Annotated in this window: 108 protein-coding genes, 1 tRNA gene, 1 pseudogene and 1 riboswitch (2 of these 111 cut by a window edge); of the genes and pseudogenes, 53 read left to right on the forward strand and 57 right to left on the reverse strand. The window is 63.8% G+C overall.

Translation table 11 applies throughout. The features are described from left to right. Nucleotides 1-1,064, reverse strand: the 5' portion of a protein-coding gene (locus tag UP09_RS34205; RefSeq protein ID WP_044542822.1) for a cyclic nucleotide-gated ion channel. It extends 49 nt beyond the left edge of the window; only the first 1,064 of its 1,113 coding nucleotides appear in the window; its start codon is at nt 1,062-1,064; the stop codon falls past the left edge of the window. A 337-nt stretch (nt 1,065-1,401) separates the two neighbouring features. Here UP09_RS34205 and UP09_RS34210 point away from each other — a divergent pair, with 337 nt between their 5' ends. Together UP09_RS34210 and UP09_RS34215 are read left to right on the forward strand one after the other, a co-directional pair. After that, entirely contained in the window at nt 1,402-2,070 is a 669-nt protein-coding gene (locus UP09_RS34210; RefSeq protein WP_044542823.1) for a Crp/Fnr family transcriptional regulator, read from the forward strand. Between the two features lie 32 nt (nt 2,071-2,102). Then, the gene (locus UP09_RS34215) at nt 2,103-2,972 is read left to right on the forward strand and encodes a DUF6537 domain-containing protein (RefSeq protein WP_082070422.1); all 870 of its coding nucleotides are present in this window, start codon (nt 2,103-2,105) and stop codon (nt 2,970-2,972) included. A gap of 80 nt (nt 2,973-3,052) precedes the next feature. Here the strand turns inward: UP09_RS34215 and UP09_RS34220 are convergent, their stop codons facing one another. After that, the gene (locus UP09_RS34220; RefSeq protein ID WP_044542824.1) at nt 3,053-3,274 is read right to left on the reverse strand and encodes a hypothetical protein; all 222 of its coding nucleotides are present in this window, start codon (nt 3,272-3,274) and stop codon (nt 3,053-3,055) included. Between the two features lie 568 nt (nt 3,275-3,842). On the opposite strand from UP09_RS34220, the gene UP09_RS34225 reads away from it, so the two are divergent. Beyond that, entirely contained in the window at nt 3,843-4,205 is a 363-nt protein-coding gene (locus UP09_RS34225; RefSeq protein ID WP_044542825.1) for a PRC-barrel domain-containing protein, read from the forward strand. Between the two features lie 333 nt (nt 4,206-4,538). Here the strand turns inward: UP09_RS34225 and UP09_RS34230 are convergent, their stop codons facing one another. From UP09_RS34230 to UP09_RS34255, 6 genes are all read right to left on the reverse strand, one after another. Continuing rightward, nucleotides 4,539-5,981, reverse strand: coding sequence for an ImmA/IrrE family metallo-endopeptidase (locus UP09_RS34230; protein WP_044542826.1), 1,443 nt, complete (start codon nt 5,979-5,981; stop codon nt 4,539-4,541). Nucleotides 5,982-5,983: 2 nt separating this feature from the next. After that, nucleotides 5,984-6,388 (reverse strand): hypothetical protein, encoded by a 405-nt coding sequence (locus UP09_RS34235; protein ID WP_156164925.1) that lies wholly within the window; start codon nt 6,386-6,388, stop codon nt 5,984-5,986. A gap of 148 nt (nt 6,389-6,536) precedes the next feature. Then, a complete protein-coding gene (locus UP09_RS34240; RefSeq protein ID WP_044542828.1) occupies nt 6,537-7,010 on the reverse strand; it encodes an ArsI/CadI family heavy metal resistance metalloenzyme in 474 nt (157 codons plus the stop codon). A gap of 217 nt (nt 7,011-7,227) precedes the next feature. Beyond that, nucleotides 7,228-8,406, reverse strand: coding sequence for an MFS transporter (locus tag UP09_RS34245; RefSeq protein WP_044542829.1), 1,179 nt, complete (start codon nt 8,404-8,406; stop codon nt 7,228-7,230). Beyond that, a complete protein-coding gene (locus UP09_RS34250) occupies nt 8,406-9,773 on the reverse strand; it encodes an NAD(P)-binding domain-containing protein (RefSeq protein WP_044542830.1) in 1,368 nt (455 codons plus the stop codon). Before UP09_RS34250 ends, UP09_RS34245 begins: the two co-directional genes overlap by 1 nt. A 48-nt stretch (nt 9,774-9,821) precedes the next feature. Continuing rightward, nucleotides 9,822-10,139, reverse strand: a complete 318-nt coding sequence (locus UP09_RS34255) for an ArsR/SmtB family transcription factor (protein ID WP_044543172.1) — start codon at nt 10,137-10,139, stop codon at nt 9,822-9,824. A gap of 124 nt (nt 10,140-10,263) precedes the next feature. Between UP09_RS34255 and UP09_RS34260 the strand changes: the two genes are divergently transcribed. From UP09_RS34260 to arsC, 3 genes are read left to right on the forward strand one after another with little or no spacing between them, the layout of a single operon-like run. Continuing rightward, a complete protein-coding gene (locus tag UP09_RS34260) occupies nt 10,264-10,626 on the forward strand; it encodes an ArsR/SmtB family transcription factor (RefSeq protein ID WP_044542831.1) in 363 nt (120 codons plus the stop codon). A gap of 4 nt (nt 10,627-10,630) precedes the next feature. Further along, nucleotides 10,631-11,332, forward strand: coding sequence for an aquaporin (locus tag UP09_RS34265; RefSeq protein WP_044542832.1), 702 nt, complete (start codon nt 10,631-10,633; stop codon nt 11,330-11,332). Then, complete coding sequence (arsC, locus tag UP09_RS34270) at nt 11,329-11,730, forward strand: arsenate reductase (glutaredoxin) (RefSeq protein ID WP_044542833.1); 402 nt, start codon at nt 11,329-11,331, stop codon at nt 11,728-11,730. The genes UP09_RS34265 and arsC overlap by 4 nt, the downstream gene beginning before the upstream one ends. Nucleotides 11,731-11,956: 226 nt before the next feature. Here the strand turns inward: arsC and UP09_RS34275 are convergent, their stop codons facing one another. Then, entirely contained in the window at nt 11,957-13,357 is a 1,401-nt protein-coding gene (locus tag UP09_RS34275; RefSeq protein ID WP_044542834.1) for a TAXI family TRAP transporter solute-binding subunit, read from the reverse strand. A gap of 424 nt (nt 13,358-13,781) precedes the next feature. Between UP09_RS34275 and UP09_RS34280 the strand changes: the two genes are divergently transcribed. Together UP09_RS34280 and UP09_RS34285 are read left to right on the forward strand one after the other, a co-directional pair. Further along, nucleotides 13,782-14,135, forward strand: coding sequence for a DUF3307 domain-containing protein (locus UP09_RS34280; RefSeq protein WP_197082802.1), 354 nt, complete (start codon nt 13,782-13,784; stop codon nt 14,133-14,135). Between the two features lie 184 nt (nt 14,136-14,319). Beyond that, a complete protein-coding gene (locus UP09_RS34285; RefSeq protein WP_044542836.1) occupies nt 14,320-14,733 on the forward strand; it encodes a hypothetical protein in 414 nt (137 codons plus the stop codon). Between the two features lie 18 nt (nt 14,734-14,751). Here the strand turns inward: UP09_RS34285 and UP09_RS34290 are convergent, their stop codons facing one another. Continuing rightward, nucleotides 14,752-15,069: a YkgJ family cysteine cluster protein gene (locus tag UP09_RS34290; RefSeq protein WP_044542837.1), complete on the reverse strand. Its 318-nt coding sequence runs from the start codon at nt 15,067-15,069 to the stop codon at nt 14,752-14,754. Nucleotides 15,070-15,079: 10 nt separating this feature from the next. Then, on the reverse strand, nt 15,080-15,778 hold the full coding sequence (locus tag UP09_RS34295; RefSeq protein ID WP_044542838.1) for a helix-turn-helix transcriptional regulator: 699 nt from the start codon (nt 15,776-15,778) through the stop codon (nt 15,080-15,082). Nucleotides 15,779-15,934: 156 nt separating this feature from the next. Here UP09_RS34295 and UP09_RS34300 point away from each other — a divergent pair, with 156 nt between their 5' ends. Both UP09_RS34300 and UP09_RS34305 read left to right on the forward strand, forming a co-directional pair. Beyond that, nucleotides 15,935-16,180, forward strand: coding sequence for a hypothetical protein (locus tag UP09_RS34300; RefSeq protein ID WP_044542839.1), 246 nt, complete (start codon nt 15,935-15,937; stop codon nt 16,178-16,180). 65 nt (nt 16,181-16,245) lie between these two features. Next, on the forward strand, nt 16,246-16,974 hold the full coding sequence (locus UP09_RS34305; RefSeq protein ID WP_044543173.1) for a glutathione S-transferase family protein: 729 nt from the start codon (nt 16,246-16,248) through the stop codon (nt 16,972-16,974). On the opposite strand, the gene UP09_RS34310 is transcribed toward UP09_RS34305, so the two are convergent. Continuing rightward, nucleotides 16,971-17,609, reverse strand: a complete 639-nt coding sequence (locus tag UP09_RS34310) for a pyridoxamine 5'-phosphate oxidase family protein (RefSeq protein WP_044542840.1) — start codon at nt 17,607-17,609, stop codon at nt 16,971-16,973. The genes UP09_RS34305 and UP09_RS34310 overlap by 4 nt on opposite strands. 117 nt (nt 17,610-17,726) lie before the next feature. On the opposite strand from UP09_RS34310, the gene UP09_RS34315 reads away from it, so the two are divergent. Then, on the forward strand, nt 17,727-18,620 hold the full coding sequence (locus tag UP09_RS34315; RefSeq protein WP_044542841.1) for a LysR family transcriptional regulator: 894 nt from the start codon (nt 17,727-17,729) through the stop codon (nt 18,618-18,620). Between the two features lie 47 nt (nt 18,621-18,667). Here UP09_RS34315 and UP09_RS34320 read toward each other — a convergent pair whose 3' ends face one another. The 3 genes from UP09_RS34320 to pobA form a co-directional block, all read right to left on the reverse strand. Beyond that, entirely contained in the window at nt 18,668-19,033 is a 366-nt protein-coding gene (locus UP09_RS34320) for a hypothetical protein (RefSeq protein WP_245302368.1), read from the reverse strand. Nucleotides 19,034-19,450: 417 nt separating this feature from the next. Continuing rightward, nucleotides 19,451-19,894: a PaaI family thioesterase gene (locus UP09_RS34325; RefSeq protein WP_044542843.1), complete on the reverse strand. Its 444-nt coding sequence runs from the start codon at nt 19,892-19,894 to the stop codon at nt 19,451-19,453. A 269-nt stretch (nt 19,895-20,163) separates the two neighbouring features. Beyond that, on the reverse strand, nt 20,164-21,333 hold the full coding sequence (gene pobA / locus UP09_RS34330) for a 4-hydroxybenzoate 3-monooxygenase (RefSeq protein ID WP_044542844.1): 1,170 nt from the start codon (nt 21,331-21,333) through the stop codon (nt 20,164-20,166). 284 nt (nt 21,334-21,617) lie between these two features. On the opposite strand from pobA, the gene UP09_RS34335 reads away from it, so the two are divergent. The 9 genes from UP09_RS34335 (at nt 21,618) to UP09_RS34375 (ending at nt 30,699) form a co-directional block, all read left to right on the forward strand. Beyond that, on the forward strand, nt 21,618-22,640 hold the full coding sequence (locus UP09_RS34335) for a TRAP transporter substrate-binding protein (protein WP_044542845.1): 1,023 nt from the start codon (nt 21,618-21,620) through the stop codon (nt 22,638-22,640). Between the two features lie 202 nt (nt 22,641-22,842). Further along, nucleotides 22,843-23,352: a TRAP transporter small permease gene (locus UP09_RS34340; protein ID WP_044543174.1), complete on the forward strand. Its 510-nt coding sequence runs from the start codon at nt 22,843-22,845 to the stop codon at nt 23,350-23,352. Nucleotides 23,353-23,358: 6 nt separating this feature from the next. Next, nucleotides 23,359-24,663: a TRAP transporter large permease gene (locus tag UP09_RS34345; RefSeq protein ID WP_044542846.1), complete on the forward strand. Its 1,305-nt coding sequence runs from the start codon at nt 23,359-23,361 to the stop codon at nt 24,661-24,663. Nucleotides 24,664-24,667: 4 nt separating this feature from the next. After that, nucleotides 24,668-25,129, forward strand: a complete 462-nt coding sequence (locus UP09_RS34350; RefSeq protein ID WP_044542847.1) for a DUF3237 domain-containing protein — start codon at nt 24,668-24,670, stop codon at nt 25,127-25,129. Nucleotides 25,130-25,543: 414 nt separating this feature from the next. Then, entirely contained in the window at nt 25,544-26,341 is a 798-nt protein-coding gene (locus UP09_RS34355; protein WP_044542848.1) for a crotonase/enoyl-CoA hydratase family protein, read from the forward strand. Then, complete coding sequence (locus tag UP09_RS34360; protein ID WP_044542849.1) at nt 26,338-28,209, forward strand: feruloyl-CoA synthase; 1,872 nt, start codon at nt 26,338-26,340, stop codon at nt 28,207-28,209. Before UP09_RS34355 ends, UP09_RS34360 begins: the two co-directional genes overlap by 4 nt. 20 nt (nt 28,210-28,229) lie before the next feature. Continuing rightward, the gene (locus UP09_RS34365) at nt 28,230-28,991 is read left to right on the forward strand and encodes an SDR family NAD(P)-dependent oxidoreductase (protein ID WP_044542850.1); all 762 of its coding nucleotides are present in this window, start codon (nt 28,230-28,232) and stop codon (nt 28,989-28,991) included. Nucleotides 28,992-29,020: 29 nt separating this feature from the next. Then, on the forward strand, nt 29,021-29,440 hold the full coding sequence (locus tag UP09_RS34370) for an acyl-CoA thioesterase (RefSeq protein WP_044543175.1): 420 nt from the start codon (nt 29,021-29,023) through the stop codon (nt 29,438-29,440). Nucleotides 29,441-29,547: 107 nt separating this feature from the next. Then, nucleotides 29,548-30,699 carry an ABC transporter substrate-binding protein gene (locus UP09_RS34375; protein WP_044542851.1) on the forward strand — a complete coding sequence of 384 codons (1,152 nt, stop codon included), beginning with the start codon at nt 29,548-29,550 and terminating at the stop codon, nt 30,697-30,699. A gap of 414 nt (nt 30,700-31,113) precedes the next feature. Here UP09_RS34375 and UP09_RS34380 read toward each other — a convergent pair whose 3' ends face one another. From UP09_RS34380 to UP09_RS34395, 4 genes are all read right to left on the reverse strand, one after another. Continuing rightward, on the reverse strand, nt 31,114-31,509 hold the full coding sequence (locus UP09_RS34380; protein ID WP_044542852.1) for an endonuclease domain-containing protein: 396 nt from the start codon (nt 31,507-31,509) through the stop codon (nt 31,114-31,116). 456 nt (nt 31,510-31,965) lie between these two features. Beyond that, nucleotides 31,966-32,697 (reverse strand): ABC transporter ATP-binding protein, encoded by a 732-nt coding sequence (locus UP09_RS34385; protein WP_044542853.1) that lies wholly within the window; start codon nt 32,695-32,697, stop codon nt 31,966-31,968. Further along, entirely contained in the window at nt 32,694-34,463 is a 1,770-nt protein-coding gene (locus tag UP09_RS34390; protein WP_044542854.1) for a branched-chain amino acid ABC transporter ATP-binding protein/permease, read from the reverse strand. The genes UP09_RS34385 and UP09_RS34390 overlap by 4 nt, the downstream gene beginning before the upstream one ends. Nucleotides 34,464-34,466: 3 nt before the next feature. Beyond that, nucleotides 34,467-35,507 carry a branched-chain amino acid ABC transporter permease gene (locus UP09_RS34395; RefSeq protein ID WP_044543176.1) on the reverse strand — a complete coding sequence of 347 codons (1,041 nt, stop codon included), beginning with the start codon at nt 35,505-35,507 and terminating at the stop codon, nt 34,467-34,469. Between the two features lie 194 nt (nt 35,508-35,701). Between UP09_RS34395 and UP09_RS34400 the strand changes: the two genes are divergently transcribed. Continuing rightward, complete coding sequence (locus UP09_RS34400) at nt 35,702-36,220, forward strand: MarR family winged helix-turn-helix transcriptional regulator (protein ID WP_044542855.1); 519 nt, start codon at nt 35,702-35,704, stop codon at nt 36,218-36,220. Between the two features lie 219 nt (nt 36,221-36,439). Here UP09_RS34400 and UP09_RS34405 read toward each other — a convergent pair whose 3' ends face one another. Further along, nucleotides 36,440-36,859: a DUF1127 domain-containing protein gene (locus tag UP09_RS34405; RefSeq protein ID WP_044542856.1), complete on the reverse strand. Its 420-nt coding sequence runs from the start codon at nt 36,857-36,859 to the stop codon at nt 36,440-36,442. A gap of 335 nt (nt 36,860-37,194) precedes the next feature. On the opposite strand from UP09_RS34405, the gene UP09_RS34410 reads away from it, so the two are divergent. Beyond that, complete coding sequence (locus UP09_RS34410; RefSeq protein WP_044542857.1) at nt 37,195-37,935, forward strand: imm11 family protein; 741 nt, start codon at nt 37,195-37,197, stop codon at nt 37,933-37,935. A gap of 159 nt (nt 37,936-38,094) precedes the next feature. Here the strand turns inward: UP09_RS34410 and UP09_RS37940 are convergent, their stop codons facing one another. Next, nucleotides 38,095-38,505 (reverse strand): hypothetical protein, encoded by a 411-nt coding sequence (locus UP09_RS37940; protein WP_156164928.1) that lies wholly within the window; start codon nt 38,503-38,505, stop codon nt 38,095-38,097. Nucleotides 38,506-38,552: 47 nt separating this feature from the next. Here UP09_RS37940 and UP09_RS37945 point away from each other — a divergent pair. Then, nucleotides 38,553-38,690: pseudogene (locus UP09_RS37945) on the forward strand (MarR family transcriptional regulator); the annotation flags it as partial. Nucleotides 38,691-38,808: 118 nt separating this feature from the next. Here UP09_RS37945 and UP09_RS34420 read toward each other — a convergent pair. The 10 genes from UP09_RS34420 to UP09_RS34465 form a co-directional block, all read right to left on the reverse strand. Next, nucleotides 38,809-40,092 carry a glycerate kinase type-2 family protein gene (locus UP09_RS34420; RefSeq protein WP_044542859.1) on the reverse strand — a complete coding sequence of 428 codons (1,284 nt, stop codon included), beginning with the start codon at nt 40,090-40,092 and terminating at the stop codon, nt 38,809-38,811. A 232-nt stretch (nt 40,093-40,324) separates the two neighbouring features. Next, nucleotides 40,325-41,551, reverse strand: a complete 1,227-nt coding sequence (locus tag UP09_RS34425; protein ID WP_044542860.1) for an ABC transporter substrate-binding protein — start codon at nt 41,549-41,551, stop codon at nt 40,325-40,327. A gap of 214 nt (nt 41,552-41,765) precedes the next feature. Then, nucleotides 41,766-42,995, reverse strand: coding sequence for an ABC transporter substrate-binding protein (locus UP09_RS34430; protein ID WP_044542861.1), 1,230 nt, complete (start codon nt 42,993-42,995; stop codon nt 41,766-41,768). A gap of 181 nt (nt 42,996-43,176) precedes the next feature. After that, nucleotides 43,177-44,403 (reverse strand): ABC transporter substrate-binding protein, encoded by a 1,227-nt coding sequence (locus tag UP09_RS34435; RefSeq protein ID WP_044542862.1) that lies wholly within the window; start codon nt 44,401-44,403, stop codon nt 43,177-43,179. A 117-nt stretch (nt 44,404-44,520) separates the two neighbouring features. Next, the gene (locus UP09_RS34440; protein WP_044542863.1) at nt 44,521-45,759 is read right to left on the reverse strand and encodes an ABC transporter substrate-binding protein; all 1,239 of its coding nucleotides are present in this window, start codon (nt 45,757-45,759) and stop codon (nt 44,521-44,523) included. 29 nt (nt 45,760-45,788) lie between these two features. Continuing rightward, entirely contained in the window at nt 45,789-46,832 is a 1,044-nt protein-coding gene (locus UP09_RS34445) for a branched-chain amino acid ABC transporter permease (RefSeq protein WP_044542864.1), read from the reverse strand. 2 nt (nt 46,833-46,834) lie between these two features. Beyond that, nucleotides 46,835-47,713 carry a branched-chain amino acid ABC transporter permease gene (locus UP09_RS34450; protein ID WP_044542865.1) on the reverse strand — a complete coding sequence of 293 codons (879 nt, stop codon included), beginning with the start codon at nt 47,711-47,713 and terminating at the stop codon, nt 46,835-46,837. Nucleotides 47,714-47,725: 12 nt separating this feature from the next. Next, complete coding sequence (locus UP09_RS34455; protein WP_044542866.1) at nt 47,726-48,439, reverse strand: ABC transporter ATP-binding protein; 714 nt, start codon at nt 48,437-48,439, stop codon at nt 47,726-47,728. Next, a complete protein-coding gene (locus tag UP09_RS34460; protein WP_044542867.1) occupies nt 48,436-49,233 on the reverse strand; it encodes an ABC transporter ATP-binding protein in 798 nt (265 codons plus the stop codon). The genes UP09_RS34455 and UP09_RS34460 overlap by 4 nt, the downstream gene beginning before the upstream one ends. Before the next feature lie 69 nt (nt 49,234-49,302). After that, on the reverse strand, nt 49,303-50,169 hold the full coding sequence (locus UP09_RS34465) for an IclR family transcriptional regulator (RefSeq protein WP_044543177.1): 867 nt from the start codon (nt 50,167-50,169) through the stop codon (nt 49,303-49,305). Nucleotides 50,170-50,350: 181 nt separating this feature from the next. Here UP09_RS34465 and UP09_RS34470 point away from each other — a divergent pair, with 181 nt between their 5' ends. The 5 genes from UP09_RS34470 (at nt 50,351) to UP09_RS34490 (ending at nt 57,881) form a co-directional block, all read left to right on the forward strand. Next, on the forward strand, nt 50,351-52,447 hold the full coding sequence (locus tag UP09_RS34470; RefSeq protein WP_044542868.1) for a 3-hydroxyacyl-CoA dehydrogenase NAD-binding domain-containing protein: 2,097 nt from the start codon (nt 50,351-50,353) through the stop codon (nt 52,445-52,447). Between the two features lie 154 nt (nt 52,448-52,601). Continuing rightward, nucleotides 52,602-54,290, forward strand: a complete 1,689-nt coding sequence (pimA, locus tag UP09_RS34475; RefSeq protein WP_044542869.1) for a dicarboxylate--CoA ligase PimA — start codon at nt 52,602-52,604, stop codon at nt 54,288-54,290. 184 nt (nt 54,291-54,474) lie between these two features. Continuing rightward, nucleotides 54,475-55,665, forward strand: coding sequence for a pimeloyl-CoA dehydrogenase large subunit (gene pimC / locus UP09_RS34480; RefSeq protein ID WP_044542870.1), 1,191 nt, complete (start codon nt 54,475-54,477; stop codon nt 55,663-55,665). Between the two features lie 166 nt (nt 55,666-55,831). Continuing rightward, complete coding sequence (gene pimD, locus UP09_RS34485; protein ID WP_044542871.1) at nt 55,832-56,977, forward strand: pimeloyl-CoA dehydrogenase small subunit; 1,146 nt, start codon at nt 55,832-55,834, stop codon at nt 56,975-56,977. A gap of 130 nt (nt 56,978-57,107) precedes the next feature. Next, nucleotides 57,108-57,881 (forward strand): SDR family NAD(P)-dependent oxidoreductase, encoded by a 774-nt coding sequence (locus tag UP09_RS34490; protein ID WP_044542872.1) that lies wholly within the window; start codon nt 57,108-57,110, stop codon nt 57,879-57,881. Nucleotides 57,882-57,917: 36 nt separating this feature from the next. Here the strand turns inward: UP09_RS34490 and UP09_RS34495 are convergent, their stop codons facing one another. Beyond that, entirely contained in the window at nt 57,918-59,111 is a 1,194-nt protein-coding gene (locus UP09_RS34495) for an O-succinylhomoserine sulfhydrylase (protein ID WP_044542873.1), read from the reverse strand. Between the two features lie 76 nt (nt 59,112-59,187). Then, nucleotides 59,188-59,267: riboswitch (SAM riboswitch) on the reverse strand. 124 nt (nt 59,268-59,391) lie between these two features. On the opposite strand from UP09_RS34495, the gene UP09_RS34500 reads away from it, so the two are divergent. From UP09_RS34500 to UP09_RS34510, 3 genes are all read left to right on the forward strand, one after another. Further along, nucleotides 59,392-60,498, forward strand: coding sequence for a 2'-deoxycytidine 5'-triphosphate deaminase (locus tag UP09_RS34500; RefSeq protein WP_044542874.1), 1,107 nt, complete (start codon nt 59,392-59,394; stop codon nt 60,496-60,498). 141 nt (nt 60,499-60,639) lie between these two features. After that, nucleotides 60,640-61,689, forward strand: a complete 1,050-nt coding sequence (locus tag UP09_RS34505) for a hypothetical protein (protein ID WP_044542875.1) — start codon at nt 60,640-60,642, stop codon at nt 61,687-61,689. 120 nt (nt 61,690-61,809) lie between these two features. Beyond that, complete coding sequence (locus UP09_RS34510; protein ID WP_044542876.1) at nt 61,810-63,252, forward strand: MATE family efflux transporter; 1,443 nt, start codon at nt 61,810-61,812, stop codon at nt 63,250-63,252. Between the two features lie 117 nt (nt 63,253-63,369). Here UP09_RS34510 and UP09_RS34515 read toward each other — a convergent pair whose 3' ends face one another. The 5 genes from UP09_RS34515 to UP09_RS34535 all read right to left on the reverse strand — a co-directional run bounded on the left by UP09_RS34515 (nt 63,370) and on the right by UP09_RS34535 (nt 66,307). Further along, nucleotides 63,370-63,822, reverse strand: coding sequence for a hypothetical protein (locus UP09_RS34515; protein ID WP_044542877.1), 453 nt, complete (start codon nt 63,820-63,822; stop codon nt 63,370-63,372). A 101-nt stretch (nt 63,823-63,923) separates the two neighbouring features. Continuing rightward, complete coding sequence (locus UP09_RS34520) at nt 63,924-64,340, reverse strand: SRPBCC family protein (RefSeq protein WP_044542878.1); 417 nt, start codon at nt 64,338-64,340, stop codon at nt 63,924-63,926. A gap of 125 nt (nt 64,341-64,465) precedes the next feature. After that, nucleotides 64,466-64,825, reverse strand: coding sequence for a VOC family protein (locus UP09_RS34525; RefSeq protein ID WP_044542879.1), 360 nt, complete (start codon nt 64,823-64,825; stop codon nt 64,466-64,468). 54 nt (nt 64,826-64,879) lie between these two features. Next, entirely contained in the window at nt 64,880-65,719 is an 840-nt protein-coding gene (locus UP09_RS34530; RefSeq protein ID WP_044542880.1) for a helix-turn-helix transcriptional regulator, read from the reverse strand. A gap of 9 nt (nt 65,720-65,728) precedes the next feature. Next, nucleotides 65,729-66,307: a methylated-DNA--[protein]-cysteine S-methyltransferase gene (locus UP09_RS34535; protein WP_044542881.1), complete on the reverse strand. Its 579-nt coding sequence runs from the start codon at nt 66,305-66,307 to the stop codon at nt 65,729-65,731. A gap of 227 nt (nt 66,308-66,534) precedes the next feature. Between UP09_RS34535 and UP09_RS34540 the strand changes: the two genes are divergently transcribed. Together UP09_RS34540 and UP09_RS34545 are read left to right on the forward strand one after the other, a co-directional pair. Further along, nucleotides 66,535-68,055 carry a glycosyltransferase family protein gene (locus UP09_RS34540; RefSeq protein ID WP_044542882.1) on the forward strand — a complete coding sequence of 507 codons (1,521 nt, stop codon included), beginning with the start codon at nt 66,535-66,537 and terminating at the stop codon, nt 68,053-68,055. Between the two features lie 109 nt (nt 68,056-68,164). Continuing rightward, a tRNA-Gly gene (locus UP09_RS34545) sits at nt 68,165-68,238 on the forward strand. Nucleotides 68,239-68,309: 71 nt separating this feature from the next. Here the strand turns inward: UP09_RS34545 and UP09_RS34550 are convergent. After that, entirely contained in the window at nt 68,310-69,329 is a 1,020-nt protein-coding gene (locus tag UP09_RS34550; protein ID WP_044543178.1) for an LLM class flavin-dependent oxidoreductase, read from the reverse strand. A gap of 164 nt (nt 69,330-69,493) precedes the next feature. Here UP09_RS34550 and UP09_RS34555 point away from each other — a divergent pair, with 164 nt between their 5' ends. From UP09_RS34555 to UP09_RS34565, 3 genes are all read left to right on the forward strand, one after another. Then, a complete protein-coding gene (locus tag UP09_RS34555) occupies nt 69,494-70,660 on the forward strand; it encodes an NADH:flavin oxidoreductase/NADH oxidase (RefSeq protein ID WP_044542883.1) in 1,167 nt (388 codons plus the stop codon). 23 nt (nt 70,661-70,683) lie between these two features. After that, nucleotides 70,684-71,613 carry a dihydrodipicolinate synthase family protein gene (locus UP09_RS34560; protein WP_044542884.1) on the forward strand — a complete coding sequence of 310 codons (930 nt, stop codon included), beginning with the start codon at nt 70,684-70,686 and terminating at the stop codon, nt 71,611-71,613. 124 nt (nt 71,614-71,737) lie between these two features. Continuing rightward, complete coding sequence (locus tag UP09_RS34565) at nt 71,738-72,841, forward strand: hypothetical protein (protein WP_044542885.1); 1,104 nt, start codon at nt 71,738-71,740, stop codon at nt 72,839-72,841. 274 nt (nt 72,842-73,115) lie between these two features. Here UP09_RS34565 and UP09_RS34575 read toward each other — a convergent pair whose 3' ends face one another. The 5 genes from UP09_RS34575 to UP09_RS34595 all read right to left on the reverse strand — a co-directional run bounded on the left by UP09_RS34575 (nt 73,116) and on the right by UP09_RS34595 (nt 78,442). Continuing rightward, a complete protein-coding gene (locus UP09_RS34575) occupies nt 73,116-74,363 on the reverse strand; it encodes a DUF445 domain-containing protein (RefSeq protein WP_052833299.1) in 1,248 nt (415 codons plus the stop codon). 2 nt (nt 74,364-74,365) lie between these two features. Beyond that, a complete protein-coding gene (locus UP09_RS34580) occupies nt 74,366-75,211 on the reverse strand; it encodes an EcsC family protein (RefSeq protein WP_044542887.1) in 846 nt (281 codons plus the stop codon). Beyond that, the gene (locus tag UP09_RS34585; protein WP_245302369.1) at nt 75,208-77,301 is read right to left on the reverse strand and encodes a heavy metal translocating P-type ATPase; all 2,094 of its coding nucleotides are present in this window, start codon (nt 77,299-77,301) and stop codon (nt 75,208-75,210) included. Before UP09_RS34585 ends, UP09_RS34580 begins: the two co-directional genes overlap by 4 nt. Before the next feature lie 49 nt (nt 77,302-77,350). Next, nucleotides 77,351-77,914: an HMA2 domain-containing protein gene (locus UP09_RS36555; protein ID WP_052833300.1), complete on the reverse strand. Its 564-nt coding sequence runs from the start codon at nt 77,912-77,914 to the stop codon at nt 77,351-77,353. 138 nt (nt 77,915-78,052) lie between these two features. Beyond that, nucleotides 78,053-78,442, reverse strand: coding sequence for a DUF5132 domain-containing protein (locus UP09_RS34595; RefSeq protein WP_082070411.1), 390 nt, complete (start codon nt 78,440-78,442; stop codon nt 78,053-78,055). Between the two features lie 505 nt (nt 78,443-78,947). Here UP09_RS34595 and UP09_RS34600 point away from each other — a divergent pair. Then, nucleotides 78,948-80,690, forward strand: a complete 1,743-nt coding sequence (locus tag UP09_RS34600) for a nitrilase-related carbon-nitrogen hydrolase (protein WP_044542889.1) — start codon at nt 78,948-78,950, stop codon at nt 80,688-80,690. Nucleotides 80,691-80,702: 12 nt separating this feature from the next. Here UP09_RS34600 and UP09_RS34605 read toward each other — a convergent pair whose 3' ends face one another. The 5 genes from UP09_RS34605 to UP09_RS34625 all read right to left on the reverse strand — a co-directional run bounded on the left by UP09_RS34605 (nt 80,703) and on the right by UP09_RS34625 (nt 85,169). Next, the gene (locus UP09_RS34605) at nt 80,703-81,872 is read right to left on the reverse strand and encodes a cytochrome P450 (protein ID WP_044542890.1); all 1,170 of its coding nucleotides are present in this window, start codon (nt 81,870-81,872) and stop codon (nt 80,703-80,705) included. 85 nt (nt 81,873-81,957) lie between these two features. After that, nucleotides 81,958-82,689, reverse strand: coding sequence for a haloacid dehalogenase type II (locus UP09_RS34610; protein WP_044542892.1), 732 nt, complete (start codon nt 82,687-82,689; stop codon nt 81,958-81,960). Between the two features lie 232 nt (nt 82,690-82,921). Next, nucleotides 82,922-83,719, reverse strand: coding sequence for a helix-turn-helix transcriptional regulator (locus UP09_RS34615; protein ID WP_044542893.1), 798 nt, complete (start codon nt 83,717-83,719; stop codon nt 82,922-82,924). A gap of 69 nt (nt 83,720-83,788) precedes the next feature. Then, entirely contained in the window at nt 83,789-84,151 is a 363-nt protein-coding gene (locus UP09_RS34620; protein WP_044542894.1) for a nuclear transport factor 2 family protein, read from the reverse strand. A 109-nt stretch (nt 84,152-84,260) separates the two neighbouring features. Continuing rightward, nucleotides 84,261-85,169, reverse strand: a complete 909-nt coding sequence (locus UP09_RS34625) for a LysR family transcriptional regulator (protein WP_044542895.1) — start codon at nt 85,167-85,169, stop codon at nt 84,261-84,263. A gap of 107 nt (nt 85,170-85,276) precedes the next feature. On the opposite strand from UP09_RS34625, the gene UP09_RS34630 reads away from it, so the two are divergent. After that, nucleotides 85,277-86,344, forward strand: coding sequence for an aromatic ring-hydroxylating dioxygenase subunit alpha (locus UP09_RS34630; RefSeq protein ID WP_044542896.1), 1,068 nt, complete (start codon nt 85,277-85,279; stop codon nt 86,342-86,344). A gap of 80 nt (nt 86,345-86,424) precedes the next feature. Here UP09_RS34630 and UP09_RS34635 read toward each other — a convergent pair whose 3' ends face one another. Together UP09_RS34635 and UP09_RS34640 are read right to left on the reverse strand one after the other, a co-directional pair. Further along, the gene (locus UP09_RS34635; RefSeq protein WP_044542897.1) at nt 86,425-86,775 is read right to left on the reverse strand and encodes a RidA family protein; all 351 of its coding nucleotides are present in this window, start codon (nt 86,773-86,775) and stop codon (nt 86,425-86,427) included. A 194-nt stretch (nt 86,776-86,969) separates the two neighbouring features. Continuing rightward, nucleotides 86,970-88,421, reverse strand: a complete 1,452-nt coding sequence (locus UP09_RS34640) for a CDGSH iron-sulfur domain-containing protein (protein ID WP_044542898.1) — start codon at nt 88,419-88,421, stop codon at nt 86,970-86,972. Between the two features lie 104 nt (nt 88,422-88,525). Between UP09_RS34640 and UP09_RS34645 the strand changes: the two genes are divergently transcribed. The 3 genes from UP09_RS34645 to UP09_RS34655 all read left to right on the forward strand — a co-directional run bounded on the left by UP09_RS34645 (nt 88,526) and on the right by UP09_RS34655 (nt 90,623). Further along, entirely contained in the window at nt 88,526-88,879 is a 354-nt protein-coding gene (locus tag UP09_RS34645; protein WP_044542899.1) for a winged helix-turn-helix transcriptional regulator, read from the forward strand. A gap of 614 nt (nt 88,880-89,493) precedes the next feature. After that, on the forward strand, nt 89,494-89,667 hold the full coding sequence (locus UP09_RS34650; protein WP_044542900.1) for an RNA polymerase sigma factor region1.1 domain-containing protein: 174 nt from the start codon (nt 89,494-89,496) through the stop codon (nt 89,665-89,667). A 245-nt stretch (nt 89,668-89,912) separates the two neighbouring features. Further along, on the forward strand, nt 89,913-90,623 hold the full coding sequence (locus UP09_RS34655; RefSeq protein WP_156164932.1) for a hypothetical protein: 711 nt from the start codon (nt 89,913-89,915) through the stop codon (nt 90,621-90,623). 170 nt (nt 90,624-90,793) lie between these two features. On the opposite strand, the gene UP09_RS34660 is transcribed toward UP09_RS34655, so the two are convergent. Further along, nucleotides 90,794-92,452 (reverse strand): FAD-binding dehydrogenase, encoded by a 1,659-nt coding sequence (locus tag UP09_RS34660; protein WP_044542902.1) that lies wholly within the window; start codon nt 92,450-92,452, stop codon nt 90,794-90,796. 286 nt (nt 92,453-92,738) lie between these two features. On the opposite strand from UP09_RS34660, the gene UP09_RS34665 reads away from it, so the two are divergent. The 6 genes from UP09_RS34665 to UP09_RS34690 all read left to right on the forward strand — a co-directional run bounded on the left by UP09_RS34665 (nt 92,739) and on the right by UP09_RS34690 (nt 98,118). Further along, nucleotides 92,739-93,209: a hypothetical protein gene (locus tag UP09_RS34665; RefSeq protein ID WP_044542903.1), complete on the forward strand. Its 471-nt coding sequence runs from the start codon at nt 92,739-92,741 to the stop codon at nt 93,207-93,209. A gap of 42 nt (nt 93,210-93,251) precedes the next feature. Further along, the gene (locus UP09_RS34670) at nt 93,252-93,479 is read left to right on the forward strand and encodes a hypothetical protein (protein WP_245302373.1); all 228 of its coding nucleotides are present in this window, start codon (nt 93,252-93,254) and stop codon (nt 93,477-93,479) included. A gap of 22 nt (nt 93,480-93,501) precedes the next feature. Next, nucleotides 93,502-94,092 (forward strand): SCO family protein, encoded by a 591-nt coding sequence (locus UP09_RS34675; RefSeq protein WP_044542904.1) that lies wholly within the window; start codon nt 93,502-93,504, stop codon nt 94,090-94,092. Between the two features lie 93 nt (nt 94,093-94,185). Continuing rightward, nucleotides 94,186-95,235 carry a transporter substrate-binding domain-containing protein gene (locus UP09_RS34680; protein WP_044543185.1) on the forward strand — a complete coding sequence of 350 codons (1,050 nt, stop codon included), beginning with the start codon at nt 94,186-94,188 and terminating at the stop codon, nt 95,233-95,235. Between the two features lie 180 nt (nt 95,236-95,415). Then, a complete protein-coding gene (locus UP09_RS34685) occupies nt 95,416-97,056 on the forward strand; it encodes a lysine--tRNA ligase (RefSeq protein ID WP_044542905.1) in 1,641 nt (546 codons plus the stop codon). A 276-nt stretch (nt 97,057-97,332) separates the two neighbouring features. Then, on the forward strand, nt 97,333-98,118 hold the full coding sequence (locus tag UP09_RS34690) for a class II aldolase/adducin family protein (RefSeq protein WP_044542906.1): 786 nt from the start codon (nt 97,333-97,335) through the stop codon (nt 98,116-98,118). Between the two features lie 205 nt (nt 98,119-98,323). Here the strand turns inward: UP09_RS34690 and UP09_RS34695 are convergent, their stop codons facing one another. Continuing rightward, nucleotides 98,324-98,977, reverse strand: a complete 654-nt coding sequence (locus UP09_RS34695) for a S24 family peptidase (protein ID WP_044542907.1) — start codon at nt 98,975-98,977, stop codon at nt 98,324-98,326. Nucleotides 98,978-99,276: 299 nt separating this feature from the next. Between UP09_RS34695 and UP09_RS34700 the strand changes: the two genes are divergently transcribed. Beyond that, nucleotides 99,277-99,621: a DUF952 domain-containing protein gene (locus UP09_RS34700; protein WP_156164933.1), complete on the forward strand. Its 345-nt coding sequence runs from the start codon at nt 99,277-99,279 to the stop codon at nt 99,619-99,621. After that, entirely contained in the window at nt 99,618-100,715 is a 1,098-nt protein-coding gene (locus UP09_RS34705; RefSeq protein WP_044542908.1) for a quinone-dependent dihydroorotate dehydrogenase, read from the forward strand. Before UP09_RS34700 ends, UP09_RS34705 begins: the two co-directional genes overlap by 4 nt. A 98-nt stretch (nt 100,716-100,813) precedes the next feature. Here UP09_RS34705 and UP09_RS34710 read toward each other — a convergent pair whose 3' ends face one another. From UP09_RS34710 to UP09_RS34725, 4 genes are all read right to left on the reverse strand, one after another. Continuing rightward, nucleotides 100,814-102,139, reverse strand: a complete 1,326-nt coding sequence (locus UP09_RS34710) for an MATE family efflux transporter (protein WP_044542909.1) — start codon at nt 102,137-102,139, stop codon at nt 100,814-100,816. Nucleotides 102,140-102,274: 135 nt separating this feature from the next. Beyond that, on the reverse strand, nt 102,275-102,580 hold the full coding sequence (locus UP09_RS34715; RefSeq protein ID WP_044542910.1) for a DUF6460 domain-containing protein: 306 nt from the start codon (nt 102,578-102,580) through the stop codon (nt 102,275-102,277). An 87-nt stretch (nt 102,581-102,667) separates the two neighbouring features. Beyond that, nucleotides 102,668-104,320, reverse strand: a complete 1,653-nt coding sequence (locus UP09_RS34720; RefSeq protein ID WP_044542911.1) for a cisplatin damage response ATP-dependent DNA ligase — start codon at nt 104,318-104,320, stop codon at nt 102,668-102,670. Beyond that, nucleotides 104,317-105,390 carry a ligase-associated DNA damage response exonuclease gene (locus UP09_RS34725; RefSeq protein ID WP_044542912.1) on the reverse strand — a complete coding sequence of 358 codons (1,074 nt, stop codon included), beginning with the start codon at nt 105,388-105,390 and terminating at the stop codon, nt 104,317-104,319. The genes UP09_RS34720 and UP09_RS34725 overlap by 4 nt, the downstream gene beginning before the upstream one ends. Before the next feature lie 55 nt (nt 105,391-105,445). On the opposite strand from UP09_RS34725, the gene UP09_RS34730 reads away from it, so the two are divergent. The 4 genes from UP09_RS34730 (at nt 105,446) to pdeM (ending at nt 111,434) form a co-directional block, all read left to right on the forward strand. Beyond that, on the forward strand, nt 105,446-106,372 hold the full coding sequence (locus UP09_RS34730; protein ID WP_044542913.1) for a class I SAM-dependent DNA methyltransferase: 927 nt from the start codon (nt 105,446-105,448) through the stop codon (nt 106,370-106,372). Nucleotides 106,373-106,636: 264 nt separating this feature from the next. Beyond that, the gene (locus UP09_RS34735) at nt 106,637-107,863 is read left to right on the forward strand and encodes an ABC transporter substrate-binding protein (RefSeq protein WP_044542914.1); all 1,227 of its coding nucleotides are present in this window, start codon (nt 106,637-106,639) and stop codon (nt 107,861-107,863) included. A gap of 253 nt (nt 107,864-108,116) precedes the next feature. Next, a complete protein-coding gene (locus UP09_RS34740; protein ID WP_044542915.1) occupies nt 108,117-110,708 on the forward strand; it encodes a ligase-associated DNA damage response DEXH box helicase in 2,592 nt (863 codons plus the stop codon). Nucleotides 110,709-110,762: 54 nt separating this feature from the next. After that, the gene (gene pdeM / locus UP09_RS34745; protein WP_044543187.1) at nt 110,763-111,434 is read left to right on the forward strand and encodes a ligase-associated DNA damage response endonuclease PdeM; all 672 of its coding nucleotides are present in this window, start codon (nt 110,763-110,765) and stop codon (nt 111,432-111,434) included. 192 nt (nt 111,435-111,626) lie between these two features. Here the strand turns inward: pdeM and UP09_RS34750 are convergent, their stop codons facing one another. Then, nucleotides 111,627-111,689, reverse strand: partial view of a LysR family transcriptional regulator gene (locus UP09_RS34750; protein ID WP_044542916.1) — the 3' end only. Its footprint extends 801 nt past the window's final position; only the last 63 of its 864 coding nucleotides appear in the window; its start codon lies off the right edge, out of view; its stop codon occupies nt 111,627-111,629.

Below are 111,689 nucleotides of genomic sequence, written 5' to 3' on the forward strand. Positions count from 1 at the left end.
GCGAGTTCGGGATGCCTTGCCATCAACAGGCGGAAATCGACCAGGTCAAGCACCAGCAGCCGCGAGACCTTGGTGGTCGTGACATTGGCGCCGCGCTTGGCGTTGCCGAGCAGCGCCATCTCGCCGATAAACGCGCCTTCGCCGAGCTTCACCTTGCGGCCGGGCAGGTCGACCTCGACCTCGCCGGCCGCGACGAAATACATGCAGTCGCCGTTGGTGTCCTTGCGAATAATCATGGTGCGCGGCGGCAGGTCCATCGTCCGCAGCATCTGGGTGACGTCGGCGATCGCCGCGGGGCCGAGCGTGGCGAAGAACGGCACCTTGCTGACGGTTTCCCAGGTCTTGAGGAAATTGTCGCGGCGGGTTTCGGCGGCAAAGCCGGTAGCCAGAATACCGGTCCACAGCCCGAACACGCCCAGCCCCGAGATCATCACCATCGCCGCGACGATGCGGCCGAGCGGGGTGATCGGCACCACGTCGCCATAGCCGGTGGTGGTCAGCGTCACCACCGCCCACCACAGCGCGGCCGGCACGCTGCCGAAGGTCTGCGGCTGCACGTCGTGCTCCAGGAAATACTCGGCGACGGAGGCAAGGAACACCACCATCAGGAAGATCACGAGCACTGAGAGCAGCGGGCCCGATTCCACCACCAGCACGCGCCGGAGCTGCCGCAGCCCGGGGATGCCCGGCACCACCTTGAGCACCCAGAGGATCGCGAGCAGCCACGCCGTCTTCGGCTCGATACCCGCGAGCAGGGCCAGCGGCACGGCCAGTGCACCAACGGCGTCGACCAGCCCGGCCCCGGACAGCGCGTAGAACCACAGCCGCCCCCGCTGCCGCATATGGCGCAGCCGCACCAGCCATTCGAACACGAAATAGGCGAGGCAGCCCCACAGCAGCGCGTCGACCCAATGGGCGGCGGCATCATAGGCCGGCGCGACCGTCAGCAGCGTCATCATGGCGACGCCAAGGCTCACCGCGGCATAGGCGACCGTGGTCATGTTGCGGCCGGCAGTGGCGGACACGAATTGTGCCAAAACCGGAAAGACGGGCCGCTTGGACATCGGACGTATGTTGCCTGTCGATGGATGATCTGAAACGGGACCCTGCGGGAGGCCGGGCCAGCGCCGTAACCTGCCCCGTCCCGGGTCAGGCCGTCAACGCACCCAGGTCAACGTACCCAAGTCAACCCACCCACGTCAGCGGCCGCAGCTGGTCTTCCGTCGGTTGGAATAAATGGCCCTGCAATCTGTCCTGATTTTGCGTCCGCAAATGTGAGAAATCAGACAAAGCGTCGCTTTTTCCCCGTATATCAGGGATGCGGTGGTGGACGCGACCTGGGCCGCACCGCAGCGACTAATAGACTGTTACATTCACTTCTTGAGAATTGGTTGGTTTCCGATGGATACCTCGCACCTCGCGGAGCACGCCGGCGCCGCCGGCAGTTTCTTTGCCTCGATCTTCGTGGTCGCCACGCTGTCGATGCGGACCATGATCCCGCTGCGCGTCTTCGCCATCCTGACCAACATCATCCTGATCGCGACCGCGGTCCCGACCCACAATTACGCGACGCTGATCCTGCATTCCGTGCTGCTGCCGATGAACACCTACCGCCTGCACCAGATGCTGCAGCTCGTCCGCAACGTGAAGAAATCCGTCAACAGCGACCTGTCGATGGATTGGCTCCGGCCATTTACGACGGAACGCAAATGCACCGCCGGCGAAGTGCTGTTCTACAAGGACGAGAAGGCCGACAGCATGTTTTACATCACCAGCGGCCGCTTCCGCCTGGTCGAATCCGGCATCGAGCTGCCGGTCGGCGCCATCGTCGGCGAATTCGGCATGCTGTCGCCGTCGAACACCCGGACCCAGACGCTGGAATGCGCGGAGAACGGCGTGGTGCTCTCGGTCACCTACGACCAGGTCGAGCAGCTTTACGTCCAGAACCCGGCGTTCGGCTTTTACTTCCTGCGTCTGGCCAGTGCCCGCCTGTTCCAGAACATCGCGACGCTCGAGCAGCGGCTGGCGCAGCACACCAACCCGCCGGTCGCGGAGCCGAAGCCCGCATGAGCCCCGATTCGATGAGCTCCGGAGGCGCCACCGTGTCAGACGATGACGGTCTGCTGGCTTCGCTCCGCTATCTGTTCGCCGACATCATCGGCGATGAAGATGACGGACCGCCATTGTTGCCCGACGCTTGCCCGGAGCACCTCGGACCGGTCGTGAGCGATGCGATCCAGCTGCTGATCACGTATCAGAGCGCCGGCTACGCCAGCCTCTATATCGACCGGCTCAAGCGCTTCGTCGGCCGGCGCGGCGTCGATGACGCGCTGCTCGCCGACATCGCGCGGCTGATGGCGCAGCGAATGGCCTATGAGGATGCGATCCGCATCGCGCAGCTCAAGCTCGGTGAAGTCAACGAGGCCGGCGGTGCCCTGGCGGCGCGCTCCGCCGACGACGTCAAGAAATTCCGCCTCGATGAGTTGATCGATGCCTTGCCGGCCGTGGTCGCCGATCCCGTGCTCGGTGCGCTCGACCGGCTCGGCTGGCTGCGCAAGAACGTCTCGATCCGCTTCAGCGCCAACAACCGCTTCAGCGTTCGCCGCTTGCGGATCGAGGCGGGGTTGAAGCGCTGGCGGCTGTTCTCGGTGCGCTATGCCAAGGAGCGCATCTGGGTCGAGCGCTGGCTGCACATGATCGACCGCAGCCTGACCAAGCAGCCGGCGGCGGCCATGGCGATCATCGAGACCGCGACCATGATCCAGGGCTACGGCGATCCCTACCGCCAGGGCATCGCGGACTGGCATGTCATCATCGACGCGCTCGCCAAGCCGGTCTTCGACGGCACACTGGCGCTGCCGGATCTCGCCGGCGCGATCGCCGAAGCGCGCGCCGCCATCATGCCCGATCCGCGGCAGTCGTCGCTGAAGCGCAAGATCGCCGAAATCCGCGCGCGGGTGCCGGCCGTTTAAATGGCGCTGGCTCTATCCCCGTCATCCCCGCGCAAAGGCGAAGCCTTTGCGCGGGGATGACGGAACTCGTTCGCTGCGATCTACCGCTCGTAGCGCGGCGGTTCGTCGAAGCCGCGACGGCTCGAATAGAACAGCAGGCCCATCAGGCCGACGCCGACCACGACCAGCGCGGCAACTCCGATCGTGAATACGACGATGCCATAGGTGGGCACCGGTGCGTCCGGCCGTATCACGCCTTCATAGGCGTAGCAGCCGACGGCGACCAGAAATGTCAGCAGGCCGATGCTGATTGCAATGCGCATGCGTATCTGCCTTTGCTGAAAGCCAAGATTCTGCCGAACAAGATTCTGCCGAAGACGAGCAAGCGCGGATTGCGGCGGTGAACCCGCCGCGGCAGTGACTTCGGCCAGCGCCTGCTGCCCAGCTTCTGTCAATTCGGCGAGCGTTGTCCTGCCGCTCCCGGCACATTTGACGATGTATCGGGCAACGCGCCTGCAGATGGCGTGTTCCTCGCCGTGAGGGGTTTGGCCGCAGACGTGGTCATCCCGCCTCCGATAGAAGGCCGATGTTGAGGCAGGTTCCCCGATGCCGTCGTTAGCCTATGGCATCCCGCTTCGATGAAATCGCGCAGGCAAATCGCGCAGGAACGATTCGTTGCGCCGCGCGTAACACCGATGCGTTCGCCGTTCGCCCCCCCGACAGCGGCGGACCACTCTGGTGACGGGCTCCGGCGGATTTTGTCGCCGGGGCCCGCTTGGCTTTTTGGGGCAGACAAATTCGTTCTCCGCCGAAGCGGCTGAGACCAAGCCGCAGGAACGATGCTCCTGCCCGGCTGTTGCAAGCATGCGACACGTTCAAGGGAGAATTCGCATGGCAATGGACGACAAGGAAATGGGGAATCTGATCGGCAGCGACAAAGTCGAGGGCACCGCAGTCTATGGCGGCGATGAGCGCAAGATCGGTTCGATCGAGCGGGTCATGATCGACAAGACGAGCGGGCGCGTGTCCTACGCCGTGCTCAGCTTTGGCGGAATCCTCGGTCTCGGCAACGACCATTACCCGCTGCCTTGGCAGTCGCTGAAATATGACACGCAGCTGGGCGGCTATGTTACCGGCGTGACCGAGGACCAGATTCGCGGCGCGCCGAAATACGGCACCGACGGCGATTGGAGTTGGTCTGATATCGCCAGGACGCGCACGGTGAACGATTATTACGGCGTGCCGCTGGTCTGATTGGCATTGGGCTGAATGATATAGGCGTAAAGCGCATCGCCGATCACAAAGTGTGGTGCCCCACGAAGGGCGGTCGCTCGACGCTGTAGGGACAACGGAAGCCGTGGCGGGATGATGTGGCGGCTCGAAGAGCATCAGGAACAGGCAGACGATGGCTTCTAAGCGACCAGATATATTCTGGCAGGCTACGTAATGCTGCGCTCGTCGTCCCGCACGGATGAAAGAAGGAGCACTACTGCGGCGAAGATACCTTATCGTATCGCACCTTTAGCGGCACTGGCTAATCGCGACGCTGTGGATACGGTATCGGTAGCGTTCTGCCGGTAGCGAGGCTTAGCGTTGCGGAACAAGCTGTTGAAGTGTCCTAGCGAGGAGTTCTCCTCCATAGGAGGAGCCGCCGTGCTCAAGCTGCCAAGCCGCGATGGATTGGCTCACATTGTGTTTTTGACAGAGCGTTCTGAGGACCTTGTTCAGCGCCTCTGGATCAAGCGGACGACCTTGAGCCGTCCAAACAGCGTCGGCTTCTTGCTCGGGCAACAAGAATTCGGCTGCAAAGGCATTTGCGCGCTGCTCGATCCGTAAGGACATGCGGCTGCCCAAAATATCCACCGCCGAGAGGGAATGCTCCGCATCGAGCAAGAGATGGCAGAGCTCGTGAGCCGCCGTTACTCGTGCAACGCCGTTTCTCCAAAAATTGAGAGGCATTCCCACGCGTCTGCTTGTCTTGTTGAGAAGAACACCAGGACCAAACTTCTCACCCCATACTGCAATCGCTTCAAGATCGGGTATCCGGAAGTCGATCGCTCGGACATCTACATTGTAGCGCTCAAGAACCGCAAATGGATCAACGCGCCGATGATCTGAGAGGTTGAGATGACGCCGGAGCCATTTCGCGACTTCGCTTCCCTGGACGTGAGGGCGCTTACTGTCGAGTTGGTTGGATACAAGAAAGGCAAGCGCAGCCAATTGGGCTTCGGCAAGTCTTGGGGCGTTTCGCTTCGTGCTGCTACGGATCGTTTCAACAACGGACTTTATCTGATGGATCGGAAGCGGCCCCGCCATTCGCGCAGCCATCCTCTGCTCATTGTTGTCGTTTGATGCTTCGTAAAACGAGGCGGGAGCCTCTAATATACTCTCTTCAATTAGAGCGGCCGCCGTCCTTTTATCGGTACCAATTGTAAAGGCTAGAAGCGTCGTCTTGTCGCTCTCGCCCCTGAGCTTCCACGCATCGACTAGCTTAGACCATTTTTCCTTGTTGGTTTGAAGCAACCGATCGGAAATGAAGTCACCAACATTCGACAAGGCCTTCACGGCGGCTTCGATGGGGACACGGAACTGCCGCTCGCGCGTGTCAATGAGCATGTCGCTTTGATCGCGCAAGAACCACAATGGTAACAGGCCTGTTACCCCGCCAAAAGCGTGTGTGAGGTTGTGAACGTCGATAAATGCCGCAAGGGCCTGCTGCTCACTTTCCACGCTCGAGCTTGGCATCGACGACCAGCGCCTTTCGGCGTCAGCCATAACGAATGAAGGTCTCTGAGGCTGAATAGCGATCGGATAGGTCTGTCTTAGGACGAGCGGTTTCCAGCACTCCGTGAGGTGTGCGAGAAGCTCGTCCGCGAACCAATGAAACTCGTTAGTGTCTTCACCGGAGACGGGCCACACAAAGCCGCCGTCGACAACCAATCCGATAGCGGCAAGAGTCGTAAAAGACTCTCCTTCCACGGAATCGATCCATCGGACTCTAAACTCAATAATAGGGACGGCGTCGCTCATCTTTAGCCTTGTACTGTGATGTAGTCCTTGACCCAACGATTAAACTCTTGCAGGCACGTCTTTTCGTTGGCTTTGACGCGAAGCTCATCAACTATCGCCTTGCTGAGCGTCCCTCGGTAAGGGAAGCCATGATAGGTCTGACCTGCATCACTGGTCCTAGCCTCATATATAGCGCCTTCGTGGACAGCATAAAGGTACTTTGCATACTCTGCCTCTCGATCTCCGTTTGGCGCTGCAACTGCCTCATTCAAGAGGGTTTCGCGCACCTGTTGAGACATGTTCGCAGGGCAGAGGCCCTCGATTCTCTTCGGATCGTTTGTATAAGTGCGGAACTCAGGTTTAGAGCCCCTTCCTTGATGCTTAAGGCGCTTCTCTCCTTTGTCATATTTCCGGGTCGGCAGTGCCACAATAGGCTCCATTCACTTGGCAATTCTGGGTAGAATTTGGCTAAAAATGCAATACCCATGAAGACTAGGGCCGCGTCGTAAGAAATGTGTATGTCGGCGAAGTATCACGTGCGGATGAGATCACGGAGTTGGCGGCGAGCGATGAGCGTCAGCAGCAGGCGCTTGGTGGCAGTACCGCTGCCTGCGGAGCACAGCACGCTGCTTCCTGCTTCTCCTGTGCGACCCGGGCGCGGTTCTCACCGGTGCCGTCGCCGTAGTCGGTGCTTTCGCCTGTGGTGTGGAAGGTCTCCCACGCGATCCCGGCCGGATCGTCGATCCAGGACTTTTCGGACTTGGCATAGCAACAGGTGGTCTGTCCCTGCTCGATGACCTCGCCGCCGGCCTGCCGCAGCCGTTCGTGGACCTCGTGCAATTCCTCGCCGGTCTCGACCTGGATGCCGAGGTGATCGAGCCCCGGTTGCCGTCCGCGTGTCGAGATGGCGAAATTCACCCGCGGGTCGTCGAGCATCCATTTCGCGTAATCGGGCTTCACGACCGACGGCTTGGCGGCGAACAGCGCCGAGTAGAAGCCGATCGAACGGGACAAGTCCGAAACGGAGACGTGAACATGCATGCGCTTCATGATGTGTCCTTTCGGGCGATCAGCTTGGCGTACTTTCGCGCAAGTTTGTACGCGGCAACGGGCCTTCAGGCAACGCGGCACTAGAGCGGGATGACTCTTCTTCGAATCGTCATCCCGCTCTATCTCTTTGTTTTGAGCATGATCTTTTCGGAAAACCGCTACACACTTTTCCGGATCATGCTCTAGCCGCACCACACATTCAGTGCCGCCCGCTGCATCACTCCGCAAGTACGGATTCAGATACGTGCTGCGTACGTGCTCGCGGCAACATGGCCAACGCGATCAGTGCAGCCAGACTGAGGCCCGCCGACACAACGACCACCATCCGGCCCATCGGCTCGATCAGCAGCCCGAAGGCCAATGGCGCAGCTGCCTGACAGATCCGGGACGGCGCCCCGATCAAGCCCAGCCTGTAGGCGTAGTTCTCGGGCCCAAAGAGTGCGAGCGGCAACGTGCCGCGCGCGATCGTCAGAATGCCGTTACCCGCGCCATGCAGCAGCGCAAACGCTGCAGCGGCGCCGCCGCCGACGACACCGATCACGCATGCACCGAGCGGGTGCGTCAGGCAGGCAAGCCGCGTCGAGAGCAGTGGATGGAAGCGGCTCAGCAAGCTCGCCTCGAGCACGCGGGCGGCGACCTGGGCGGGACCGATCATCATGCCGGCGAACACCGCCTGAGCAGGCGTCGCCCCAAATGTCTCGACGATGCGCGGGAGATGCGCCGCCATCGCCGACGTCACCGTCCAGGCGGCGGCGAATGCGAACGCGAGCAGCACCATGGTCCGGTCAAACGGAATGTGGGGCTTCACGACCGGCCCCTTGGCTGAGGTCGTCCGTACCGTCTTCGGCAGCAACAGATTGAGCGGCAGGCCGATCACGATGTGCGCTACCGCCCAGGCGTAGCAAGTCTCCCGCCAGCCGATCGTCTCGAGCCCGAGCGAACTCAACGGCCACCCGACGGTGCTGGCGAAGCCTGCGATCAAGGTGATGCCGGTGATCGATGCGCGTGCGTCGCTGCCGTAAATGCGGCCCAGGGCACCGAACGCCGCATCGTAGAGGCCGAGGCCCATGCCGATGCCGAGCAGCAACCACGCTGCCGACATCGTCCACACCGAGGCCGATGCACCGAGCAGCGCCAGACCCGCCGCCAGAATCAGATTCGAGGCGCAGAGAACCTGCCGGCCGCCGACGCGATCGATCTCACGGCCTACTCGGGGACCGAGCAGACCGGAGATCACAAGCGACACGGAGAAGGCCGCGAAGAACCAGTTGCTGGAAATTCCGAGGTCATGCGCGATCGGATCGGCCAGGATCGCCGGCAGATAGTAGCTCGATCCCCAAGCCAGCGTCTGTGAACTGCCCAGCGCGGCGACGACGACAAGCCGTCCCCGATCCATCAGGCGCAACCGCAGCCAGACTTGCCGGCCGACTTGGCCGACGCATCGTCGGCGCAGCAGGCCTCGACGCTGGCAGGGGCCGGCCCGCCGCAACAGCCGGATGACGCTCCGCCCTCTACGCCACCGCGCGTACAGACGCCCGTTTCCGGAAGTTCGAGCTCCACGCGCTCGGCTGCTTCCCTGTCGCCGGCGATGTCGGCGGCGATCGAGCGCACCTGTTCGTAGCCGGTGATCATGAGGAAGGTCGGCGCACGGCCGTACGATTTGATGCCGGCAAGGTAGAAACCCGGATCGTCCTGCACCAGTTCGCGCGCGCCGTGCGGACGCACGGTTCCGCAGGAGTGCTCGTTCGGATCGATCAGCGGCGCAAGCGCGACGGGCGCCTCGATTGCCGGATCGAGCCGAAGCCGGATTTCGCCTAGGAACGAGAGGTCCGGGCGGAAGCCGGTCGCGACCACCAGCTCATCGACGACGATGCTGCGTCCACAGCAGGCGGACGACGTCGCGATCCGCAGCCGGCCATCCGCCTGCGAGATGGCGGCGACCGGAAAGCCGGCTTCAACCCGGACCTTGCCGGATGCGACGAGGGAAGCGAAGTGAGCCCCGAGTTCGCCGCGGGCTGCCAGCTTGTCGTTGGCGCCGCCGCCGAAAGCCTTGGCGGGATCCGTTCCACGCAGCAGCCAGATCGGCTGCGTGCCATCCGCCTGCTGTGCCAATGTGGTCAGGTCCGTCAGCGTGCCGATCGCCGAGTGGCCAGCGCCTAGGACAGCCACGGTTTTGCCGGCGAAGCGGGCGCGGTCCCTCCCGAGGACGTCGGGCATGCCATACGACATCTGCGCCGCGGCCTCGCGCTCGCCGATCGCGGTCAGACCATTGGCGCCGGCGGGATTCGGCGAGGCCCACGTTCCGGAAGTATCGATCACCGCGTCGGCCCGCAGCGTCTCGGGGCCCTTGCCGTTCTGGTAACGAATCTCGAAAGGCGCCGCCTCGCGGCCCTTGGTCTTCGCTTTGTCGAAGCCCGCACGCCCGATGGCGGTGACGCGGCTCGATGTGCGGATGACGTCGCGCAGTGCAGTCTTGGTCGCGAGAGGTTCGATGTAACGCTCGAGCAGTTCGGCTCCAGTCGGATAGACTTGCGGGTCGGGAGAATTCCACCCCGTCGGCGCGAGCAGGCGGGCGGCGGCCTTGTCGACGTTGTATTCCCATGGCGAGAACAATTGCACGTGCTGCCATTGCCGCATGGAGTGACCGGCCTCCGGCCCCGCTTCCAGCACGATCGGCGTCATGCCGCGCTCCAGGACATGGGCTGCTGCGGCGAGGCCGACCGGCCCGGCACCGATGATGGCGACCTTTTTCGATGTGCTCATTGGCTCACTTCCCATTCTTCTAGAACATTCGAAATAAACGGCAGAAAATCAGGCTGCCGTCTGGGTTGGCGTGCATTCCTTTTCGTCGACGCAGCACTCCGCAACCAGAAAGTCCACCAAGCCTTGCATCGTGTCGTATTCTGCGTGACAGACCAGCGTCGTACCCTCGCGGACCTGCGAGATCAGCCCGACGGCGACGAGTCCCTTGACGTGATGCGACAGGGTCGACGCTGGAATCTTCAGCCGTTCCTGCAAGCGGCCGACGGGCATGCCGGCGCGGCCGGCACGCACGAGCGTCCGGTAGATTTTCAGGCGCGTTGGATTGCCCAGTGCTTCGAGGCGGGCTGCCGCGTCATCGATTTTCATGAAGACGAGGTTGAACCGCTCTCCGACCGATGTCAACCGTATTTCTAGAATATTCGAAATATGAAAGGGCGCTTCATTGCGAATCCGGATTGACAGGCATCAATATATCTATACTTCGGGATATATGGAAATAGAAGCTGCCCTGCTGGCTCTCGCCGCCCTTTCCCAATCGACCCGTCTGGAGGCTTTCCGGGCGCTGGTCAGACATGAGCCCAATGGCCTTGCTGCCGGCGACCTGGCCCGGCTGTTGGAAGTCCCGCAGAACACGCTTTCGGCGCATCTGTCCATCGTGACCCGTGCGCGGCTGGTGACCTCGGAGCGGCATAGCCGCTCGATCCTCTATCGGGCCAATCTCGAGGAATTTCGTGATGTCGTGGTTTTCCTGTTGCGGGACTGCTGCGGCGGGAAGCCGGAGATTTGCGCCCCGGTTGTCGAGATCCTGCAGTCTTGCTGCGCGCCGAGGCGAAAGGAGCGAAGCCGTGCCTGATCACTTGGACGCGTTCGACCTTTCCCGGCGTCTGGCGGCGGAAGCTCTCGGGACCGGCATCCTTGTCGCCACCGTGGTCGGCTCCGGCATCATGGCCGAGACGTTGACCAAGGACGTCGCGCTCGCGCTGCTTTGCAACACGCTGCCGACGGGCGCGATCCTCGTCGTCCTGATCACGGTGCTGGGGCCGATTTCAGGCGCGCATTTCAATCCTGCGGTGACGCTGGTCTTCACCGGCAAGCGCGAGCTCCCCGTGAACGAAGCCGCGTTCTACGTGATCGCGCAAATCGGTGGCGGCGCCATCGGCACCCTGGTGGCCCATCTGATGTTCGCGCATCCCTTGATCGATCTCTCGATGAAGGTGCGGACCGGCGGAGCCCAGTGGTTCGCGGAGGCGGTAGCCGCGTTCGGTCTGGTCGTCACCATACTCGCCGGCATTCGCTTCCAGCGTGCGGCCGTTCCCTGGCTGGTGGGCCTCTACATCACCGCAGCATATTGGTTCACAGCATCGACCTCTTTCGCCAACCCGGCCGTCGCGATCGCGCGGTCGCTGACGAACACGTTTTCGGGCATCCGGCCCGCCGACTTGCCCGGTTTCATCGTCGCAGAACTCTGTGGAGCGTTCGCCGGCATGCTGTTGATGAACTGGCTGCTGGGCCGTCATGAGGTGCGCGGCCCGGTCGCTATCGCGGAGACACATTCATGAGCGTCACGATCTATCATAATCCTGGCTGCGGGACGTCGCGGAATACGCTTGCGATGATCCGGCAGAGTGGTGTCGAGCCCACCGTCATCGAATATCTCAAGACGCCTCCGTCGCGTGACACATTAAAGGAGTTGATCGCCTCGATGGCAATTCCGGTGCGCGACCTGCTGCGCCAGAAGGGCACCCCTTATGCGGAGCTGGGTCTCGCCGATCCGAAGCGGACTGACGAAGAGCTGCTCGATACCATGATGGCGCATCCCATTCTCATCAACCGTCCCATCGTGGTTACGCCGAAGGGCGTACGTCTGTGCCGGCCCTCGGAGGCCGTCATCGACTTACTGGACAATCCGATCGGGCGGTTCGTGAAAGAAGACGGTGAAGTGGTCGCGCCTCGTTAAGCGCGCGGACGCGGCATGCTCATCGCGCCGCGATGAATGCTGATGTATATGACTCCTAGGCCGTTCAATAAACTCACTGTCGTCCCGGGCTTGACCCGGGACCCATAACCACCAATGCGAATTGCTTTACGACGCTGGGGCCGCGATCCCTACGACAACAAAGCCCTGTGGTTACGGGTCCCTGCTTTCGCAGGGACGACGGTGGCATATGCCGCGCGACCGTCGGTCACCCGCTCGCGGCCTTCACCACCACCACATTGTCCTCCAGCTGCTGCGGGTGGCGCTTGAGATGATCGCGGCGCAGCGCGATCTCGTCGCGGACCAGCTCGTAGCCGAGCTTGAAGGTGTCGAGCCCGTCACTGCTGATGGTGCCGTCCCGCAAGCCGATCACCGCGTGGCGCAGGATCGTCTCGAGTTCGTCCTGCAGCTCGTCGAGATGGTCGATGCACATGGCGTGCTCCATCCGCTCGCCGACGTCGAGGATCCGGATCGCCAGCTCGCTGGCCTTTTCCGGCGCGACGCGGGTGATCTTGGTGTAGATCGCGGCGAAGATCGAACCGATGACGCTGAGCGCGCCGGCGCCGAGATACATCATGTCGCTGTAGCGATCCATGAACGACTTGGTGTCGTCGTTGATGTATTGGGCGGCGCCGGGATGGGCGATGATGAAGGCGTCCTTGTCGGTCGCCGCCGGCTCGATCTTGGAGGCGAAGCCGTCGTCGAGCGCGAGCTCGGCCTTGTTCTCGTAAACGACGCGCGCGAGCTCGGACGCCGTGGACGTCGACACCTGCGACTGCGCGACCAGAAGCCATTCCAGGCCGATGGTGTCGACATCGTCGTCGGGAATCGCCGGCGAGGACGACAGCATGCCGGTCGAGACCGTCTCCTCGGAGATCGCCGGAAATTTGCGGGCGAGCGCCTTGGCCGAATCGATCGCGTTCAACGTGAAGCCGCCGCCATGCTTGGCGAACTGTTCGTAGGTCTTGTCCTTCATGATCGTCGAGGTGTGCTCGATGGCAACGACCGCGGAGAAACCCGACGCGAACAGTTTGTCGAACGGGGTGTTCGGCGGTGCCTGCTGCACCCGCTGTGCCGCATCGGGACTGTCGGAAATCTCGAGCGCGCTGCGGACGAAGTTGACGCTGTTCTCGCTGTAGCCGACCACCGCAATCTTCTTCTTCTTGAGGTCGGACAGCGACTTGATCTTCTTGCCGCCGGGGCTGAGCACCAGCACCACGTCATGCTCGAGGATCGCGATCGTGCGGGCGCGCGGCGGCACTTTGGCGTCGGTACGCAGGATCGCAAGACCGGCGTCGCGCCGGTCGAACTGCGCCAGCGCCTTGGCATTATCGGGATTGGGCACGATCTTGAGCCGCAATCGCGACGAATTGGCCTTCAGCACGGCCTTGAGCTTGGCGGCGAACCTGGCCTCGGGGCCATTGGCATCGCCGACCGCGAACACCAGCGTCTCCGAATTGCGCAGCCAGACCCGGCCGCCCCACACGGTGGCGGCGCTCAGGATCAGCGTCAGGATCGAGAAGATGATGATCTGCGCACGATTGCTCTTGACAACCCTGGCGCGAGGCGGCGGCAGGGCCGGCATAGGCGTGGGGGCTTCGGCGCTCATGGCTCATCACCCGTCCGGGGAAGACTCGTGCCGCTTCTCAACTGGCGGCGGCATGCCCGGTGAATTGGTAAATCACTATAAAAGAAAGAAAATTTCGCGCGCCGTCGATGATATGCCTCCCGGCGCGGAATGCAAACCGGCACCCCGCCGTAACCTTAACCCGTCGGGGTCGCGCCGCGATGCCACATGACGATCGCCACTATCGCCGCCGGGACACATCATGTGATTTTCGCTCCACCCACAGGTGCATTCCGCCGCCGGAGGTGTCATAAATGCGACACGCTTTGGAATTGTCCGGGTTTGAGAAATTGTGCTGACGGTCTGACCCAGATTTCTTGCGATCACTTTCATCCCATTAAGGGGCGTCAGCTTGTTGTTTCCCTCGATGTCATCGTCGGTGTTGGTTGGTGCCCTGGTCGGATGGATGCTGCTTCTGACGGCGAAGCACATCATCGCCGACTTCATGCTGCAGAGCGCCTGGATGGCGATCGGCAAGGACCAGAAGACCGGCTGGGGAATGCCGCTGCTTGCGCATTGCCTGGTGCATCTTGCGGTCGCACTGGTACTGATCCTGGTCGTCGCGCCACGCTTCTGGTACGTCGCCTTCGTTGATTTCGTCATCCATATCATCATCGACCGCTGCAAGGGAATCTGCGCCTCGCGCTTCGGCGTGACGCTAGAGTCCGGGCATCCCTGGTTCTGGACCCTGATCGGGGTCGACCAGGCGCTGCACCATCTCACCGGCTTCGCCCTGTCGATCTACATGGCCGCCAACTGAGCGGTTCCCGCTCGATCTCCCCAGGTTAGCTCTCCAACGTCGCGCCGGCTTGAATCCGCCGTTCGCGGCGCGCGGATGTGATTCGTATGCAACGGGCAAGGGGCCTCGGTGACGACCGGGGGCCGTGGTTAACCTTTCGTTAGAGGATTGCGCGGCATCTTCGCAATCGAAGGGGGATTTGCAAATGTTTTCAAGCCGTGACGCGTACGAGAACGATGCCTGCCCGGTCGGCGACGATATGCTCGGCCAGATGTATCGCGCCAATCCGAACGGCCTGTCGCTTCTGGTCGCCAACGTCTCACCCGACGCAAGGGCGATGCTGGCGCTGTTCTGTTATCGCCGCAGTCATTTGCACTCACTTGCGCTCGCGATTGCTTCAAGCTGCAACGAGCGCGATCTGATCAATATCGGCGGACGGGTCGGCTCGACCCTTTATGCGCTGTCGCGCGAACCGGCACGCGCCGCCGCGGTGTCACACGGCAACCGCAAGCCGATCACATTGTCGACCAAGCCGCTGTCGACCTTTGCGCCTGTTGTCGATGATGATCTCGACGACGAAGATTTTACCGACACTGTGACGGCCCAAGCCGGAGCCTGATCCGGTCACCTCGCGCCTTCAGATGACCGGCAGCCCGTGCCGTCGCCGCGCCATTGCGCATTCCGCATCGCCGGGCATGCAGGTCCGGCATACCTCCGGCCGCACCGCATAGACATCGCAGCACGTCTTGACCCCGATCTGGCCTGACAGCGCCGCACAGCGGTCGCCGTCGCACCGCATGCCGGATAGCCGCGCGTTGACGAACTTTGCCGGGATCAGCTCGAGCTGGGCGTCGTCCTCGATCGTGAAGCGCGGCCAGTTCTCCGAATAGCTGCAGCAGGCCCCGCAGGACTGGCAGGGGCTCTCGCCGGTGGCTCCGAAGTTCTCAGCTTCCATCACGTATCCTTCAGGTATCCTTGGGCGCTTCCCAGACCAGGCTGCGCCGCCAGCGCGCCCTGAGCAGGTCGCGCCGCTCCGGATATTTCTCGTCGTGGTAGAGCGCGGTGACGACGCGGTCGGTGCGGAAGCTGCGGAAATCCTTGCGCAACTCGCACCAGGCCGCGAGCAGCCGCACCGCCTCGTGATAGCCGACCGCGATCGGCCAGATCGTGCGCTCGCTATCGCGACCATGCTCGTCGCGGTAGTTCAGCGTGATCTTCTTGCCTTCATGGATATGGCTGCGCGTCCTGACCATGTCGATCCTGTCAGGCTCCCGGTTCCAGGCCGACCGGGCGCGGCTGGCCGGCTCGAGCACGAACGGCCGCAGGCGGTCGGGCACGGTATCGGCGATCTTGGCCATCAGGTCTTCGGCGGCGCGCGCCAGCGCCGGATCGGCGTGGCCGACCACCCATTGCGCGCCGAGCACGCAGGCCTCGATCTCGTCGGGTGTCAGCATCAAGGGCGGCAGGTCGAATCCCTTCTCCAGGATATAGCCCATGCCGGCTTCGCCGCGGATCGGCACCCGCTGCTCGATCAGGGTCGCGATGTCGCGGTAGATCGTGCGCTTCGAGGTCTCGAGCTCGGCCGCGATCGCATCCGCGGTCAGCGGTTTGCGGGTGCGGCGGAGCACCTGGATGATCTGAAACAGCCGGTCGGCACGTCGCATGGTGATTCTCTTGGCAAATCTCTTGAGCCGTCTTTGGCTCTGCTTTGGCCCGTCTCGTCGTCGCTTTTTCGCGTCTCGCCGCGTTGCTGCTGACAGCATGTTGGCAGCAGGTGGGGGCTATAGCAGGACAACACCTCAAGTGAAGGGAATTTGTCCATGACCAATCTTGACGAACTCGGTTTCCGGCAGGCGCAGAGCTTCGCGCTGGAACAAATGCTTACGGTCTACTCCACCTCCGGCGACCTGCGCTGGGCCCTGATTGCGCTGATGGCACGATCGGTCTCCGCAGCCTGGTCGTTTGGGCGGGCGCGGGTGGTGAAACGTATCAGCGAGGCGGTCCGCCGCCTCGCACCCGCAAGCCCGCTCCAAAGCCCGATCGGCCGTGAATGCCACTACTGCTGACACCATGGTGGCAGCAGGGGGGCGCTAGCCTCAATCCACGGTAACAGGCAATCGGGAGCAGCATGATGATTACGCTTTTTGGCTTTGGCACGGGCTTCGGTCTGCCGGAAATCAGCCCGTTCGTGACCAAGACCGAGGTTCAGCTCAAGATGGCCGGGCTTGCCTACGTCAAGGAAAAGGCGATGCCGCCGGCCTCTCCCAAGGGCCAGCTGCCGTTTATCTCTGACGACGGCGAGACGATCGCCGATTCGACCTTCATCCGCGCCCATATCGAGGGCAAATACGGCTTCGATTTTGACGCGCCGCTGAGCCTGCAGGCCCGCGCCCAGGCCTGGGCGTTCGAGCGCATGATCGAGCATCACGTCTACTGGGCGCTGGTCGGCGCACGCTGGGTCGACGACACCAATTTTGCCAAGGGGCCGGCGCATTTCTTCGATGGCGCTCCCGATCACATGCGCGACAAGATGCGCGAGGATGCCCAGTTCCGCGTCGCCGAGAATTATCTGTTGAGCGGCCTCGGTCGCCACGGGCCCGACGATGACGTCGATCTCGCCATCCGCTCGCTGTTCGCGCTCTCGGTGCAACTGGGCGACAAGCCCTATCTGATGGGCGATACCCCCTGCGGCACCGACGCCACGGCGTTCGGCGCACTTGCCGGGATCCTGACGCCGTACTTCTCGTCGCCGCTACGCGAGCGCGCCGAGACGTTCGACAATCTCAGCGCCTATGTCGACCGGATGATGCTGCAATATTACCCTGAATTCGCCTGGGTGCAGCAGCAACAGGCGGCCTAATCAGCTGTCGCGGCCGCAGCCGGCTGGCCCTTCAATGCGGCCAACTCGGCTTCGAGTTCGGCGATGCGCTGGTCGCGTGAGGCGAGCGCGGTCGACACATCGGCCGCGTCGAACTTCTGCGGAATATGCTGCGGGCAGTTGATGTCCCATGCCGTCACCTTGAACACGATCGCCTGCTCGGGGCGTGCGCGATAGCCTTGCGGCATCAGCGACCGCGTCAACGCGGGATCGTCCTCCACCACGCGCGCCTCGCCCCAGATCTTGATGCGTTGGCGGTACGCATAGTTCATCACGAAAATATGGGCCTTCGGATTCTCGGACAGATTGCCCTGGGTGATGAATTGCCGGTTGCCGGCGTAGTCGGCGAACGCGATCGTTTGCTTGTCGAGGATCTTGATGAACCCCTTCGGCCCGCCGCGATGCTGGATGTAGGGCTGGCCGTCGGCGCTAGCGGTCGCGAAATAGAAGCTGTTGGTGTTCGTAAGGAACGCGGTCAGATTCTCGTCGATCTCCGTCCGCCAGCCGCCCTGCGCCTCGACCTCGGCATAGGTCTCACGCGACCCCTTGCGGATCTGGATCTGCTTCACCGCCGGGGTAAATCCGACATCGCTGGGATAGCTTTTTACATCCGACATCTGAGCCTCCGTCCTGGGCGACAAAACGCTCGTCCTTGAACGCTAAGATGGGTATTCCCGGATTGTAGGCAATCTTGTCGATTGACACTTCACTATTGCCGATTATGCAATGGTGACATGGATCGCCTGGACGCCATGCAGGCCTTTGTCGCCGTCGCCGACCTCGAGGGCTTTGCCCCCGCGGCGCGCAAGCTCGGCCTGTCGCCATCAGCCGTCACCCGGCTGATCGCGGCGCTGGAGGAGCGGCTCGGCGCGCGGCTGCTGCAGCGGACCACCCGGCAGGTGACGCTGACCGACGCCGGCTCGCGCTATCTGGAACGGGCGCGCCGGATCCTCGCCGATGTCACCGAGGCCGAGGATGCGGTCGAGAGCGAACGGACCCGCCCCGAAGGCCGGCTGGTGATCTCGGCCCCGTTCGGTTTCGGCCGGCTGCATGTCAGCCCGGTCGTCTCGGCCTATCTGAAGCGCTATCCTGATGTCGGCGTCGATCTGCGGCTATCGGACCGCAGGATCAACCTGGTCGAGGACGGCGTCGACCTCGCGGTCCGGATCGGGCATCTGCCGGACTCGACGCTGGTGGCGCGTCATGTCGGCGAAATGCGCCGGATCGTGGTGGCGTCATCCGGCTATCTCAAGCGCCGCGGCGAGCCGAAGCGGCCGGCGGACCTCGCGACCCATGACACGATCCAGTTCGGCGCCATGACCGCCGCGCCGGATTGGCGTTTCGTCGAGGATGGACGCGAGGTCCGCATCGCCCCTTCGCCGCGCTTCACCAGCAACAGCTCGGATGCGGCCATCCAGTATGCCGAGCAGGACGGCGGGTTGACCCAGTTGATGGCCTACCAGGCTGCCGAATCACTTAAAGCGCAGCGGGTCCAAATCGTGCTTGCGGAGTTCGAGCGGCCGGCGGTGCCGATCCACGTCGTCTATCCGACGACGCGGCTGCTGTCGGCCAAGGTGCGGACCTTCATCGATCTCGTGACCGAGATCACCGACTGGCATTTCGGCTAGATCTTCCCAACCGAAGGCCTGCGCGCGCAAGGCAGATCAGTTGCCGCTCAATTGGCGTCCTTGTTCAATTCGATGGCGACCTGCGAGAGCCACGAGCCCGGCGCGTTCATCACGAACGACTGGTGGTTGCCCTTGGTCTTGATCGTCACCAACGCGGCAACGGTCTCGCCCTCGATTCGCGCCTCGATCACCCCGTCGGAATTGGTCCCCGAGATATTGCCGCCCTGCCGGTACTCGTGCTCGAACCAGTTACCCGAGAGCTGCGTTCCGTTCTGCTCGATGTTGGCCGATAACGACATCTTGTAGGCATCGCTCGCACATCGGAGATCCAGGCTGATCGCCTTGTCCGGCTTCGTGACGTTGTACGCGACCTTGCAGCGGACCCTTTCCCAGGCTCCATCTTTGGGCTTCATCGAGCCGGATCCGGACCATCCGCCCTCCAGATTGTCGAAACTTGTTGCCGCATATGACACGCCCAAGGTCATCAGCGCGAAACACGCCGCGGCGCTTCGCTTGAGCCAAAGTCTCCAAGACATTCAGTTGATCTCCGAACCGCAATACGGCGAGCTTACCCGCGCCAGGTCGCCGGGATGTGGCGAACATGTTAAGAGATGTTGCAGATTTTGGCTTTCTGTTGACCGCAGCAAGGCGCGTCCTGCGCAGGCAGGGCCGGGCCCTCGTGGATATCGATGCGCGTGTCGGGCGGCTGGCCCGAATCCGCTCGAGAGAACCCCAGAGCGTTTTCAAGCGAAGTGGGTCCCGGTTCGCGTGAAGAAAACGCGTCAAAACAAGAATCTAGAGCCCCGTTCCGATTCCATCGGAACGGGGCTCTAGCCGACAGGCTCCTTTTTCGGCACCACGCGGAACGTGCCGCTGGAGCGCGCGATCGTGACGTCGTCGGCCTTGATCATGCACTGTGCGAAGCAGATCGTGCTGCCGGTCTTGATCACGTCGCCCTCGACCGCGAGCCATTGCCCGACCTTGGCGCTGCCGACGAAATCGACCGCCAGCGAGATGGTCACGAACGAGGTGGTCCAGCCGGTCGCCTGCGCGCAGCTGTAACCCATCGCGGCGTCGGCGAGCGCTGCGATCAGCCCGCCATGGATCAGGCCGCGGCTGTTGGTATGGGGCCTCGCCAGCCGCAGGCCGACGCTGACGCCTTTGTCGGTCTTCTTCGAGTAAAGTGGTTCCCAGGGATCGGTGAGCGGGCTCTTGCGGAAATGCGGCTCGTAGCCTTGAGGGATGTCGGCGACGGTTGATGGTTCGACGGTCATGTGAAGCTCGCGTGCTGGCGTTTGGTTTGTCGCCATTGAACGCGATGTCGCTGACGGCTGCACCGCCTACAAAGTTTTAAACGGGATTTGCGTGGGTGTTTGAAAAGCGGTCGCGCTCTCACACCGGTACGCTCTTGATCCCGTCATGCCGAGGAGCGCGGAACGCGCGTCTCGAAGCACGAGGGCCCGTCTGTGGCCGTGCATCCTTCGAGGCTCGCCGAAGACGGCGAGCACCTCAGGATGACGGGGTGGGCTTCAGTGACCGGCCCCTAAAGCGGCAACCCCACATAATTTTCCGACAGCGAGGTCTGCGCCGCCTGCGAGCTCACCAGATAATCCAGCTCGGCGATCTGGATGCGGGCGGCGAAGTCGCCTTCGTCGGGGAATTTGTGCAGCATCGAGGTCATCCACCACGAGAACCGCACCGCCTTCCAGACCCGCGCCAGCGCCTTGGCTGAATAGCCATCGAGGCCAGCGGAGGATTTCTCGTCGTAATATTCGCGCAGCGCATGCGACAGATAGTGCACGTCGCTGGCGGCAAGGTTGAGGCCCTTGGCGCCGGTCGGCGGTACGATGTGCGAGGCATCGCCGGCGAGGAACATCCGGCCGAACCGCATCGGCTCGGCGACGAAGCTGCGTAAGGGAGCGATGCTCTTCTCGATCGAGGGACCGGTGACAAGTTCGTCCGCCGCCTTCTGGTCGAGCCGGCGCTTCAGTTCGTCCCAGAACCGCTCGTCCGGCCACTGGTCGACATGGTCGTCGAGCGGGCACTGCACGTAATAGCGGCTGCGGTGGGACGAGCGCATGGTGCAGAGCGCAAAGCCGCGTTCGTGGTTGTTGTAGATCAGCTCGGGCGACACCGGCGGCGTCTCCGAAAGAATACCGAGCCAGCCGAACGGGTAGACCCGCTCATAGCTCGTGATCGCCTGTGACGGCACGCTGGCGCGGCTGACGCCGTGAAAACCGTCGCAGCCGGCGATGAAATCGCAAGTAATCTCGTGGGTCACGCCGTCCTTGACGTAGCTGACGCGCGGATGGTCGGTGTCGAAATCATGCGGCTTGACGTCGCTGGCCGAATAGATCGAGGTCAGGCCGGCCGCCTTGCGGGCGTTCATCAGGTCGAGCGTGACCTCGGTCTGGCCATAGATCGTCACCGTCTTGCCGGTTGCGGCATGCATGTCGATGCGGTGCCGCGCGCCGCCGAACGCCAGCTCGACGCCGTGATGGACCAGGCCCTCCTGATGCAGGCGGCTGCCGGCGCCCACCTTGTCGAGCAGGCCCACCGTGCCCTCTTCAAGAAGCCCGGCGCGGATCCGGCCCAGCACATAGTCCGGGGTCTGCCGCTCCACGATGACGTTGTCTACGCCGAAAGTATGAAGTAGTTGCCCAAGCAACAGTCCGGCCGGACCTGCGCCTATGATTGCTACTTTTGTCCGCAATACCTGCTCCTCCCGATACGGTAAGCTCGACCACGGGCCCGCTGCCCGCGGGCGGCGGTCGTGAACTTGCCATGGCAACTATATCATATAACAGTCTTGGCAAGGTGCGTTTGCGCGGGGAAATGTGTTCGCCGCAATGCAAGATGTCGCAGCGGCCGGATTTGGCGGGTGCGACCGAGCGTCCGAAGAGTGGATTCCGTCTTGATCGGGCGTGCAAATTAGATAACATGTTAATTAACGAGACCGGGCGGAAAGCCCGCCGTCATGGAGAGGGAGGAGATGCGATGAGGAAACTAGTGTTGGCGCTGCTCGTGGCGGCCAGCGTCACGCCTGCCGTCACGCCCGCCTTGGCGCAGGACAAGACCGTCAATCTCAAAGTCTCGTTGTGGGTGCCGCCGGCGCATCCGCTGGTGCCGGCGACGCAGGCCTGGGCCGCCGACATCGAGAAGGCGTCGGGCGGCACCATCAAGGTCTCGGTGTTCCCGTCCGAGCAGCTCGGCAAGGCGTTCGACCATTACGACATGGCGCGCGACGGCATCGCCGACGTCACCTATGTCAATCCCGGCTATCAGCCCGGCCGCTTCCCGATCGCGGCCGCGGGCCAGCTTCCGTTCACCTTCTCCGACGGCAAGAAGGGCACGCTGGCGCTGAACGAATGGTACCACAAATACGCACCCACCGAGATGAAGGACACCAAGCTGTGCTTCGCCTTCATCCACGATCCGGGCGCGCTGCACGGCAAGAAGAAGATCCTGCTGCCGAGCGACCTCTCCGGCGTGAAGGTGCGCCCCGCCCAGAGCACGATCGGCGAAATGGTGAAGATGTTCGGCGGCGTCAACATCCAGGCCTCGGCGCCGGAATCGCGCGACGCGATCGAGCGCGGCACGGCCGACGAGATCACCTTTCCCTGGGGCTCGATCTTCCTGTTCGGCATCGACAAGGTGGTGAAGTACCACATGGACGTGCCGCTCTACACGACGGTGTTCACCTACAACATCAACCTCGACAAATATAATTCGATGTCGGACGCCCAGAAGAAGGTGATCGACGACCATTGCACGCCGGAATGGGCCTCGAAGGTCACCGACCCCTGGACCGATTTCGAGGCCAATGGCCGCGTCAAGATGAAGGCACTGGAAGGCCACGAGGTCTATCCGCTGACCGCAGACCAGCTGGCCGAGTGGAAGAAGGCGACGAAGCCGCTGCATGACAGCTGGGAAGCGGCGGTGAAGAAAGCCGGCGGTGACGCCGAAAAGATCGACGCCGATCTGCAGGCCACGCTGAAGAAGTATGAGGCGGGGATTTGACCCCGTCATTCCGGGGCGCGCGCGAGCGCGAACTATGATGTGCTATGCACATCTGAGAATCTCGCGCCGCAACCTCTGGATTCCGGGTTCGCTCGCGTCGCGAGCGCCCCGGAATGACAGTTCCTGACAACGGTCATTCTGCATCATGACTGCCAATTCTGAAGTTTCTCAAGACGGCGTCATCACCGGCCCGCCCGGGCCGGTGCGCAAGAATGTGATGGACCGCTTCATCGATTCCATCGAATGGATCGCGGCGTTCTTCGTCGGCATTGTCGCGCTCAACACCTTCGTCGCGGTGGTCATGCGAAAATTCTTCGCGGTGACAATTCCCGACTATTACAATATCGGCCAGTTCCTGCTCGGCATCCTGATCTTCTGGGGCATCGCGGCGACCAGCTATCGCGGCACCCACATCACGGTCGATTTGGTCTGGGCCAATGCCACGCCGCGCCATCAGCGCTGGATCGATATCTTCGCGACGCTGGTGCTGCTGTTCGTGGTGACGGTGCAGACCTACACGCTGATCGACAAGGTGATCGACACCAGGAACAGCCACATCGTCACCATGGATCTCGGCATACCTGTCTGGCCGTTCTTCCTGGTGTCGTGGATCGGCGACGTCTCCGCGGTGCTGCTGATCGCGATTCGCACCTGGCGGCTGATCTTCCATCCGGAAGACATTCATGACGCCAAGATCAAGACCGCGGAGTAGCCGGCAATGAGCAACGAAGCTGTTGCCGTCATCGGCTTTGTCAGCCTGTTCGGGCTGATGCTGCTGCGCGTGCCGGTCGGCATGGCGATGGGCCTCGTCGGCATCACCGGCTTCGGCTATCTCACCGGTTTTGCGCCGGCGCTGAAGCTGATCGGCCAGACCACCATGCGCACGGTGACCGACTATTCGTTCGGCGTGATCCCGATGTTCCTCTTGATGGGCGCCTTCGTGTCGGTGTCCGGCATCAGCCGCGAGCTGTTCCGCGCCGCCAACACCTTCGTCGGCCACTGGAAGGGCGGGCTCGGTATCGCGACGATCGCGGCCTGCGGCGGCTTCGCCGCGATCTCAGGCTCCTCGGTTGCGACCGCCGCGACATTCTCCGCGGTGGCCTATCCCGAGATGCGCCGCTTCGGCTATCCGCAATCCTTCTCCGCCGGCGTGATCGCGGTCGGCGGCACGCTGGGGGCAATGCTGCCGCCGTCGACCGTGCTCGCGGTCTACGGCATCATCACCCAGCAGGACATCGGCAAGCTGTTCATCGCCGGGATCGTGCCTGGCCTGCTCGCGATCGCCATGCACATGATCACGATCGGCATCATCGGCGTGGTGCGGCCCGGCTTCCTGCCTGCCGGCCCGAAAGCATCGTGGCATGACCGTCTGGTCGCGTTGCGCGACGTCTGGTCACCGCTGCTGCTGTTTTTGTTCGTGATCGGCGGCCTCTATGGCGGCTTCTTCATCCCGACCGAAGCCGGCGCCGTGGGCGCCGTCGGTGCCTTCCTCATCGGCATCGTCAGAGGCAAGCTGACCAAAGACGGCATCCTGCAATCGCTGCTGCAGGCGACGCGCACGGCGGCGGCCGTGTTCACGGTTTTGATCGGCGCGCTCTGCTTCGGCTATTTCCTCACCATCACCCAGACACCGCAAAACGTCACCGCGTTCCTGACCGGTCTCGGCATCGGCCCCTATGGGGTGCTGGCGCTGATCCTGCTGATGTATTTGGTGCTCGGCTGCCTGATGGACGCGATGGCGATGGTGATCCTCACCGTGCCGATCGTGTTCCCGGTCGTCACCGCGCTCGGCTTCGATCCGATCTGGTTCGGCATCATCATCGTCATGACGGTTGAGCTCGGCCTGATCCATCCGCCGGTCGGCATGAACGTGTTCGTGATCAAGAGCGTGATCAAGGACGTCAACATGTCGACGATCTTTGTCGGCGTGCTGCCCTTCGTGATCACCGACCTGATCCGGCTGGTGATCCTGATCCTGTTCCCGCTGCTCGCGACCTGGCTGCCGCAACGCATGATTGGTTAAACCCATGACGCCCGAGATCAAGACCGAATACGCCTTCACGATCACAGCAAAAATCGCGGACGTGACATCGGCCGGCGACATCGGCAGCGGCGTCCGCCGCATCATCCCGATCGTCGGCGGTGAGGTGAGGGGCGAGAAGGTCAACGGCAAGGTGCTCGGCTTCGGCGCCGACTTCCAGATCATCCGTCCCAACGAGCTGATCGAGCTGGAAGCCAGATATGCCTTCGAGACCGACGACGGCGCCGTGGTCTATGTCGAAAACAGGGGCATCCGCTTCGGGCCGGTCGATCTGCTTGAGAAGCTGAAGCGCGGCGAACCGGTCGACCCGAAACTGATCTATTTCCGCACCGTGCCGAGATTCGAAACCGGCGCCGAGAAATACCGCTGGCTGATGCAGCACATCTTCATCGCCTCCGCCGCCCGCCACGCCGACCGCGTCGTGATCGACGTGCACCAGGTGTTGTGAGCAGCAATCATCGCGGCTCCAACTCCGCTCACGGCTGTCATCGCCCGCGAAAGCGGGCGACCCAGTACGCCGCGACCCATCGGCTCAAGCACGGCTGCGTCTGGAATACTGGATCACCCATATGCGTAGGTGATGACACCGTGAGTGGGTTTCCCGCTTCGCGCACCACAAACTCACTGTCGTCCTGGCGAAAAGCCAGGACCCATTACCCCAAATGCCGGTTGCTACGCGCCGCTGGGGCCACGGTCCCTCTCACAACAAATGTCGGTGGTTATGGATCCTGGCTTTCGCCAGGACGACGATGGGGGACACCGCGGGCTCGACTCCATCACCGTCATTGCGGGGAGCCCCCATATTGACTCCGCCGCCAATAGTTATAAAACATAACTATTCTGGACAGGAAACAATAACGCCATGGGAAACGCCGACGCTGCCGCGGGTGATGCTTCGCTGCTCAGGATCGAGACGCGCGGCACGGTGCTGACCGTGGGGCTCAACCGTCCCGCCAAGCGCAATGCGTTGAACGACGGCATCATCCTGGCGCTGCAGGATTGTTTTTCCGCAATTCCCGACGATGTCGGCGCCGTGGTCATCCACGGCATCGGCGATCACTTCTCCTCCGGCCTCGACCTCTCCGAGCTGACCGAGCGCGACGCCACCGAGGGCCTCATCCACTCCCAGATGTGGCATCGCGTGTTCGACCGTATCCAGTATTGCCGCGTGCCGGTCATTGCCGCGCTGCAGGGCGCCGTGATCGGCGGCGGGCTGGAACTGGCCTGCGCCGCGCATATCCGCGTTGCCGAGCCGTCGGCCTATTTCGCGCTGCCCGAGGGCCAGCGCGGTATCTTCGTCGGCGGTGGCGGCTCGGTGCGGCTGCCGCGCCTGATCGGCGTGCCGCGGATGGCCGACATGATGCTGACCGGCCGGGTCTATTCCGCGACCGAAGGCGCGGCCTACGGCTTCTCGCAATACCTCACCGAAGCCGGCGGCGCGCTGGCGAAGTCGTTGGAGCTGGCCGAGCGGGTTGCTGCGAACGCGCCGCTGACCAATTTTGCCGTGCTGCAGGCGTTGCCGATGATCGCGGAGGCCAATCCGCAGACCGGCCTCTTGATGGAATCGCTGATGGCGACCGTGGCGCAGAGCGACAAGGAGGCCAAAAAACGCATCCGCGCGTTCCTCGATCGCAAGACCGCCAAGGTGAAGCCGACATGAGCGCGAAGCCCGACATGTCTGCGACCAGCGCGCATCCGCTGCGCCCGATCTCGTTCGGCAATCCTGAGGTCACTGTCGAGCGCCGCGACGACGGCACGATCTATCTGCGCCCAAAGGTCAAACTCGCCGACTATCCGGTCCGCATCACCGATCGCCTGCATCATTGGGCGAGGGCCGAACCGAACCGCGTGTTCATGGCCGAGCGCGTCGCCGGCGGCGGCTGGCGGCAGATCACCTACGCGCAACTGCTGGATACGACGCGTCGCATCGCCTCCGCGCTGATCGCGCGCGGGCTGTCGGCGGGAAGGCCGATCGTGATTCTATCAGGCAATTCGATCGATCACGCGCTGATCGCGTTCGGCGCGCTGTATGCCGGCATTCCGTTCTGCCCGGTCTCGCCGGCCTATTCGCTGGTGTCGCGTGACTATGGCAAGCTGAACTTCCTGATCAAGCTGTTGACGCCCGGGCTCGTCTTCGTCGACGACGCCGACAAATTCGCCGATGCGCTGCGCGTCAACGTGCCCCTGGGCACCGAGATCGCGGCAACCCGTGGTGCGGTGGCCGGTCGCGATGTGACCCGGCTCGCCGATCTCATCGCGACGGCGGAAGACCCGCGCCTCGACGCCATCAATGACGGCATCGGCCCCGACACGATCGCAAAATTTCTGCTGACCTCGGGTTCGACCGGCAATCCCAAGGCCGTCATCAACACCCAGCGCATGATCTGCGCCAACCAGGTGATGCTACGCGAGACGCTGGCCTTCCTGAAGGACGAGCCGCCTGTGATCGTCGACTGGCTGCCGTGGAATCACACCTTTGGCGGCAACCACAATATCGGGCTGACGCTCTACAATGGCGGTTCGATGTATCTCGACGAGGGCAAGCCGATGCCCGGCGGCATCGAGGAGACCGTGCGAAACCTGCGCGAGATCTCGCCGACGGTCTATTTCAACGTACCCAAGGGCTATGAATCGCTGCTGCCCTATCTGCGCGACGACGCGAGCCTGCGGGCAAAATTCTTCGACCGGCTGCATGCGATGTTCTTCTCCGGCGCGGCGCTGTCGCCGTTCATCTGGAACAGCCTCGATGAGCTCGCCGTGCAGGAGAAGGGCTATCGGGTGCCGATGCTGACCGGGCTCGGCGCCACCGAGACCTCGCCGTTCTTCATGTCGGTACGTCCGGACACCAGCCGCTCCGGCCATGTCGGCCTTCCGGTGTCGGGCAATGACGCAAAACTGCTGCCGAACAATGGCAAGCTGGAGGTCCGCGCCAAGGGGCCGAACGTCACGCCCGGCTACTGGCGCCAGCCGGAATTGACCGCGAAAGCGTTCGACGAGGAAGGCTTCTACAAATTCGGCGATGCGCTGAAGCCGGTCGATCCTGGCAATTTCGATGCCGGTTTCGACTTCGACGGCCGGATCGCCGAGGACTTCAAGCTGGCAAGCGGCACCTGGGTCAGCGTCGGCCCGTTGCGCGCGCGCTTCGTCGGCACCTGCGCGCCGCTGGTGCGTGACGTCGTCATCGCCGGCCTCAATCACGACGAGATCTCGGCGCTCGTCATCCTCGATCTCGATGGCTGCCGGCTGATCAATCCAAACCTTGCGGCGAACGACATTGCCGCGGCGGCCAGCGATCCGAAGGTGCGCGCCGCGTTCCGCGAGCGCTTCACGCGGTTTCTCGCCAGTGCCACCGGCTCGTCGACCCGCATCACCCGTGCGGTCCTGCTCGATACCCCGCTGTCGATCGACCGCGGTGAGGTCACTGACAAAGGCTCGATCAACCAGCGCGCCGTGCTGGAGCATCGCGCCGCCCTGATCGAGACGCTCTATGCGCCGGTGCCGCCGGCATCCGTGATCAAGCTTAGCTGACTATCAAAGAGGAGAACGCCATGCAGTTGAAGGACCATGCCGCTATCGTCACCGGCGGCGCATCGGGATTGGGTGCCGCAACCGCGCGCCGGCTGGCCGCCCAGGGCGCCAAGGTCGCAGTCTGCGACCTCAACGCAAAACTCGCCGAGAGCGTTGCGGCCGAGATCGGCGGCATTCCGCTGGTCTGCGACGTGTCGGATGCGGCGGCGGCCGAAGCGGCGGTCGCGGAAGCCGCCAAGGCGCATGGCCCGGCCCGCGTGCTGGTGAATTGCGCCGGCATCGGCGTGGCAAAGCGCGTGATCGGCCGCGAGGGGCCGATGGCGCTTTCCGATTTCGAGAAGGTGATCAAGGTCAACCTGATCGGCTCGTTCAACATGCTGCGGCTCGCGACATCGGGCATGTCCAAGCTCGAGCCGCTCGCCACCGGTGAACGTGGCGTCGTGATCTGCACCGCCTCGGTTGCGGCCTATGACGGCCAGATCGGGCAGGCGGCGTATTCGGCCTCGAAGGGCGGCATCGTCGCGATGACCTTGCCGATCGCGCGCGAACTGGCGCAGTTCGGCATCCGCGTGCTGACGATCGCGCCCGGCCTGTTCATGACGCCGCTGCTCGGTAGCCTGCCGCAGGAGGCGCAGGATTCGCTCGCCGCCGCGATCCCGTTCCCGCGCCGGCTCGGTCAGGCCGACGAGTTCGCCTCGCTGGCGCTGCACATGATCGACAATCCCTATCTGAACGGCGAAGTGGTGCGGCTCGATGCCGCGCTCCGGATGGCGCCGCGCTAGAGCATGATCATGATCATCGAGGGTAAATGATGTTCGTCACCCGGCGCGACGTGCAGATCCAGTGGGGCGATTGCGACCCCGCCAACATCGTCTATTACCCGCGCTACTTCGCGATGTTCGACGATTCGACCTCGATCATGTTCGAAGCGGCCGGCTTCTCGAAGCAGGATATCATCAAGACGTACGGCCTGGTCGGCATCCCCATGGTCGACACGCGGGCGAAATTCCACATCCCGTCGACCCATGGCGACTGGATTACCATCGAGAGCCGGATCGACAGCATCAAGCGGTCGAGCTTCGAGGTGGTACACCGGGTCTTCAAGGGCGAGGCGCTTGCGATCGAGGCCTTCGAGATCCGGGTGCTGGTCGGCCGTCACCCGGATGATCCCGCCAAGCTGAAATCGGCGCCGTTTCCGCAGGAGATCATCGACCGTTTCATGCAAGGCTGACTTGTTCATGAAGGGCTGACTTGCCGTCCTTCATGACCTAAAGAAGGGGCTGAATTGGCCCGCAAAACCGGCTTAAACCCAAAAAACATATCCGCAGGGAGGAATGAATGAAGAAGGCCACTCTCGCCGCAGCAGTGCTCGCGGCGATTTTTGCGCTGCCGGGCTCGCCGTCGCAGGCGCAGACCAGTGACATCACCATCGGTATCTCGATCTCGACCACGGGACCGGCCGCAGCCCTCGGCATCCCCGAGCGCAACGCGCTGGATTTCGTGCCGAAGGAAATCGCCGGCGTGCCGCTGAAGCTGATCGTGCTGGATGATGGCGGCGATCCGACGGCTGCGACCACCAACGCGCGGCGCTTCGTCACCGAGTCCAAGGCCGATATCATCATGGGCTCCTGCACCACGCCGCCGTCGATCGCGGTCTCGACGGTCGCCAACGAGGCCGGCATCCCGCATTTCGGTCTGGCGCCGTTCCCGATCAACGAGGCGCGCGCAAAATGGTCGGTCGATTTGCCGCAGTCGATCCCGATCATGGCCAAGGTGCTGTACGAGCACATGAAGGCGCACAACATCAAGACCGTCGGCTATATCGGCTACTCCGATTCGTACGGCGATCTCTGGGTCAACGATTTCAAGACCACCGCCGTGCCGATGGGCCTGACCATGACCGACGAGGAGCGTTTTGCGCGTCCCGACACCTCGGTCGCGGGCCAGGTGCTGAAGCTCGTCGCCGCCAATCCCGACGCGATCCTGATCGGCGCCTCCGGCACTGCCGCGGCGCTGCCGCAGACCGCGCTGCGCGAGCGCGGCTACAAGGGTCTGATCTACCAGACCCACGGCGCCGCCAGCATGGACTTCATCCGCATCGCGGGTGCGGCCGCCGAGGGCGTCATCATGTCGGCGGGCCCGGTGATGTCGCCGGAGACGCAAGCTGACAGCGCGCTGACCAAGAAGCCGGGCCTCGCGCTCAACACGGCCTATGAAGCCAAATACGGCGCCAACAGCCGCAGTCAGTTCGCAGGCCATTCCTACGACGCCTTCGAGGTGCTGAAGCGGATCATCCCGGTGGCGCTGAAAACCGCCAAGCCCGGCACGCCGGAATTCCGCGAGGCGATCCGCCAGGCGTTCCTCAGCGAGAAGGAGATCGTCGCGACCCAAGGCGTCTACAACTGGACCGAAAAGGACCGCTACGGCCTCGACGACCGCTCGCGGATCCTGCTGACGGTCAAGGACGGGAAGTACGTTCCGGCGATGTGAGTTGGATTGCGTGATATCGACACAGACGAGCCGGTCTTCGCAAGGAGGCCGGCTCTTTCTCTTACCCTCCCCTGGAGGGGGAGGATCGCCTCGCATCGCGGAGCGATGAGAGGCGGGGTGGGGTGACAGTCTATCGTCGTCGGAGGTGCTTCAATGGAACCGCTTCGGCGTCACGCGAACCATAGAGCTCGACGTAGATCCGCTCCGGCACCGCATTTGCGGCTTCACCCCACCCCGATCGCATCCGACGATGCTGCGCATCGCCGTTTGCGCTCGACCCTCCCCCTCCAGGGGAGGGTGAAGTGGAGTGCAATCATCGCATGAATGCAAGGCTATCGGTTCTTCTCACCCTCCCCTGAAGGGGGAGGGTCGCCTCGCATCGCGGAGCGATGAGAGGCGGGGTGGGGTGACAGCCTATCGTCGTCGGAGGTGCTTCAATGGAACGGCTTCGGCGTCACGCGAACCATAGAGCTCGACGTAGATCCGCTCCAGCACCGCATTGAGGTCGGCCGTGATCTCCGAATTCCAGAATCGGATGACGCGATATCCTTCCCTTTCGAGCCACGCCTGCCGTTCACGATCGCGGTGGGCTGTTTCGTCCTCGTTGTGGTGCCCGCCGTCCAACTCGATGATCAGTCGTTTCGCAGGACAGAAGAAGTCGACGACGTAAGGACCGATAGGAGCCTGACGCCGAAAATGTGTACCGTCGACCGGTAGCTCTCGCAACGCTCGCCACAGAATCCGCTCGTGCGGTGTGGTGTTAGCGCGAAGCTTCCTGGCAGTCGCTCTGCGGATCGACGTTGACACCATTTGTGCGGCTTCACCCCACCCCGATCGCATCCGACGATGCTGCGCATCGCCGTTTGCGCTCGACCCTCCCCCTCCAGGGGAGGGTGAAGTGGAGCGCAATCATCGCGTGAATGCAAGATGATCGATTCTTCTTACCCTCCCCTGGAGGGGGAGGGTCGGTTCACATCGCGTCAGCGACGTGAACCGGGGTGGGGTGACAGTCTATCGTCGTCGGGGAGCTTCAATGGAACGGCTTCGGCTTCACCCCACCCCGATCGCATCCGACGATGCTGCGCATCGCCGTTTGCGCTCGACCCTCCCCTTCCAGGGGAGGGTGAAGTGGAGCGCAATCATCGCGTAAATGCAAGATGATCGATTCTTCTTACCCTCCCCTGGAGGGGGAGGGTCGGTTCACATCGCGTCAGCGACGTGAACCGGGGTGGGGTGAAGGTCTATCTGCATCCGAGCTTCCACAACTCAAATCGCGCTCTCGCCCTCGTACTGAAAGCCGAGATAGCTCGCGGCGACACCCTTGTTGGCTGCGATCTCCTTCGCCGTGCCTGACAGCACGAACTCGCCGAGCTCCATCACATAGGCGCGGTCGGCGATTTGCAGTGCTGCCTGTGCGTTCTGCTCGACCAACAATACCGAGACGCCGGCGGCGCGGAGCTCGCTGACGATGCGGAAAATGTCGGCGACGATGATCGGGGCAAGGCCAAGACTCGGCTCGTCCAGCATCAGCAGCTTCGGCGCGCCCATCAGCGCACGCCCCATCGCCAGCATCTGCTGCTCGCCGCCGGACAGCGTGCCGGCGAGCTGCTTGCGCCGCTCCTTCAGGCGCGGAAACAGCGCGTAGACCTTCTCGATCGAGATCGCCGCGGTGGCCTTCGCAATCCGGAAGGCGCCGAGCTCCAGATTGTCCTCGACATTCATCGAGCCGAACAATTCGCGATGCTCCGGCACCAGGCTGAGGCCACTGGCGACGCGGTCCTCGATATCGAGCGGCGTCAGATCAGTGCCGGCGAAGGTCGCGCGGCCCTTCAGCGGCAGGATGCCCATCACGGCGTTGAGCAGCGTGCTCTTGCCGGCGCCGTTGGCGCCGATGATGGTGACGATCTCGTTCTCGGCGACGTCGAGCGAGACGCCGCGCACGGCCTCGACCTTGCCGTAGGCAATGTGGACGTCGCTGACCGTCAACAGCGCGCTCATGCCGCGGCTCCGAGATAGGCCTTGATCACGTCGGGATTGCGCTTGATCGCGGCGGGCGTGCCCTCGGCGATCTTGGTGCCGAAATCGAGCACCACGATGCGGTCGGCGAGATCCATCACGAAGCCCATGTCGTGCTCGACCAGCAGCACCGACATGCCGCCGTCGCGCAATTGCCGGAGCAGCGCGGCGAGCCGCTGCTTCTCCATGTGGCGCAATCCCGCGGCGGGCTCGTCGAGCAGCAGCAGCATCGGATCGACGCACAGCGCCCGCGCAATCTCGACGATGCGCTGCTGCCCGAGCGACAGCGAGCCGGCGAGCTGGTCGACCTGCTCGGACAGGCCGACGCGTTCGATCTGCCGGGCGGCTTCCGCCAGCAGCTTCGCTTCGTCGGCGCGGTCGAGCCGCAGCATGCTCGATATCGCGCCGGACGACCCGCGCAGATGCGCACCGATCGCGACGTTCTCCAGCACGGTCATATCAGGCACCAGCTTGACGTGCTGGAACGTCCTGGCCACGCCAAGCTTGACCACCTCCTGCGGCGGTGCGTTGGCAACCTCCTTGCCGAGCACCGAGATCTTGCCGCCGGTTGCGGTCAACACGCCGGTGATCAGGTTGAAGGTCGTGCTCTTGCCGGCGCCGTTCGGGCCGATCAGCGCGACGATCTCGCGGGCATTGACCTCGAAGGAGACGTCGTTGACGGCGACCACGCCGCCGAACTGCTTGCGTGCCTTCTCGATCCGCAGAAGTGCCCCCGACGTCACGGGCGCCTGCTCGCGGGCCGGCAGCTTGAGGGAGGTGTCCGGCGTCCTGCGGCCCGGCTTGAACGGCAGCCGCGACATCAGCCACGGCCAGACGCCTGCTGGTGCGAGTTGCAGCAGCAGCACCAGCAGGATGCCGAACACGATGGTCTCGAGCTGGCTCTGGCCGCCGAAGATGTAGGGGAGATAGCTCTGCAGCACCTCCTTGAGGATCACGACGATGCCGGCGCCGAGCACCGCACCCCAGACGTAACCCGCGCCGCCGACGACCGCGATGAACAGATATTCGATGCCGGCCTGCGCGCCGAACGGCGTCGGATTGGCGGCGCGCTGGAAATGCGCATAGAGCCAGCCGGACAGGCCGGCCAGAACAGCCGCGTAGATGAACACCAGAAGCTTGGCGCGTGGCGTCTGCACGCCAAAGGCCTCGGCCGCGATATGGCCGCGGCGCAGCGCGCGGATGGCGCGGCCGGTGCGGGAATCCAGCAGGTTCATGGTCAGCAGCGCCGAGATCAGCACCCCGACCCAGATCGCGTAATAGATCGTGTCGGGGCTCAGCATCTTGAACGTGCCGATCGACAGCGGCGGTATGCCGGAGATGCCGTCATTGCGGCCGAGGAATTCGAGCTTGCTGAACAGATAGAACAGCCCGATGCCCCAGGCGATGGTGCCGAGCGGCAGATAGTGGCCGGACAGCCGCACCGTGACGATGCCGAGCAGCACGGCGGCGATGCCGCTGACCACGAGCGAGGCCGGCAGCGTCAGCCATGGCGAGACGCCGTAGGCTGTGGTCAGCACCGCCGTGGTGTAGGCGCCGAAGCCGCAGAATGCGGCCTGGCCGAACGAAGTGAGACCGCCGACGCCGGTGAGCAGCACCAGCCCCATCGCGACCAGGGCGGCGAGGCCGATATTGTCGAGCAGCACGATCCAGAACGGCGGAACGCCGGGGAGGAACGGGATCACCGCCATCAGGAGCGCGAAGATGATGAGGGGCAGCCGCTGCGTCATCGCTCAATCCTTCTCTTCCTCGACCGCGGGTGCCGCGAGCGAACGCAGCACCAGCACGGGGAGGATCAGGAAGAAGACGATGACTTCCTTGAAATTGCTGGCGTAGAACGAGGAGAAGGCCTCGACGATGCCGACCACGATGGCCGCGACCGCGGTCAGGGGATAGCTGACGAGGCCGCCGATGATCGCGGCGATGAAGCCCTTCAGGCCGATCAGAAAGCCGGTGTCGTAATAGAGCGTCGTGATCGGCACGATCAGGATCCCCGAAAGCGCGCCGATCACGGAGGCGAGCAGGAACGCGATCTGGCCAGAGAGCGAAGTGCGGATGCCGACGAGGCGGGCGCCGAGCCGATTGACGGCGGTGGCGCGCAGCGCCTTGCCGGTCCTTGTATAGCCGAAGAACAGCCACAGCCCGACAATGAAGGCGACCGTCAGCGCATAGACCGCAAGGCTCTGGCCGGTGAAGCGCAGCGGGCCGGCGGTCACCGCGGCGCTCGACAGTGCAGGCCCGCGCAATCCTTCGGCGCCGAAGAACACGAGGCCAAGGCCCTGCAATGCGAGGTGGCAGCCGACGGCAGCAATCAACAGCACCAGCACGGATGTATGCGCGATCGGCTGGAACGCGATGCGGTAGAGGAACAACCCGATCGCGGCCACGATCAGCAGTGCCAGCGCGATATTGACGGCCATCGGCGTCTTGGGGCCGACCAGCGCATAGGTGAGGGCGAGCAGCGCAACGGGAAAGACGATGTTGAGCGCGGCGGAGCGCAGCACCAGCTTTGCGCGCAGGGCCTTGCGCGCAAAGAACAGGTCGAGGCCGAAGGCAACGACGCCCATCGCGACGGCGAGCCGCACTGTGCCGGGCACCTGTCCGGCCGCCAGCATGGCGTAGCTCAGCGCGCCATAGGTGACGAATTCGCCCTGCGGGATCAGGATCACCCGCGTGACCGCAAACACCAGCACCAGCGCCAGCCCGAGCAGCGCGTAGATCGCGCCGTTGGTGATGCCGTCCTGCAGCAGGAACAGCATGATCGTCGTGTTCAAGACCGCGCGCTCCCCCTCAAGCGTCAACCCGCCGTCGTCACCAGGAACGGCCGGGCTGACCAATATCGGTTGTTGCAATATCGGTTGTTGAAAGCCACCAATATTTGATATGGTTCATAACAATTATCAATTATAATCTCAAGACCCACGAGCGCTGCGCAGGGATATTGTATCTGGATTGCGAGCCACGAGCGATGACTGTTCCCAAATCCGCCTCCGATGCCATCAGGCCGGCCCGCCCCTCGCGCAAGGATATCGTCGATCCCGCCGGCGACGACAGCATGCTGCAGCTGGGCGAGCTGTCCGGACTGCTCGGCTATTCGCTGAAGCGCGCGCAACTCAAGGTGTTCGAGGACTTCCTGCGCTGCGTCGCTCCGCTGCAACTGACGCCGGCGCAGTTCTCGGTGCTGCTGCTGCTCGACAAGAACCCCGGCCGCAACCAGACCGAGATCGCCAACACGCTCGGCATCCTCCGCCCGAACTTCGTCGCCATGCTCGACGCGCTGGAGAGCCGCGACCTTTGTGCACGGATGCGCTCCACCAACGACCGCCGCTCTCACATCCTGGTTCTGACCGACAAGGGCCGCGCCGTGCTGGCCCGCGCCAAGAAGCTGGTCGCCACCAAGCACGAGGCGCGGCTGATCGAAGTGCTCGGACCGTCGAACCACGCCGCGCTGCTGGAGATGCTGGCGAAGCTGGCGCGGGAGTATTAGCGCTCCCGCCCTCACCACGTCATTGCGAGGAGCTCGCGACAAAATTGCAAGGCAATTTTGCGCTGAAGCGACGAAGCAATCCATGCCTCCGCAAGCGGTGCGATGGATTGCTTCGCTGAGCCTGTCATCGGGCGCGCGTTCGAGCGACCCGTTGGCTCGCAATGACGGTAAGACCGCTCGCTGCACAACGTGCGGAACTGGACGGTGGTTCACCATCAGTTACATCAAACCACGAGACAGCCATTGATACGCCGTGCCATCCCTGAGCCTTTCGATGGCTTGGTTCGCGACGATGTGTTCGATGTCACCTTGTGGCACACCGATATCCATCAGCGCTCTCTCGCTCAGGTCGCGCAAACTGACTCGCAACCTCTCGCGCTGGTGCCGCTCTCGAAGCGCACGCCAATAGTCCCGCAGCAAATCCAAGACGCTCCGCTCCAAGACGCTCCGCGTCGATGCGACTGGTGGTCCAGCCGCTTCCTTTTCCGAGAAAGCGTCTCTCAGCGTTGCGATGGAGGCATCGGGGCGCGCCTCGGCAAAAGCATCGCCCGTAGCGTTTTTCACCAAAGCGATGGTGAGGCGGGGCCTTGCGGCGTCGCGCCTGGTCAGGGATGTGACGTTCGTCTGTTGGGGTGGCATCGGATGCTCCTGCTGTTGTGCCGGCAGGGAGCTTGGCCAAACAAAAGGCCCCGTCCGATGCCGGCGGGGCCTGGTGAAAAGATCGCGTCGTCGAATTCCTAGCGCACGACTCCTTCCACGGCCCAGCGAGAGCGGGTCATGTGTTTACGGTTCGAAATGCGCGCGACGTTGATCATCACGCGCAACTACCACGGAGATCGCGCAAAATCAAGGGTGTCCAAGTTACTCGCATCCCGGCTACTCGCATCCTGGAGGCGAGCTCCCCTGACCTGACGCAGACCTTGGGTTGTCAGAGCTTTTGGGACTGCACTAGACTGACAGCGCGTGGGGTAGTCATGGTCTACAAGTTCGATCCGAGATGGTTCAACGGCACAATCTTTCAGTTCAACGACGCGTCGCGGATGTCCAAAGGCTGGATGGAATACGAGCGTCGTTGCCAACCAATCCCGCCTTCCTATTTTCCAGGATCGCTTATCGTCGAGAGAGCAAAGGCACCGCTGCCCGACCTGTTTCACACTTCGCGAGGCCTCTTCGTTGTGTCCGAGCGAGCACGGGCGATCTTTGAGAAACTGGCCCCCGGGGAGGTTGAATTCATTCCTGTTGAAATCAGGAAAGCCTCCACAGGCTGGCGAAATCCATTCGTCGACGCCTACTATTCGGTGAAGGATTTGGGCCGTCCGGTGGCCGCGCAATTCGTAAGGGGCCAACCTGACTTCCTTCTGGTATGCGATGAACCAAAGCCGCGCATCACATTGCGCCTCAATCTCGCGAGCGCCTACTATTTCATAAATGTCCTCGGCCGCGCACAGCGGATGCTGTGGCTCCAAACGCCGTCAAGTCAATTTGGACCGCAGGAGGACGAAGTAGAGCGATTTGGGCTGACACAGGACTTTCATAAATGGAGATTGTGTGAGCGCTCCGGCGGAGAACCACTCATCTGGCGCGAAACGTGGTGGCGCGATGGCAATAAGGAGTACCGAGGTCATAACGAAGTTCTCGTCGACGACATTCTTTGGCGAGCGCTTGACGAAAGGTTTCCTGATCAACTTCACCCTCTGCGGGCCGGTCAGCCCTAGACCCGTGGTGCAGAGAAGTGACGATGACCGCCACTGGGCCTTTTGAGGCATACGGTCGAGGCCTCAGAATGTCCGTCCTCTGGGCAGGTCCAGAAGTCATCGGCTCCTGGTCGGAATGACGCGGTTGACCCGGAGCGGGGATCGTGACCGGCACCCAGATCATTCCCGCATTTGAACCAACACCAAATCTGGCCACACTACAAACCAGGTAGCGCTCATGCATGCCTGCGTCCGGCCCTCAACCCTGCCGAATCGACGAGCAATACGGCCCGGTCGTCCAATCAGGACCTGATGAACGGATGTCGAATGCATTTTTTCTTTTATGAGATCGTCGCTCGCATTGTCGCAATCTATTTGGGCGTCGATTGCATTCGAAAGGTGCAGTCTGGCCTTGTCGAGAGAAAGATCACGTCCTTCCTTCGTGGTACTGGTATTTTTGACTTGGTCGCAGAGAGTCTTTTGGGCTGGCCGAGTCAGGTTTTTCACAGAGACACCGCGCCGGTCCGGTACTGGATGGAAATGGGCCACCAGACTGTAGCCTTTCTTGCGTGCCTCGTTGTTGCGATACATGGGTGGTGGCAGCCAAGCGCCTGAGCATCCGCTTATGGCCCAAGGCCGACATGGGCCGCGCCGTGCTGGCGCGCGCCAAGAAGCTGGTCGCCAACAAGCATGAAGCGCGGTTGATCGAGGTGCTCGGACCGTCGAACCACGCCGCGCTGCTGGAGATGCTGGCAAAGCTCGCGCGGGAGTATTGAGGGGCTGTCATTCCGGGGCTCGCGAAGCGAGAACCCGGAATCCATTGCGCAGCAAGCTTCGCGGCTGAATGGATTCCGGGCTCAGCCCTTCGGGCTGCCCCGGAATGACGAAGGTGGATCAATCCACCAAAATCACGCGCACGTCGTTGACGTTGGTCAGCGTCGGGCCCGTCAGCAACAAATCGCCGGTCTGCGCGAAGAATCCCGTCGCGTCGTTGTTTGCGAGATAGGCCTTCGGATCCAGCCCCAGCGATTTCATCTTCGCAAATGTCGCCTGATCGATGACCGCGCCGGCCGGATCGCTGGCGCTGCCGGCGCCGCCGTCGGCGCCGTCGGTGTCGGCGGCGAGTGCCGAGATGTCGGGCGTATCCTGGAGCAGATCGGCGAGCGCCAGCGCGTATTCCTGGTTGGGGCCGCCGCGGCCGTTGCCGCGTACGGTCACCGTGAGCTCGCCGCCGGAGATGATCGCGACGCGCTTGCCCTCGCTGCGGGCCTGCAGCGCGAGGCGGGCGTGAGCGGCGGCGACGTCACGGGCCTCGCCTTCGAGATCGGCGCCGAGCGCGATCGTCTCGTAGCCGGCGTCGCGCGCGACTTTCACCGCGGCATCGATCGAGGCCTCTGGTTTCGCCAGCAGTTCGAACGTCGCGCGCGCAAAGGCGGGATCGCCGGGCTTGCAGCTCTCGTTCCTGGGATCGTCGAGCGCCCGGCGTACGGCGTCGTCGACCGCGAGATTGTATCTGGCGACCAGCGCGCGGGCGTCGGCGAGTGTCGTCGTATCAGGCACCGTCGGCCCCGATGCGATCGCGGAGGGATCATCATGCGGCACGTCTGATATCGCGAGCGTCACGATCTCGGCGGCGCGTTGGCCGGCGCGCGCCAGCCGTCCGCCCTTGATGCGCGACAGGTGCTTGCGGACGATGTTCATCTCGCCGATCGGCGCGCCCGAGCGCAGCAGCGCGCGGTTGACCTGCTGCTTCTGCGCAAAGCTCACGCCCTCGACCGGTGCGATCCAGTTCGCCGAGCCGCCGCCGGTCAGCAGCACCAGCAAGAGATCGTCAGACGTCGCCTCGGCAGCGAGCCGCAGCGTATCGTCGGCCGCCTTCAGCCCGGCCTCGTCGGGCACGGGATGGCCGGCCTCGACCACCTTGATGCGCCGGGTCGGCACGCCGTGGCCGTGACGCGTCGTCGCGATGCCGACCAGCCGAGACGGATCGAGCCCGAGCCCGTCGAGATAGTGCCGTTCGGCCGCCGCGGCCATCGCGCCGGCGCCCTTGCCGGCGGCGAGGCAGATGATCCGTCCCTTCGGCACCGGCCGCAGCCGTGACGCCAGCACGACGTCGGGGTGCGCGGCCGCAACGGCGGCATCGAAGATCGAACGCAGCAGGGGACGTCGGTCGGTCATGGCAGGACTCACGAACAGCAGGGTGTGACGAGATGAAGCTGAATTGCAAGCTGCAGCATTCCCTCTCCCGCTTGCGGGGGGCCAGGGGAGCGCTTGCACGATTTCGGAATATTGGAAGAATAACGCGGAGTTGCCCGACGTGTCAAGTTCCTGGTCGAGCGTCGGCCGTCATCGGTTACTTTGGATCGGCTACTTTGCATGGGGTTGTTTTCGATATTTTCAGGTGATCCCGCTAGTTGCCGACGATTTCACCACTGATGACGTCGCCGAACAGCTGCCAGCGTTCGCCCTTGAACTGCATCAGTTGCAACTGCTCGATCGGCTGGAAGTCGTCGGGGCCGGTCGACAGCGTCACGCCTGGCAGCAGGCCGCCCTGCGCGAACTGCTGCAGGCTCGCCGCCTGCTTCATGACATTGGCGCGCGTCAGGTCATCGCCGCAGCGGCGCAGCACCTCGACCATGGTGGTCGCCATGTTGTAGCCGGTCATCGCGGAGGCATCGACGCGATTGGTCTCGGGCATGTATTTGGCGAGCAGCTCGTCGAACGCCTTCATGCCGGCGTCATCCTTCCACTGCGGGTCGCTGGCGTCCTTGGCGTAGGCTGCCGAGATCACGCCCTGCGCATTGTCCATGCCCGCCGGTCGCATCACGGTTGCGGTCGAGGCCGAGACGTTGGAGACGATCGTGACCGGCTTCCAGTTCATCTCGCCGACCTTCTTGATCGCCTGCGCGCCGAATTTCGGCGTAGTGAAGAAGATGATGACGTCGGGGTTGGATGATTTCAGCCGCACCACGTGCGAGTCGATGGTGGGCTCGGCAACCTCGTAGCTCTCCTCGGCGACGATGCGCGCGGGATCGCTGGCGAAGCCGTCCTTGAGGCCCTTGAGATAGTCCTTGCCCATGTCGTCGTTCTGGTAGAGCACCGCGATCTTCGCGGCCGGCTTCTCCTTGATCAGATATTTCGCGTAGATGCGCGACTCGCTCTGGTAGCTCGGCAGCCAGCCCATGGTCCATGGGAAGGTCTGTGGGGCGTTCCACTTGGTCGCACCGGTGGCGACGAACAGCTGCGGCACCTTCTTGGCGTTGAGGTACTTCTGGATTGCGGTGTTCGAGGCGGTGCCGAGCGTGCCGAACAGGAACAGCACCTCGTCGCTCTCGACCAGCTTGCGGGCCTGCTCGACCGCCTTGGGCGGCGAATAGGCATCGTCATAGGAGATGAAGTTGATCTTGCGCCCGTTGATGCCGCCGTCGTCGTTCGCCTTCTTGAACACGGCGGCCATCGCCTTGCCGACCACGCCATAGGCCGAGGCCGGCCCGCTATAGGGCACGATGTTGCCGATCCTGATCTCGGTGTTGCTGGCGCCCGTATCGTATTTCTTCTGCGCCAGCGCCGCGCTGCAGCTCGCGGCGGCAATGGTGAGGCCGAGGAGGGCGGTCGCGACGCGGTGTCTGATCGGCATAGCCACTTGAAGGTCTCCCGGTTCTTGCGCGCCTCACGGAAAGGCGCCGGCTTGTTGTTCGCTCTGCCGCATCGATACCTAGCGCATCGCCAAGTGGAGTGTAAACGGCCGGGCCGTCTGCGTTTTTGTCGGTGAGGCGTCGGAAGCGAAAGACAAAGCAAAACCCCCTGCGAAAGTGTCGCAGGGGGCAGGATTTCCACGATGCGGGAAAGCTTCAGCCGCCGACGTCGGCGCTGATCACGTCGCCGAACAGTTCCCACTTCTCGCCCTTGAACTTCATCAGTTGCAACTGGCTGATCGGGGCGAAATCGCTCGGGCCGGTGTTGATCTTGATGCCGGGCAGCAGCACCTCGGTGCGGAAGTCCTGCAGGTTCGCTGCCTGTTTCATGACGTTCTCGCGGGTCAGATTATCGCCGCACTGCTTCAGCACCTGTACCAGGGTCTGGGCCACGCCGAAGCCGACAACGGTGCCGCCGTCGAGCCTGTCGCCTTCAGGAAAATCCTTGGCCATGAAGGCGTAGAACTCCTTCATGCCGGGATCATTGTCCCATTGCCTGTCGGAGGCGTCCTTCAGGTAGTTGGCCGAGATGATGTCCTGCGCGTTCTCATAGCCGGCCGGCCTGATCACCGAGCCGACCGAGGCCGACACGTTGTTGAGGAAGTGGGTCGGCTTCCAGCCGAGCTCCGTGACCTTCTTGATCGCCTGCGCCGCGAATTTCGGCGTTGCGATGTCGACGAAGACATCGGCGTTGCTCGACTTCAGCTTGACGATGTGGTTGTCGATGGATGGCTCGGAGGTCTCAAAGCTCTCCTCGGCGACGATCATGCTCGCGGCCTTCTGGCCGAGCCCGTCCTTGAGGCCCTTCAGGTAGTCCTTGCCGTAATCGTCATTCTGGAAGATCACCGCGATCTTGGCGTTCGGCATGTTCTTCAGGATGTACTTCGCGTAGATCTGGGTCTCGCTCTGATAGTTGGGCTGCCAGCCCATGGTCCATGGAAACTCCTTCGGGTCGTTCCATTTGGTGGCGCCGGTGGCGACGAACAGCTGCGGCACCTTCTTGGAGTTCATGTACTTCTGGATCGCCGAGTTCGACGGTGTGCCGAGCGAGTTGAAGACCAGCAGCACCTCGTCGCTCTCGACCAGCTTGCGGGCCTGCTCCACCGCCTTCGGCGGCGAGTAGGCGTCGTCATAGGAGACGAAGTTGATCTTGCGGCCATTGATGCCGCCGGCATCGTTGATCTTCTTGAAGTAGGCGGCCTCGGTGCGGCCGATGATGCCGTAGGCGGACGCGGGGCCGCTATAGGGCATGATGTTGCCGATCTTGATCTCGGTGTCGGTGGCGCCGGTGTCGTATTTCTTCTGGGCCACGGAGGGGTCGGTGGTTGCTGCGAGCAGTGCGAGGGCAGCCGAAAAGGCCCCCAATCGCAGATGGATAGCAGGCATTTTGATCTCCCTTGGATCACGATGAATGTGTCATGTTCTTTTGATTGAGAGCACTTCGCGGCTCCTCGCGATATTGAATACCTTTCGCCCTTTGCCAGCAACAAAAAGCCCCCCGCGGTCGTGGCACGGGAGGCGTCATTTAGTCGAAGGCGCGGACCCGGGAAGCGCCGGACGCGGACGATCAATGGCTCATATTGCTTGAAATGATGTCGCCGAACAACTCCCACTTCTCGCCCTTGAAGCGCATCAACCGCAGCTGCTTGATCGGTGCGAAGTCGGTCGCCGACGTGTTGATGGTGATGCCGGGCAGCAACGTGTCGGCGGTGAAGTCTTTCAGGCTCGCGGCCTGCTTCATGACGTTGGTGCGGGTGAGATCGTCGCCACACATCTCCAGCACCCTCACCATGGTCTGCGCGGCGCCGTAGCCGAAGGCTGTAGCGCCGTCGAGCCTGTTGCCTTCCGGATAATCCTGCTTGAGGAAGGCAAGGAATTTCTGCATGCCGGGGTCGTTGTTCCATTGCGGGTCGGCGCCGTCCTTCAGGTAGGCGGCCGACAGGATGCCCTGGGAATTCTCGAAGCCCGCCGGCTGCATCACGCCGCCGACGGACGCCGAGACGTTGGCGACGATCTGCAGCGGTGCCCAGGCGATCTCGGCGGCCTTCTTGATCGCCTGTGCCGCGAATTTCGGCGTCGCGATGCTGATGAAGGTGTCGGCGCCGGCGGCCTTGAGCTTGACGATGTGATCGTCGATCGTGGGCTCCGAGGTCTCGTAGCTTTCCTCGGCGACGATCATCGATGCCTTGTCGCCGAAGGCGTGCTTCAGGCCCTTGAGGTAGTCCTTGCCGAAGTCATCGTTCTGGTAGAACACGGCCACCTTGGCGTTCGGCTTCTCCCTGATGATGTATTTTGCATAGATATGCGCCTCGTCCTGGTAGCTGGGCTGCCAGCCGATGGTCCAGGGAAATTCCTTCGGGTTGTTCCATCTGGAGGCACCGGAGGCGACGAACAGCTGCGGCACCTTCTTCTCGTTCATGTATTTCTGGATCGCCGAGTTGGTCGAGGTGCCGAGCGAGTTGAACACCAGCAGCACCTCGTCGCTTTCGACCAGCTTGCGCGCCTGCTCCACCGTCTTCGCCGGCGAGTAGCCGTCGTCGTAGGAGATGAACGTGATCTTTCGGCCGTGGATGCCGCCCTGTGCGTTGATCATCTTGAAATAGGCGGCCTCGGTCTTGCCGATCACCCCGTAGGCCGAGGCAGGGCCGCTGTAGGGCATGATGTTGCCGATCTTGATCTCGGTGTCGCTGGCCCCGGTGTCGTAGGTCTTCTGGGCCATTGCGACATCGCCACTCGCCACGATCAGTGCAAGCGCTGTCAAGAGCGCCGTCAGGGACAGGCGTACAGCAGTCATGGTTTCCCCACCGCGTGTTCTTGGTCCGCGCATTCAATACCATCGGCACGGGCCGTCAACAAAAAGCCCCCGCGACGTCAGCCGCGGGGGCTCTCGGTTCATTCTTGCACTGCAACGTTATTCGGCAGCGACGTCACCCGAGATGGTCTCGCCGAACAGTTCCCACTTCTGACCCTTGAAGCGCTGCATCTGCAGTTGCGAGATCGGCGCAAAGTCGGTCGCCGAGGTGTTGATCTTCACGCCCGGCAACAGCGTGTCGGGCGTGAAGTCCTTCAGGCTCGCCGCCTGCTTCATGACGTTGGCGCGGGTGAGGTCGTCGCCGCACATTTCGAGCACCTTGGCCAGCGTTTGCGCCGCGCCATAGCCGTAGACGACGCTGTTGTCGGTCTTGTCGGCACCCGGCATGTACTTGTCGACGAACGCGCTCCACTTCTTCATGCCGGGATCGGTGACCCATTGCGGGTCGGTGCCGTCCTTGGCATAGGCGGCCGAGAGCACGCCCTGGGCATTCTCGAAGCCCGCCGGCTGCATCACGCTGCCGACCGAGATCGAGACGTTGGTGACGATCTGCAGCGGCTTCCAGCCGAGTTCGCCAGTCTTCTTGATGGCTTGCGCGGCAAATTTCGGCGTGGCGTAGATCAGGAACACGTCGGGGTTGGCGGCCTTGATCTTGACGATATGGCCGTCGATCGAGGGCTCGGACACTTCATAGCTTTCCTCCATGATGATGGTGGAGGCGGCCTTGGCGCCGAACCCGTCCTTGGTGCCCTTGAGGTAGTCTTTGCCGAAATCGTCGTTCTGATAGAGGATCGCGACCTTGGCGTCGGGCTTCTCCTTCATCAGCCATTTGGCATAGATTTGTGCCTCGCTCTGGTAGCTCGGCTGCCAGCCGATGGTCCACGGGAAGGCCTTCGGGTCGTTCCACTTGGTTGCACCGGTGGCGACGAACAGCTGCGGGATCTTCTTGGCGTTGAGGTACTTCTGGATCGCGGTGTTCGACGGGGTGCCGAGCGGATTGAACACGACGAGGACCTCGTCGCTTTCGGCAAGCTTGCGCACCTGCTCGACTGCCTTTGGCGGCGAATAGGCGTCGTCATAGCTGACGAAGCTGACCTTGCGGCCGTTGATGCCGCCCTGATCGTTGATCATCTTGAAATAGGCTTCTTCGGTCTTGCCGATCACGCCGTAGGCGGAAGCAGGTCCGCTGTAGGGCATGATGTTGCCGATCTTGATCTCGGTGTCGGTGGCCCCGGTGTCGTACTTCTTCTGGGCGAACGCGGCGGTGGAGGTCACAGCAAAAGCGGCGACCGCCGCGGCAGCCGCGGCAGCCGCGGCGATGCGTAGTCTCGAAAGCATAGTGTCTCCTGGTTTCTTCTTGGGTATTGTTAGTTCTTCTTGAGTTTTCCGATCAGTTGCTGGGCAACGATCGCAACTTGCCTGGCGCCATGCGGCACGAGGAAGATGACGAGGAACAGCAGCACGCCGAACACCGCGCCGGAGAGGCCCTTGGAGAAGCTCTCGGCGATGTTGGGCACGAAGATGATGAAGGCACTTCCTACGATCGAGCCGGGCAGCCAGCCGACGCCGCCGACCACCATGCCGAGGAACAGCTGGATCGCGAGCGTGATGGTGTAGCCGTCGGGCGCCACGAATTGCACCGCAATGGCGCCGAGACCGCCGGCAACGCCGGTGATGCCGGCCGAGACGCCGAACGCCAGCGTCTTGTACAGCGCGACGTCGACGCCCATGGCGGAGGCCGCGATCTCATTGTCGCGGATCGCCATGAAGGCGCGGCCCGAACGCGAGCGCAGCAGGTTCACCGAAGCGATATAGATCGCGATCCCGACCGCCAGCGTGAAGTAATACAGCCACATGTCCTGCGAGATCGACTTGTGGAACCACGAGGCCATCGCCTGCAGCAATTCGGGCGCGTCCGGCTTGGTCACGACCAGGCCCTGCACGCCGCCGGTCCAGTGCTCGAAATAGCCGAGTTTCAACAGCTGCGGCATCGCGGTGGCGAGCGCAAACGTCGCAAGCGCCAGATAGACGCCGCTGAGCCGCAGCGCCGGCTGGCCGAACAGGAAGCCGAAGCCGAAGCAGACGATGCCGGCGATCGGCAGCGTCAGAGCATAGTTCATGCCCACGTGCTCCATCAGGATCGCCGAAGTGTAGGCGCCGACCGCGTAGAACGCGCTCTGGCCGAGCGAGAACTGTCCGCTGCCACCGGTCAGGATGTTCAGCGCCAGCACCGCGAGGGCGTAAATCAGCAGCATCGTCAACTGAAAGATGATGAAGTTCTTCACGAACAGCGGGACGAGGATGAGCACGGCCAGCACCACGAGTGAGGTGCCGAAGCCGAGTGTCATGGCTCGCTTGGGAACGGCCTCGACGGCCGGGGCTTCGGTGACGATGTCTTCAGCGGTGCTCATGATCAAACTCGCTTGACGATGGGCCGGCCAAACAGCCCAGCCGGTTTGACAACCAACACGGTGATGATCAGCGCAAGCGCGATCGGTAGCTTCAATTCATTGCCGACGCCGGGGATATAGGTCCCGACCAGGTTTTCGAAGATCCCGACCAGGAAGCCGCCCATCACAGCACCGAACGGACTGGTCAGGCCGCCGAGCACGGCGGCGGCAAATCCGTAGATCAGCACGCCCAGCATCATGTTGGGCTCGAGGAACACCACCGGCGCGATCATCATGCCGGCGACCGAGCCGATCGCGGCGGCCATGCCCCAGCCCAGCGCGATCATCCACGAGGTGTTGATGCCGACCAGCCGCGCCGATTCAGGAAGCGACGCGGCCGCGCGCATCGCGAGGCCCACCCGGGTGAAGCGAAAGAAGAAGAACAGCATGACCAGCATCAACAGCGTGATGCCGATCATGCCGGCCTGGTGGGTCGAGATCAGCTGGCTGCCGAGGAACGGCGAAGAGCCGAACGGCGTCGGATATTGCTTGATGGTGAAGTCCCAGATCAGGCCGGCGACGCTGTTGATGATCGCGTACAGCGCGATGAAGCCGGCGACGTTGGTCAGGATCGGCGCCTTCGCCAGCGGCTTGAACAGCAATCGCTCGATCGCGATGCCCGCGGCGAACGAAAACGCGACGGTGAGGACGAAGGCTCCCCAGTAGGGGATGCCCCATTGCATCAACTGCCAGGAGACGAAGGTCGAGAACATCGCCATTTCGCCCTGGGCGAAATTCAGATGGTCGATGGCCTGGTAGATCATGACCACCGCGAGCGCCATGCAGGCGTAGATCGCGCCGGTGGCGATGCCGGCCAGGACCTGGTTGGCAAAAAGCTCCATTGTCCTTGCTCCTCAGTAGCCGAGATAGGATTTGCGGACGTCTTCGTTGTTGGCGATGTCCTTGGCGTTGCCCGACATCACGATCCGTCCGGTTTCGATCACATAGGCCTGGTCGGCGAGCTCGAGCGCGAGCTGCGCGTTCTGCTCGACCACCAGGATGGTGACCTTCTCCTCGCGATTGATCTTGCCCAGAATGCGGAACAGGTCGCGCACGATCAGCGGTGCAAGGCCGAACGACGGCTCGTCGAGCAGCATCAGCCGCGGCCGCAGCATCAGCGCGCGGGCGACTGCGAGCATCTGCTGCTCGCCGCCCGACAGCGTGCCGGCCTGCTGGGTGTAGCGCTGCTTCAGCACCGGGAAATGGTCATACATCCGCTCGATGTCGGCGACGATGTTCTTCTTGTCGGATCGGCTGATGGCGCCGAGCTGCAGGTTCTCCTCCACCGTCATGGTGGTGAAGGTGCCGCGGCCCTGCGGCACATGCGCGATGCCGAGGCGGACGACGTTCTCGGTCGAGCGGGTGCCGATCGGCTTGCCCTCGAACTCGATTGCGCCGGTCGAGCGCACCATGTTGCAGATCGCCCGCAGCGTGGTGGTCTTGCCAGCGCCGTTGGCGCCGAGCAGCGTGGTCAGCGAGCCTTCGTTGAGCTGGAAGTTGAGGCCGTGCAGGGCCTGGACCTGGCCGTAATAGGCGCGCAGGTCCTTGACGTTGAGCATCGAGGTCATTGGTCCTTGCTCCCCAGATAGGCCTTGATGACATCCGGGTCGGCTTGGACCTGGGCCGGCGTGCCCTCGGCGAGCTTGCGGCCGAAATTGAGCGCCACGACGTGGTCGGCGATCGACATCACGAGGCCCATGTGGTGCTCGACCAGCAGCACGGTGATCTTGCGGTCGTCGCGGATTTTGCGGATCAGGTCGCCGAGTACGTAGACTTCCTCATGGTTGAGGCCGCCGGCCGGTTCGTCGAGCAGCAGGATCTTCGGGTCTGCGGCCAAAGCGCGCGCCAGCTCGACGCGCTTCTGGGTGCCGAAGGGCAGGCCGGAGACCACGGTGTGGGCGACGCTCTCGAGATCGAGATAGCCGAGGATCGCGTGAACCTTCTTGTTCACGTCGGCTTCGCCGCGCCGAATCCAGGCCAGCCGCAGCGAGTCGCTGACGATGTCGCTCGAGCTGCGCGCATGGGCGCCGACCCGCACATTGTCGATCACGGAAAGATTGGGAAACAATGCGACGTTCTGGAAGGTGCGGCCGATGCCGATCTCGGCGATCCGGTGCGGCGGGCGCTTCAGGATGCTCTCGCCTTCCATCAGGATGTCGCCGGACGACGGCTGGTAGAGCCGCGACAGACAGTTGAACAGCGTCGTCTTGCCGGCCCCATTCGGTCCGATCAAGCCGAGGATCTGCCCCTGATGCATGTCAAAGGACACGCCATTCAGCGCGATGATACCGCCGAACACGACGCTGACGTCGCGAACCGCGAGCAGGGGTGATTGTCCCTGCGCGAGCTGTGCCTGCGTCATCTCGTCTCGCCCGCCATCTTCACGCGATGCGAGCGAACCTGCGAAACCTTTCGCTGGTCGTGATGGAGGCTATCGGATCCCCTCGGCCAAACGTGCAACTTTCCCTCCTACTCTAGACTTTTTGCTTTCTTGTTTTTTTGATTGCGGCGCCATCCCACCCAGCACCTGCTCGATGTTCCTTACCATCGCGACAAGACGAGGTCCAATGTCGTTGATCAATCGGTCTTCCGTGAAGCGGAATGCCGGCGCGCCACAATTGAAGGCGTAGGGTCCGGTTCCGTCATTCAGCGTCAAACCGACGCCGACTGCGGCGACGTCGTCCTGCCAGTCACCTGTGGACATGGTGAACCCGTACTTCGCCACCGTCTCGCCGGAGCGTTCGATGCCGTCGCGCATCTTGGGCCAGCGGCTGCCGTAGTGCTCGCGCAGTTCACGCAATAAAGCGGCACGCTCGTCGGGAGGCAATGCCCAAATATAGGCACGGCCCATCGCCGTGGTTGCGATGGGTACCCGCGAACCGACGTCGAGTTGCACGCCGAGCGCCAAGCCATTCCGGCTCTGGCCAAAGTAGATCATGCTGTGACGGTCGCGGCCGCCAACCGCGACGGCGCCGCCGGTCTGGCGCATCACGTCCTCCCGATAGGGCTCGGACAAATGCCGAACGCCTAGATTGGCGAGCGCCGCATAGCCCAGCGCCATGGCCGATGGCGCAAGCTGGTACTTCTCGAACCGCGGCACGGGTGTAAGGTAGCCCAGCTTGGTCAACGTGTAGGTCAGCCGGGAGATGGTCGGCTTAGGTAATTTTGTACGGGCGGCGATCTCTTGATTGCCCAGGAGTCCGTCATTGGGCTGGAATGCGCGCAGAACATCAAGTCCGCGGGAAAGCGCGACGACGAAGTTGCGATCGGTCGCTGCCTTCTTGCCAGAACGTTTCATTCCCTGCCGCTTTGTCATGCTCGTTGACAAGGCTCGTGCTTCAAAATAACCCTCCGTGTCAAGATGTGGAATTCAATTTCGCAGTGCGAAATTAGTCTAAATCGCGAAAACGTAGCGGCTCGACGCAAGTCGGGCAGCTGCTCAACACAAGTTCAAGAACAAGCATCCAGGGAGAGTCCCGGTGAGTGAAGTCGTCAAGCTCGAACGTCATGACAACATTGCTGTCGTTACGGTTAACAGTCCTCCCGTGAATGCGCTGAGCGCCGCGGTGCGCGGCGGCATTTTCGAATGCATGAAGAGCGCGATCGCGGATCCGCAGGTCGCGGGCATCGTGCTGACCTGCGACGGCCGCACCTTCATCGCCGGCGCCGACATCACCGAATTCGGCAAGCCGCCGAAGCCGCCCGGCCTCGCCGAAGTGCTGTCGCTGATGGAGGATTCGCCGAAGCCGATCGTTGCCGCAATTCACGGCAATGCGCTTGGCGGCGGTCTCGAGGTCGCGCTGGCCTGTCACTATCGCGTCGCCACCAAGGACGCCAAACTCGGCCTGCCCGAGGTGAAGCTTGGCCTGCTGCCGGGAGCCGGCGGCACCCAGCGCCTGCCGCGCGCGGTCGGACCCGAACTCGCGGTCAAGATGATCGTCGGTGGCGATCCGATCTCCGCCCCCGAGGCCCTGAAGCACGGCCTGATCGAGGAGATCGTCGAAGGACCCGCGTCAGGCGGTGAGGCATTTGCGCGCAAGCTGGTCGCCGAGAAGCGCCCGCTGCGCAGGCTGCGCGATGACAACTCCAAGCTCGCCGCGGCCAAGGCCGATCGCTCGATCTTCACCAATGCCGTCGCCGCGATGACCAAGAAGTCGCGCGGGCTGGAAGCGCCTTTCGCGGCTGCGGATGCCGTCGGCGCGGCGATCGACCTGCCGTTCGACGAGGGCCTGAAGAAGGAGCGCGAAGGCTTCCTCAAGCTGGTCTCGAGCGACCAGTCCAAGGCGCAGCGCTACGCCTTCTTCGCCGAGCGCGAAGCCGCCAAGATCGCCGGCGTGCCCGAGGGCACCAAGCCGCGCAACGTCGCGCGCGTCGCCATCCTCGGCGCCGGCACCATGGGCGGCGGCATCGCGATGTCGTTTGCCAATGCCGGTATCCCAGTCACCCTGATCGAGACCGCTGAGGAGCAGCTCAAGCGCGGCATGGGCATCATGCAGAAGAACTACGAAGCGACCGCTGCGCGCGGTGGCATCCCCGCGGACGCGCCCGCCAAGCGGATGGCGCTGATCAACGGCGTTGTCGGCATCGAGAACATTGGGGACGCCGATCTCGTCATCGAGGCGGTGTTCGAGACCATGGCGGTCAAGAAGGAAGTGTTCGGCAAGCTCGACCAATATGCCAAGCCGGGCGCGGTGCTCGCGTCCAACACCTCCTACCTCAACATCGACGAGATCGCGAAAGCGACGAAACGTCCGCAAGACGTGCTCGGCATGCACTTCTTCTCGCCGGCCAACGTGATGAAGCTGTGCGAGATCGTGCGCGCCGACAAGACCGCGCCGGATGCGCTGGTTACCGCCGTCTCGATCGCCCGCAAGATCGCCAAGGTGCCGGCGGTGGTCGGCGTCTGCGACGGTTTCGTCGGCAATCGCATGCTGGCGCAGCGCGGCAAGCAGGCCGAGAAGCTGTTGTTCGAAGGCGCGCTGCCGCAGCAGGTCGACGCCGTGGTGACGAAGTTCGGCATGCCGATGGGCCCGTTCGCGATGGGCGATCTCGCCGGCCTCGATATCGGCTGGCGCTCGCGCAAGGACCGCGGCATCAAGTCGGAAATCGCCGATGCGCTGTGCGAGGCCGGTCGCTTCGGCCAGAAGACCGGCAAGGGCTACTACAAGTATGAGGGCGGGTCGCGGTCGGCACTGCCCGACCCGGAGGTCGAGAAGCTGATCGACGAGACCCTGGCGCGCCTCGGCCGCAAGAAGCGTGTCGTGTCCGACGACGAGATCCTCGAGCGCATGATGTATCCGATGATCAACGAGGGCGCGAAGATCCTCGCAGAGGGCATCGCGGCGCGGCCGAGCGATATCGATGTGGTCTGGCTCTATGGCTATGGCTGGCCGATCTATCGCGGCGGCCCGATGTTCTGGGCTGATACTGTCGGGCTGAAGCACATCGCGGATCGTCTGGCCTTCTATGCCAAGGAGACCAACGATCCCTCGCTTGAGCCGGCGCCGCTGCTGAAGAAGCTCGCGGATGAGGGCAAGACCTTCGCGTCGCTCGCCACGCCGTCGAAGGCGGCGTGATTGGCCAAAGGCCCAACAATGTGTCGTTCCGGGGCATCGCAAAGCGATGAGCCCGGAACCCATTGCGCCTCAGAGCGTGCGGCCTGATGGATTCCGGGCCTGGCCCTTCGTTCCATCCCGGAATGACGACCTTTAGAGTCCTGCGAAGGCATTCATGATCCATCCCGGCGAACAGTATTATCCGAACGGCGTGCACTGGAGCGACGAGATCGTGCGCGGCACCTTGCCCGATCTGCTCTCGACCGCCGCTGCCGAGTACGGCACGCGCCCGGTGCTCGAATTCCGCGATCGGCCGATTAGCTACAGCGAGCTCGAAGCCCTGGTTGAAACCGCAGCTAGCGCCTTCATGCGCGCCGGCTACGGCAAGGGCGCGTCGGTCGCGCTGTTCCTCGGCAACACGCCGGATCATCCGATCAACTTCTTCGGCGCCCTGAAGGCTGGCGCCCGTGTCGTGCATCTGTCGCCGCTCGACGGTGAGATCGCGCTGTCGCACAAGCTCTCTGACTCCGGCGCGCGCGTGCTGGTCACCAGTAATGTGTCGGCGCTGTTGCCGACTGCGTTGAAATTCCTCGCCAAGGGGCTGCTCGACCGGCTGATCGTCTGCGAGGACGACAATTGGGGCAAGGCCGGCACAGCGCAGACGGCGTTGCCCGACAACCCTGCAGTGGTCACGCGCAGCCAGTTCATCGATGGCGCGACCAAGCCGACGCAATGGCCAGCGATCGATGTCGAGGACGTTGCGCTGCTGCAATATACCGGCGGCACCACCGGCCTGCCGAAAGGTGCGATGCTGAGCCACGGCAATCTGACCGGGGCGGTGTCGATCTACGACGTCTGGGGCAAGCCGGCGCGGCTCGAGCGCAATGCGACCGAGCGTGTGATCTGCGTGCTGCCGCTGTTCCATATCTATGCGCTCACCGTCGTGCTGCTGTCGGCGATCCGCCGCGGCCATCTGATCTCGTTGCACCAGCGCTTCGACGTCGAGGCCGTGATGCGTGACATCGAGGTCAAGCGCGCCACGGTGTTTCCCGGCGTACCGACGATGTGGATTGCGATCGCGGGGCTACCCGATCTCGACAAGCGCGACCTGTCGTCGCTGGTCTCCTGCGGCTCCGGCGGCGCGCCGCTGCCGGTGGAAGTCGCTAAAATCTTCGAGCGCCGCGTCGGCATGAAGCTGAAGAGCGGCTGGGGCATGACCGAAACCTGTTCGCCCGGCACCGGCCATCCGAAGGAAGGACCGAACAAGGTGGGCTCGATCGGGCTGATGCTGCCCGGCATCGAGATGGATGTGGTGTCGCTGGACGATTCGACGAAGCTGATGCCGGTCGGCGAGGTTGGCGAGATCCGCATCCGCGGCCCGAACGTCACCAAGGGCTACTGGAACAGGCCGAAGGAAACCGCGGAGGCCTTCGTCGGCGACCGCTTCCTGACCGGCGACATCGGCTACATGGATGCCGACGGCTACTTCTATCTGGTCGACCGCAAGAAGGACATGATCATCTCCGGCGGCTTCAACGTCTATCCGCAGATGATCGAGCAGGCGATCTACACGCACCCTGCCGTGCAGGAGGTGATCGTCATTGGTATATCAGACGATTACCGCGGCGAGGCGGCAAAGGCCTTCATCAAGCTGCGCGACGGGCAACAACCGTTCTCGCTCGACGAGTTGCGCGCGTTCCTGACCGGCAAGCTCGGCAAGCATGAATTGCCCGTTGCGGTCGAGTTCGTCGCCGAGCTGCCGCGCACTCCGGTCGGCAAGCTGTCGCGCCACGAATTGCGCCAGCAGCAGCCGAAAGCCCTTCAACCCCATCAGCAACAGACTGCATCAGGACAACGCGCATGACTGCTATGATGGTGCATTGAATTCCGTCGTCCCGGCGAAGGCCGGGACCAATACGCCGCGGCTCACGTAAGAGGCACAAGCGGCAGCCGGCTTTGCCAGTTGCGACGGCCGGTGGTTATGGGTCCCGGCTTTCGCCGGGACGACGAGGGATAGAGTTCTGGAATTTAATTCAAAGGAGGATCCGATGGATCTCGCTTTCACCAAGGAAGAGATAGCGTTTCGTGAGGACGTGCGGGCGTTCTTCAAGGCCAACGTCCCGCCGGACACGCGCCGCAAGCTGCAGGAAGGCCGCCATCTGTCGAAGGATGAGATGGTCACCTGGTGGCGCATCCTCAACAAGAAGGGCTGGGGCGTCACCCACTGGCCGAAGGAATTCGGCGGCACGGGCTGGACCTCGGTCCAGCACTACATCTTCAACGAGGAGCTGCAGTCCTACCCCGCGCCGCAGCCGCTCGCCTTCGGCGTCAGCATGGTCGGCCCTGTCATCTACACCTTCGGCAACGAGACGCAGAAGAAGCAGTATCTGCCGCGTATCGCCAATGTCGACGACTGGTGGTGCCAGGGCTTCTCAGAGCCCGGCTCCGGCTCTGACCTCGCCTCGCTGAAGACCAAGGCCGAGCGCAAGGGTGACAAATGGATCATCAACGGCCAGAAGACCTGGACCACGCTCGCCCAGCACGCCGACATGATCTTCTGCCTCTGCCGCACCGACAACAATGCGAAGAAGCAGATGGGCATTTCCTTCATCGTGTTCGACATGAAGTCGAAGGGCGTCACTGTGCGCCCGATCCAGACCATCGACGGCGGCGTTGAGGTCAACGAAGTCTTCTTCGACGACGTCGAGGTGCCCTATGAGAACCTGATCGGCGAGGAGAACAAGGGCTGGGATTACGCCAAGTTCCTGCTCGGCAATGAGCGCACCGGCATCGCCCGGGTCGGCGTGTCGAAGGAGCGGCTGCGCCGCATCCGCGCGCTGGCTTCCAAGGTCGAGGCCGGCGGTCGTCCCGTCATCGAGGATCCGGCGTTCCGCGAAAAGCTCACGGCCTGCGAGATCGAGCTGAAGGCGCTCGAACTCACGCAGCTCCGCGTCGTCGCCGACGAGGGCAAGCACGGCAAGGGCAAGCCCAATCCGGCCTCCTCGGTGCTGAAGATCAAGGGCTCGGAAATCCAGCAGACCACCACCGAACTCCTGATGGAGGTGATCGGCCCGTTCGCCGCGCCCTACGACGAGCACGGCGACGCCGGCTCGAACGAGAGCATGGATTGGAGTGCACAGATCGCGCCGAGCTACTTCAACAACCGCAAGGTTTCGATCTACGGCGGCTCCAACGAGATCCAGCGCAACATCATAAGCAAGGCGGTGCTGGGGCTTTAGCCACAAGTTCGGTTGTCGTCCCCCGCGCATGCGGGGGACCCAGTACGCCGCGGCAGTCGTGGTTCACGACGATGGCCGCTGAGTACTGGATCCCCGCTTTCGCGGGGATGACGAGGGGAGATCGGGGCGGCAGTGGTGCCCCATGCGATTTTGGAGAGATGGTAAAATGGATTTTGATCTGTCCGAGGAGCAGCGGCTTCTCAAGGAAAGCGTCGACGGGCTTCTCACGGATGCCTACGACTTCGATGCGCGCAAGAAGTACATGAAGGAGAAGGGCGGCTGGAGCAAAGCGCTCTGGGGCAAGCTTGCCGAGCAGGGCCTGCTCGGTCTGCCCTTTGCGGAGGCCGATGGCGGCTTCGGGGCCGGTGCGGTCGAGACCATGATCGTGATGGAGGCGCTCGGCAAGGCGCTGGTGGTCGAGCCGTATCTCGCCACGGTCGTCATCGCCGGCAGCTTCCTGCGCCACGGCGGCTCGGCCGAGCAGAAGGCCAAGTACATCCCCGGCATCATCGACGGCAGCAAGACTTTTGCGTTCGCGCAGCTTGAGAAGAGCTCGCGCTACGATCTGCACGACGTCGTGACGACGGCGAAGAAAAAGGGCGACGGTTGGGTGATCGACGGCGAGAAGTTCGTCGTGCTCAACGGCGAGAACGCCGACACCTTGATCGTCACTGCGCGCACCAAGGGCGGTCAGCGCGACAAGACCGGCGTCGGCGTGTTTCTTGTGCCGGCAGACGCCAAGGGCATCACCAGGAAGGGCTATCCGACCCAGGACGGCCTGCACGCGGCCGACATCACCTTCACCAATGTCGAGGTCGGGGCTGATGCCGCGATCGGCGATCCCGAGAATGCGCTGCCGCTGATCGAACGGGTGGCGGACGAAGCCCGCACCGCGATCTGCGCGGAAGCTGTCGGTGCGATGGATGAGTCGCTGAAGAGCACGGTCGAATACCTCAAGACGCGCAAGCAGTTCGGCGTTGCGATCGGCTCGTTCCAGAGCCTGCAGCACCGCGCCGCCGACATGTTCGTGGCGCTGGAGCAGGCCCGCAGCATGTCGATGCTTGCGACCATGGCGTCGGATTTCGACAACGCCAAGGACCGCGCCAACTCGGTCGCCGCGGCCAAGGTGCAGATCGGCAAGTCGCTGAAGTTCGTCGGCCAGCAGTCGATCCAGCTCCATGGCGGCATCGGCATGACCATGGAGGCCAAGATCGGCCACTACTTCAAGCGACTGACCATGATCGAGAACACCCTCGGCGACACCGACTACCACCTCCGCCGCGTCAGCGAGGGCGGCGGGCTGTTGGGGTAAGTCGCCTTCGTCATTCCGGGGCTCGCGAAGCGAGAACCCGGAATCTCGATGTTGCACGTCACCTCTGGATTCCGGGTTCGCGCTCGCGCGCGCCCCGGAATGACGGGTCAAATACAGGGAGACAACAACAATGAAAAATACTCCATTCGATCTCACCGGCACCGTCGCAGTCGTCACCGGATCGAGCCGCGGCATCGGCCGTTCCTCCGCCGAACTTCTCGCCAAGCTCGGCGCCAAGGTCGTGATCTCCTCGCGCAAGGCGGACGCCTGCAAGGAGGTAGCCGACGGCATCAACGGCAGCGGCGGTGATGCGATCGTCATCCCCTGCAACATCTCGCGCCGCGAAGAGGTCGAGGCGCTGATCTCGGGCACGATCAAGCATTACGGCAAGATCGACACGCTGGTCTGCAACGCCGCGGTGAATCCCTATTACGGCCCGCTGCTCGACATCAAGGACGAGGCCTTTGACAAGATCATGGGCTCGAACGTCAAGAGCAACATCTGGCTCTGCGCGCTCGCGGTTCCGCAGATGGCCGAACGCGGCAAGGGCTCGGTCGTGATCATCTCCTCGATCGGCGGCCTGCGCGGTTCGACCGTGATCGGGGCCTATGGCATCTCGAAAGCGGCAGACTTTGCGCTGTGCCGCAGCCTCGCCGGCGAATGGGGCCCGAAGGGCGTGCGCGTCAATTGCGTGGCGCCGGGCCTGGTGAAGACCGATTTCGCCCGCGCGCTGTGGGAGGATCCGGAAAACCTGAAGCGTCGCACGGCGTCGTCGCCGCTCCGCCGCATCGGCGAGCCCGAAGAGATCGCAGGCGCGGTGGCCTATCTGGCCTCCGACGCCTCGACCTTCATGACCGGCCAGACCATCGTGATCGACGGCGGCGTCACCACGGCGGCGACCTGAAGTTGACCCTCCCCGCTTGGCGGGGAGGGGACAGCCTCACACTTGCGCCAGCGCCTGATCGAGATCCTCGATCAGGTCGTCGACATGCTCCAGCCCCGCCGAGAAGCGGATGAAGCCTTCGCTGATGCCGAGTTCGGCACGGGCTTCCGGCGCGAGGCGCTGATGTGTCGTGGTCGCGGGATGCGTGACCAGGCTCTTGGCGTCGCCGAGATTGTTGGAGATCCGCGAGATCTTCAGCGCGTTGAGGCAGCGGAAGGCGCCGGCCTTGCCACCCTTCACCTCGAAGCCGACCAGCGTCGAGCCGGCGCGCATCTGCTTCTTCACCGTCTCGGCTTGCGGATGGTCGGCGCGGCCGGGATAGACCAGCCGCGTGATCTTCGGATGGTTCGCCAGCACATCGGCGATCTTCGCCGCGCTCTCGGTCTGCGCCTTGACGCGAATGCCGAGCGTCTCCAGCCCCTTCAGCAGCACCCAGGCATTGAACGGCGAGAGCGACGGCCCGGTCTGGCGCATGAAATTATGGATGTGCTCGGCGATGAAGGCTTCCGACGACAGGATGACGCCACCGAGGCAGCGGCCCTGGCCGTCGATGTGCTTGGTCGCGGAATAGACCACGACGTCGGCGCCGAGCGTGAGCGGGCTCTGCCAGATCGGCGTGGCGAACACGTTGTCGACGATCAACCGGGCGCCGCCGCTGTGCGCGATCTTGGCAATGGCGGAAATATCGAGCACGTCGAGCGTCGGATTGGTCGGGCTCTCCAGGAAGAAGGATTTGGTGTTCGGCCGCAATGCGCGCTGCCACTGGTCGAGATCGAGGCCGTCGACCAGCGTCGTCTCGATGCCGTAACGCGGCAGTAGGTCCTGCACCACATAAAGGCACGAGCCGAACAGGGCTTTCGACGCGACCAGATGATCGCCGGCCTTCAGCGGCGCGAGGATCGCGGTCGTCACCGCGGCCATGCCGGTCGCAGTCGAGCGCGCGGCTTCGGCTCCCTCCAGCTCGATCATGCGGCGCTCGAACATCGCGATCGTCGGATTGGAATAGCGCGAATAGATAAAGCCGGGATCCTGGCCCTTGAAGCGCGCCTCGCACTGCTCAGCGCTGTCGTAGACATAGCCCTGGGTCAGAAACAGGCCTTCCGACGTCTCGCCGAATTGCGAGCGCAGCGTGCCGCCATGGACGAGACGGGTTTCGGGACGATAGTGGGCGGTAGATTTGGCTTCAGACATGTGACCTCCGACGCGGCCATTCCCTCGGGAAAATAGCCACAAAAAAACCGGCCTGGAGAAACCTCCACAAGCCGGGATCACACTGTCCCCGGCCTGTTTAGCGACTTATTTAACGTGGCTGCAAGCCGGCCGGCTCAAATCACCACGGGATAAGTGTTGCTGATATTCCCTCGCGGCCTTTCCGTCAAGGCGGTCATCAGATAACTCGTAAAAGCCCATATTTTGGGGCTTGGATGGCCGCTCAGGGTATGATTTTGGGCCATCCCGAGGGACCCGCGCCGTGTCGTTCACGCTGGAAGATGAATCCAACGGAATCCTGCCCGACCGCATGATCGCGGAGATGGCGGAGGCCGGCCTCATTCTGCCGGCGTACCCGTTCATCGAGAGCCAGATCCAGCCGGCGAGCCTCGATCTGCGCCTCGGCGATATCGCCTATCGCGTGCGCGCGAGCTTCCTGCCCGGGCCTGACTCCACCGTCGCCGAGCGCATCGACCAGTTGAAGCTGCACGAGATCGATCTGTCCGACGGCGCGGTGCTGGAGACCAATTGCGTCTACATCGTTCCGCTGCTGGAAAGCCTGGCGCTGCCGCCGGAGATCGTCGCCGCCGCCAACCCGAAGAGCTCGACCGGCCGGCTCGACGTCTTCACCCGCGTGATCGCCGACGGCACCCGCCGCTTTGACATGATCGGCGCCGGCTATCACGGACCGCTCTACGCCGAGATCAGCCCGAAGACCTTCCCTGTGCTGCTGCGCGAAGGCTCGCGATTGAGTCAGGTGCGCTTTCGCATCGGCGACGCGGTCCTCACTGCCGATGAGCTCGACGCGCTGCATGCCGCCGAGCGGCTGGTCGATGTCGACGATGCCGATCTGGTCGAGGGCGTTGCGCTCTCGGTCGATCTCTCCGGCGAAAACTCTAACGGCTTCGTCGGCTACCGCGCCAAGCGCCACACCGGCGTGGTCGATGTCGACCGCCGCGCCGGCTACGCGGTCGATGATTTCTGGGAGCCGATCAAGGCGCGCACCGACGGCAGTCTCATTCTCGATCCCGGCGAGTTCTACATCCTGGCTTCGAAAGAGGCCGTGCAGGTGCCGCCGGATTACGCCGCCGAGATGGTGCCGTTCGATCCCCTGGTCGGCGAATTCCGCGTCCACTATGCCGGCTTCTTCGATCCCGGCTTCGGCTATGCCGGCGCCGGCGGCAGGGGGTCGCGCGCGGTGCTCGAAGTGCGTTCGCGCGAAGTGCCGTTCATCCTCGAGCACGGCCAGATCGTCGGCCGTCTCGTTTACGAGAAGATGCTCGAGCGGCCCGATGCGATGTACGGCCAGCGCATCGGCTCCAACTACCAGGCGCAGGGCCTGAAGCTCTCGAAGCATTTCCGGGTGTAATTCCGTAGCCCGGATGAAGCGAAGCGAAATCCGGGGCCGCTCCAACCGCGGATGCACCTGCCCCGGATTGCGCTTCGCTCCATCCGGGCTACGATCATGCACGCGAGGTCACTTCTCGCCAATGAGAACACGGGAGCGAACATGACCGGAGAGCAGGACGCGCGTGAGGCGCAGTGGCGGAAGTGGCGCAGCGTCGCTGATCTCTACCACGCCTTCTTCACCGGCCTCATCCTCACCGTGGTGACGCGGCGCGGCACCGCCGATGCCGCCGAGTTCATGTTCCGGGTGTTTCGCCGCCAGCAGCAGGAGCGCTTCCTGCCGGGGCTGAAGAAGCTCGGCCTCGACGGCCTGCCGCCGGCGGTCGCGGCCGCACAATATCACTATCTCTCGAACTGGATCGGCGGCGTGCATGTCGAATACATGCACGAGACGGACCGCAAGGCCTGGATTCGCTATCCGCCGCCGCGCTGGATCTGGAAGGGCACCGCGATCTGCGGCGTGCCCGGCGAAGTCTCGCGCGCGATGCTACGCGGCTGGCACGCCAACAATGGTGCAGCCCTCGGCGATCTCAGGCTCGGCTTCGTCTGCACCAAGCAGAGCGTCGACGGGCAGGATGGACTTGAAGGCTATTACTGCGAATACGACCGTCCGCTCGAGCTCGACCAGCGACTTGTCTTCGCGCGCCATCTCGAGGCGCCGCTGTTCGATTCCAGCACCGCGCCGGCACTGCCGGTCGATAGCTGGCCGAAGCCGCGGCTCGAAAAAGCCTATCGCAACTACGCGATGGAATATGTGAAGACGGCAGCACCCGTGATCGTGCAGGTGTTCGGCCCGGAGGATGCGAGCTATCTGCTGCATCTCACCGGCAAGCTGATTGGCATGCAGTATTTCGACGAGGTCGCGCAGGCGCTTGGTGGTCGTCGTGGCCGTGCGGCGGAATTTGCCGCGTTCCTGCGCGTCCTCTTCGAATCGCAGGATGATATCGCCGAAATCAGCGAGTCCGAGGGCCAGTTCGAAATCCGCCAGCAGGGCTGGAAGCTGATGGCCGACGTCGCCGATTATCATCCGGCCTGCGCCAGCGTGCTGACGGGTATGCTTGAGGGGCTGGCGGCCGGTTGCGGGCGGCATATTCCGGTGCATTTGCAGCCGAACGGAAGCGTCCGCGCGCAGTTGGTGTGGTCGGTGGGGTAGCGCGAAGGTTCACCTGCAATCACGCAGGCCCCCCTTGCGTCCCGCGCACGTGGAATCGGCTGCCACCATGGTAGGGAGACACCACGGCGCGGCTCCCGAAGATCGCGCGCGGGAGACGAAATGTCCGATCTCGGCCTCGCCGAAATACCCGTCGACGAACACGAACGGCCGTTGCCGCCGCCGGTGACCAGGCCGGCGCGCAATGCGCTGCTCGAGGGGCCAATCCTGCGCACGCTGCTGTGGCTGGCCTGGCCGAATGTCATCGCGCTGTCCGCCGGCACTTGCGTGGTGATCGCGGAGACCTCCTATATCGGCCGGCTCGGTGTCGAGTCGCTCGCGGCGATGACGCTGGTGTTTCCCTGCGTGATTCTCACCATGACGATGTCGGGCGGTGCCATGGGCGGCGGCGTGGCATCCTCGATCGCGCGCGCGCTCGGCGCCGGCGAGATCGAGCGCGCCTCGACGCTTGCGGCGCATGCGTTGCTGATCGGCCTGACCTTCGGCCTGACATTCATGCTGGGCATGCTGATCTTCGGCCCGCGCCTGCTCGAACTGCTCGGCGGCCGTGGCAATGTGCTGGCGCAAGCGATCGGCTATTCGCAGATCTTCTTTGGCGGCGCGATCCTGCCCTGGCTGATGAACACCATGGCCGGCATCCTGCGCGGCACCGGCAACATGAAGCTGCCGTCGACCATGATCCTGTCGTCGGCGGTGTGGCAGATCATGCTCGGCGGCACGCTCGGGCTCGGCCTCGGTCCGGTGCCGCAATTCGGCATGCGCGGCGTCGCGGCCGGCTCGCTGATCGCCTATTCGATCAGCATCACCGTGATGGGCTGGTATTTGTTCTCCGGCCGCGCCCGCGTCGTTCCGAAGCTCAGAGGATTGCGGGTGCAGGGAGCGATGTTCATCGACATCCTCAAGGTTGGCGCCATCTCCTGCTTCTCGCCGCTGCAATCGGTGCTGACGATCTCGATCTTCACCCACATGCTGGCGCAGTTCGGCACTCCTGTGCTCGCCGGCTATGGCGTCGGCGCCCGGCTCGAATTCATGCTGACGTCGGTCGCGTTCGCCGTCGGCATCGCATCGGTGCCGATGATCGGGATGGCGGTCGGCGCCGAGCGCATCGCGCGCGCGCGTCGCATCGCATGGACCGCGGGCACGATGGCGTTCTTGATGGTCGGCGCAGTCGGCAGCTTCATCGCCGTATTCCCCGACCTCTGGGTCAATCTCTTCACCGATGACCCGCATGTGCGGAGCACCAGCCATCAATATCTCTCCACGGCCGCGCCGATGTACGCCTTCATCGGGCTTGCGATGTCGATGTATTTTTCCTCGCAGGGCGCCGCCAAGGTGCTGGGTCCGGTGTTGGCGCAGAGCGCACGGCTGATCTTCATCGCGACCGGCGGCTGGTGGCTGTCGACCCATGACGCGACCGCGCAAAACTTCTTCACCCTCGCCGCTGCCTCGATGGGCGTGCTCGGCACACTCTCCTGCCTTAGTGTGATCCTGACGCGCTGGGGCAAGCCCGCGCCGATCGCCAAGGTGCAGCCGGCGTTGTCTTGACACTGTCATTCCGGGGCGATGCGAAGCATCGAACCCGGAATCTCGAGATTCCCCGGTGCGCAATTGCGCACCTGAGGTCTGGTGCTGGCGCACCATCCCGGAATGACGGGACCGGGTCTACCGCTGCCGGTGCCGCCGGCCGTGACGTCCACCGCCGCCGAAATTCGCCATCCGCATGATTTGCGGGATCATGCCCATCAGCTCGCCGCCGCCACCGCCGCCGAGCATGTCCATGATATCGCCGCCGCCACCGATGCCGCCCAATCCGACACCGTAGCTCTCGGGGGTGCTCGGCATTCCGCCGCCATATGTGCTGGCGCTGCCGCCGCCAGAGCCGCCGCCGCCATCCATCATGCCGCTCATCATCGGGCCCATGGTTTGCATCATCATGGCAAAGCGGCGCTTGCCCATCTTCGCCTTCATCATCTCCAGCATCGGCGCCATTTGCGTCATCATGTCCTGGCCGCCTCCGCCTCCGCCCAGGAATTGCGCCTTCGCGGGTGTCGATGTCAGCGCAAACAGCAGAAGCAGCGTGGCCGCCTGGCACACGACCTTATCGGCTCCCGTCATGGCAAACCCTCCCGCGCGCCCGCAGCCCACGATTGCGGGCGAGGATCCGGACGCACGGGTTGAGGCTTAGAGGCGGAAGCGGCCCTCTTCTGTGAGGAAGGTCACGCAGCTTTCTCATCCCTGGCGGATCGCGCCAATGCGGTCTGCATCGCAGCCGCGCCGAGGTCCATCTGTGCGTCCATGTAGGGCGCGACCTCGTGCGGCAGCACATCGGCGATCCATACCACGCGGCAGCGGCCGTCGGCCTCGGCGAACACCTGCGCCGACGCCGAGTGCTGCTTCAGCCGTTCGCTGCTGATCGCATAGACCAGCCGCTGTCGCTTGTCGTCGCAATCGACCAGCGTCTCGCGCGCCACCGACCCGTTGCTGAAGGTGACGATGCGCACGTCGCCCTCGAGCTTTGTGTCGGTGACGAAGCCCGGCGCTAGCCGCGTATGCAGCGCGCCGAAATCGCGCAGCGCGTCCCAGACGTGGTCGGCCGGCGCGTCGATCAGGATGTCCTTGTAAATCGAAGCCATGGGATTGGATCCTTTGGTTGGTTGGGAATGTCGTCATTGCGAGGAGCGAAGCGACGAAGCAATCCATCCGTCCGCATGCGCGGGCCCATGGATTGCTTCGCTTCGCTCGCAATGACGGTGGAAACTCAGGTGCACACTGCCTCGACGTTGTTGCCATCAGGATCGATCAGGAACGCGGCGTAATAGGTCAGGCTGTAGTCCTTGCGGTGATCTGCCGCGCCATTGTCCTTGCCGCCGGCTTTCGCGCCTTCGCTGTGGAATGTCTTGATCGCGTCGTGGCTCGGCGCCTTGAAGGCGACGTGGGCGCCGCCCGCGGCCTTGCCCTTGTGCAGATACAGCCAGAGCGCGGGCTCGCCCTTCGGGCCGAAACCGGCGCCGCTGTCGTCGCGCGAGCAGAGCACGAAGCCGAGCGGTGCGAGCGCGGCGGTGTAGAAGCGCACGCTGGCGTCGAGGTCGGCGACACGCAATCCGATATGGTCGTACATGATTGTCTCCAGATGATGCGCGCGCCGGTGACGCGCGGCCTGGAGAAACCCTAGCTATTGCAGCGCGAGACGTTCTTGGAAAATCTTGCGGTCGCCGCGGGAGGCTTGGCGGAATTTCAGCGGCGAGGCGCCGGCGGCGCGGTGGAAGCTGCGGACGAAATTCGAGAGATCGCCAAATCCAACGTCATAGGCGATGTCGGTGATCGGGCTATCATCGTCGGCAAGCCGGCGCGCCGCATGGCGCAGCCGCGAGCGCACCAGATATTGATGCGGGGTGACGCCGAGCACCGCGGAAAACAGCCGCAGGAAATGGAATGTGCTGAGGCCTGCCTGATCGGCCGTATCGTCGAGATCGATGGCGCGATGCGAATTGGCATCGATCCACAGCGCGGCCTCGACGGCACGGCGGCGGTCGCGCAAGCCGGCGGTGAGAGGTTTGGCCTTGCGGTCGGAGACCAGTTCGACAAGGCGGCTGACGAGGAGATGCCCGACCTCGTCGAGGCCGACGTCGCTGTTGCCATCTGCCGCCGTTTGCGCGAGTTCGCCCAGCACCATCAGCTCGGACAGCGGCGGCACCGAGCCGACCTGCCAGACTGCGGCGCGATCGCCGATCGTCTCCACCAGCTCCGGATCGAGGAAGAACGAGAGGCACTCGTCGCCGACCACGTGATCGTGGGTGCAGGTGTATTCGTCACCGGGATGGCCGATCAGGAACGATCCCGCCACCAGCTCGTGGAAGCGGCCGCGGCAATGGCAGCCGAAACTGCCCTTGCGCACATAGGACACCGAATGGTTGGCAAACTGCTCGACAAACGTTTTGTCGCCGGGCTCAGCCGTGCAGCAAAACTCGTTGACGGTGATGCGATCGCGCTGCAACAGCGTGGTGCGGTTCATGCCCTACAGTTAAGGATGCGGCCGCGGCGGCGCAACTGACAGCAGCACGTCGAACAGGGTCTTGCTGGTGCTGGTCTGCGCCCCTTCGATCGAGAGCAGCCGCCGCTTGGAGATGCTGCCGCCGTGCGGCGAGATCGGGTCGGCATAATGGCCCGCTTCCAGCACGCGGTGACACGGCACGATGATCATGAAGGGATTGCGGCTGATCGCCTGCGCCACCGAATAGACCGCGCCGGAGGCGCCTAACGCACTTGCCACCTCGTCATAAATTCGGGTTTCGCCGCGCGGAATCGTCCGGACAAACTGGTAGACGCGCTGGTTGAAAGCCGGAATGTCGGTCATGTCGAGTGTCACGCCTGTGAGGTCGCTGTTGCCGCCGCGCAGGATCGCGGCGATGCTCTCGATCGCGACCTCGATCTCCTCGGATGGCCGCATGTCGCGGGCGTCGGGATAAAGCCGGAATAGCCGCCTGCGGGTCTCGATCTCGCGTGCTTCGGGAAGCTGCACGCCGACCACGCCGATCTCGCCCCATGCGATGCCGCATCGGCCGATTGCCGTGTCGAAAATGGTGTACCCACGCCCCGCCATGACAGCACCAACCCCGGGAGAGATGATAGCACCCTTGCCCTCGCGCGCATCCGGAATCTTAACGTTCGGTTAAGGATATCGCAGGCGGCTCCGGACGCCCGGCCGATGTCCAATGCCCGTCCTCCGGTCACGCTTCTTTCCGGTCACGCATCTTAAAGGCATGGGCGCTATCTGTTCGTCAGTGCTGCTCCATGAGGCCCGGGCCTCCCGATACGGTCGGCGGAACGATGACGAGAACGAGCGCCGATCCATCGCCTGGCAACACGGGCGAGGTCGGACCAGCGACCGGGCGCTTTCACCCCCTGGCGGAATTGTTGCTGCTCGCCTTGGCGATCCGCCTTCCGCTCGCTGTCTGGCCCAACATCATCCATCCCGACGAGATCTTTCAGTACCTCGAGCCGGCGTGGCGGCTGCTCGGCCATGACGGCATCGTCACCTGGGATTGGCGCTACGGTATCCGTGGCTGGTTCCTGCCGACATTGCTGGTGGGGCCCGTCGCTGTCGGCGACCTCGTTGTGCCTGGTGGCGCGGGGGCTTTCGTGGTGCCTCGCCTGGTCGCCGCGCTCGCATCGCTGTCGATCGTGGCCAGCGCCTGGTTCCTGGGCGCGCGGATTTCGCGCGCCCACGCCATCGTTGCGGCCTTTGTCGCTGCGATCTGGTTCGAGTTCATCCTGTTCGCGCCGCACACATTGAGCGAGCCATTGGCGACGGCCCTCATCGTGCCGGCGGCGCTGCTGTTGACCGGCGGCCCATCGCAGCGACGCCTCGTCATCGGCGGTGCATTGCTCGCGCTCGCCTTCGTCTGCCGCTTTCAATATGCGCCGGCGATTGCCGTGCTGGCGATCGGCGCGTGCTGGCGCAACTGGCGGAATCTGATTCCGCTGGTCGCCGGCGGACTCGTCGTGCTGCTGCTCGCTGCCATTGTCGATGTCGCACACGGCGTCGTCCCGTTCCGTTGGCTGATCGCGAACATCGAGCAGAATCTGCTGCACGACCGTGCGGCCGAGTTCGGCCTGCAGCCTGCGGTGACCTATCTCGTCAGTTTCTGGATGGTCTGGTCAGTGGCGGTCGTGCCGCTGCTGTGGGCGATCTGGCGCGGCGCGCGACACGCGCCGCTGCTGCTGGCCGTGGCGCTCGTGAACCTGGTCTTTCACAGCCTGATCGGACACAAGGAATACCGTTTTGTCTTTTTGTCGATAGTCCTGCTCATCATCGTGGCGGCGCTGGGCTCGGCCGATTGGATCCAGTCGCTGCGCGCGAAGCGCGCTTGGCGACGGTGGGCGCTGCCGCTCGTTGCCGGCGGATGGGCGCTGGTCTCGGTGGCACTCGCCGGGGCAAGCGAAGAAATGCATGACGACTGGATGCGCGGCGTCGGCGCGGCACGACTGGCGGCGGAATTGCGCGCCGATTCCAAATTGTGCGGACTCGCGCTTTACGATGTTCCCTTCCATTTGCTGCCGGGGCAGGAACGGCTGGCGGGTTCGTCGCCGCTCTACGCGCTGCAGCCCGGCGATCCCCTTGCGAAGGGACGTCTTCCGGCCACGGTCCAGGCGACAAAGTCAGCCTTCAACCGCATCCTTGCAAGACCGACCTCGGCAGCCGATCTCCCGGCGGAATTTTCACGGCGCAGTTGCGCTGCCGTTGGCAATGGCGATGCCTGCGTTTTCGTGCGAAACGGCACCTGCGACGCGGTGGCGGCTGTAGCACCATTCGTCATCAATGACGTGCTCGTGCGGCTCGACTATTAGCGGCGAGTGACCCGCGACCGCTGTGAATGCACGCTTGATCCTTGGCGCTGGCCCGGGCTATTGTCCGGCACGGTCCTGCTCGGTAAAGCGGACCTAAGCGATTGAGATCGCGGGCGTAGTTCAATGGTAGAACGGCAGCTTCCCAAGCTGCATACGAGGGTTCGATTCCCTTCGCCCGCTCCAATTCTTTCAACAATTTTGCGTCTGACCGATAGCGGCTCCACGGCACGCTCCAAGCGTTACCGTTTTGATTCTCAGCGCCACCCAAGCGCAGGCGCGATCTGGGTCAGAATAGTCTCGATCACATGCGAATTGTAGGCGACGCCGAGCTGATTGGGGACGGTCAGCAGCAGTGTGTCGGCCTCCGCGATCGCCTCATCGGCCTTGAGTTGTTCGATCAGTGCCTCCGGCTCGGCGGCGTAGCCGCGGCCGAAGATGGCCCGCGTCCGCTCGTCGATGAAGCCGATCTGGTCCTCGTCCTGCCCGTTTCCGAAATAGGCGCGGTCGCGATCGTCGACCAGTGCGAAGATGCTGCGGCTCACGGAGACCCGCGGCTCGCGCACATGACCGGCCTCCTTCCAGGCCGCACGATAGGCGCGGATCTGGGCCGCCTGCTGGACGTGGAAGGCTTCTCCGGTCTCGTCGTTCTTGAGGGTCGAGCTCTGCAGGTTCATGCCAAGTTTGGCCGCCCAGACCGCGGTGGCGTTCGAGCCGGCGCCCCACCAGATTCGGTCGCGCAGGCCTTCCGAGAGCGGTTCGAGCCGCAGTAGGCCGGGAGGATTTGGGAACATCGGCCGCGGATTCGGCTGCGCAAAGCCTTGCCCGCGCAGCAGGTCGTAGAATATCTCCGCGTGACGCCGCCCCATGTCGGCGTCGGTCTGGCCTTCAGGCGGCTGATAGCCGAAATAGCGCCAACCATCGATCACTTGCTCGGGCGAGCCCCGGCTGATGCCGAGCTGCAGGCGTCCGCCGGCGATCAGATCGGCTGAGCTCGCGTCCTCGACCATGTACATCGGATTCTCGTAGCGCATGTCGATCACGGCGGTGCCGATCTCGATGCGGCTGGTCCTGGCGCCGACCGCCGCCAGCAGCGGGAAGGGCGAAGCCAGCTGGCGGGCGAAGTGATGGACGCGAAAATAGGCGCCGTCCGCGCCCAATTCCTCGGCGGCGACGGCGAGGTCAATGGATTGCAGGAGCACATCGGCGGCCGAACGCGCTCCCGATTGCGGCGAGGGCGTCCAGTGCCCGAACGAAAGGAATCCGATTTTCTTCATACCGGCCATGTAGGCATATTCAGGGTGATTTGCGAACGGCGAAGTGCGCCATCATGCATCCAGGTCGTATCGCCTGCGTCGTTGCGCGGCTTGCGATGAGGCGGTGGGCCGCCTAGCTTTTGCTCCCCATCATTCCCCCGCCACCACGCTCCCCGCAGGTCCCGATGTCGCAGCCGCTTTTGTTTCAGCCGATCACGCTTCGCGGTGTGACATCCCGGAATCGCATCCTGATCTCGCCGATGTGCCAGTATTCGGCGATCGATGGCCTCGCCAATGACTGGCATCTCGTGCATCTCGGCAAATTCGCGCAAGGCGGCGCCGGGCTCGTGATGGTCGAGGCCGCGGCTGTGACCGCCGAGGGTCGCATCACCCATGGCGATGTCGGAATCTGGAACGACGAGCAGATCGCGCCGCTGGAGCGCATCGCCGCGTTCCTGAAAGACAATGGCGCCGTGCCGTCGATCCAGCTCGCGCATGCCGGCCGCAAGGCCAGCATGCAGCGGCCCTGGTACGGCAATGCCGTGCTTGACGATTCCGACCGCGCCCGCGGCGATCTGCCATGGCGGACGGTGGCACCGAGCGCGATCCCGATGGAAGAGGGCTGGCTGACGCCGCACGCGCTCGAAGTGGCCGAACTCACAGCGCTGCGGGAGCAATGGCGCCGCGCCACCTTGCGCGCGTTGGAAGCTGGTTTCGAATTCGTCGAGGTGCATTGCGCGCATGGCTATCTGCTGCACGCATTCCTGTCGCCGCTGTCGAACCGCCGGACCGACGCCTATGGCGGCGACCGCGCCGGGCGCATGCGCTATCCGCTCGAGGTCATCGAAACCGTGCGTGCCGCCTGGCCCGCGGAGCGGCCGCTGTCGGTGCGGATCTCGTCGGTTGACGGCATCGATGGCGGGTTACAGCTTGAGGACCAGATCGCGTTTGCCTGCGAGGCCAAGGCGCGCGGCGTCGATCTGATCGATTGCTCCTCCGGCGGCCTGCTTGGCTCTGCGACCGCGGCGCGGATTCCGCGCGGCTATAGTTTCCAGGTGCCCTATGCTGACGAGATCCGCCGCTCCGCCGATATCGCCACCATCGCGGTCGGCCTGATCCTGCATCCGCAGCAGGCGGAAGACGTCCTGGCGAAGGGCCATGCCGATCTGGTCGCGATCGGCCGCGAGGCGCTGTTCGATCCGAACTGGCCGCTGCATGCCGAGCTTGCGCTTCGCACCGGAAGCGGCGAAGTATTCGCGTCCTGGCCGAAGCAATATGGCTGGTGGTTGGAACGGCGCGAACCCGGCCTGCGCAGGCTCGACGGGCCGCCGCTGCCGTTCCGCAAGGTGTGACAGATCGCGAGCGAGGTTTTGACATGACATCCCCGGCACAGCGTCCCTATCGCGGCGTCTTCCCCGTGGCGCCGACCATCTTCGACGCCAACGGCAATCTCGACCTCGACGGGCAACGGCGCTGCATCGATTTCATGATCGATGCCGGCTCGCACGGCATCTGCATCCTGGCCAATTTCTCCGAGCAATTCGTGCTGACCGATGCCGAGCGCGACACCGTCATGCATGCGGTGCTGGATCATGTCGCGGGCCGTATCCCCGTCATCGTCACGACCACGCATTTCTCCTCTTCGGTGTGCGCCGCGCGCAGCCGTCAGGCGGAAGCCGCGGGTGCGGCCATGGTGATGGTGATGCCGCCCTATCACGGCGCGACCTTTCGGGTGCCGGAGCCCAGCATCTACGAATTCTATCGCGTGGTGTCGGATGCCATCAGCATTCCGATCATGATCCAGGATGCACCGGTCGCGGGCACGCCGCTCTCGGTCGACTTCCTGGCACGGATGGCGAAGGAGCTCGCCAACATCAGCTACTTCAAGATCGAGGTGCCGATGGCGGCAAACAAGCTGCGCAGCCTGATCGAGAAGGGCGGTAGCTCCATCGAGGGTCCGTGGGACGGCGAGGAGGCGATCACGCTGATGGCCGATCTCGATGCCGGCGCCACCGGCGCGATGACCGGCGGCGGCTATCCCGACGGCATCCGCCAGATCATGGATCCATTCCTCGCCGGCCGCCGCGATGAGGCGGTGCGGGCCTATGCGCGCTGGCTGCCGCTGATCAATTACGAGAACCGCCAATGCGGGCTGCAGGCCTGCAAGGTGTTGATGCGCGAGGGCGGCGTCATCAAGTCGGACATGGTGCGCCATCCGCTGCAGCCGCTGCACCCGGCCACCCGGGCCGGCCTGATCGAGATCGCGCGCACGCTCGATCCGGTCGTGCTGCGCTGGGGGCGCTGACCCGCGCCGCATTCACATAACTGTCAACAACGGAATCTACCGTTCCCGTCCGGCAAGGGCGGCGGGATCGTGCCCGCACGCCAATTCGGGAAACGGCGCAGCGGATCGCTCAGGCAGACAACGGATGATCGACACCTTCCGGATTGGCTCCTTTGCGATGCGCTACAGCCATTTCGTTCCGCGGCTCTATAATTATTGCCGTTCGCTCGGCTTCGAGCGCCAGCGCATGATGCCGTCGCGGGCGTTCTGCTCGGATGAGAGCCAGGGCTATCCGGTCATGCTGCTGGTCCAGCATTTCGGAACGTTTCCGTTCGACCATGGCCGCGTCGGCGGCAAGGTCGCGATCAACCGCCACGGGCCCTATGCTCATCATGGCGAGGATCTGGTCATCATCCAGGCCAGCCATGTCGGTTACGATCCCGACGATGGCCGGTTCGGCGTCTACCAGCGCCACCGCACCGAAGGCTGTGGGTTCGGAGATTGCTGCGGAAAGCTTTGCAGCGTTCTGCACTGGTATCAGGACGAATACGCGCACGCCTGCCGGCAGGTGCAGTGTGGCCGGCTCGGCGGCGAGCCGGTTGTCCAGATCGACAACCAGTATCTGGACGACGGCCGCAGCGAGGGTCTCTTTCTCCGGCTCGACCGCTTGGTCGAAACGCCGCTTCGGCCGCTCAGCGTGCTCAGCACGTCAAAGGTCTTTCGCGCCAGCGAGGTGCTGCGCGAACGCCTCGGCGAGGGCGGCTTCCCCGAGAAGCCTGCGCCGATCGGGACGGCGCTGTCCTCCGATCTGTTTCATTTCCGTCGCGTGCCCGCTGAAGGCCCCGAAGGCCATGACATCCTTGAAACGGCGCTCGGCCCGGTCATGCCTGATCTGGTGACGTCGCCGAATCCGGCGCTGGATGCTGCCCGCTTCGTCACCCAGGCCGAGTTCGATCGCACTTACCGGAGCATTTTGCGTGAGCCGGCGTTCCGCACCAAGAACGTCCTGTTCGTTTCCGGAGTGAATATCGACGTGTCGCCGCGCGAGGGATTTCCGTTTCCGTTCACCAAATTCGTGCCATGGGCCGCCTATGCCAGCTTGCGCGACGGGCGCTCATTGCTGCTGGAGCAGGAAGAGCTCGTCGAGACATTGCGCCGGATGCCCGGCGAAAATCCCGACTGCCTCTCTTTCGACGACACGATCGAACGGATGACCGCTGCGCCGGAAATCCTTCTTCCCATCGGCTGATGCTCCATGACATCTCTTCCCGCCCTCCGTGAGCAGGCTCTTCCCGAACCGCGTCTTGTGCGTCTGGGATTCGTGGACCGCGGTGTGTGCCTGACCCGCCGCCACTTCATCCTCGGCTGCCTTGCCCTGGTCGCAAGCAGAGCGGCCAATCTGTTCGACAGGCTCGCGCAGTTGCCCCTGCTTCGAATTCGCTTTCCCTGATCGGGGCGCGTCAGAGCGTTTTCGAGCGAAGTGGATCCCGGTTCGCGTAAAGAAAACGCGTCAAAATTTGACGCTAGAACCACTGCGATACGGAAAAGATCAGGAGGCCGACGAGGCCGCCCACGACGGTCCCGTTGATCCGGATGAATTGCAGGTCGCGGCCGACCTGCAATTCGATTCGCATGATCAGCGTCTCGGTGTCCCAGTTCTCGACCACTTTCCGGATGAAGGCGGCGATCTCCTGCCGTCGCGATGCCACGGCGCGAAGTGCTGCAACACGAAGCCAACGGTTGATCCGGTCGCGCAAGTCGAGGTCGTCGCCGATCCGCGCGGCGACCGACGTCAAAGCCGTTTCGATCGCCTCGGCCAGGGTTGCCGATGTCACGGCGGAGTTCAGCCGTGTCTCGATCGCGCCCCACATCGCGTCGATCTGGCGGATCACGGCGGGATTGTCGAGCAGCCGCTGCTTCAGCTCCTCGCCGCGGGCGAGGAACTCGGGATCGGTCGCAAGCCGGTCGATCATGCGCTCGACCTCGGCCTTGAGCTCGATGCGCCACGGATGGTTCGGTTCGCGCATCTCGTCCAGGGTCTGGCTGACGCCATTGATGATCCGGTCGGCGACCATGCCGTCGACCCATTTCGGCATGAACCGATAGGAACGCTGCGATATCTTCTTCCGGATCGTGTCCCTGTTGTTGGCGAGCGCCGAACTCGCCGAGACGACCAGCCGCTCGATCAGCGCCTGTGCGTCGCCATGTGCCCACAACAGCGACAGCAGGCGCGAGGCGAGCGGCGCTGCCTGGAGCGTGGCGAGCCCCTCCCGCGTCCGGCGGGTCAGGAAAGCATTGACGTCGTCGGTCGGCGTGGCCTGCAAGGCCTGATGCAGCGTCGACACTGCGCGCTGCGCGGCGCTGTGGGCATTCGACGGCCGCTCGATCCATTGCGCGGCCCATCCGGCGATGTCGACGTCCCGGATGCGATCGCCGACCACGCGCGGCGACAGGAAGTTGTTGGCGACGAAACGTCCCAGCGCGATCGCGATGCGCTGCTTGCTCTGCGGGACGATCGCGGTGTGCGGAATCGGAATCCCGAGCGGATGACGAAACAGCGCGACGACGGCGAACCAATCGGCGCAGGCGCCGATCATCCCGGCCTCGGCGAAGGCGCGCGGATAAACCAGCCACGGCCATTGCGCCTGCAGCATCGAGGTCGCCACGAACAGCAGGAACATGAGCACGAGCAGCGAGGTGGCGAGGGCGCGCATGCGGCGCAGATCACGCAGCCTGGTGTCCTCATGCGGGAGCACGACGTCGCTATTCACTGCTATCCGGCGCCTGCTGCGGTCGCGACGCTCCGCGCCGAGAGTCCGGCCGCGATCTCTGCATAGTGATGTCGCACGGTGGCGCTGCCATGGACCCGCTCCAACCTGCGCAAGGTGAAATGCCCCTTCGCGATTTTCTGGAAGTGATCCATGAAGATGACGTTGACGGTCGCGCCGAACACCGCGCCGATGATCGGCACGGCGCCGGCAGCAACCTTGTCCGACACCACCAGGCCGAACCGTGAGACAATCTCACTGACGAGATTGGATATCACGGGCGCGGAGGCATCCACCGCGCCACGCTCGAGGATGTAGGCCGCCGCGTCGCTGGTGTATTTGCTGATCAGCGCCCGCGCGGCGTAATAGCCGACATCGACACCCTCGCCGGTTTTCTTTGTGCCATAGGCGAAGACCTCGAGGCAGGCCAGCCGCGCCTCGAGCTTCGAGAGGTCCTCGCCCTCGTGCTGGGCGATCTCGGCGATCGCACGAAGCATCAGGGTGGTCGTCAGCGGCAGTTCGACTGCGAGCGCGCCGAAGCCGAACAGGCCGCTCACCCCTCCGGTCACCCCGGCAAGGAACGACGAGAATCCAACAGCGGGCGAAGGCGGCGGCTTCTCGTTCAGTGTATCGACGGCAACCTCCAGCCCGGTCAGGACCGCCGAACGCACCAGACCGCTGAGCTGGCGGTTGGCGGCCTTCGGCAGCAGGTTCAGCACGCGATTGACGGGAATACCGGCATAGTCGGCGATCTTCGCCGCCAGATTGGGGCTCTCGAGCGCCTTGACGGCGACTTTCAGCGCGGCGTGATCGCCTGGAGGGAGAACAAGCTGGGTGACATCCTGGCTCATCGATACCGCAGAATTGGCCGTATGCCGTTCAGGCTCGCCAGGATGGCCGAGCCGTTGCTGATCAGCGCCGTCATCTCGGGCGTGATCAGGCCGCCGGGCAACGCCAGTCCAAGCGCCAGGGTGTTGAGCGCCGCGACGATGGCGTAATTCTGCCGGATCAGGCTGACGGCGCCTTGCGAGATCTCGACGGCCTTGACGAGTTTCCACAGCGAATCCTCCATCAGGATGACGTCAGCGGATTCGTGCGTGACCTCGGCGCCGTGCTTCATCGCGATCCCGACATCGGCGAAGCTCAGCGCAGGGGAATCGTTGATGCCGTCGCCGACCATGGCGACCCGGTGTCCCTTGCGTTGCAGCTCCTGGATGACACTCGCCTTATCGGCCGGCAGCATGTCCGCGAAGTGCTCGGTCAGCCCCAGCCTGTTGCAGACGGCGCGCGCCACGACGGCGTTGTCACCGGTCAGCATGATGCTGTTCTTGACGCCCAGGGCATGCAGCCGCTGGATCACGGCACGGCTCTCGGCGCGGATCTCGTCGGAGTAAGGCACGAGGCCCGCCAGTTTGCCGTCCACCGCGATGTAGAGGCTCGAATAGCCGCGCTCGTCCAGCGCGGCGCGATCATGCACGGCCGCGCCGACCGCGATCTCGCTCTCGCGCATGAAGCGCTGGTTGCCGACATGGAGGTAATAGCCGTTGACCTGACCCTCGACGCCGAGGCCGAGGCGATAGGTCGTCTCGTTGCAGGGCGGGATGTTGACGGCCAACTGCCGTGCCCGGGTGCGCAGCGCCTCGGCGACCGGGTGTTGCAGCTTGGTCTCCGCTGCTGCGGCAAGCCCGAGCAAATGGTTCGGCGTGATATTCCTTTGATAGGAGATCACGTCGATGACGGCCGGCGTGCCATGGGTCAGGGTGCCGGTCTTGTCGAACACCATCGTGTCGATCCCGGCGAGCTTCTCCATGTGGCCGCCGCTCTTGATGATCATGCCGGTCCGGGCGGCCAGCGTCATTGAGGACAGTACCGAGGTCGGCGCAGCGACGCGGATGCCGGTGCCGTAGTCAACGATCACGAGCGACAGGAAGCGGTTGAAGTCGCCGGAGACCATCGCGGTGCCGGTGGCGAGCGCCAGCGTCGGCGTCACCAGCCGGTCCGCGAAGCGCTCGGCATGGTTCTGCATCCTTGTGTCGCCGATCGGCGCGGATTCGATCAGATGCACGATCTGGCCGGCGGTGGTGGCGGACCCGACGCGCAGCGCCCGCAGCGTGATCTGGCCTTCGCGGATCACAGTCGCGGCGAAGGCGGCTTCACCCTTGCCGCGATGCACCGGCAGGCCTTCACCGGTGATGGTCTTCTGGTCGATGGTGGCGGAGCCTTCGAGGATCTCGCCGTCGACCGGGATCATCTCGCCTGGATACACCACGACGATATCGCCAGTCTGCAGCTCGATGGCGGGAATCGACACGACATTGCCGTCGCGGAGCACCCAGGCCGTCTTCGACTGGAATTCCAGCAGCTCGTTGATGGCTCGCCGCGAACCCGCCGCGGTGAGGTCGCGGATCCAGTCGCCGAGCTTGATCAGCCAGGTGACGATGCAGCCCGCCAGCGGGTTGCCCTGGAGCATCGACGCTGAGATCGCGAGCGTATCGAGCACGTCGATGTTGAGCCGGCTTTCGTTCGACCAGACCTTCCAGGCCCGCTTGGCGATCGGGATCGCGTTCCAGAGCATCAGCGGCATGTTGATCGCCATGACCACCGGATTGGCGCTGAAGGCCATGACCAACGACAGCGTCGGCAGCGTCAGCGGCGACCGCTTCGAGACCTCCGGCGCGCCGGCGTGTGGCGCAACCGCGTCCTGCGCGGCACGGCTGCTCAAGGCCTTGAGCTCAGCCAGGCTCATGCTCTTGAAATGCCCGAGCAGCAGCAGGAGCCGTTGCTCCTGCGCCGGATCGTATTCCAGCACGAGGCTCGCGCAGTCGTAATTAATCCGCGCGCTCCTGACGCCGTCCTGCGCCTTCAACCACGCCAGGCAGGCCTCGCCCAGCCGGCGGCTCTGTCCGAGCGCGGGGATGCTCAGGCGAAGGCGGCCTGGCATCGAATGTCGGAAGCAGAAGTCCATGAGGTTGCACTCTCGCCGGTGGCGGTCAGGCCGTAGCGCGCGCCGGTTCCGCTTCCGCTTCCGCAGCCTCGGCCATGTTCGACTGGATCATGTGGTTGAGTGCAAAAACCGCCAGCGTGACCCAGACCGGCGTCGCCGCACTGGCGCCGACCTCGAAGATGGTGAAGCCCGCGATACCGGTGGCGAGCAGGATTTTCAGATCGACCACGTTTCCGGTGGCGACCTTGATCCCGTTATCGAAGTCCTTGAAGAAATCGACGATCACTCTCGCGGCGTGCGAATGCTCGGCGAGATACTCGGCTTCCTGCTCGATCTTGCTCGCCAGCGCGTCGATCTCGTCGGCCGGCGGCTTGTGGTGACCCCCGGTGTGATGTTCCAGCCGGCCATGAAACTCGTCGTGCCGGTCGGTGTCGTAATGCAGCACGACACTTCCCGTCGCAGGATTGACCGTGACTTGCTCGACGCCGGGAATGACCTTGAACGTCTCCTTGATCTGTTCGAGAAGCTCGGGGTTTTCCTTGGCTGACGGTATCTTCATGCGAATCCGGCCGGGAACCTGATGCGCAATCTGCAGCTTCATCTTGGTCATCGCAGTCCTCTGGCAACTCGGGAGCCGGCGTCGGGCACAAATGCCGCCATCGTCAAGCGCAATTGCTTGCAGCGCCGCCGTCCACGTCGCAGAGACAGCTCTCTCAGCTGTCTCGCCCTATGCGCGGTCTTGTGCGGCTCAGGCCGCCGACGGAGCCCGGCCGTCCGCAGCCTTGGCGTCCTGCGCGCCTTCGGCCTTCACTTCCGCGACGATGTCGTTGACCTGCTCATGCGCCTCGGCAAACATCTCGCGCGACTTCTGCGCGAATTTGTAGGTGCCGCGAACGGTGGATTTGAACAGCGGGTTGAGTGCGCCGGCGAGCTTCGGCAGGTATTTCGGAGCCGCGACCGCGGCGACGCCGAGTGCAAGTCCCGGAAGCAGGGCAGCTTCGAACACGGCAGCACCGACGGCCACCACGGCGACAATCGCGACCGTCTTGCTCACACCGTTGCCTTCCTCGGCATGCTCATCGGCGACCTCATCGTGAGGGGCGGCATTATGGGCGCTACCATTATGGTTCGGGTTCATCGCTAATCCCTTATGACGGCACAAATTACTGGACTTCCACCCATAACGGCGGATTGAAATAGATTCATGACACTTGAGTGACAGTCCTTCGGGGCTCATCGCCGCATGGGTTACGGCGCGGCACACAAGGAATCTCGCTCGCAACCGCTGCAGAAGAGAGGCCGATAGTGATCGCGACGGGTGATCCGGGGCGCAGCTGACGTCGGCCTGACAGCGGGCCGGTTTTGTGAGCATTCCGTGCCGGCTTTTGCAGCATTGGGCAGCTTGCCTTCATGGGACGAACCTGCGAGCTTCGTCCGGTCCAATCTGGACATCATCATATCCTTTGGAGCGGGGCAGCTCCCGACCGGCAACGGACGGGTGCTTTTTGTTGGGTGAACGGTCATGTCGCAACCGGACACGTGGCGGGTAGGGGTTTTGATCCCAGCCCAGGCTCTATCGGACTGCCCGTCTTTATCTCGCCTCACCTCAACATGATTGATCCGCCCTCAAAGGCCAACGCAACATGACATCGACGACAACTTTCAAGGCCGCCACCGTTCAGTTCGAACCGACGATGTTCGAGAAGGAGCGCAACATCCAGCGCCTGCTGGCGCTCTGCGCAGAGGCAGCCGCTTCCGGCGCGCGTCTCATCGTGACGCCCGAGATGGGCACCACCGGCTATTGCTGGCACGATCGTGCCGAGGTGAAGCCCTTCGTCGAGACGATTCCGGGGCCGACCACCGACCGCTTCCAGTCACTGGCAGCGCAACACGCCTGCTACATCGTGGTCGGGATGCCCGAGGTCGATGCGGCGACCGATCTTTATTACAACACCGCCGTTCTGATCGGGCCTGATGGCGTGATCGGGCGCCATCGCAAGTCGCATCCCTATATCTCCGAGCCGAAATGGGCGGTCAGCGGCGACATCGCGCATGAGGTGTTCGATACCGAGATCGGGCGCATCGCGCTCCTGATCTGCATGGACCTGCACTTCTTCGAGACCGCCAGGATCGAGGCGCTCGCAGGCGCCGATGTGATTTGTCACATCTCGAACTGGCTGGCCGAACGGACACCGGCGCCGTACTGGATCAACCGTGCCTTCGAAAACGCATGCTACGTGATCGAGAGCAATCGCTGGGGACTTGAGCGAACCATGCAGTTCAGCGGCGGAAGCTGCATCATCGAACCCGATGGCCGGGTGTCGGCCTCGATCGATGGCGGCGATGCGGTTGCCTACGGCACGATTGATCTGGCGCGGGCGAGGCAGCGCGAGGTGTTGTCGGAGCAGGTTTTCAAGGCACGCCGTCCCGAACTCTACACCAGCCTGATGACCAACAGCTTCACCTGGAATCCAAACGACTTTTTCAAGCTCTATGGCCATCAGCCCAAGCCACCGGGCCGCAAATCCATTCTCGCGGTTGCGCAATTTGCACCGTCGAGCGGGACCGCCGAAAATCTCGCAGCCATCAGCGCGATTGCAACGGAGGCCAGGGGTGCCGACGCGCCCGACATGCTGGTGTTTCCCGAGCTGTCGCTGACCGGACCGGATGTGCCGGCGGCGCGGGCCGAGCGGCTGACGGGGCCCGCGGTGACAGCGTTCGTGCGGCTCGCCATGCGTCTTCGAATGTATCTGGTCGCGGGGCTCGCGGAAGCGGCCGACGGCAAGGTCTACAACACCGCCGTGCTGGCGGGGCCGGAAGGCTTGGTTGGCTTCTATCGGAAAACCCATCTCGGCGGCAGCGACGCCGGCTGGGCCAGCGCCGGCGACAAGTGGAAGGTGTTCGACTTGCCGATCGGGCGCGTCGGGCTCGCGATCGGCCATGACGCGCTGTATCCGGAAGCCATTCGCTCATTGGCGCTGGAGGGGTGCGACATCGTCGCCTGCCCCGCCGCGCTGCGCGGGGTCTTTACCGGCGCGCATGCGGGAACGGCCATCCCGCACAATTATCCGATCCCAAAAGGCGCCGATCCCTATCACTGGCACGCGATGCGGGTCCGCGGCGGCGAGAACAACCTCTATTTCGCCTTCGCCAATGTGTTCGATCCGCCGCGGGGCTATCAGGGCAAGAGCGCCGTGTTCGGTCCCGACAGCTTCGCCTTCCCGCGGCAGGAATCGGCTATCCTCGATGAGGAAGGCGTCGCGTCGGTGGTCGTCGACACCACCAACCTCGATACGCCCTATCCGACCAATGTCGTGCGCCGGAAGGACCTCATCACCATGCGATTGCCGCATCACTATCTGCCGTTGGTCAAATGGCATCAGTAGGCGGCGTGCGCCTTACGCGTCCCAGGTCACCGGCAGGTCCACCATTCCCCGGAACGCCCAGCCGCCGATCCGCGGCGGCTGATCCGCGATCAGCCGCAAGTTCTTCAGCCGCTTGAAGATCGCGGGCAGCGCGACGTCGGCGACCATGGCGCGGGAGGCCCAGGCGCCGGCGCAGAAATGCGGGCCGGCGCCGAATGCGATGCTCTTGCTCACGTCGCGGCGCACGTCGAACGCTTCAGGTCTTTCGAAATGCTTCTCGTCGCGGTTGGCCGAGCCGAACATCAGGAACACGCGCTCGTTGGGTTCGAACGCGATGTCTCTGATCGTCCAGGGCTTTGCGATCCGCCGCGGCGACATGCCGATCGGCGAGATCCAGCGGGCGTATTCCTCGAAGGTCTGCAGCCACGGGATCGCGCCGCTGGTTGCCAGCGCGAGCTGCTCCGGATGGGTGAGGAGCGCCCACACCGTGCCGGCGATGGCATCGCGCGGCTCGTTCTGGCCGCCGGAGATTGCAAGCTTGATGTTGGCGCGCACGCTGTCCATCGGCATGCCGGATTGCAGCATGACGCCGAGCAGGCTGAGGTCGGGTGTTTTGCTCAGCACCGGCACCATGTCGTCGATCGCGGCATCGATGCCCGAAGTCGCGGCGTGGCAGCGCGCTTCGATCGCGGGATCGCCGGTATAGTTGGCGATGCCGTCGATCATGCCCTGCGACCAGGCGTTCATGTCCTGGTAGCGCATGCTGGTGAGGCCGGTGATCGACTTCAGGCATTCCGCCGAGAACGGCAGCGCGAAGGCCTGCACGAAATCGACCACGCCGTCCGGTTTCAGCTCGTCGAGGATCCGCATTGCGTGTCCCTCGAACTGCGCTGTCCAGTGCGATCGTACGGTCTTGGGTGAAACCGCCGGAAAGATCGCCTTGCGCTCGTTCATGTGCGCATCGCCGTCCTTGCGCATCATGTTGTGGCCCATCAGCCGGTTCATCAACCCTTCGGGTTGGTGCGATGAGAACACGTCGATCTGCTTTTCCGAGACGAAGATGTCGTCGCGGCGGCACAGCAGGGTGCTGCCAAGCTGTGGGACGAAGGCAATCGGCGCCTCCTTCCGCATCCGCGCAAGCGCCGGGTAGGGGTCCTGCCAGAAGGCAGGTATGTCGATGTCGAAATGCGGCGCGGTGCTCACGGCTCGGCTCTCTTGTCCTGATGCAGGATAGGCGAGCGACCCACCGCTGTCTGTCCCCATGATTTGGGACAGCAAGCGGGCAAGCTCAGGCGACGGAATCCGCGCCCAATGCGTCGGCGAGCGCCGTGAAGCTGTCAGCGTAGATGTCAAACCAGCTCTCCGGCGCCACATCAGGCCTTGCATCGGGGCCAAATTCGAGCGGACGCGCGACGAATGCGGTGCGCATGCCGAAGTCTCGCGCGGCCCTCAGATCATATTTATGGCAGGCGACCATCATGATTTGATCCGGCCTGTAGCCGAGGAAATCGACCGTCAATTGGTAGACGGCCGGGGCGGGCTTGTAGCTCCTTGCCAACTCCGCTGTCAGGATCGCGTCGAACGGCAGGTTGGCATGCTTCGCGACGGCCACCACCGCCGCCATTCCGGCGTTAGACAATGTCGCCGTCGTAAACCGGCGACGCAGACGGGAAAGCCCTTCGACGGTATCAGGCCAGGCATCGAGCCTGGTCCAGACCAGGTTGAGCTCGTCGCGCTCCTGCCGGGTAAAAGCGCCGCCGAGGCTCCGCCGCTCCAGCAAGATGTCCAGCGCTTCACGATGGATCTGATCGACTCGCAGCCATGGCCGTTGTCCTGTTATCACCGCATCGAGTGTCACACGGTACAGGTCGCGCCATTCGGCCAGCAGCGTCGTCCAGTCGATCGCCAGTCCCTTGTCTCGATTGGCGGCCGCGCCTGCGCGCAGAACCGGCCCATAGAAGTCGACACAGGTGCCCTGCACATCGAATGCGAGCGCTCTAATATCTTTGCTGTCCTGAATTGCGTGACTGCTTGCACCTGCGACTGCCCCTTCAGTTCCTGCTCATCCGCGTGGCGACCGATCTCACAGGACTAGCAGCCGCATCTGGAAAGGACATGCTGTCGGGATGCAAAAGAAAGAGATGATGTAACAAGTGTCACAAGCAGTTCTGTCACTTTGTCACATCCAGACGTACGTGTCCGGATTGCTCCTCGTACCTGTGCGGCGGCGGAGTCCGCGAGACCGGCCTGCCTCAGTTCAGGCTGCGGGCCGATGCGATGAGGCGCAGTGCGATGGCGAACAGCTCGTTCTGCGAGGAGATGCCGAGCTTGTCATAGGCGCGCTTGCGGTAGGTGAGGGCGGAATGCAGCCCGATTCCGAGCTCGGCCGCGATCGCTTCGGAGCTGAGGCCGGAGAGGATGCGCAGGCACACCTCCTTCTCGCGTCCGGTCAGGATCGTGAACGGCTCGGCGGTTGCGAACAGGGCCTTCAGGCGGCCCATCGGATCGCTGTCCGGCACCGCGTCGCGCTGGAAGTGGCGCGCCACCGCCGCGCTCACCGCCGGCGCGACCGCGGTCAGGCGCTGGATCTGGTCGCGCGTGAAACGGCCCTGCTCAGTGATGCGGTAGAAATTCACATAGAAGCAGGTGTCGTCGACCCAGATCGCGGACGCGAACTTGTCGACGATGTCGGAATCGTCGAAGAACATCTTGCGATAGCTGTCGCTGTACATGCGGCGGGCAAAGGCCGGCAGCACGATCGGCGCTGTGCGCGCCTGCCCCTCGAACACGGCATCGCGGTTCGGGTCGGTCCGGTGGAAATGCTCGGAATAGGCGATGCCGAGGTCGCGGCCAGTCGGAATATTGCCGACGTCGAGCAGGCATGCGGCGGAGCGCGGGCCTGCGAACGAGAACACCATGCAGTGGCCGACATCGGCGACACGCCGCAGCGCGCCGATCAGCGCCTGCGGAAAGCCGTCGCGGCCGATCGCCAGCAGTGCCGGCGTGATGTCGCTGATAGCAGACGTCGTGAAGGCGGAATCGGCCTTCATGGTGTCCTCCCGATTTGTTCCGGGAACACTATCAGCGACATCGCCGGTGTGGAAGCGGCTGGCCGAAGCTCAGGCGCCCGGCAGCTGGTCGAGGAAGCCCGTGATGCTCCTGATGCGGCCGTCCTTCAGCACGGCGAAGTCGGTGCCCTTGATCGGGCTGTCGACGCCATCGGGGCCAAGGCCCCAGGAGAAGCGGACATGGTCGCCGTAACCATTGGGCTCGCCGATCAGCTTGAAGTGGAAGTCGGGAAACTTCTGCTGCACGCCCGCGATCAGCGCGTCGACGCCGTCATGGCCGTCGCCGCTCATCAGCGGGTCGAGATAACGTGCATCCGCGGTCCAGCTTTCGCTCAGCAGCTCGCGGCGCCGGCTCGGCGTCCGCTCGTTCCAGAGGTCGATATAGCTGCGGGCGATGCTGGCGTGGTCGGTCATTGTTCTCTCCTTCGATGGCGCCGGACTGTTCGGCTGTCACGACTATCGAAGGTTTGCCGGTGACGTTCGATTACCTCGCACGTCATGCTGCGCGTGATCACAACGCAGGCTACGGCTTGATATAGGCCTCGGGATCGCCGCGCGCGTGCGCCTCCATCGCGTCGAGGAAGCAGCGCGCCTTGGCCGGGACATATTGCCGCGCCGGCAGCAGCGCATGCACGTTCAAGGGTTCGCAGGCATGGTCGGGCAGCAGCCGCAGCAGCTGACCGGACGCGACTGCGGCGCGGGTATAACTCGCGGTCACCCGCAGCACGCCGTGGCCGGCGAGCGCCGCCTGCAGGCGGACATGCGCGTTCGAACTGGTAAGGCGCGCCTTGTCGACTGCGAGATGCTCGACCGCTCCGCCGGGCGCGGTGATCGCCCATGGTGGATCGCTGGGGCCGGTCAGCAGCGGCAACTTCCTCAATTCCTCCAGGGTGCGCGGTTCGCCGAATCTCTCCAGCAGCGAAGGCGCCGCGAACAGGCCGCGCTCGAGGGTGAAGACGCGGCGGATCACGATGCCGGCGGACGGCAGCGGCGCTTCCAGCATCGCAAACACGATGTCGTAATTCTCGGTGATCGGATTGACGATGTCGTGCTCGACATCGATCCGGATCGCGAGGTCCGGATAGCGGCTCATCACATCGCAGGCGACCGGACCGGCGTGATGCGCACCGAATTCGTAAGGCGCCTTGATGCGCAGCGTGCCGGCGACCGCGCTGCTCATCGCCAGCGCCTCGCTGTGGGTGTCGTGCAGCGCTGTGAACAGCGGGCGCACCTTGCGATAGATGGTTTCGCCTGAATCGGTCAGCCGCAAATGCCGCGTGGTGCGCTCGATCAGGCGCAGCCCGAGATTGGCCTCCAGTCGCTGCACCGCAGCACTGAGGCTCGATTTGGGATGCCCGAGCACGCGCGCGGCAGCCGTGAAGCCGCCATGCTCGACAACCTCGCAAAACAGCTCCCAGTCGCGCCACTCCATGGCTGATTGTCCATCCACCTGTACAGTGTGTCCAGCCAAATCGGGTTATCGGGATGACCGCGATCACCTAAAGCTCGTTGCAACGAATATTGCATCGGGAGGGTGACATGGCTGACGACGACGGAATTTTCCTGCGCAACGCCTGGTACGTGGCGGCGTGGAATCACGAGCTGATCGACGGCAAGAAGGTCGCGCGCACCATCCTGGAACGACCGATCGTGCTTTATCGAGGCGCAAGCGGGCAGGTCGTCGCGCTCGACGACCGCTGCTGCCATCGCGCCGCGCCGCTGTCGATGGGGCGGGTCGAGGGTGACGACATCAGGTGCATGTATCACGGCATGAAGTTCGCCGCCGATGGCAAGTGCATCCAGATTCCCGGCCAGGATGTCATTCCCGCCAAGCTCGGCGTGCGCAGCTATCCCGTGGTCGAGCGCTACAACATGATCTTCATCTGGACCGGTGATGCCGAGAAGGCCGATCCGAAGCTGATCCTCGACTATCCGCCGCTCGAAGATCCCCGGTGGCGGGGGCTGCCGGGCTACATGCACTACAAGGCCAATTGGCTGCTGATCGTCGATAATCTCAGCGACTTCGCCCATCTCGCCTTCGTGCACACCACCACGCTCGGCGGCTCCGAGGAATACGCCTACAAGACCAAGCCGGTTGCCATCGAGAAACTGGATGACGGTTTCCGTGTCGAGCGCTGGCACATGGGCGCCGAGCCGCCTCCGTACCACAAGAAGGTGATCTCGAATAAAACCGACACGATCGACCGCCGCAACGTCGGCCACATGAGGATTCCCGGTATCTTCACGCTCGACACGACGTTCGCGCCCGCAGGGCAGGGCGTCGAGAAGGGCGTCCAGGTCCCGGGCACGCGGCAGTACCGCAACGCGCAGTTCATGACGCCGGAGACGCGCTCGACCACGCATTTCTTCTGGAATTACCTGCACGATTTCGACATCGACAACCCGAACATCGCGCTGTCGCTGCGGCACTCCCTCGAGGAGGCCTTCAACGAGGACAAGGACATCATCGAGGCGCAGCAGAAGGTGCTCGACGCCGATCCGAACTACCAGCTGCTTGCGATTGGCGCCGACGCGCCGCTGACCTATTTCCGATGGCTGTTTGCGCGCAAGGTCGAGGCGGAGAAGAGCGCCGCGCGCGCTGCCTGAACAAGATTGTGTCAAACAAAATGGCGCGGAAGCCATCGGCTGCCGCGCCATTCTTTCAAGATGATCTGAAACGGTCGCGCTTACTTCGCCGCGACGACCATGATCTCGACATTGTATTGCGGGGCCGCCAGCTTGGCCTCGACGGTGGCGCGCGCCGGCGTGTTGCCTTGCGAGACCCAGCCGTCCCACGCCGCGTTCATCTCGGGGAAGGTCTTCATGTCGGTGATGTAGATCGTCGCGCTGAGGAGCTTCGACTTGTCGGTGCCGGCCTTCGCCAGGTGACCGTCGATGATCGACAGGATGTCCTTGGTCTGGTCGGTGACGCTGCCGCCGGCGGCCTTGCCGGCGACGACGCCGGCGAGATAGACGGTGTTGCCGTGCACGACGACCTGGCTCATGCGCGGGCCGGTTTCGAAACGCTGAATGCTCATTTAATTCTCCACTTGAATGGCCGGCACTCTCTAGCGCGTCAGGACGACCGCCGCCACTGCGCATTTTGCAAGCCGCTTCACGAAATCGATCGAAATTGCACCGAGGTCGCCTCGGCGCAATCGCGTTGTCAAAACCTGGTCCGAATGGCGGGAATTGCGCCGCGGCTCCAATCGCCGGAGGTGCTGCTTCCCGATCAGGCTGACGGATTCAGCGCACTGGCCCAGCGTGCGAACAGCGCCACCCGCTCGGCCGGCCAGGCGCCATCGCAGGGCATGGTGCCGGCCTGCAGCCGTGCCAGGATCTGCTCACCATGCCTGCTGACATCCTCTTCCTTCCAGAGGTCAAAGGCGAACAGCATCGAGTTGCGGTCCATCGGCCGGAACAGCGGCCGGATGTGCTGCTCGAACTGCACGTCTTCATCGGGGCCGGGCAATGCCGGATCAGCGTCGTTCGTGGTCTGTGCGTTGTCGGCGAGCGCGGATGGCCGCGTGCCTGGTGTCGCGTTGCAGACCCACCACCATCGCGGCACCGGCATGTTCGGCGGCGGCTTGGCGCCCGCCCCGGAATTCTCCATCGCGATCCGCGAACCCCATTCGATATAGGCGACGAAGGCGGCGCGGAATTCGGGATCGGACGGCAGCCCGGCATCGTCGGCGCTCTGCACCATGTAGGTCGCCCACAGCGCGCGCTGCACCGGCTGGATCTCCTTGCCGATGTGCTGCGAGACCATCCGCCGATAGCCGCCATAGCGCTCGGTGTAGAAGCGCGGGCCGCCGAACACCTCGCTGAGCCAGGCCGCGACCCGTTCAGGATGGTCCGGCGACATCTCCGCGAACAGCGGCCCGAGCAGCGGGTCCTCCGGCACGTAGCGGCTGTAGAAGATCCGCGTCATGTCGAGCAGCGCCGGATAGCCGCCGGCCCATTCGAACAGCGTCGGCTCGCGCAATGGATCGGGAACGGGATCGCGGAATTCGACATTCCAATGCATCCCGCTGCAGAACGGCTTGTTCAGCGACGAGCCGCAGCGGCACAGGCTGACATGCTCCTGCGACGCGCCCGCGTTCTGTACGAAGGGGACGCCGTCCTCATCGACCAGTTCGACATGCCCAGTGACGCGATAGGGGCCGTCCTTGGACACCTCGATCTGCGGCGGCCGGCTGACATCAGACAGGTTGGCATCGCGCGCGGGTCGGATGCCGATGCCAAGCGCGCCCGACGGGCATTTGCGCACCGCGTTGACGAGATCATCGAGCCGCGCGCCGCTCGGCGTGACGAAGGGCTCTTCGCCGAGATGAAACACCGATTTGAGACGGTCGGTGCAGAAGCCGGAATGCGCGCAGGTACCGCGGTTGTCTGATACGAACGCCTGCTGTCCTGCATAGACATCGAGCTTGTCGGGCACCCGCCGCGGATCCTTGGCGTCGGTGAAGCCGCGCCTGATGTGGCTGTCGTCGCAGAACGGTTTTGTCTGTGATTGCCCGCAGCGGCAGAGCCTGACCGGCGTCTCGGCTGCGATCGGCACACCGAGGTGATCGACGATCGCAATGCCGGGGTCTGGTTGGTAAGGCCCGTTGCGTGTGACGACGATGCGTGGGTGCGTCGTGCGCGCATCGCGCGCGGCCTCGGCGGAACTGTCTTCTGTCATGCCTTGTAATGATCCCTAAGTTCTCCCCAACCCGCGCAAGCGTGCTTAGATGGATCGATGGCGGCCCTCAACGAACCAGATGGAAAGTGCCGCGGGAGAGCGGGATGATACGCAAGACCAAGCGCAAATATGGTTGCCCGGTCGAATTCTCGATCGATCAGCTCAGCGGCAAATGGAAGACGGTGATCCTGAGCCGGCTAAAAATCCGCCCGATGCGTTATGGCGAATTGCGCCACGACATCCCGTCATTGAGCGACAAGGTCCTGACCGAGCGTCTGCGCGATCTCTGCAACGCCGGCTTCGTCAAGCACGAGCGCGCCGGCAGCAACTCGCGCTACAGCCTGACCAAGCGCGGCGAGATGCTGAAGCCGATGCTGCAGGCGCTGTACGATTGGGGCGAGGCCAACGCCGAACCGTTCGGCGTTCGCTTCCTCAGTGCGGAGGCGGATGAGAGGTGAGGGGAGATAAATTGAAATCAGGTTGGATCGGTCTGGCCGAAACCTCTGTGCACCCTCCTCCGCAAGCGCCGTCGCAGGAGCGCGTTGCCAAAATATCGAAAACAACCCCATGCAAAGTAGCCGGCGGTGGCCGGCGTTCGACCAGGCGACTGTTCGACCAGGCGACTTGACACGTCGGGCAACTCAGCGATATTCTTCTAATATTCCGAAATCGTGCAGGCGCCCGGAGAGGGGCAGCTCTTTCGCGGTTGCCATTCATGATCGGCGAGTTCGTAACGCACGGTTCGAGCCCCCAGTTTGGAAGCTTGCATCACATGGTCTGGCTAGACGCAACGCTCCGGGCAGGCCCCGGTTGGACGCTTACGGGGTAGAAGCGGACATCAGCCAGCCGACAATCTCGCTGAAACCGTCGAAAATGACTCTGAACAGAAGTCGGCTCGGTATCCGCCGTGTTCGGGAATGGTTCTGCAGTTGCCAATCTGTTCCGATGTGCGACCCGGGTACTGGCCTGTTCCCGAGCGTAGTGGCTTGGTTTTATTTCGTAGTGGCATGATTTGAAAAACCGACTCTCGAGCCCATGGGTAGAGGCAATGTCCTAAATTCAGGAGAGCTAGATGGATTGGTCAGAATTGGTCCGGAAAGCCGTCGAGTTGGGTGGAAAGACTTGCTTTGTGACCTTCGATCAAATCAACGATTTGATTGATCAGCCTGCGGAGGTCGATCCGAAAGACATCGAGGCCCTCATAATGGCACTGAGCGACAGAGGCATTGATCTCGTGAATGAGTAAGGCCGCCTCAGTTGGCGTTCTCTTTTATATCGAAACCGAGCGTGCGATGTCGCATGTTGGCTCGTTTGAGACACGCCGGCGCGGCCTCGGAATGTCCGTTTGCTTGAGTATACCGGAAGTCATCGGCGGACGAGCAAACCGACGCGAATTACCCTTAGCGGATCGCTCGATCTGGAAGGCTTGCGTAGGTCTCGACCTTCTCGGTATCGTGGCATAGGTTCCACCGGTCTACCTGGAAAGTGATTGTGAGAGTTCTGAGAAACCTGATCGACCATCGCCGCGTTTGGCGTGGCTTGCGGGATTATCCGATTTATTCTCCGCCTTTTCACGACAGTGAGCTCGTACTCGCGAAACGGGAGATCGAGACGAACTATGAGTACTTTCTGGAAAACAAAGCGCTTCGTCTGGAATACCTCGCCAAATATTTGAGAACGTTTTCGGTCGAGTTGCGCTTTTCCGCGGAAGTATTGTCCATACTCGACGCCTGGGTCTATCGCTACGGCGGCCACCTCGTTCCGGCCGGAGGTGATACTATAAGTGCATTGGCAGATTACGAACCTGCCTGGGCCGGAAAGTATCTTGGCCTCAACGTCGTGAATGATATCGCGATTTTTGCGGGCGATTACATCGTCTCGAAGAATCTTCGTACGCGATGGGACGTGTGGTTTGGCGACGGGACTCAGCGCGACTACGAAAAGCAAGGCTTTGGTCAACCATGCCTATTTGGCCTGAGCCACGTCTCCCGCCAAGGACCTCACTCCGTGCTTTGGGAAATATATCGATTCTGCGACGCTAGTCGTTTCAGAATACTTCATGGAAATGTCGTCGTTAGCCCATCGCACATGCCAAACGCGATGCTTCGTGTTCTGACCCATTTGGCAGATCCGGGCGCGCCACCTCCCGTTTCAGTTTCTTATGCATACTTAGACGATCCTAACTTTGTTATCGACGACTGAAACACCAACCGTTTCGATCGCGCCAAAGAAAGTATTCTGCTCGAACGCGGCGCATGACCGCTACTGGCCCATCGCGAACATACTGCGTTGCCCACCGCACTTGGTCGCTATAGGAGCAAAGCGGACGTAGTCACCAGTCACATGACGCCGCCGGTTTATAGGTACACCACCTACCCCACCGCCTTCGCCGCCGCGCGTCCGGCATTCCTTCCCGAGAACAGGCAGCCGCCCAGGAACGTGCCTTCCAGCGAGCGATAGCCGTGCACGCCGCCGCCGCCGAAGCCTGCCGCTTCGCCGGCCGCATACAGGCCGCGGATGATCTGGCGGTCATTGCCGAACACGCGCGTATCGAGATCGGTCTCGAAGCCGCCGAGCGTCTTGCGGGTCAGGATGTTGAGTTTCACCGCGATCAGCGGGCCGTGGTCGGGATCGAGGATGCGGTGCGGCTTGGCGGTGCGGATTAATCTATCGCCGATATAGCGGCGCGCATTGTGCATGTTCATCACCTGCGCGTCCTTGACGAAGGGGTTGGCGATCTCGCGATCTCGCGCCTCGATCTGCATCTTGATGTAATCGAGCTTCAAGAGATCGTTGCCGACCAGCGTGTTCATCGCACCGACGAGGTCGGCGAGATTGTCGCGCACGATGAAATCGGCGCCGTGCTGCTTGAACGCCTCCACGGGCGCCGGCGCGCCCTTGTTGGTGGCGCGCTTGATCGTCATGCGCCAGCTTTTTCCCGTCAGGTCGGGATTCTGCTCGGAGCCTGACAGCGCGAATTCCTTCTTGATGATGCTCTGGGTCAGGATGAACCAGGAATAATCGTAGCCGGTGCTCATGATGTGGTGCAGTTGCCCCAGCGTATCTGAGCCCGGGAACAGGGGCGCGGGGAAGCGCTTGCCTGATGCGTCGAACCACAGCGACGACGGCCCCGGCAGAATCCGGATGCCGTGCCGCGGCCAGATCGGGTTCCAGTTCTGGATGCCCTCGACGTAGTGCCACATCCGGTCGCGGTTGATCAGCCGTGCACCGGCGGCCTCGGTGATGCCGATCATGCGGCCGTCGACATGCTCGGGCACGCCTGAAATCATGAACTTCGGCGGCTCGCCGAGCCGCTTCGGCCAGTTCTGCCGCACCAGATCATGATTGCCGCCGATGCCGCCGGAGGCGACGATCACGGCTTGTGCGCGAAGGGAAAAATCGCCCACGACTTTACGCGAGGAGCTCTTGCCGCGCTCGACATCGGTCGGTTCCAGGATCGCGCCGCTGACGCCGTCGACGGCACCGTTGGTAATGTTGAGCGCATCGACGCGATGGCGGAACTTGAAGATCAGCCGGCCATTTTTGGCGGCCTCGCGCGCACGCCGCTCGAACGGCTCGACGATTCCGGGGCCGGTGCCCCAGGTCACGTGAAAGCGCGGCACCGAATTGCCGTGACCCATCGCGTCATAGCCGCCGCGTTCGGCCCAGCCGACCACCGGGAAGATGCGATGGCCCATCGCGCGCAGCCAGTCGCGTTTCTCGCCGGCGGCGAAGGCGACATAGGCCTCCGCCCATTGGCGCGGCCAGTGATCGTCGTCACGATCGAAGCCTGCGGTGCCCATCCAGTCCTGCATCGCCAGCTCGGCGGAATCCTTGATGCCGAGCCGCCGCTGCTCCGGCGAATCGACCAGGAACAATCCGCCGAACGACCAGAACGCCTGGCCGCCGAGGTTCTGTTCCCCTTCCTGGTCGAGCACGATGACGCGCTTGCCGGCGTCGGCGATCTCGGTCGCGGCGACAAGTCCCGCCAGTCCGCCGCCAACCACGATCACATCTGCATCGTCAGCCATTCCGATTCTCCCCCAGCCTCGGCGCGATTGAAGACCGCGTCATCGAGTGCGGTCAACGCCAAATGGCTCTTGATGGCCCTTGCCTGTGGCGGTGGCGCATCAAGCGGCTGCGACGGATTGTTCCAGTTTGGGACCTTGGAGTGAGCAACTGCAGCGCGCGCGCAACACCCAATTTGAATTTGTTTTGATCGGCTTCGCTTGGCTGGACAAAACTCCGGTCTGGCAACACGCTCACCTCCACTGCATCACCAAGACAAACAGATTCGGTTTCGACTGGGGCTGGCCAATGAAGTTGATGACGGGGTTGCTCGCTGCGGTTCTCCTGCTGGCGGGGATGGGGGCGTCTCACGCCGTGGTCAGGATCGCCGATGATCGCGGCGGTCGGATCGGAACCTATGTCGACAAATATCAGGGACTGCGCACGTCGGGCGAGACCGTGATCATCGACGGTCTGTGCGCCTCGGCCTGCACCATCGTGCTCGGCGCGGTCCCTCGCGATCGGATCTGCGTCACCTCGCACGCCAATCTCGGCTTCCACGCCGCCTGGGACTTCGGCGACAATGGCCGCGCCGTCACCAATCCCGAAGCAACCCAGATGCTCTATTCGATGTACCCGCCGGCGGTGCGCAGATGGATCAACGCGCGCGGCGGCCTGACGCCACACATGATCTTCCTGCGCGGCAAGCAGCTGCAGGCGCTCTACAAACCCTGCTATCTCGACGCCCAGGCCTCGGTGCTCAAGCCGGCCTCGCACTGAACAGCGCACCCTCCGCATGACGTGATCGGGCAGGCTGCCATTGTGCTTGCCGCCTGTCGGAACCCGGCCTATCTGAACCGGATGGTTCAGCCGGTCTCAGCCCAGCCACAGCTCGTCGCCGCGCCACAGGGCCGGGTGGCGTCCGTGATCCTCTGGGGCGCCGCGGCTATCGGCGGTCTTGCCCTGCTTGCCGCTGCCGCACTCTGGTTCCATTACGGGTCCACGGTGTTCTTCGAGATGATCGCCGCCGGCATCTCAGCCTGCTTCTGACCGACAAGGACGCCCTCGCATCATGCCCCAAACCACCCGCCCGCTGGTGATCTTTGCCGCCTTTGCCGCCAGCCTGGCGGTTGGCCTGGTCATCATGCTGTGGGCCGTCGGAGGCTTGCGCAGCGTCACAGCGCCGGCCGCGATCGGCGGGCCGTTCCAGCTCACCGACCAGTCCGGCCAGACCGTCACCGACAAGGATCTCAAGGGCAAGCCGACGCTGATCTTCTTCGGCTTCACCCATTGTCCCGACGTCTGCCCGACCTCGCTGTTCGAAATGTCCGAGGTGCTGAGGGCGATGGGCAAGGACGCCGATCGTGTGAACACCTATTTCGTCTCGGTCGATCCCGAGCGCGACACCCAGGCCGCGATGAAGGATTACCTCTCGAGCTTCGACCCGCATTTGAAGGGCCTCACCGGCGATCAGGCCTCGATCGCCAAGGTGCTGTCGGAATATCGCGTCTATGCCAAGAAGGTGCCGCTCAAGGATGGCGACTACACGATGGATCACACCGCGCTGATCTATCTGATGGATCGCGACGGCCATTTCGTGTCGCCGTTCAACCTGAAACGGACGCCCGAGGACGCGGCGACCGATTTGAAACGGTATCTCTGATCGCTTTGGCCGCTCGTAATTGGCCCAATCGGCGCTCGCATCGCGCTTCGGATGGTCTATAAGGCCGTCCAATTCCTTCAAAATCGTCCATTTATGCCAGATCAGCCCACCCAGCCCTTTGCCGTCCGGTCGCGCCAGGTCGCTCATCTGGTCGCGGCGATGATGGCGGCTGGATTGCTGGCATCGGCTGGTCCCGCGGCCGCACAGACGCCCCCCGCTCAGCCCGCGCAGACGCCGCCGGCCAAGACCGCTCCAGCTCCGGCTCCGGCCCCGTCCGCCAAGTCGGCGCCTGCGCAGGCCGCTCCGGCAGCGTCCCCGCCTGCGGCCGCGGCTCCATCGGCACTGACCGCGCCGCCGAAGGCGGCCGCCGAAGGCGCGCCGCAGGCGGTGCCGGGCTTCTGGGATCCACGGCGCCGGCCCGACCGGCCGGACCTGTCGCGGCTGACCGTGATCCGCTTCCTGACCGAGACCGATTATCCGCCGTTCAACTTCACCGGCCCGGACGGCAATCCGGCCGGCTTCAACGTCGATCTGGCCCGCTCGCTCTGCGACGAGATCAAAGTCACCTGCACCATTCAGATGCGCCGCTTCGAAACCCTGGTCGATGCGCTCGCGACCAACCGGGGCGATGCCATCATTGCCTCGCTCGCGGTGACACCGCAGCTCCGCGCCAAGGTCGATTTCACCGACCCCTATTATCGCGCGCCGGCGCGCTTTGTTTCACGGCGCGACGCCGTGATGGCTGAGATCCGTCCCGAATATCTCGAGGGCAAGAAGGTCGGTGTCATCACCGGCACCTCGCACGAGGCCTATCTCAAGGCGATGTTCACCGACGCCGAGGTCCATTCCTATCCGAATGACGACGCGCTGCGTGGGGCGCTCCGCCGCGGCGAGGTCGACTTGATCTTTGGCGATGCGATCGCGCTGGCGTTCTGGATCAACGGCACCGATTCGGCCGAATGCTGCGCCTTCTCCGGCGGCCCGTTCGTCGAAAGCCGCTATTTCGGCGAGGGCGTCGGCATCGCCGTGCGCAAAGGCAACGACCTGCTGCGACAGTCGCTCAACTGGGCGCTGTTCCGTCTCTGGGAAAAAGGCCGCTTCACCGATCTGTGGCTGCGGTACTTCTCGATCAGCCCGTTTTGAAGCAGTCATTCCGGGATGGTCCGAAGGACCAGACCTCAGGTGCGCGATTGCGCACCGGGGAATCTCGAGATTCCGGGTTCGATGCTGCCGCATCGCCCCGGAATGACGATGACCTTCCATCATTTTGCATTTTGCCACGAAAACGCTAGTTTCCGCGTCCCTTTGGAGAAAGCCTGAAGAATGTCCGTGATTGATCCTCCCTTCAGCCCGAGCGATTTGCGTGCGCTCGCCGAACAATCCAACGCCTGGCCATTCGAGCAGGCGAAAGCGATCGTGGCGCGGCTGAAGAAAACTCCGAAGCAGGAGGTGCTGTTCGAGACCGGTTACGGTCCGTCGGGGCTGCCGCATATCGGCACCTTCGGCGAGGTCGCACGCACCTCCATGGTCCGCCACGCCTTCCGCGTGCTGACCGAGGACAAGATCAAGACGCGCCTGCTCGCTTTCTCCGACGACATGGACGGCCTGCGCAAGGTGCCCGACAACGTGCCGAACAAGGAGCTGCTGGAGAAGAATCTCGGCAAGCCGCTGACCAAGGTGCCCGATCCGTTCGGCACCCATCCGAGCTTCGGCCAGCACAACAATGCGCGGCTGCGCGCCTTCCTCGACCAGTTCGGCTTCGACTATGAATTCGCGAGCGCGACCGAGTATTACACCTCGGGGAAGTTCGACGCGGCGCTGCTGCGCATGCTCGAGCGGATCGACAAGGTGATGGCGATCATGCTGCCGTCGCTCCGCGAGGAGCGCGCGGCCAGCTATTCGCCGTTCCTGCCGATCTGTCCGCGCACCGGGCTGGTGCTCTACGTTCCGGTCACCGCGCATGATGCCAAGGCTGGCACCATCTCCTACGAAGATCCGGAAACCAAGGAGAGCGTCACCGTTCCCGTCACCGGCGGCCATTGCAAGCTGCAATGGAAGCCGGATTGGGCGATGCGCTGGTTCGCGCTCGGCGTCGACTATGAAATGGCCGGCAAGGACCTGATCGACTCGGTCAAGCTGTCGGGCAAGATCTGCGCGGCGCTTGGCGGCACGCCGCCCGAGGGCTTCAATTTCGAACTGTTCCTCGACGAGAAGGGCCAGAAGATCTCGAAGTCGAAGGGCAATGGCCTGACCATCGACGAATGGCTGCGCTACGCCTCGCCGGAATCGCTGTCGCTGTTCATGTATCGCGAGCCGAAGGCGGCGAAGCGGCTGTATTTCGACGTCATCCCGCGCAATGTCGACGACTATCAGCAATTCCTCGATGGCTTTCCAAAGCAGGAAGCACGGCAGCAGCTGCAGAACCCGGTCTGGCACATCCATTCCGCCAAGCCGCCGCAGGCTGACATGCCCGTCACCTTCCAGCTGTTGCTGACGCTGGTGTCGTCATCGAACGCGGAGAATGCCGAGACGCTGTGGGGCTTCATCGGCCGCTATCGCCCGGGCGTGACGCCGCAGTCGCATCCGAAGCTCGACGACATGGTCGGCTACGCCATCAACTATTATCGCGACTTCGTGGCGCCGACAAAACAGTTCCGCGAGCCGACCGAAGGCGAACGCGCCGCGCTGCAGGATCTGCGCGACGCGCTCTCCAATCTGGCCGTGGGCGCGAGCGCGGAAGACATCCAGAACGTGGTCTACGAGATCGGCCGCCGCGAGCCGTTCCTGGACACGGTCAAGAAGGGCAAGGACGGCCGTCCCGGCGTCTCGCTCGACTGGTTCAACATGCTCTACCAGGTGCTGCTCGGCCAGGAGAAGGGCCCGCGCTTCGGCTCCTTTGTGGCGGTCTATGGCGTGCAGAATGCGGTGAGCATGATCGACGGCGCGCTGGCGCGGTCGGCTTAGGCTTCTCCCTTCTCCCCCTGTGGGAGAAGGTGGCGCGAAGCGCCGGATGAGGGGTATGTCTCCACGAACTCGGTACGTGTGGATGGATACCCCTCACCCGTCCGCGATGCTGCGCATCGCGTCCACCCTCTCCCACAGGGGGAGAGGGACAAAAGCCCGCAAAATCCGGATGGCTGCTCCCCGGCAATTTCAGCTGAGCTCGCGCCGGATTGCGCTACACTCGCGCGCATAACAACACCTCGGCCCGACAGGGCCGGTACAGATGGGAGCACGCGTATGCAGTTCAGGGTTTCGCCGTCATCGCTGCAGAACGACTCGAGCGCCGAGGAATGGCAGGCGCGGGTCGATCTCGCAGCCGCGCATCGGCTCGCCTTCAATCACGGTTTTTCGGAAGGCATCTTCAACCATCTCACCCTCGTGGTGCCCGGCCGCACCGATCGTTACTATCAGATCCCGTTCGGCATGCACTGGTCGGAGGTGACGGCGTCGTCCTTCATGGAGGTCGGCATCGACGATGCCGAGGTGAAGCGCGGCGAGGGCGAAGTCGAGCGCTCCTGCTATTGCATCCACGCGCCGATCCACAAGGCGTTGCCGCAGGCCAAGGCGGTGTTCCACACCCACATGCCGTTTGCCAGCGCGCTGACCCGGCTCGAAGATCCGCGCATCAAGGAGATCGGCCAGACCGAGGTCGGGCTGTCGGAAGCGATCGCCTATGACGACGTCTATACTGGTCCCGCGCTCGATCCCGCCGAAGGCGCGCGGCTGGCGAAAGTGATCGGCAACAAGACCGTGCTGTTCATGGCCAATCACGGCATCTCTACTGTCGGAGAGACCATCGCCGACGCCTATGACCGGCTCTATTACGTCGAGCGCGCCGCGCAGGTGCAGATCTACGCGATGTGGACCCAGCAGCCGCTGAAGCAATTGCCGCCGCAGGTGGTCGAGAAGACCAAGCGCGATTTTCGCGACGACCACCTCTACAAGGGCCCGACCCCGTCGCAGCGGCATTTCGATGCGCTCAAGCGGATGCTGGACCGGAGAGAGCCTGATTACGCGACGTGAGGTGAGGTAAGGCGCGTCGCAATCTCTATTGTCGTCCCGGCGAAGGCCGGGACCATAACCACCGCATAAAGTATTGGAGCGGGCTGTGGCTCCAGCCTGCTCCAATACTTTATGCGGTGGTTATGGATCCCGGGTCGCGCTTCGCTTGCCCGGGACGACACCGGTGTTCGTGGCGACGCGCTCGCTCTGCTACTCACTCGCCCAACTACTGGCTCACCCACACGATCCGCGCGATCCACGCGACCTCGTCCGCATCGAGCATGCGGTCGGGATGATCAGGATTGAGCGAGGCAAGCTCCAGCACCTTGGCGGTGCGGCGTTTCAGTTCCTTCACCATCACCTCGCCGCCTGACGTGCGCACCACCACGCGGTCGCCGCGGCGGATTGCGGTTGCCGGCGACACCACGATGATGTCGCCCTCGCGATAAGTGGGCTTCATCTGATCGCCCTCGATCTCCAGCGCATAGGCGTGCTCGTCGCTCACAGCGGGCAGCGCCACCTCGTCCCAGCCCTTTCCGATGGGAGCACCGCTGTCGTCGAAATGGCCGCTCGAGCCCGCCTGGGTGAAGCCGAGCAGCGGCACCGACTGGCCGGTGCGCCCGCCGTCACCGATCAGCTGCACGAAGGTGTCGATCGAGGCGTTGGTCGCGGCCAGTGCTTTCGAGACCGACTCGGTCGACGGCCAGCGCTCGCGGCCGCCGCCGGTGACGCGTTTGGACCGGTTGAAGGTGGTGGGGTCGAGGCCGGCGCGCTTGGCGAGGCCGGACGGCGACAGGCCGGCGCGTTCGGCGAGCCGGTCGAGCGCGCTCCAGACCTGGTCGTGGGTCAGCGGTCGCGGGGCCTTTGGCTGTTTGACCATCGAGGACGTTCCCTGTGGAACTTTAGGAATTATTGCCTCAATCGGGCAGCTTCCGCAATTCTGCTCTGGAGCCGCTCCGTTCCGGAACGGAACGGCTCCAGATTCTTGTTTTGACGCGTTTTCTTCACGCGAACCGGGATCCACTTCGCTCGAAAACGCTCTCGCTGTACGGCTCAGCCGCTTGAGTTGCGGCGCGGCCGCCGATACGGTCGCTGGCTCGCCCGGTGTCGTCTGGGGTTATCCCCGCCAAATCCGGACAAAATCCCAAGAGACTCAAGGACAAAAGGGAACGCCGGCACGTGCCTATAATCTACAAAATCACCCCCGCTTCGGCCTGGCGCGAGGCCGAGCGGCAGGGCGTATACCGGGGCAGTGCGGACGACAAACGCGACGGCTTCATCCATTTTTCCACCGCGTCCCAGGTCGCCGAAACCGTGCGCAAGCACTACCAAGGGGAAACCGGCCTGTTCCTGGTTGCGGTCGATGGTGACGCACTCGGCGACGCGCTGCGCTGGGAGCCATCGCGCAATGACGAGCTGTTCCCGCATCTTTATGGCGAGCTCGACCTTGGCGCGGTGATCGAAATCCTCAGCCTGCACGCCCGCTCCGATGGCGGTCACGACGTTCCGGAGCTCAAGCCGTGATTCGCGCCTTCGACGCCTTCTCGCTGCCGCTGCTGCGCTGGTTCGACGCCGAAGATGCCCATCGCATGGCGATCCAGGGCTTGAGGCTGCTGCCGCCGGTCCGGCGGCGGCCGGATGATCCGAAGCTCGCGGTACGCGCCTTCGGGCTGAACTTCCCGAATCCGATCGGCATGGCGGCCGGCTTCGACAAGAGCGCGGAAGTGCCCGATGCGCTGCTGCGGCTCGGTTTCGGCTTTGTCGAGATCGGCTCGGTGACGCCGATACCTCAGAGCGGCAATCCGCGGCCGCGGTTGTTCCGGCTCGAGCGCGACGAGGGCGTAATCAACCGCATGGGGTTCAACAATGATGGTGCGGAGGCGGTGCTGCGGCGGCTCGCCTCACGCGCCGACCACGGCGGTATCGTCGGCGTCAATGTCGGCGCCAACAAGGATTCGTCCGATCGCGTCGCCGACTATGTGAAGCTGATCGAGACGTTTGCGCCGGTCGCGAGCTATTTCACCGTCAACGTCTCCTCGCCGAACACGCCGGGCCTGCGCAATCTGCAGCAATCGGCAGCGCTCGACGATCTGCTGTCGCGGGTGATCGACACCCGCGAGCGCGTCCGCAAGAATGCCGGGGACTCGCCCGTGCTGTTGAAGATCGCGCCGGATCTCAGCCTTGCCGAGCTCGACGACGTCGTGCACATCGCGCGCTCGCGCCGCGTCGACGGCATGATCGTCGCCAACACCACGCTGGCGCGCCCGTCGACGTTGCGCGAGGAGAACCGCGCCAAGGAGCAGGGCGGCCTGTCAGGCCGGCCGCTGTTTCGGCTTTCGACGCGGATGGTGGCGGAGACGTTTGTGCGCGTCGAAGGCGCATTTCCGCTGATCGGTGTCGGCGGCATCGACTCCGGCGGCGCCGCGCTGACCAAGATCCGCGCCGGCGCCAGCCTGATCCAGCTCTATTCGTCGCTGGTCTACAAGGGGCTCGGGCTGGTCGAGGACATCAAGCGCGATTTGTCGTCGACCCTGCTGCGGACGGGGCGCGATTCGCTCTCCGAAATCGTCGGCGCCGATGCCGCGACCATCACCGCGGAAGATTGGCCGGTGCGGTAAATGCCCTGTAGCCCGGATGAAGCGAAGCGCAATCCGGGACGAGTTCACCGCGCATACAGACCCCGGATTTCGCTTGCGCTGCATCCGGGCTACGGCAGTTACGTAGCCTTGAACGTTTTCCTGAAGAGCGCCGGATAGCGCGCGCCCTGTAATCCGCCGCGCGCGACGTAGAAAGCGATCATCGCGGTCCACAGTCCGGCATTGCCGAACGAGCGTGTCGCCCACCAAATGGCGAAGAAGATCGCCAGCGACAGCAGCATCAGATTGCGCATCTCGCGCGCCCAGGTGGCGCCGACATAGATGCCGTCGAAGCCGAACGCGAACACGCCGGGCAGCGGTGCGAGAACAACGAACAGCAGGAAGTCGCGCGCCGCGCGGCGTACGGCATCGCTGGTCGTCATGAGGTCGATCAGGGCTGGGCCAAGCAGCGCGAACAGCACCGAAACGATGAGCGCAAAGCCGACGCCCCAGATGAGCACCAGCCGCGTCGAATCGGAAAAGCCCCTTGCGTCGCGGGCGCCGAAGGCGCGGCCGCAGAGCTGCTGAGCGGCGTTGGCGAGGCCGTCGAGGAAGAAGGCTGAGACCAGCAGGAAATTGTTGAGCACCGAATTGGCCGCCAGCGTGACGTCGCCGGCGCGCGCGCCCTTCGCGGTGAAGAACAGGAACGCCACGATCAGCGCCGCGGTGCGGATCATGATGTCGCGGTTGACGGCCAGCATCCGCATCAGCTTGGAGCGATCGAACAGGACCGCGCGCGGAACCGCAAAACCTGTTTGCGCAACCCGCCACGCAACGGCGATGCCGAGCATGAACCCGACCGCTTCGGCGAGCACGGCAGCAGTCGCGGCCCCCGCGATGCCGGCACCGGAGTAGGACACCAGCAGCACGGTGGCAGCCACGTTGATGACATTGATCACGATCTGCAGCAGCAGCGCCAGATTGGCGCGGGCCTGCCCGACCAGCCAGCCAAGGATGACGTAATTGGCGAGCGCCAGCGGCGCCGACCAGATCCGGATCATGAAGTAGATCTTCGCGGCGCGTGTCACGCCCTCGCTGCCGCCCATCAGGTCGAACGTGACGGCCGCGAGCGGCACTTGCAGCGCGATCAAGACAGTACCGATCAGGCCGGCGACAATGAAGCCGCGCACCAGGATAGCCGAGAATTCCTGCGTCTCGCCGGCACCGAGCGCCTGCGCGGTGAAGGCCAGCGTCGACATGCGCAGGAATGCGAACAGCCAGAACAGGCAGTCGAAGATCACCGAGGCCATCGCCACGCCGCCAAGCAGCGCGGCATTGTCGAGGCGGCCGATCGCCGTGGTCGAGACGATGCCGATCAGCGGCGTGGTCAGGTTCGCGACCATCGCGGGACCGGCGATGGTGAACACCTGGCGCGACGTGATTTTTGGATGGACGGGCGCGTGCATGGCTACAGTCGTGAGGAATGGACGCTTCTATCGCGTCGTCCGTCGCGCGGCCATGCTGGAATTGTTCTCAGAGCAATTGGTGGCGAGGGGGTGAGGCAGCCGACAAATCGCAATTTCATCGGCCGCACGCTCTCGTCAGCGGCCGCGCGGCGTGCCGAACAGCCGCGACAGCAACCAGATCGGGACCACGATCACGGCGCCGAGCAGGAAGTAGCGCCAGGCCCAGTTGACCGCGTCAAAGCCGAAATCCCAAATCCGCTGGAACAGCATGCGGATGCTGTGGATGATGTTCCAGGGATCGAAGCCGATGGCGGCGAGCACGACGCCGACCAGGATCGACAGCAGGATCAGCCGGAACGCCACCGCGAGCGGCGAACCGCCGAGAAAGCGGTGCAGACCGTCGGTGTTGCCGGCCGGCAGGTCTCTGACGTCGTTTTGCATCTCTGTCTCCCGGCGGAATCGTCCGCGCATTATACGTCACGGCGAGGCACATGGGGAACCCGTGATCTGCGGTCAATGGCTCCGGAATTAACTCGCGGTCATGGTCATTAACATTCGTTCAAGCGTCTCCAGCCGGTCGGCCTCGCGCGGTGGCTTGTCCCAGCGTAGCCGGCTGATGCGGGGAAACCGCATCGCGACGCCGGATTTGTGCCGCGGCGAGCGCTGCAACCCCTCGAACGCAACCTCCAGCACCAGGCCCTGATCCGGCTCGTGCACGACATGGCGGACGGGACCGAACTTCTCGGTGGTGTTGCGGCGGACGAAGCGGTCGATCTGCAACAGCTCCTCGTCGGTGAAGCCGAAATAGGCCTTGCCGACCGGCACCAACTCGTCGCCCGCATCGCCACGGGTCCAGACGCCGAACGTGTAGTCGGAATAATACGACGAGCGCTTGCCGTGGCCGCGCTGCGCATACATCAGCACGGCGTCGATGATGTGCGGATCGCGCTTCCACTTCCACCATGGCCCCTTCGGCCGTCCCGGCAGATAGGGCGCGTCGCGCCGCTTCAGCATCACGCCTTCGACCGCATCGGCATCGTCGCCGGCGCCAGCGCTTTTCGGATCAGCGCGCGCCGCCGCCAGTTCGTCCCAACTCGCAAACGGAATCACCGGCGACAAATCGATCCGCGGATCGTTCAGCTTCGCGATGAAGCTTTCGAGATTCGCGCGGCGTTCAATGAGGGGTAACTCGCGGAGATCGTTCTCGCCGTCGCCGAGCAGATCATAGGCGCGCAGATGGATCGGAAACTCCTTGATCAGCTTTGGCGAGACGATTTTTCGGTTCAGCCGCTGCTGCAGCACGTTGAAGGTTTGCACCCGGCCGTCGCGCAGCACCAGTAATTCGCCGTCGATCGCACCGGGGAGGCGCAGCGACGGCACCAGGTCCGGAAAACTGCCGGTGATGTCTTCGCCGGTGCGCGAATAAAGCCGCGCCTGGATCCGGCCGTGCTCGTCGCGGCCGGCCACCGCCTGCACGCGAATACCGTCCCACTTCCATTCCGCGCTGAAATCGGCGGCGTCGAGATTGGCAAAGTCCGCATCCTCGATCGCATGCGCCAGCATCACCGGGCGGAATGGCGCAGGATCGCGGTTGACCGGCTTGTTGCCGCGGCCTTCCAGCCAGGCGAACAGGTCGAGAAAGGGCGGCGTGAGCCCCGGCCACATCAGCTCGATCTCGTGCGCGTCCTTGTCGCCGAGCGCCGCCGCCGCGGTCTTCGCCAGCCGCGCCGAGATCCCGATCCGCATCGCGCCGGTGACGAGCTTTAGCAGCGCCCAGCGCCCGGTCTCGTCGAGCTCATCCAGCCAGCGCGCCAGCTGCGCCGGCAGCTCGGCCTTTCCGAGCGTGCGCAGGGTGGTGACGACGTCGGTGAGGGTTGGCGGGGGTGGGTTGTTGTGGGCGGGCAACTCGGCCTTCGGCCACATCAGCGCCACCGTCTCGGAGAGATCGCCGACATAATCGTATGACAATCCGAACAGTACCGGGTCGGCGCGTTCCGTGATCAGGTCGCGGATCAATCCCGGTTTGGCGTGCTTGAACGACAGCGCGCCGGTCAATGCTGCCAGCGCATAGCCGCGGTCGGGGTCCTCGGTCTCGCGGAAGTAAGCGACCAAAAGCTTGATCTTGTTGTTGCGGCCGGGCTCGTAGGCGAGGCGGTCCAGCAACTGCGCAAACCGGTTCATGCCTTGGCCTCGCCGGCAGGCTGGGCCTCGCCGGCGGACTCAGCATCGCCCGTGGCCGCCGCCTCGCCTTCATCCTCATCGCCATAGCCGACGAGATCGAGCGGCCGCGCCGAAAGACCTTTGGTCTTGCACCAATGCACCAGCGCGTCCTCCTGGCCGTGCGTGACCCAGATCTCGCCGGCGCCGGTCGCGGCAATTGTCGCGGTCAGGCCATCCCAGTCGGCATGATCAGAGATCACCAGCGGCAGTTCGATGCCGCCCTGCCGGGCGCGAGCGCGCACCCGCATCCAGCCCGAGGCGAAGGCGGTCACCGGATCGGGAAAGCGCCGCGTCCAGACATCGGATGTCGCACTCGGCGGCGCCAGCGTGATGGTGCCCGCCAGATCGGCCTTCTTCATGCCGCGCGCCGGCTTCAACTCGCCGAGCGGAATGCCACGTTCCTGATAGTAATACGTGATCTTCTCCATCGCTCCATGCAGATAGATCGGCGCGTCGTAGCCGGCTTCGCGCAGCAGCGCCATCACGCGCTGCGCCTTGCCGAGCGAGTAAGCGCCGACCAGATGCGCGCGCTCCGGAAACAGTTTGACGGACGCCAGCAGCTTCTTCACCTCGCCGGCCGCATCGCCATGGCGGAACACCGGCAGGCCAAAGGTCGCCTCTGATATGAAGACGTCGCAGGGTATGAGCTCGAACGGCGCACAGGTCGGATCACGCGCGTCCTTGTAGTCGCCGGAAGCGACGATGCGGGTGTCGTTGCAGGTTACCGCGATCTGCGCCGAGCCCAGCACGTGACCCGCGGGACGGAACGTCACGGTGACGTCGCCGAGCCTGATCTCCTCGCCGTAGGCGACCGCCTGCGTCGAGCCGGCAAAATCCTCGCCATAGCGCAGCCGCATCATGTCGAGCGTCTCTTGCGTGGCGAGAACAGCGCCATGGCCCGGGCGGGCGTGGTCGGAATGGCCGTGGGTGATCAGCGCGCGCTCGACCGGCCGCACAGGATCGATATGGAAGCCGCCGGGCTTGCAGGCGAGGCCGGCCGGAACAGGCATCAGGATGTCTTGTGGGCGCATTGTCTGTATATAGGCCGGCTTGAGCTTCGTTCGAGTCCAGACCGGTCTTTGCAATATGCCCGCGCGCCTGTTCCTGTCCTCCGGTGATCTCGTCGCCGATCGCCGCTATGAGTTCGCGCGCGACCTGCAATTGAAGGGCGACCTGCCGGCCGCCGCCGACCTGCTCGAACAGGCGATCGAGCTCGCGCCGAGATTCGCGTCCGCCTGGTTCACGCTCGGCGAGATCCGCAAGCAACTCGGCCAGCGCGAGGCGGCGATCGCAGCCTTTCTTGCCGCGCGCGATGCCGATCCCGGGGATCATCACGGCGCCAGCATGCGCCTGATGCAGCTCGGCGCCGAGGCTGTCAGCGCGATGCCTGCGGCCTATGTGCAGACGCTGTTCGATCAATATGCGCCGCGCTTCGAGTCAGCTCTGGTCGGCGATCTCGACTATCGCGGTCCGGCGTTGCTGTTCAACGCCGTGCTGTCGGTGCGCGCATCCGCGAAGAAGCCGGCCTTCTTCAAGCGCGCGATTGATCTCGGCTGCGGCACTGGACTGGCGGCCGGCGCATTCGCCACGAATGTCGACCGCTTCACCGGCATCGACATCTCGTCGCGCATGATCGAGAAGGCGCGCCTGACCGGCCTCTATGCCGAGCTTGAGGTTGCCGACATGCTCATGGGCATCTCGAGCAAGCCTGACGCCAGCGCGGAACTGATCCTTGCCGCGGATGCGATGATCTATGTCGCCGATCTCGGGCCCGTGCTCGCGGAGGCAAGGCGCGTGCTGATCGCGGGCGGCGTGATTGCGTTCACCACGGAGACCCATGATGGCGAGGGCGTCATCGTCGGCGACGGGCTGCGCTACGCGCACAGCGCGGCTTGCGTGCGCGCGGCCGTTGCAGCGGCGGGGCTGATCCTGGCCCAGCTCGAAGACCTCTCGGCCCGCAACGAAGATAATATCCCGGCCCCCGGCCTCGTCGCCGTCGCGACCAAACCGTAAATACCTTCTCCCCTTGTGGGAGAAGGTGGCGCGTAGCGCCGGATGAGGGGTTTCTATCCGCGGAGAGAACCCCTCATCCGTCGCGGACTGCGTCCGCGCCACCTTCTCCCACAGGGGGAGAAGGAAGGGTCACCGCCGTCGCGACCAAAACTTGAGTCTACACGCTACCCATTTCCCGTCCCGCGGCATTGCGCGGCGACGCCGTGACTTCGCGCTTGCCCGGCGCAAGGCGGAATGCGAGCCTGCTCCCCAGGGAGAGAAACAATGAAAAAACAGACACGGCGCCAGTTCGGCGCCACCGCGTTGTCGGCCATCGCAGCCTCCGTGCTGCCGGCGCCCTTCGTCCGGGCCGCCGAGACGAAATACGATCCGGGCGCGAGCGACACCGAGATCAAGCTCGGCCAAACCGTGCCGCATTCCGGTCCGGGCTCGCTCTATGGCGTGTTGGGGCGGGTCGGCGAAGCCTATTTCCAGATGCTGAACGAGAAGGGCGGCATCAACGGCCGCAAGGTCAAATTCCTCACCATGGACGACGCCTATAGCGCGCCGAAATGCGTCGAGGCGACACGCCGGCTGGTCGAGCAGGAGGAGGTGCTGGCGCTCTACGGCTCGCTCGGCACCGCGCCGCAGACCGCCGTGCACAAATATCTCAATTCCAAGGGTGTGCCGCAGCTGCTGCTCAACACCGGCGCCTCGAAGTGGAACGATCCCAAGAACAACAAATGGACCATGGCGGGCCTGCCGCTGTATCCGACCGAAGCGCGCATCCTTGCGAAACACGTCGTCGGCGTGAAGCCGAATGCCAAGGTCGGCATCCTCTACCAGAACGACGATTTCGGCCGCGACTTCCTCGGTCCCTTCAAGAAGGTGCTGGCCGATGCCGGCGGCACCGCGCAGGTGATCCTGGAGCAGACCTACGATCTCACCGATCCGACGGTCGATTCGCAGCTCATCAATCTCTCGAAGTCGGGCGCCGATGTCTTCTACAATATCAGCACTGGCAAGGCGACGTCGCAGTCGATCCGGAAAGTCGCGGAGCTCGGCTGGAAGCCGCTGCAATTGCTGTCGGCGGGCTCGACCGGCCGCTCGATCCTCAGCGCCGCGGGTTTCGAGAACGCCAAGGATATCGTCGCGATCCGCTATTCGAAGGAAGCCGGACCCGGCCACTGGGAGAAGGATCCCGATTCGCTGGCGTTCGAGGAACTACGCAAGAAATATCTGCCCAATGTCGATCCTGACAACACCATCGCCTTTGCCGGCTATGGCCAGGTGGCGTCGATGGCGGAAATCCTGCGCCGCTGCGGCGACGAACTGACCCGCGCCAATGTGTTGAAGCAGGCCACCACGCTCGCGGGCTACCACTCGCCGTTTTTCCTCGACGGTGTCAATTACAGCTACACACCCGACGACTACACCCCGATGAAGACGCTCTACATCTCGATCTTCGATGGCAAGGACTGGAGCATCTCCGACAAGCCCGTGATGGAGTAGGGGACGACGCAAGCACGCTCTCTCGTCTCCCTCGCCCCGCTCTTCGCGGGGAGAGGGCGGGGTGAGGGGCTCTCTCCACCAGGCGGCGCGAGCCGAGAGACCTGTACCCCCTCACCCGGATCGCATTTCGCTACGTTGCATGCGATCCGACCTCTCCCCGCAAGCGGGGCGAGGTGGCTTCGAGGCCACCGCCTCGTATTCGTTCAATGTGCCACCCTCGACGAAGTGCCTTCAACCACCTACCTCTTGGGGCGTGTCGACGCTCGATCTCTTCTCCGTCCCGCCGTCGGAAACGGCCGACCTGCTGCCGCGCCGGTTTCGCGACTGGTTCGCCTCGCGTGGCTGGTCGCCGCGTGACCATCAGCTCGCGCTGCTGGCGAAGGCGCGCGAGGACCGGTCCGCGCTGCTGATCGCGCCCACCGGCGCTGGCAAGACGCTGGCGGGATTTCTGCCGACGCTGGTGGAGTTGAGCGGGGCGGGAGCCCTACCAGCGAGCGCTAGCGACCAGCAAAGAACAAGCCTCTTGTCCACCGGCCGGAGTGTGAAGCGCACCGGCGGCCTGCACACGCTCTACATCTCGCCCTTGAAAGCGCTCGCCGTCGACATCGCGCGCAACCTGGAAACCCCGGTCGCCGAGATGGGACTGCCGATCAAGATCGAGACCCGCACCGGCGACACGCCGGTGTCGCGGCGGCAGCGGCAGCGGCGTTATCCGCCGGATATCCTGCTGACCACGCCGGAGCAGCTCGCGCTGCTGCTGGCTTCCGACGATGCGCCCTTTCTGTTCGCCTCGTTGAAGCGCATCGTGCTCGACGAATTGCACGCGCTGGTCACCTCGAAGCGCGGCGATCTGCTGTCGCTCGGGCTCGCCCGGCTCTGGACAATCGCGCCACAGATGCGCGCCATCGGCCTGTCGGCGACGGTGGCCGAGCCCGAGCAACTCGCGCGCTTCCTGGTGCCGCAGCCTGGCGGCGAGAGCGTATCAGCCGATGTTGTCATCGCCGGCGGCGCCGCGCCGCCTGTTGTCGAGATGCTCGACACGCGGGAACGCCTGCCTTGGTCCGGCCACGGCGCGCGTCATGCGCTGCCCGAGGTCTACGAGCTGATCAAGCGCAACAAGACCACGTTGGTGTTCGTCAACACCCGCAGCCAGGCCGAGATGCTGTTCCAGGATCTCTGGCGCATCAACGACGATGGGTTGGCGATCGCGCTGCATCACGGCTCGCTCGACGTCGCCCAGCGTCGCAAGGTCGAGGAGGCGATGGCGGCCGGAAAACTGCGCGGTGTGGTCTGCACCTCCTCGCTCGACCTCGGCGTCGACTGGGGCGACGTCGACCTCGTCATCAATATCGGCGCGCCCAAGGGCTCGTCGCGGCTGATGCAGCGGATCGGCCGCGCCAATCACCGTCTTGACGAGGCCTCCCGCGCGGTGCTGGTGCCGGCCAACCGCTTCGAGGTGCTGGAATGCGCCGTCGCGATCGAAGCCATTGCCGAGAATGCGCAGGATACGCCGCCGCTGCGCACAGGCGCGCTCGATGTGCTGGCCCAGCATGTGCTGGGCTGCGCCTGCGGCGAGCCGTTTTTGCCGGATGAGCTCTACGCCGAGGTCAAGACCGCGGCGCCCTACGCCAACCTTGCGCGCACGGATTTCGACGACGTCGTCGATTTCGTCGCGACCGGCGGCTACGCGCTGAAGACCTATGAGCGTTTCGCGCGCATCAAGCCGAACAAGCAGGGCCGCTGGCGCGTCGCCAATCCGAAGGTGCGGCAGAGCTATCGCCTCAATGTCGGCACCATCGTCGAGGAGACCATGCTGAAGGTGCGGCTGGTGCGCTCACGCGCCGGCGGCAGCGGTTCAACGGGCGCGATCGCGCGCGGCGGGCGGATGCTCGGCCAGATCGAGGAGGCCTTCATCGAGGGCCTCGTGGTCGCCGACACCTTTGTGTTTGGCGGCGAAGTGGTGCGCTACGAGGCGCTGGTCGAGGACCAGGTCTATGTCTCTCGCGCCAACGACAAGGACGCCAAAGTGCCGTCCTACATGGGCGGCAAGTTTCCGCTCTCGACCTATCTCGCCGAGCGCGTGCGCAAACTGCTCGATGACGTCAGCGCCTGGAATGTGTTGCCGGACCAGGTGCATGACTGGCTGTCATTGCAGCGGAAGTTTTCGCGTGTGCCGGCGGCGCGGGAGCTGCTGGTCGAGACCTTTCCGCGCGGCGGCAGCCATTATCTGGTCTGCTATCCGTTCGAGGGCCGGCTCGCCCACCAGACGCTCGGCATGCTCCTGACGCGCCGGCTGGAACGAGGTCGCGCCCGGCCGCTCGGCTTCGTCGCCAATGAATATGCGCTCGCGGTGTGGGGCGTCGGCGATCTCTCCTTCATGATCCGGCACGGCAAGCTCGACCTCAACGCACTGTTTGATCCTGACATGCTCGGCGACGACCTCGAGGCGTGGCTTGCAGAATCCGCGCTGATGAAGCGCACCTTCCGCAACTGCGCCATCATCTCCGGCCTGATCGCGCGCCGCTTCACCGACGAGGAGAAATCCCGCCGCCAGGTGCTGTTCTCGACCGACCTGATCTATGACGTGTTGCGCAAGCATCAGGCCGACCACGTACTGTTGCGCACCGCCCGCGCCGACGCCGCCACCGGCCTGCTCGACCTCCGCCGGCTCGGCGACATGCTGTCGCGCATCCACGGCCGAATCACCCACAAGGAACTCGACCGCGTGTCCCCGCTCGCGGTTCCCGTGCTGCTGGAAATCGGCCGCGAGTCAGTTTATGGCGAAGCATCCGACGAACTTCTGGCCGAAGCGGCCGAGGAACTCGTGCGGGAGGCGACGACATAACACTGGGAACCGGACGTGACGGCAAACGCGCAGGCTTCGGGGGATTTTGACGAGATGCGCGTTTCGACGATCACGGTCGCGGACATAGACTTCGTGTCCGATTTTTCCGGCGCGCTGTTCTGGGACGAGCAGCGCCTGCTCGTCGTCTCCGACCTGCATCTGGAAAAAGGCTCGAGCTTCGCCGCGCGTGGCGTGCTGCTGCCGCCCTATGACACGATCGCGACGCTGAGCCGCCTGGCCGCGGTGATCGCGCGGCACGACCCGCGCATGGTGATCGCGCTCGGCGACAGCTTTCACGATCGCAACGCGCATGAACGGCTGTCGGATACGGACCGCGAAACGCTGGCCGCGCTGCAGGTCCGGCGCAACTGGATCTGGATCTCGGGCAATCACGATCCGGCGCTGCCGTCCGATCTTGGCGGCGTGGTCGCAACCGAAGTCGCGATCGGCCCGATCAAGTTTCGCCACGAGCCGACCGGCGCCAGCGGCGAGATCGCCGGCCATCTGCATCCGAAGGCCCGCGTGCCGACCCGCGGGCGCTCGATCGAGCGCCGCTGTTTTGCGAGCGACCGCGAACGCGCGGTGATGCCGGCGTTCGGCGCCTACACCGGCGGCTTGAGCATCCGCGACGCCGCGTTCGCAAAGATCTTCGGCTCGTCTGGGTTCATGGCCCACGTGCTCGGCGACAACCGCGTGCACGCGTTCGCGGCATCGCGGTGTTATTGAGGCACGGACCGAGCCACACACTCAGTGTCGTCCCTGCGAAAGCAGGGACCCATAACCACAGGGGCGAGTTGTCGAAGCTCGCTGTGGCCCCAGCGTTGCGCAACCATAGCCATCGGTGGTTATGGGTCCCGGCCTTCGCCGGGACGACGGCGGAAGTTGCGGGGAGCGCTTCCGCTTAACGCTACCTCAGCCCTACGCCGCCTTCGCCTGCACGGTCTCGCAGAACTCGGCGAGGCGCTCTGCCAGCCGCAGCGT

It is taken from the genome of Bradyrhizobium sp. LTSP885 (genome assembly GCF_000938305.1).
In the GTDB taxonomy this organism is placed as follows: Bacteria; Pseudomonadota; Alphaproteobacteria; order Rhizobiales; family Xanthobacteraceae; genus Bradyrhizobium.

What these genes read in the sequence shown, in the direction of transcription:
- UP09_RS34350 (WP_044542847.1), top strand. Translation starts at nt 24,668, where the DNA reads ATGACGCCCGAGATCAAGACCGAATACGCCTTCACGATCACAGCAAAA.
- UP09_RS34245 (WP_044542829.1), bottom strand. Translation starts at nt 8,406, where the DNA reads ATGGATCGGGGACGGCTTGTCGTCGTCGCCGCGCTGGGCAGTTCACAG.
- pimC (WP_044542870.1), top strand. Translation starts at nt 54,475, where the DNA reads ATGGATCTCGCTTTCACCAAGGAAGAGATAGCGTTTCGTGAGGACGTG.
- UP09_RS34600 (WP_044542889.1), top strand. Translation starts at nt 78,948, where the DNA reads ATGACATCGACGACAACTTTCAAGGCCGCCACCGTTCAGTTCGAACCG.
- UP09_RS34460 (WP_044542867.1), bottom strand. Translation starts at nt 49,233, where the DNA reads ATGACGCAGGCACAGCTCGCGCAGGGACAATCACCCCTGCTCGCGGTT.
- UP09_RS34560 (WP_044542884.1), top strand. Translation starts at nt 70,684, where the DNA reads ATGACATCCCCGGCACAGCGTCCCTATCGCGGCGTCTTCCCCGTGGCG.
- UP09_RS34620 (WP_044542894.1), bottom strand. Translation starts at nt 84,151, where the DNA reads ATGACCGACCACGCCAGCATCGCCCGCAGCTATATCGACCTCTGGAAC.
- UP09_RS34445 (WP_044542864.1), bottom strand. Translation starts at nt 46,832, where the DNA reads ATGAGCACCGCTGAAGACATCGTCACCGAAGCCCCGGCCGTCGAGGCC.
- UP09_RS34720 (WP_044542911.1), bottom strand. Translation starts at nt 104,320, where the DNA reads ATGAACCGGTTTGCGCAGTTGCTGGACCGCCTCGCCTACGAGCCCGGC.
- UP09_RS34730 (WP_044542913.1), top strand. Translation starts at nt 105,446, where the DNA reads ATGCCCGCGCGCCTGTTCCTGTCCTCCGGTGATCTCGTCGCCGATCGC.
- pdeM (WP_044543187.1), top strand. Translation starts at nt 110,763, where the DNA reads ATGCGCGTTTCGACGATCACGGTCGCGGACATAGACTTCGTGTCCGAT.
- UP09_RS34240 (WP_044542828.1), bottom strand. Translation starts at nt 7,010, where the DNA reads ATGAAGCGCATGCATGTTCACGTCTCCGTTTCGGACTTGTCCCGTTCG.
- UP09_RS34375 (WP_044542851.1), top strand. Translation starts at nt 29,548, where the DNA reads ATGAAGAAGGCCACTCTCGCCGCAGCAGTGCTCGCGGCGATTTTTGCG.
- UP09_RS34715 (WP_044542910.1), bottom strand. Translation starts at nt 102,580, where the DNA reads ATGCAAAACGACGTCAGAGACCTGCCGGCCGGCAACACCGACGGTCTG.
- UP09_RS34495 (WP_044542873.1), bottom strand. Translation starts at nt 59,111, where the DNA reads ATGTCTGAAGCCAAATCTACCGCCCACTATCGTCCCGAAACCCGTCTC.
- UP09_RS34210 (WP_044542823.1), top strand. Translation starts at nt 1,402, where the DNA reads ATGGATACCTCGCACCTCGCGGAGCACGCCGGCGCCGCCGGCAGTTTC.
- UP09_RS34665 (WP_044542903.1), top strand. Translation starts at nt 92,739, where the DNA reads ATGAAGTTGATGACGGGGTTGCTCGCTGCGGTTCTCCTGCTGGCGGGG.
- UP09_RS34710 (WP_044542909.1), bottom strand. Translation starts at nt 102,139, where the DNA reads ATGCACGCGCCCGTCCATCCAAAAATCACGTCGCGCCAGGTGTTCACC.
- UP09_RS34645 (WP_044542899.1), top strand. Translation starts at nt 88,526, where the DNA reads ATGATACGCAAGACCAAGCGCAAATATGGTTGCCCGGTCGAATTCTCG.
- UP09_RS34465 (WP_044543177.1), bottom strand. Translation starts at nt 50,169, where the DNA reads ATGAAACGTTCTGGCAAGAAGGCAGCGACCGATCGCAACTTCGTCGTC.
- UP09_RS34595 (WP_082070411.1), bottom strand. Translation starts at nt 78,442, where the DNA reads ATGAACCCGAACCATAATGGTAGCGCCCATAATGCCGCCCCTCACGAT.
- UP09_RS34735 (WP_044542914.1), top strand. Translation starts at nt 106,637, where the DNA reads ATGAAAAAACAGACACGGCGCCAGTTCGGCGCCACCGCGTTGTCGGCC.
- pimD (WP_044542871.1), top strand. Translation starts at nt 55,832, where the DNA reads ATGGATTTTGATCTGTCCGAGGAGCAGCGGCTTCTCAAGGAAAGCGTC.
- UP09_RS34335 (WP_044542845.1), top strand. Translation starts at nt 21,618, where the DNA reads ATGAGGAAACTAGTGTTGGCGCTGCTCGTGGCGGCCAGCGTCACGCCT.
- UP09_RS34285 (WP_044542836.1), top strand. Translation starts at nt 14,320, where the DNA reads ATGTTTTCAAGCCGTGACGCGTACGAGAACGATGCCTGCCCGGTCGGC.
- UP09_RS34635 (WP_044542897.1), bottom strand. Translation starts at nt 86,775, where the DNA reads ATGAGCATTCAGCGTTTCGAAACCGGCCCGCGCATGAGCCAGGTCGTC.
- UP09_RS34675 (WP_044542904.1), top strand. Translation starts at nt 93,502, where the DNA reads ATGCCCCAAACCACCCGCCCGCTGGTGATCTTTGCCGCCTTTGCCGCC.
- UP09_RS34365 (WP_044542850.1), top strand. Translation starts at nt 28,230, where the DNA reads ATGCAGTTGAAGGACCATGCCGCTATCGTCACCGGCGGCGCATCGGGA.
- UP09_RS34690 (WP_044542906.1), top strand. Translation starts at nt 97,333, where the DNA reads ATGCAGTTCAGGGTTTCGCCGTCATCGCTGCAGAACGACTCGAGCGCC.
- UP09_RS34565 (WP_044542885.1), top strand. Translation starts at nt 71,738, where the DNA reads ATGATCGACACCTTCCGGATTGGCTCCTTTGCGATGCGCTACAGCCAT.
- UP09_RS34525 (WP_044542879.1), bottom strand. Translation starts at nt 64,825, where the DNA reads ATGTACGACCATATCGGATTGCGTGTCGCCGACCTCGACGCCAGCGTG.
- UP09_RS34260 (WP_044542831.1), top strand. Translation starts at nt 10,264, where the DNA reads ATGGAAATAGAAGCTGCCCTGCTGGCTCTCGCCGCCCTTTCCCAATCG.
- UP09_RS34310 (WP_044542840.1), bottom strand. Translation starts at nt 17,609, where the DNA reads ATGTCGGATGTAAAAAGCTATCCCAGCGATGTCGGATTTACCCCGGCG.
- UP09_RS37940 (WP_156164928.1), bottom strand. Translation starts at nt 38,505, where the DNA reads ATGTATCGCAACAACGAGGCACGCAAGAAAGGCTACAGTCTGGTGGCC.
- UP09_RS34430 (WP_044542861.1), bottom strand. Translation starts at nt 42,995, where the DNA reads ATGCCTGCTATCCATCTGCGATTGGGGGCCTTTTCGGCTGCCCTCGCA.
- UP09_RS34640 (WP_044542898.1), bottom strand. Translation starts at nt 88,421, where the DNA reads ATGACAGAAGACAGTTCCGCCGAGGCCGCGCGCGATGCGCGCACGACG.
- UP09_RS34250 (WP_044542830.1), bottom strand. Translation starts at nt 9,773, where the DNA reads ATGAGCACATCGAAAAAGGTCGCCATCATCGGTGCCGGGCCGGTCGGC.
- UP09_RS34725 (WP_044542912.1), bottom strand. Translation starts at nt 105,390, where the DNA reads ATGCGCCCACAAGACATCCTGATGCCTGTTCCGGCCGGCCTCGCCTGC.
- UP09_RS34300 (WP_044542839.1), top strand. Translation starts at nt 15,935, where the DNA reads ATGACCAATCTTGACGAACTCGGTTTCCGGCAGGCGCAGAGCTTCGCG.
- UP09_RS34535 (WP_044542881.1), bottom strand. Translation starts at nt 66,307, where the DNA reads ATGGCGGGGCGTGGGTACACCATTTTCGACACGGCAATCGGCCGATGC.
- UP09_RS34410 (WP_044542857.1), top strand. Translation starts at nt 37,195, where the DNA reads ATGGTCTACAAGTTCGATCCGAGATGGTTCAACGGCACAATCTTTCAG.
- UP09_RS36555 (WP_052833300.1), bottom strand. Translation starts at nt 77,914, where the DNA reads ATGACCAAGATGAAGCTGCAGATTGCGCATCAGGTTCCCGGCCGGATT.
- UP09_RS34420 (WP_044542859.1), bottom strand. Translation starts at nt 40,092, where the DNA reads ATGACCGACCGACGTCCCCTGCTGCGTTCGATCTTCGATGCCGCCGTT.
- UP09_RS34325 (WP_044542843.1), bottom strand. Translation starts at nt 19,894, where the DNA reads ATGACCGTCGAACCATCAACCGTCGCCGACATCCCTCAAGGCTACGAG.
- UP09_RS34615 (WP_044542893.1), bottom strand. Translation starts at nt 83,719, where the DNA reads ATGAAGGCCGATTCCGCCTTCACGACGTCTGCTATCAGCGACATCACG.
- UP09_RS34550 (WP_044543178.1), bottom strand. Translation starts at nt 69,329, where the DNA reads ATGAAGAAAATCGGATTCCTTTCGTTCGGGCACTGGACGCCCTCGCCG.
- UP09_RS34630 (WP_044542896.1), top strand. Translation starts at nt 85,277, where the DNA reads ATGGCTGACGACGACGGAATTTTCCTGCGCAACGCCTGGTACGTGGCG.
- UP09_RS34355 (WP_044542848.1), top strand. Translation starts at nt 25,544, where the DNA reads ATGGGAAACGCCGACGCTGCCGCGGGTGATGCTTCGCTGCTCAGGATC.
- UP09_RS34580 (WP_044542887.1), bottom strand. Translation starts at nt 75,211, where the DNA reads ATGAGCCAGGATGTCACCCAGCTTGTTCTCCCTCCAGGCGATCACGCC.
- UP09_RS34585 (WP_245302369.1), bottom strand. Translation starts at nt 77,301, where the DNA reads ATGCCAGGCCGCCTTCGCCTGAGCATCCCCGCGCTCGGACAGAGCCGC.
- UP09_RS34555 (WP_044542883.1), top strand. Translation starts at nt 69,494, where the DNA reads ATGTCGCAGCCGCTTTTGTTTCAGCCGATCACGCTTCGCGGTGTGACA.
- UP09_RS34435 (WP_044542862.1), bottom strand. Translation starts at nt 44,403, where the DNA reads ATGACTGCTGTACGCCTGTCCCTGACGGCGCTCTTGACAGCGCTTGCA.
- UP09_RS34455 (WP_044542866.1), bottom strand. Translation starts at nt 48,439, where the DNA reads ATGACCTCGATGCTCAACGTCAAGGACCTGCGCGCCTATTACGGCCAG.
- UP09_RS34385 (WP_044542853.1), bottom strand. Translation starts at nt 32,697, where the DNA reads ATGAGCGCGCTGTTGACGGTCAGCGACGTCCACATTGCCTACGGCAAG.
- UP09_RS34255 (WP_044543172.1), bottom strand. Translation starts at nt 10,139, where the DNA reads ATGAAAATCGATGACGCGGCAGCCCGCCTCGAAGCACTGGGCAATCCA.
- pimA (WP_044542869.1), top strand. Translation starts at nt 52,602, where the DNA reads ATGATCCATCCCGGCGAACAGTATTATCCGAACGGCGTGCACTGGAGC.
- UP09_RS34295 (WP_044542838.1), bottom strand. Translation starts at nt 15,778, where the DNA reads ATGCGACGTGCCGACCGGCTGTTTCAGATCATCCAGGTGCTCCGCCGC.
- UP09_RS34405 (WP_044542856.1), bottom strand. Translation starts at nt 36,859, where the DNA reads ATGCCACCCCAACAGACGAACGTCACATCCCTGACCAGGCGCGACGCC.
- UP09_RS34515 (WP_044542877.1), bottom strand. Translation starts at nt 63,822, where the DNA reads ATGACGGGAGCCGATAAGGTCGTGTGCCAGGCGGCCACGCTGCTTCTG.
- arsC (WP_044542833.1), top strand. Translation starts at nt 11,329, where the DNA reads ATGAGCGTCACGATCTATCATAATCCTGGCTGCGGGACGTCGCGGAAT.
- UP09_RS34510 (WP_044542876.1), top strand. Translation starts at nt 61,810, where the DNA reads ATGTCCGATCTCGGCCTCGCCGAAATACCCGTCGACGAACACGAACGG.
- UP09_RS34275 (WP_044542834.1), bottom strand. Translation starts at nt 13,357, where the DNA reads ATGAGCGCCGAAGCCCCCACGCCTATGCCGGCCCTGCCGCCGCCTCGC.
- UP09_RS34305 (WP_044543173.1), top strand. Translation starts at nt 16,246, where the DNA reads ATGATTACGCTTTTTGGCTTTGGCACGGGCTTCGGTCTGCCGGAAATC.
- UP09_RS34540 (WP_044542882.1), top strand. Translation starts at nt 66,535, where the DNA reads ATGACGAGAACGAGCGCCGATCCATCGCCTGGCAACACGGGCGAGGTC.
- UP09_RS34490 (WP_044542872.1), top strand. Translation starts at nt 57,108, where the DNA reads ATGAAAAATACTCCATTCGATCTCACCGGCACCGTCGCAGTCGTCACC.
- UP09_RS34315 (WP_044542841.1), top strand. Translation starts at nt 17,727, where the DNA reads ATGGATCGCCTGGACGCCATGCAGGCCTTTGTCGCCGTCGCCGACCTC.
- UP09_RS34280 (WP_197082802.1), top strand. Translation starts at nt 13,782, where the DNA reads ATGCTGCTTCTGACGGCGAAGCACATCATCGCCGACTTCATGCTGCAG.
- UP09_RS34390 (WP_044542854.1), bottom strand. Translation starts at nt 34,463, where the DNA reads ATGACGCAGCGGCTGCCCCTCATCATCTTCGCGCTCCTGATGGCGGTG.
- UP09_RS34345 (WP_044542846.1), top strand. Translation starts at nt 23,359, where the DNA reads ATGAGCAACGAAGCTGTTGCCGTCATCGGCTTTGTCAGCCTGTTCGGG.
- UP09_RS34440 (WP_044542863.1), bottom strand. Translation starts at nt 45,759, where the DNA reads ATGCTTTCGAGACTACGCATCGCCGCGGCTGCCGCGGCTGCCGCGGCG.
- UP09_RS34505 (WP_044542875.1), top strand. Translation starts at nt 60,640, where the DNA reads ATGACCGGAGAGCAGGACGCGCGTGAGGCGCAGTGGCGGAAGTGGCGC.
- UP09_RS34625 (WP_044542895.1), bottom strand. Translation starts at nt 85,169, where the DNA reads ATGGAGTGGCGCGACTGGGAGCTGTTTTGCGAGGTTGTCGAGCATGGC.
- UP09_RS34360 (WP_044542849.1), top strand. Translation starts at nt 26,338, where the DNA reads ATGAGCGCGAAGCCCGACATGTCTGCGACCAGCGCGCATCCGCTGCGC.
- UP09_RS34450 (WP_044542865.1), bottom strand. Translation starts at nt 47,713, where the DNA reads ATGGAGCTTTTTGCCAACCAGGTCCTGGCCGGCATCGCCACCGGCGCG.
- UP09_RS34695 (WP_044542907.1), bottom strand. Translation starts at nt 98,977, where the DNA reads ATGGTCAAACAGCCAAAGGCCCCGCGACCGCTGACCCACGACCAGGTC.
- UP09_RS34370 (WP_044543175.1), top strand. Translation starts at nt 29,021, where the DNA reads ATGTTCGTCACCCGGCGCGACGTGCAGATCCAGTGGGGCGATTGCGAC.
- UP09_RS34320 (WP_245302368.1), bottom strand. Translation starts at nt 19,033, where the DNA reads ATGAAGCCCAAAGATGGAGCCTGGGAAAGGGTCCGCTGCAAGGTCGCG.
- UP09_RS34225 (WP_044542825.1), top strand. Translation starts at nt 3,843, where the DNA reads ATGGCAATGGACGACAAGGAAATGGGGAATCTGATCGGCAGCGACAAA.
- UP09_RS34685 (WP_044542905.1), top strand. Translation starts at nt 95,416, where the DNA reads ATGTCCGTGATTGATCCTCCCTTCAGCCCGAGCGATTTGCGTGCGCTC.
- UP09_RS34660 (WP_044542902.1), bottom strand. Translation starts at nt 92,452, where the DNA reads ATGGCTGACGATGCAGATGTGATCGTGGTTGGCGGCGGACTGGCGGGA.
- UP09_RS34680 (WP_044543185.1), top strand. Translation starts at nt 94,186, where the DNA reads ATGCCAGATCAGCCCACCCAGCCCTTTGCCGTCCGGTCGCGCCAGGTC.
- UP09_RS34400 (WP_044542855.1), top strand. Translation starts at nt 35,702, where the DNA reads ATGACTGTTCCCAAATCCGCCTCCGATGCCATCAGGCCGGCCCGCCCC.
- UP09_RS34380 (WP_044542852.1), bottom strand. Translation starts at nt 31,509, where the DNA reads ATGGTGTCAACGTCGATCCGCAGAGCGACTGCCAGGAAGCTTCGCGCT.
- UP09_RS34650 (WP_044542900.1), top strand. Translation starts at nt 89,494, where the DNA reads ATGGATTGGTCAGAATTGGTCCGGAAAGCCGTCGAGTTGGGTGGAAAG.
- UP09_RS34220 (WP_044542824.1), bottom strand. Translation starts at nt 3,274, where the DNA reads ATGCGCATTGCAATCAGCATCGGCCTGCTGACATTTCTGGTCGCCGTC.
- UP09_RS34230 (WP_044542826.1), bottom strand. Translation starts at nt 5,981, where the DNA reads ATGAGCGACGCCGTCCCTATTATTGAGTTTAGAGTCCGATGGATCGAT.
- UP09_RS34290 (WP_044542837.1), bottom strand. Translation starts at nt 15,069, where the DNA reads ATGGAAGCTGAGAACTTCGGAGCCACCGGCGAGAGCCCCTGCCAGTCC.
- UP09_RS34425 (WP_044542860.1), bottom strand. Translation starts at nt 41,551, where the DNA reads ATGCCGATCAGACACCGCGTCGCGACCGCCCTCCTCGGCCTCACCATT.
- UP09_RS34520 (WP_044542878.1), bottom strand. Translation starts at nt 64,340, where the DNA reads ATGGCTTCGATTTACAAGGACATCCTGATCGACGCGCCGGCCGACCAC.
- UP09_RS34530 (WP_044542880.1), bottom strand. Translation starts at nt 65,719, where the DNA reads ATGAACCGCACCACGCTGTTGCAGCGCGATCGCATCACCGTCAACGAG.